Here is a 113683-nt window from a genome sequence, read left to right as displayed (position 1 = left end):
AAACGCTTTGCGGCAGGCGTGGTTGCGGCGGGCGGGACCTTGGCCAGCCTGATCCCGCCTTCGGCGATCCTGGTGATTTATGCGATCATCGTTGAACAGAATGTCGGCAAGCTGCTGCTGGCCGGGTTCATCCCCGGCGCCTTTTCGGCGCTGGTCTATGGTGGGTTGATCGTCGGTCTGGCGATGGTGATGCCGAAATTTGGCCCGCCGCTGGGCGGGTTTTCGTGGAAAGAGCGGTTCAGGTCACTGCCGCCGGCCTTTCCGATCTTCTTTGTCGTCTTCATCATCATCTTCTTCATCTACAACCCCTTCGGCGGTGACCCCTGGGGCACCCCGACCGAGGGCGGCGCCCTGGGCGCTGCGGTGGTGTTCGTGATGGCGCTGATGAAGGGGATGAGCTGGGCCCAGCTCAAGGATGCGCTGCTGGAGACCGCCAAGCTGGCAACGATGATCTTCACCATTATCTGGGGGGTGCTGGTCTATGTCCGCTTCCTCGGCTTTGCCGATCTGCCGGGGGCGTTTTCCGACTGGATCGCCGGGCTGGAACATTCGCCGCTGCTGACCCTGGTGATGATCCTGCTGGCCTATGCGGTGCTGGGCATGTTCATGGATGCCATCGGGATGCTGCTGCTGACCCTGCCGGTGGTCTATCCGGCGGTGATGGCGCTGAATGGCGGTGAGGATGTGCTGGCGGCGGACAGTGCCTTTGGCATGTCCGGCGACATGTGTGCGATCTGGTTCGGGATCCTGGTGGTCAAGATGGCCGAATTTTGCCTGATCACCCCGCCGATCGGGCTCAACTGCTTTGTGGTGGCCGGGGTGCGCGACGATATTTCGGTGCAGGAGGTGTTTCAGGGCGTGACCCCGTTCTTTCTGGCCGATGCGGTGACCATCGCGCTGCTGGTGTCATTCCCGCAGATCGTGCTCTGGTTGCCCTCGCTGGTCTAGCTGGCGGGGCGGCCGCCGATGGCGGTGCTATTTGCGGCGGCGCACGGTTGGGATTCGGGTCGGTGACAATGGATATTTCGCATCCGGATGCGGCGGGCGGCCATGATTCTGGCTCCAGAAGGCCGGACCGCCGAGGCGCAGGAACAGCGGGATGGTCAGCCCCAGCCCGATCAGAAAGCCACCGGCATGCGCCCAATAGGCGACGCCGCCGTTGGTCGGATCCGAACCGACGCCATTGAACAATTGCATTCCGAACCACAGCCCCAGCATCACCCAGGCGGGCACCGGAAAGACCCGGAAGAACACGATCAGGATGATCAGGATATCAACCCGGGCCTTGGGGAACAGCAACAGATACCCGCCCATCACCCCGGCAATCGCGCCAGAGGCGCCGACCACCGGCACCGGTGACCCGGTTGCGGACAAGTAATGCACCAGCGCCGCGCCGAGGCCAGCGGCAAGGTAAAAGCCAAGGAACGGCAGATGCCCCATCTCGTCTTCCAGGTTGTCGCCAAAGATCCACAGGAACAACATGTTGCCCGCCAGATGCATGAAGCCGCCATGCAGGAACATCGAGGTCAGCAGAGTCTGATAGCCTTCGCCCGCAGACACCCGCGCCGGGATCATCGCCCATTCGCCATAGAAAGCCTGCAAGCTGGCCATGTCGACGGTCTGCGGCATGGTCAGCACGAACACCGCGACATTCAGCGCAATGATCGCATAGGTGACAAAGGGGAACCGCCCAGAGGGGTTATGATCGCGCAATGGAAACATGGCGCGACGCTAAGCCAAAGCGATGCGAGGTCAAGCTGAAAGCCTGCGGCACCAGGTCCCAAGGCGCGGCCGGTTCTTTGGGTCGGGTTTGGAAAGGTGCGCAAATTCCGCACCAATTTTGTGCCAGCCATCTTTCGCGCCGCCGCCCCATGGCCTAAGCTCACCGGGCCTGCCCGCGTGGTGGAATGGTAGACACATGAGACTTAAAATCTCCCGGCCGTATGGCCGTGCCGGTTCGAGTCCGGCCGCGGGCACCAAACACGTTTCATAAGAATAGTAGCCGATATCGGGATCAATGACCTGGGCGGCTGCGGTTTCGAAGAAACCGCGATGGCATTCGGCGTTCAGAGGTTCTCCGTCCAGGTGTACCAAACACCTCACTTCTGGCCTGTCTGGCCGGGATCGGCTTTACCATGTCGTTGTTCATCGGCGGACGGGGCTTTGACGACCGGCTGTTGATGAACGAGATGCGTCTCGGGGGCTTGGGGCCTGGGTGAGTTCGGCGCTGCTGGGCCACGCGCTGCTGGGCTAGGCGGCGCTGCGGCGGTGGCCGGGGAACCGCTCAGCGCCGCAGCGTGATTTCGCTTTCGGCACCCAACGCGCTGGCGAGTGAGCCAAACCGCGCTGCGGCGACTTCTCCGAACAGCGGCCAGGCGGCCTCGGTCAGGTTCAGCACCAAGCGCTTTTTCTTGGGGAACCATTTCAACTCGCCGATGTCGGCATCCCGGTCCAGCCAGAGCATCGCGCCAAAGCGCAGCGCCTTGCCGACGATTTCCGCCTGCAGCTGCTGCTCGGGTGGGATCATGTCATACATGTCTTCGAAATGGGTGCCTTCGCGCTTGTTGCGATAGCGGTGCAGCAGTGCCAGGCCGAGAAAGATCCGTTCGGAATGCTTCAACCCGCCGAGATTGGCGCGGGTGGCGTTGTCAAAACAGACCTCGGCCCGGTAATCGGGATGGGCGCGCCAGGTCACGTCATGCAGCAGGCAGGCGGCCTTGATCAGCCGCAGCTGTTCCGGTTTCGCCGAGCGGAACAGCGGCAGCAAGAATTCATAAACGGTGCGGCCAAAGCCGGGCAGGCGGGCGTCCTTGCGTTCGGCAAAGCGGCAGGCCTCGATCAGCGGGTCGCGGTCGCGCAGGTTCTGCGGCATTTGCTGATAGAGCATGCCTTCGCGGATCCCGTAAGAGCTGACCGCGATGTCATGCGGGCGAAAGGCGCGCACGATTTCGACCAGTACCTCGGCGGCCATCGGCACCAGCGCCATTCGATCGCGCGACACCCCGCACCGGGCACGCAGCACCTCGGGGTCTTGTTTCTGGATGTAATCGGCGGTCTCGCGGATCGCTTTCGCGGTCATTCGATACTCGTGCAGCACGTGCAGCGGATAGCCGCGCCGGTCCATGTCGATCCGGGCAATCGCCCGCCAGGACCCGCCGACCAGGAACAGCCGGTTGCGTTGTTCACCCATTTCACATTTGAGCTTGCCGACCTCGGCCTTGATAAATCCACGCCGTCCCTTGCGCCCGCCTTTGACATCGGCCAGCTTCAGCGGCCCCAGCGGCGAGGTCACGCAGCGCCCGACAGTGCCGCCGGCAATCTCGGCCAGCTCCATCGAAGACCCGCCGATATCGCAGACCAAGCCATAGGAGCCGGGCCAGCCAAGCAGCACCCCCTGGGCCGAGAGCCGCGCCTCTTCCGTCCCGTCGATGATGTGGATATTCAATCCGGTCAGGCGCTCGGCTTCGGCAATGAAATCGGCGCCATCGCTGGCCTCGCGCATCGCGGCGGTGGCGACGGCGGTCAGCGGTGTCGCCCGCATCCCATGCGCCAACAGCTGGAACCGGTGGATTGCCGCCAGCGCGCGTTTGCGCCCCTCGGGGTTCAGCCGCCCGGTTTCGGACAGACCGGCGCCAAGGGCGCACATGATCTTTTCATTGTAGAAATAGGCGGGGCTGCGGGCGGCGCCATCAAACACCACCAGTCGGACCGAGTTCGATCCGACATCGACCACGCCGACACGGCTCAGCGCCCGGGTTTCGGGGTCATCGAAAAGGGGGCGGCCAAAAGGCCCCCAGTCAGGCGGCGAGGCATCGTTCGCTGCGTCCATGTCTTCCGATTCGCTTGCCGGCGTCGCGCCTTTATGGGCGGCGGCTGGCGGGGACGTCAACATCCGCACTGGGCCGGGCCAGGCCAGGAGTCGCCGCATGGGTCAGTTCCGGCACATCGGCGGCCCCGGCAGAGCCGCGCCCGGAGAGTGACGGATTGTCCATGAAAAACTGGTGGCAGTTGAACGGGGTGCCGACGGCAGGGCGCCTGGCGCGGCGGAATTGGCCATCTGGCTGCATCACCCAGCTTTGCACGACGTCAGCCAGATTGGCGGCCATGATCTGACGCACGATCTGCGCCTTGACCGTTGGATTTTCGATCTGCACCAGGGTTTCGACCCGCCGGTTCAGGTTGCGGCTCATCCAGTCGGCCGAAGAGATGAACACCGTGGCCTCGTCATGTGGCAGCCCGTGGCCATTGCCGAAACAGACAATCCGGGAATGTTCCAGAAACCGCCCGATGATCGATTTCACCCGGATATTGTCAGAGAGTCCGGCGATGCCGGGGCGCAGCCCGCAGATGCCGCGGATCACCAGGTCGATTTTCACCCCGGCGGCGCTGGCTGCGTAGAGCGCGTCGATCACCTCGGGTTCGATCAGCGAATTCATCTTGGCCCAGATCCGCGCCGGACGACCGGCGTGGGCATGATCCGCCTCGGCCTCGATCCGGGCGATCAGGTCGGTCTTCATCCAATGTGGTGAGATCGACAACTTGTCCAGCCGCTCTGGCAGGGCATAGCCAGAGAGGTAGTTGAACACCTTGGTGGCGTCGCGCCCGAGAGTGACATCGCAGGTGAAAAAGCTGAGGTCGGTGTAAATCCGCGCCGTGATCGGGTGGTAATTGCCGGTGCCGAAATGAGTGTAGGTGACCAGGTTGTCGCCCTCGCGGCGCACCACGGTGCTGATCTTGGCATGGGTCTTCCAATCGACAAAGCCATAGACCACATGCGCGCCTGAGCGTTCCAGCCGGCGCGATTGGTGGATATTGGCGGCTTCGTCGAACCGCGCCTTGAGCTCGACCAGCGCGGTGACCGATTTGCCCTCTTCCGCCGCCTCGCACAGCGCCTCGACGATGGGCGAATTCTTGGATGTGCGATAGAGCGTCTGCTTGATCGCCACCACATCGGGATCGTGCGCGGCCTGGTGCAGGAAGCGGACGACCATGTCAAAGGTCTCGTATGGGTGATGCAGAAGCATGTCCTTCTGGCGGATCGCCGCAAACATGTCGCCGTCGTGGTCCTGCACCCGCTCGGGAACCCGCGGGGTGAATTGCGGCCAGAGCAGGTCGGGCCGCGCGTCGATCACCAGTTCGGAGAGCGCCGAGATGCCAATGATGCCGTCGACCTCGATCACCTCGTCGCCACGCACCTGCAATTCCTGTTCGATCACCCGTTTCAGCTCGGTAGGGGCGCGGGCCGAGATTTTCAGCCGCACCACCTCGCCGCGACGACGGCGTTTCAGCGCGGTCTCGAATTCGCGCACCAGGTCCTCGGCCTCTTCCTCGACCTCCAGATCGCTGTCGCGCAGCACCCGGAAGGTGCAGGTGCCGACCGCGCGATAGCCAGGGAACAGCCGGTCGATATGCAGCAGCAACAGCTCTTCCAGCGGCAGAAACCGGTGTTGGCCGCGGGGCGAGGGCAGCGGCACAAAGCGGTCGATCTGATGCGGGATCGGCAGCAGGGCCTGCAGGCTGCGCCGGTCGCGCTTGCGCTCCAGTGTCAGCGCCAAGGAAAAGCCCATGTTCGGGATAAAGGGAAACGGATGCGCCGGGTCGATGGCCAGCGGCGACAGCACCGGGAACACCTTGTTCAGAAACACCTCGCCGAGATAGCCGCGGTCGGCGTCGGTCAATTCCCTGCGCGACAGGATCGAGAGCCCGGCCGCCCGCATCTCGTCGCGCAGGGTGGCAAAGACGACCTGCTGATGCGCCATCAATTTGCGCGCATCCTCGTTGATCAGCAGCAATTGCGCTGCCGGGGTCAGCCCGTCGATGGCCGGGCTGGTGTTGCCCTCTCTGGCCAATGCGCGCAGGCCGGCGACGCGCACGGTATAGAATTCGTCCAGGTTGGTGGCGCTGATCGACAGAAACCGCAGCCGTTCCAGCAGCGGCACATCGAGGTTTTCCGCCTCTTCGAGCACCCGCCAGTTGAAGCCCAGCCAGCTGAGTTCGCGATTGTGGAACCGGGCCGGGCTGGTGATGTCCAGATCGGGCATCGGGCAGGGCTGCGGCCCGTCGAAATTCAGGAAATCGGCTTCGGTCATGGGGGTCTTGTCGTCGGCGGATGTGACGGTTTGATGACGTTTGGGCATCGCGACAGTCTACGCTCAGTCGGCCAGGCTTTCCAGATCATCCAGCACCCGGGCCGCCACCGCCCGCGACACATCGCGGCCCTCGCTCAGGGCGAGGGCATCAATGGCATCCACCGCGGCATTGGCGGCGGCAAAGGACCGGTCGATCCGGCGCAGCAGATAGGGGATCACCGCGGCGTCGGGCACGATCTGGCGATCCGAGAACAGCTTGCCCAGAACAAAGGCCAGCAGCAGGTCGTCCGGGGCGGCGATCTCGGCCAGGTGGCAGGCCTGCATCCGGCTGGCCAGGTCGGGCAGGGTCAGCGGCCAAAACATCGGCGGCCTGCGCGCCGTCAACAGCAGCGACCGGCCTTCGGCCAGCAGCAGGTTGTGCAGATGAAACAGCGCCTGTTCTGCCGCGGCCGTCCCGGCAATCGCATCGACATTCTCGACCACCAGATGGCCTGAGACCAGTTCGGCAATGTCGTGCTCGTCAAGCGTTTCCGCCGCGACGATCCGGGCCGCCGAGCGTGATGCCCAGACATGCGCCAGATGGGTCTTGCCCGCGCCCCTGGGGCCGACGATCAGCAACCGGCGATCCGGCCAGTCCGGCCAGAGGTCGATCATTCCCAGCGCCACGGCATTGGCGGGCGAGGCAAAGAAATCCTCGCGCCCGAGCGCCGCAATCGCGGGCAGGTCAAAGCTCAGCTGGCTCATTGTTCTTGTGCCGGTCATTCGCGTGCCGGTCGTCTCACAGCGCGCTCTGCTCAAAGGTCGTCAGGCCCGGGCGGGTCGTCGAGGCCGTGATAGAGGCGGCTGCCCTTGTAGTGGTCCAGGACAAAGCGGGTGATCACCCCCAGCGAGGCCGCCACCGGCACCGCCACCAGCATCCCGACAAAGCCGAACAGCGAACCGAACACCGACAGCGCAAAGATCAGCCAGACCGGGTGCAGCCCGACGCTGTTGCCGACCAGATTTGGGGTCAGGACATTGCCTTCGATCACCTGGCCAAGAACAAAGATACCCGCGACCAATCCGATCGACAGCCAGTCGCCCCAGAACTGGAACAATGCCAGCCCGATTGCCAGGGCGCCGCCAAACAGGGCGCCGACATAGGGAATAAAGGTGATCAGCCCGGCCAGCGCCCCGATCACCAGCCCGAATTGCAACCCGACCAGCATCAACGCAATGGCGTAATAGGTGCCCAGGATCAGACAGACGGTGCCCATGCCGCGGATAAAGCTGGCCAGGGTTTGGTCGATCTCTTGGGCCAATTGCCGGATCACCGGCGCATGATCGCGCGGCAACAATTCATCGATCCGCGCCACCATCCGGTCCCAGTCATAGAGCAGGTAAAAGGCCACCACCGGCACGATGACCAGCAGCATCACCACATTCAGCAGCGTCACCGCCGAGGACAGCGCGGTGTTCAGCAATTCACCACCCTTGTCGCGGATCGTCTCGCCCACCGCGATCAGCGATTGCCGCAGGGTCGATCCCTCATCCAGCAATTGCGGGAATTTCTCGGTCAGAAACGCCTGCAGGTTACGGAACAATTGCGGCGCGGTGTCGACCAGGGCCAGGGATTGATTGATCAGGGTCGGCACCACCAGCAGTGCCATGATGACAAAGACCACCAAGGCGGCGATGGTGATCGCGGCGGTCGCGGCCGCCCGGCTCAACCCGGCGCGCTGCAACCGATCCGCCACCGGATCAAGGAAATAGGCCACCGCGCCGCCCAGGACGAAGGGCAGGATCACATCGCCCAGCCACCAGAGCATGGCCATGAACACCGCCGCGGCGATGCCCCAGTATTTCATTTGGTCTCGGACCGGCAGCGCCATGATACACCTTTCGCGTTGCGGCCTATCTCACCTCAGGGGCCGCCGAATTCAACCCCCTTGGCCATGCGACGGCAGGTTGAACGCCTGATCCGGAGCGTCTGACCCCCCCGGGTGCGACGGCGCGGACCCCGCAGGTGGCTTGCCAGGCTGACCGGCTGCAGCGGTCCGGGTGCCACGGGCCGATCACGCCGCGATTTGCAACACGCGCGATTGCCTGACGGTTGGCTTTGGCCTAAACCGCCGAAAGTTCATTCTCTTCCCACACTCTCATTCCGTAGGTCCCAGATGCGCTTGTCCCGATATTTCCTGCCGGTTCTCAAGGAAACCCCCGCCGAGGCGCAGATCGTCAGTCACCGGCTGATGCTGCGCGCCGGGATGATCAAGCAACAGGCGGCGGGGATCTATTCCTGGCTGCCGCTGGGCTACAAGGTGCTGCGTCGGATCGAACAGATCGTGCATGAGGAACAGCAGCGCGCCGGACATATCCCGCTGCTGATGCCGACCCTGCAACCGGCGGATCTGTGGCGCGAAAGCGGGCGGTATGACGCCTATGGCCCGGAAATGCTGCGCGTCCGCGACCGCCATGACCGCGACATGCTGTATGGCCCCACCAACGAGGAAATGATCACCGACATCTTCCGCAGCCATGTCGGAAGCTACAAGGATCTGCCGCTGACGCTGTATCACATCCAGTGGAAGTTCCGCGACGAGGTGCGCCCGCGCTTCGGGGTGATGCGGGGCCGTGAATTCCTGATGAAGGACGGCTACAATTTCGACCTGACCAAAGAGGACGCGCTGCACGCCTACAACCGCCACCTGGTCAGCTACCTGCGCACCTACGAGCGGATGGGCCTGCAAGCGATCCCGATGCGCGCCGACTCGGGGCCCATCGGCGGAGATGACACCCATGAATTCCTGGTTCTCGCCGACACCGGCGAGAGCGAGGTGTTTTACGACAGCGAGATCACCGACCTGAAATTCGGTGACCGTGACATCGATTACGACAACGTCGAACAATGCCAGGCGGTGCTTGAGGAGTTCACCTCGCGCTATGCCCGCACCGACGAAACCCACGACGAGGCCCTGTTTGCCCAGGTCCCCGAGGCGCGTCGCCGGGTGGCGCGCGGTATCGAGGTCGGGCAGATCTTTTACTTCGGCACCAAATATTCCGAACCGATGGGGGCGACGGTGCAGGGGCAGGATGGGGTGAAACAACCGGTGCATATGGGCAGTCATGGCATCGGTGTCAGCCGCCTGCTGGGCGCGATCATCGAGGCCAGCCATGACGACAGGGGCATCATCTGGCCCGAAGGGGTGACGCCCTTCCATGTCGGCATCGTCAATCTGAAATCCGGCGACGCTGCGGCCGACGCCGCCTGTGACGCGCTTTATGACAGCGTCGCGGCCCTGGGGCTTGAGGCGCTTTATGATGACACGTCAGAGCGCGCCGGGGGCAAATTCGCGACGATGGATCTGATCGGTCTGCCCTGGCGGATCACGGTCGGGCCGCGCGGGCTGAAAAACGGCGTGGTTGAACTGACCTCGCGCCGGACCGGCGAAAGCGAGGAACTGCCGCCCGACCAGGCGATCGCCAGGCTGGCGACGATCTACGCGGGGCTCTGAGCCGAACGGAGCGCCTGCGGCGCATTTCCTTTGCTTCAGACGAGAAGGGGGGCTGTCTGCCCCCCTCAGGCGCGGCCGCGGGCCACGCCACCCCCCGAAGATATTTGAAACCAGGAGAAGCCGGGCGGACGCCTCGGCGCGTCTGATCTTCCTCTGGTCAAAAATATCCCGGGGGGCTGGCCTGCAAGGCCAGCGGGGGCAGCGCCCCCTAAAATCAGCCCAGCAATGCGCCGCAGGCGCGCCGTGTGGCGGTGCCGGATCACTTGCTCAGCGCGCCGTTTTCCCATTTGCCATCGGCCACCTCGCCGGAGGCATAGCGCATCGTGCCCTTGCCCTGACGGCGTCCGTCGCGGAATTCGCCCTCATAGACATCGCCATTGGCATAGGTCGCCACGCCCTGGCCCGAGATTTCGCCATCTCTCCAGTCGCCGGCATAGCTGAACCCGTCCGGCATCACGATCTTGCCGGTGCCATGGCGCTGTCCGGCTTCGAAATCGCCCTCATAGACGGTGCCGTCGGGATAGATCGCCTTGCCCTGGCCCTGACGTTGTCCGGCACTCCAATGGCCTTCGTAGCGATAGCCGTCGGGATAGGTCATCACCCCAAAGCCGTCGTTCTTGGCGTTCTTGAATTCGCCGTCATAGATCAGCCCGTTGGGATAGGTGGCGATGCCCTTGCCCTCGATCACCCCATCGCGCCATTCGCCCTCATAGGTGGCGCCGTCGGGATAGGTGATCTTGCCGCTGCCATCGGCCAGATCGCCGCGGAATTGTCCGACATAGACCGAACCGTCGGGATAGACGACGCGGCCCTCGCCCTCGATCCGCCCGGCCACCCAATTGCCGTCGTATTTATAGCCGTCGACCCCGCTAAAGATGCCCTGGCCATGGCGCTGGTCACCCTTGAACTCGCCCTCATAGATGTCGCCATTGGCATAGGTGACCTTGCCCAGCCCCTCGCGGCGGCCAGCGACCAATTCACCCTCATAGACATCGCCATTGGGCTGGGTCAGGGTGCCGGAACCATTGATCTGGCCGTCCTTCCAGGTGCCTTCATAGACCAGCCCGTCAGGCATTTTCAGGCTGCCCTGGCCTTCGCGGGCGCCGCGCACGATGTCGCCCTCATAGATCGCGCCATCCGGATAGGTGATGGTGCCGCGGCCTTCCTTGACGCCATTCACCCATTCGCCGTCATAGACATAGCCGCCCGGGCTTTCCATCCGGCCACGGCCATGGTGCATGGCGTTGCGAAAGCCGCCCTCGTAGCGCACGCCATTGGCGTAATTGGCCAGGCCCTGGCCCATGATCTTGCCTTCGGACCATTCGCCCTCATAGGTGCCGCCATCGGAAAAGACGATCTTGCCGATGCCATGCGGCTTGCCCTTGGCGAATTCGCCTTCATAGACCGAGCCATTGGGGAAGCGGGCGACGCCGCGGCCGCGAATTTCGCCCTCGACCCACGCGCCGGTGTATTCATAGCCATTCGGCAACCGGTAGGTGCCGGTGCCATGCTGCAGCCCGTCCTTGAAGGTGCCCTCATAGACGCCGCCATCGTCATATTGTTTGGTGCGCACCGCGCCGTCTTGGGCCAGGGCGGGCTGTGCCAGCGCCAGACACAGCAGCGTGGTCCGAATTCCCGATCTCACCAAAGCCATCCGCGTCACAGCCATATCCATCCCCGAAACCTGCCCGCCAGCGCGGTGTCGAAACCGTAAATGACAGGGATGCACCTTACAACGCCTTTCCGGCAAATCGGCTTTCCCTCGCGCCGTGGTGAAGTTATGACGCGGGGCAGAATGGATGAGGCAGGGCAATGGCTGACAGGTTCCGGATCACGCTGGCGCAGTTGAACCCGGTGGTGGGCGACATTGCGGGCAATATCGCCAAGGCACGCGCGGCCTGGGCGGCGGGCAAGGCGGCGGGAGCCGACCTTGTCGCCTTCACCGAGATGTTTGCGACCGGCTACAACACCCAGGATCTGGTGGAGAAACCGGTGTTCCACCAGGCGGCGATCGCGGCGATCGAGGCGCTGGCGGTGGACTGTGCCGATGGCCCGGCGCTGGCAATTGGCGGCCCCTGGATCGAGGGGGCGAATCTGTATAACGCCTATCACATCTGCAGCGGCGGCCGGGTGGTCCACCGGGTGCTGAAACACAACCTGCCGAATGAGACGGTTTTCGACGAGGTGCGCCTCTACGCCAGCGGACCGCTGGGCGGGCCCTACGCGATCGGCGACACCCGCATCGGCAGCCCGATCTGCGAGGATGCCTGGCATTCGGAAGTGGCCGAGACCCTGGCCGAAACCGGGGCGGAATTCCTGCTGGTGCCGAATGGCAGCCCCTATTATCGCGGCAAGATGGACACCCGCTACAACCACATGGTGGCACGGGTGGTCGAAACCGGGCTGCCGGCGATCTATCTCAACATGGTCGGCGGTCAGGACGATCAGGTGTTCGACGGCGGCTCCTTCGGGTTGAACCCGGGCGGCGAGATGGCCTTTCACCTGCCGATGTTCGACGAGATGTTGCACCATGTCGATCTTGAGCGCGGCTCCGAGGGCTGGCGCATCCTGCCCGGCGACAAGGCGCATATGCCGGATGACTGGGAAAGCGATTATCGCGCGATGGTCGAAAGCCTGCGCGATTATTGCGCCAAGTCCGGATTCGGCAAGGTGCTGCTGGGCCTGTCCGGGGGCATCGATTCCGCCATCGTCGCCACCATCGCGGTGGATGCGCTGGGGGCTGAGAATGTCCGGTGTGTGATGTTGCCTTCGGAATATACCTCGGAACATTCACTGGAGGACGCCAAGGCGGTCGCCGAGAACCTGGGCTGCCGCTATGATTTCGTGCCGATCGCCGAGGGGCGGCAGGCAATCACCAAGACGCTGGCGCCGCTGTTCGCGGGCACCGCGCCGGATGTGACCGAGGAAAACATCCAGTCGCGGTTGCGCGGGCTGTTGTTGATGGCGATGTCCAATAAATTCGGCGAAATGCTGCTGACCACCGGCAACAAATCCGAGGTCGCAGTCGGCTACGCGACGATTTATGGCGATATGGCGGGCGGCTATAACCCGATCAAGGATCTCTACAAGACCCGGGTGTTCGAACAATGCCGCTGGCGCAATGCCAATCATCGTGACTGGATGATGGGCCCAGAGGGCGAGGTGATCCCCGACCGGATCATCACCAAGCCGCCCTCGGCCGAATTGCGGGACGATCAAAAGGACAGCGACAGCCTGCCGGATTATCCGGTGCTCGATGCGATCCTGAATATCCTGGTCGATCTCGACGGCTCGGTTGCCGATTGCATCGCGGCCGGCTTTGACCCGGCCGATGCGGCGCGGGTGCAGCATCTGCTCTACATCAGCGAATACAAACGCTTTCAATCGGCGCCGGGCACCCGGCTGACCAAACGTGCGTTCTGGCTGGACCGGCGCTATCCGATCGTCAATCGCTGGCGTGATCCGGGCTGATCTCGGGGATTGGTGGGTTCTTTGAAAACCGCAAGCCAAGCTGGCGGAGCTGAGCAAAGCGCAGGTATTCCAGCATTCACGAATGTTAAAAACCGGACTATCGTGCCACCAATTGCATTTTGGAGGATGGTTTGATGTTTGTCAGAATGATATTTGCGATGCTGGCTTGGCTTATTTTGGCACTGCCCGGCTTGGCCGAAAACCGGTCGATGATCGTGCTCGATGGATCGGGGTCGATGTGGGGCCAGATCGAGGGTAAGTCGAAGATTGAAATCGCCCACGCGGTGCTCGGCGATGTGCTGGGCGCGGTGCCCGCGGAGAGCGAGCTTGGCCTGATCGTCTATGGTCACCGCAGCAAGGGCGATTGCGCCGATATCGAAGTGGCGGTTCCGGCCGCCAAGGGCACCGGCGCGGCGATCGGTGATTTCGCCAAGGGGATCAGCCCCAAGGGCAAGACGCCGCTGACCGACGCGGTGCGTCTGGCCGCCGAGACCCTGAAATACACCGAAAGCAAATCCACCGTCATCCTGGTGACCGACGGGTTGGAAACCTGTGACGCCGATCCCTGCGCCCTGGGGCGCGAGCTGGAGCGACTCGGCGTCAATTTCACCGCCCATGTGGTTGGCTTTGGTCTGACCGATGCCGAGGGCGCGCAGGTGGCCTGTCTGGCCGAAGAAACCGGCGGCAGCTATTTTCAGGCCAGCGATGCTGGACAGTTGAGCGCGGCATTGACCGAAACCGTGGTCGCGGTGGCCGATCCAGCCCCGGCGCCCGCCCCGGAACCCGCCGCGGCGCCGGAACCCGAGGATCTGGCGGTCACCTTGCATATCAGCGCGGCCCTCTCCGAAGACGGACCGGATCTGAGTGAGGTCGACGAGCGCGCGCGCTGGCAGATTTATGCCGCAGGCGCCGATGGCCAGCCCAGCGGCGACCGGATCAAGAACAGCTATGGTGCCGGGCTTGATGCGAAATTGCCCGCAGGCGATTACGCGGTAAAGGTGAGCTTTGCCCAGGTCATCGACCTGGTGCTGCCGGTGCATGTCGCCGCGAACGAGCTGACCGAAAGCCATGTGGTGCTGAACGTCGGCCATATCACCGTCACCCCGAAAACCGCGCCTGATGCCACTGAGCCGAACAAGGCTGTGCGGGTACAGGTGTTTTCCGGTGGCAAACGCGCCAACGGTTACGGCCAGAGCGCGTTTTACATGCCGGCAGGTGAATTGCGGATCCTGGCGACTCATGCCGGGGCCGAGGCAACCGAGACCCTCATGCTGAAGGCCGGGGCGCGCGAAGCTCGCGAATTGATTGTCGGGGCTGGCGTGGTCTATCCGAAAGCGCTCTATGCCGAGGGCGGTCCGGCGGTGGAAAACAACGATGTCCGCTTTATCGTGCAAAGTGCTGAGGTCGATCTCAAGGGCCGGCGCAAGAACATCCACTCGGTCTATGGGTCGCGCGCCTTTGACATGCCGGTCGGGGACTATGTGCTTTTCGCCAAGCTCGGCACCGCCGAGGTCACCAGCCCGCCATTCAAGGTTGAGGCCGGCAAGCGGGTGGAACTGCAGGTGGTGATGAATGCCGGGGTGCTGGCGTTGGCGACACCGGGCGCCTATCGGGTGCAATTGTTCGAGGCAAAAAAGGACATCAACGGCAAGCAGAAACGGGTGCAATCCGCCTATGGCGAGGCGCATCAGTGGACATTGGCCGCGGGCAAATACCTGGCCCATGCCACCTACAAGGACAGCGATGTTGTCAAGGAAACCACGATTGAGGTGATTGCCGGTGAGAGGGCAGAGGTGACACTGGACTAACATCGGCCAGGCCCTGTTGCGGGCGCGCATCGTCACGCCCGCCCACCGCCAAAAACCCACCGGGGTAGGACGCTGTCCGTTCCCAGGCTTATGGCGGGCAAGCCATTTGCAGCGGTGAATATTGCCGCTGCGGGAGCCCGAATCGCCGTCGGATATGGCAATCCGGCGGCGTGCTTTTTCAGCGCAGCGAAATGACCCGGGATTGGTTGACCCTGCCAAGGGGCGGGAGTAAACCCAGACAAAGGCATCGCGGGCCCAATTGCCCGGCCGCGCAAGCAAAGGAGCCGACCTTGGAAGAGATGCTGCGGGAGTACCTCCCCATTCTCGTTTTTCTGGCCGTCGCGATCGGGTTGGGGCTGGTTCTGATCCTTGCCGCGATTGTCGTCGCCGTGCGCAATCCCGACCCGGAAAAGGTGTCTGCCTACGAGTGCGGGTTCAACGCCTTTGACGATGCGCGGATGAAATTCGATGTGCGGTTCTACCTGGTGTCGATCCTGTTCATCATTTTCGATCTGGAAATCGCCATGCTGTTCCCCTGGGCGGTGGCGTTCAAGGATGTCAGCATGGCCGGGTTCTGGTCGATGATGGTGTTCCTCGGGGTGCTGACCATCGGCTTTGCCTACGAATGGAAGAAGGGGGCGCTGGAATGGCAATGACCGGGGTGCAAACCGGCACCAACACCGCAGGCGCCGACAAAGAGGTCGCCACCCAGAACCTGAATCGTGAGTTGCAGGACAAGGGATTCTTGTTGTCCTCGTCCGAGGACATCATCAACTGGGCCCGCACCGGCAGCCTGCATTGGATGACCTTTGGCCTGGCCTGCTGCGCGGTCGAGATGATGCACACCTCGATGCCACGCTATGACGCCGAACGTTTTGGCATCGCACCGCGCGCCAGCCCACGCCAGTCCGACGTGATGATCGTCGCCGGCACCCTGACCAACAAGATGGCCCCGGCGCTGCGCAAGGTCTATGACCAGATGCCGGAGCCGCGCTATGTGATCTCGATGGGATCCTGCGCCAACGGCGGCGGCTATTACCATTACAGCTATTCGGTGGTGCGCGGCTGTGACCGGATCGTGCCGGTCGACATCTATGTACCGGGCTGCCCGCCGACCGCTGAGGCGCTGCTCTATGGTATCATGCAGCTGGCGCGCAAAATCCGGCGCACCGGGACAATCGCCCGCTAGGGGCAGGGGATCGTGATGAGCGAAGCACTCGAAGAACTCGGCACCCATATCGAGCTGAAGCGCGCGGATTGCGTGCTTGGCTGGGCGGTGTCCCGTGGTGAGCTGACGGTGGATGTCGCCCCGGCCAATATCGTTGGCCTGGTCGATTTCCTGCGTGCCGACAGCAGTTGCAAATTCTCGACCCTGGTCGATATCACCGGGGTTGATTACCCGGACCGGGCCAAGCGGTTTGATGTGATCTATCACTTCCTGTCGATGTATCAGAATCAGCGCATCCGCCTGCGGGTCAGCCTGCGCGAGGATGAGATGGCGCCGTCGATCACCTCGGTTCACCCGTCGGCCAATTGGTTCGAACGCGAAGTCTTTGACATGTTCGGGATCATCTTTTCCGGCCACCCGGATTTGCGGCGTATCCTCACCGATTACGGCTTTCGCGGCCATCCGCTGCGCAAGGATTTCCCGACCTCCGGCTATACCGAAGTGCGCTATGACGAGGCCGCCAAGCGGGTGGTCTATGAGCCGGTGAGCCTGGTGCAGGAATACCGTCAGTTCGATTTCATGTCGCCCTGGGAAGGGGCGGAATACATCCTGCCGGGCGATGAGAAAAAGGGCGATGACAAAAGGGAGTCAGCGAAATGATCGAGTGGTTGAGTTTCGATCTCGTTCAAGCTGTGCTCGCGGCACTTGGTCTGGGCGTCACTGTCTCTGAGGTTTTTAAAAAAAAATCCGAAGTTTACGAAGTGGCCATCGGTTCATTGCGACGGTATTTTTGCTTTGGTTTCCGCGGTCTGAGGTTCGACTACAAAGTGGGCTCTGGTTCACGTAGCATTGGGATTGCGCAATGATGTATATCTTCTTTGCCGTTCTCTTTGTGGTGCCGATGTGGTTTCTGGTGCCGCAGTTCCGGTTGCCGCAATGGGCGGCGCTGATCGCAATCATCCCCTTTGGCATCTTTGTGCTGCTCTGGGTGATGGCGTTTCGTGACAAAATCAAGATTCCGGGGATTGACCAATGATGGACGGCTCCAAAGGCTTTGCCGACATCGAGACCGGCGAACAGAAAATCCGTAACTTCAACATCAACTTCGGCCCGCAACACCCTGCGGCGCACGGGGTTTTGCGGATGGTGCTTGAGCTCGACGGCGAGATTGTCGAGCGGGCAGATCCGCATATCGGCCTGCTGCACCGTGGCACCGAGAAGTTGATGGAAAGCCGGACCTATCTGCAGAACCTGCCGTATTTTGACCGGCTGGATTACGTCGCGCCGATGAATCAGGAACATGCCTGGTGTCTGGCCATCGAAAAACTGACCGGGGTCGAGGTGCCGCGTCGCGCCTCGCTGATCCGGGTGCTGTTCTGCGAGATCGGGCGGATCCTGAACCACCTGCTGAACGTGACCACCCAGGCGATGGATGTCGGGGCGCTGACGCCGCCGCTCTGGGGGTTTGAGGAACGCGAAGATCTGATGATCTTTTACGAACGGGCCTGTGGCGCGCGCCTGCACGCCGCCTATTTCCGCCCCGGCGGGGTGCATCAGGATTTGCCGCCCGAATTGCTTGACGATATCGAAACCTGGGCCAAACGCTTTCCGAAACGGCTGGATGATATCGACGCGCTGCTGACCGAAAACCGGATCTTCAAACAGCGCAATTGCGATATCGGGGTGGTGAGCGAAGAAGACATTCAAAACTGGGCCTTTTCCGGCGTCATGGTGCGCGGATCGGGCCTGGCCTGGGACCTGCGCCGTGCGCAACCCTATGAATGCTATGACGAATTCGATTTCCAGATCCCCGTCGGCAAGAATGGCGATTGCTATGACCGCTACCTCTGCCGGATGGAGGAGATGCGTCAATCGACCAGCATCATCCTGCAGGCGATTGAAAAGCTGCGCGCACCCGAAGGCCAGGGCGATATTCTGGCCCGGGGCAAGATCACCCCGCCGAAACGCGGCGAGATGAAGACCTCGATGGAGGCGCTGATCCATCACTTCAAGCTGTACACCGAGGGTTTCCACGTGCCCGAAGGCGAAGTTTATGTCGCCGTCGAAGCGCCGAAGGGCGAATTCGGCGTGTTCCTGGTCAGCGACGGCTCGAACAAGCCCTACCGGGCCAAGCTGCGCGCGCCGGGGTTCCCGCATCTGCAGGCGATGGATTATGTTGCAGGCGGCCACCAACTGGCCGATGTGGCGGCGATCATCGGCACCTTGGATGTGGTGTTCGGGGAGATTGATCGCTGATGCCTGGTCATGCCGCAACCGCAACGACACCGGTGCCGCCTCGGCCGGGCCGGCGTGATCGGAGGACCCGAATGAGCAACTTGATGCGCTTTGCGACGGCAACCGCGGTGCTGGGTCTGACCGGTGCCTGCGCGATGGCGCCGCAGGGGGTCGGGCCTGAAACAGCGGCGCTCTATGACGCGGCGGTGGCCTCGGTCGGCTGTGAGATGCGCACCGAGCGCGAATATCTGGCGGTCGAGTTGCAAACCGGGATGACCCGCGAACAGACCATTCAGATGGGACAATTTCGTATGGCTGCCGGCGCGGCCGAACCGACAGAGGGCGGTGGTGTCCGCCTGACCACAGGCGCCTGCGCCTAAGCGGCACCCGGTGACTCAAGGGTGAATTAAAGGATCGTTCGAACCATGTTGCGACGCCTCTACCACGATCAGCCCGAAAGCTTTGCTTTCACGCCCGCCAATCTGGCATGGGCCGAGGCGCAGATCACCAAATACCCCGAAGGCCGTCAGGCCAGCGCCATCATTCCGCTGCTCTGGCGCGCGCAGGAACAAGAGGGCTGGCTCAGCCGCCCGGCGATCGAACAGATCGCTGACATGCTGGGCATGGCCTATATCCGGGCGCTGGAAGTGGCGACCTTCTACTTCATGTTCCAGCTGCAACCGGTTGGTTCGGTCGCGCATATTCAGATCTGCGGGACCCTGTCCTGCATGATCTGCGGTGCCGAGGACCTGATCGGGGTTTGCCGCGAAAAGATCGCGGACAAGGCGCATACGCTGTCGGCGGATGGCAAGTTCTCCTGGGAAGAGGTCGAATGCCTCGGCGCCTGTTCGAACGCGCCGATGGCGCAGATCGGCAAGGATTATTACGAGGATCTGACCGCCGCGCGGCTGGTCGAAATCCTGGACGAGCTGGCCGCGGGCAAGGTGCCGGTGCCGGGGCCGCAGAATGGCCGTTTTGCGGCCGAACCTTTGTCGGGGCTGACCAGCCTCAAGGATTACGAAAGCGGGCGCAAGCAATACAACGCCTCGGCTCAACGGGCGGTCGATCTGGGCGACACCGTCAAGCGGATTGATGGCACCGAGGTGCCGCTGTTGACCCCCTGGCGGACCGGTGGCGCAGGCAAGGCGGCGACGGCTGAGGCCGAGGAACAGGTCGCTCCGGCCGCGACCACCGCGCCGACTGCCGAGGATGCCGTAGGCCGCCAGCCGGAAGGGCTGAAAGCGGCGCGCGATGACCATCCGGATGATCTGAAACAGATCAAGGGCGTCGGGCCGAAATTGCAGGATTTGCTGAATTCGATGGGCTTTTTCCACTTCGATCAGATCGCGGCCTGGGGCCCGGACGAGGTGGCCTGGGTCGATGAGAACCTCAAGGGCTTCAAGGGCCGGGTCAGCCGTGACACCTGGGTGGATCAGGCCAAGATTCTAGCAAAGGGCGGCGAGACCGCGTTTTCAGCACGGGTCAAAAAGGGTGACGTCTACGAATAGTACCAAACCGACGATGTGATCGCTGAGGGGAGGCGAGACTATGGACTTGCAGACAAAAGAAGGACGGTGTTCGGCGATTTGCTGGATCATCGGCGTGGTTGTGGCGATCGTTGCCTACAGCGCGATGCGTCCAGCTGTCTGGATTCTGGTCGCCCTGGTGATCGCTGCGCTGGTGGGCTGTGCCGTTGCCTTGCTGCTGATCCGATTCTTTTGCGCTTCGCAGCGGTCACAGGACTCGGCAGGATCTCAAACCGGGGGGATGTCGCCAGGTGCGATGGCTGCTCCGGTTGCCGCACCAGCGCCGACTGCAACTGCCGCACCCGCGCCGGAGGCAAGTGATGCGGCGACCGGGGCGACGTCAAGCCGCGCCGCCGGAATCGTGCCAGCCGATGGCGCCACCGCCGAATATGACGAGGCGCAAGAGGGCATGTCGACCGCCGCCACCAGCGCCGCGGCCTATGACGCGCCCGAGGGCGACAAGGCCTGGGAGGACGCGGCAGAAGAGCCCGCTGAGACGGCAGAAGAACCCGCTGAGGCGAAGCCGGCTGCGGCTTCTGCCAGCGATGCAGGCGAGGCGGGACGGAAACCCCAAGCGCTGAGCGCGGCGCGCGACGGTGTGGCGGATGATCTGAAACGGATCAAGGGCGTCGGGCCGAAGCTGGAAATCCTGCTGAACGAGCTTGGCATCTACCATTTCGATCAGGTGGCCGCCTGGGGCGCGGATGAGGTGGCTTGGGTCGATCAGAATCTCAAGGGCTTCAAAGGCCGGGTCAGCCGCGATGGCTGGGTGGCGCAGGCCACGACCCTGGCGGCGGGCGGCGAGACCGAATTCTCGCAACGCGTGGACAAGGGCGGTGTGTATTGACCGATGAACATGGCAAACCGGCAAGACAGCGAACGGGCGCTGGCCCGACGCGGGCGCGTTGTCGCCCTGGTGATCGCAGGCACCATGCTGATATGGCTGGTTGGCACCGCGCTGGTGCCCTGGCTGGGCCTGCCAGTTCGCTTTGTCTTTCTGTTCGACATGGCGGCGATCGCGGGCTTCGTCTGGGTCTTTGTCAACCTCTGGCAAATCTGGCGTCTGCGCCAACAATTGAACGACAAGGGGCAAGGGTAGCGTGATGCTCAAGGATCAGGACCGGATATTCACCAATATCTACGGCATGCATGACCGCACGCTGAAGGGCGCGCAGGCGCGTGGCCATTGGGATGGCACCAAGGGGCTGCTGGCGCTGGGGCGCGACAAGATCGTCGAGATCATGAAGGCCTCGGGTCTGCGTGGACGCGGCGGCGCCGGGTTCCCGACCGGGCTGAAATGGTCGTTCATGCCCAAGGAAAGCGATGGGCGCCCCTCCTATCTGGTGGTCAATGCCGATGAATCCGAGCCCGGCACCTGCAAGGACCGGGAAATCATGCGCCACGACCCGCATACGCTGGTCGAGGGCTGCCTGATCGCGTCTTTCGCGATGGGGGCGAATGCCTGCTACATCTATATTCGCGGTGAATATATCCGCGAGCGCGAGGCGCTGCAGGCGGCGATTGACGAGGCCTACGCGGCCGGGTTGATCGGCAAGAACGCCTGTAAATCCGGCTATGATTTCGACCTCTACCTGCATCACGGTGCGGGGGCCTATATCTGCGGCGAGGAAACCGCGCTGCTGGAAAGCCTTGAGGGCAAGAAGGGCATGCCGCGGATGAAACCGCCGTTCCCTGCCGGGGCAGGGCTTTATGGCTGCCCGACCACGGTGAACAACGTCGAATCCATCGCCGTCGTGCCGACCATCCTGCGCCGTGGTGCCGACTGGTTCGCGGGCTTTGGCCGGGAGAACAATGCGGGCACCAAGTTGTTTGCGATTTCAGGCCATGTGAACAACCCCTGCGTCGTCGAAGAAGCGATGTCGATCGGCTTTGAAGAGTTGATCGAAAAGCATTGCGGTGGCATTCGCGGCGGCTGGGACAATCTGCTGGCGGTGATCCCCGGCGGATCCTCGGTGCCCTGTGTGCGCGGCGAGAACATGCGCGACGCGGTGATGGATTTCGACTATCTGCGCGGCGAGCTTGGCTCGGGGCTGGGCACCGCTGCGGTGATCGTGATGGACAAATCTGTCGATATCGTCAAAGCGATCTGGCGGCTGTCGGCGTTTTACAAACACGAGAGCTGTGGCCAATGCACCCCCTGCCGCGAGGGCACCGGCTGGATGATGCGGGTGATGGACCGGTTGGTGCGCGGCGAGGCCGAGCCAGAGGAAATCGACATGCTCTGGGATGTGACCAAGCAGGTCGAGGGCCATACGATCTGCGCTCTGGGCGATGCGGCGGCCTGGCCGATCCAGGGGCTGATCAGGAATTTCCGTGGCGAGATCGAGGACCGGATCAAACACAAGCGCGGCGTCACCGCCGTGGCGGCGGAGTGATCGCTATGGCCCAGTTTCGTAGCCCATTGCCGCGTCGCGCGGTGCTGGCGGTGATGCTCGTTGCGCTCACTGGCTGCGGTGTGGTGCAATCCGGCGTCAGCTGGGTTTCTGGCGGTGGTCGGGTGAGTTTTGACGACAAGTATTACCGCGCCAAGCTGACCAAGGACGACGAGGCGCCGCAGAAATTCAGCGTCACGGTCAACAAGGTCAGCCAGAGCCTGGCGGGCGCCAAAGAGGCAGGCCGCTATGAGTCGGTGAAATATTGCATGAAATTCTTCGGCTGGTCCGGCGTCGACTGGACCATCGGCCCGGATGATCCGGACAGTTCGCTGATCATCGTCGATGACACGCTGACCCTGAAGGGCGAATGCAAGGGATGGTTGTAAGCCCCGGCTTGCACTGTGCTGGATTGAATTACAGGCCGTAAGCGGCCGGGATGAATGGGAAGAGCCGCCGGAACAGGGGCTTTTCTGATGGAGAACTAGGATATGGCGGACCTTCGCAAGATCATCATTGACGGTATCGAGGTCGAGGTCGACCCGGCGCTGACCCTGATCCAGGCCTGCGAACAGGCCGGGGTCGAAGTGCCGCGCTTTTGCTACCATGAACGCCTGTCGATCGCCGGCAATTGCCGGATGTGTCTGGTCGAGGTTGTTGGCGGCCCGCCGAAACCCGCCGCCTCTTGTGCGATGCAGGTCAAGGATCTGCGCCCCGGGCCGGAAGGCGCGCCGCCGGTGGTGAAAACCAACTCGCCGATGGTCAAAAAGGCCCGCGAGGGGGTGATGGAATTCCTGCTGATCAACCACCCGCTGGATTGCCCGATCTGCGATCAGGGCGGTGAATGTGATCTGCAGGATCAGGCGATGGCCTATGGCGTCGATTTCTCGCGCTTCCGCGAACCCAAGCGCGCCAGCGACGATCTCGATCTCGGGCCGCTGGTTGAAACCCATATGACCCGCTGCATTTCCTGCACCCGCTGCGTGCGCTTCACCTCTGAGGTCGCCGGGATCACCCAGATGGGCCAGACCGGGCGCGGCGAAGATGCCGAGATCACCAGCTACCTGAACCAGACGCTGAATTCCAACATGCAGGGCAATATCATTGATCTCTGCCCGGTTGGGGCTCTGGTTTCAAAGCCTTACGCCTTTACTGCCCGTCCGTGGGAGCTGACCAAGACCGAAACCATCGACGTGATGGACGCGCTTGGATCCTCGATCCGCGTCGACACCAAGGGCCGCGAAGTGATGCGCATCCTGCCGCGCAACCATGACGGGGTGAACGAGGAATGGATTTCCGACAAGACCCGCTTTGTCTGGGACGGGCTGCGTCGGCAACGGCTGGACACGCCCTATATCCGTGAAAACGGCAAGCTGCGCCCGGCCACCTGGCCCGAGGCGCTGAGCGCCGCCGCGACGGCGATGCAGGGCAAGAAACTGGCCGGGCTGGTCGGTGATCTGGCCCCGGTCGAGGCCGCCTTTGCGCTGAAACAGCTGATCGAGGGGCAGGGCGGTTCTGTCGAATGCCGCACCGACGGCGCGAAGCTGCCTGTTGGCAACCGCTCCGCCTATGTTGGCACCGCCTCGATCGAGGATATCGACAGCGCCGCCTACATTATGCTGATTGGAACCAATCCAGAAGTTGAGGCGCCGGTTCTGAATGCCCGGATCCGCAAGGCTTGGTTGAACGGTGCCCAGATCGGTGGCATCGGTGTCCCGGCCGGGTTGAGCTATGACGTCTTTGACATGGGCAATGACCGCAAGGCGCTGGCCGGGCTGGCCAAGCATGACTTCGGCGACATCAAGGAAAAGAACTCGGTGATGATCGTTGGCCAGGGCGCGCTGCGCGAGGCCGATGGCGCGGCGGTTCTGGCCGAAGTGATGACCGCAGTCGAGCGCTCCAATGGCAAGCTGCTGGTGCTGCACACCGCCGCGGGTCGGGTTGGGGCGATGGATGTCGATGCGGTGACGGCGGGTGGCCTGCCTGCGGCACTGGACGGGGCTGAGGTGGTTTACAACCTCGGCGCCGATGAGGTCGATATCGCGCCCGGGCCCTTTGTCATCTACCAAGGCAGCCATGGCGACCGGGGCGCGCACCGCGCCGATGTGATTCTGCCGGGCGCCGCCTGGACCGAAGAGAGCGGGCTGTTCGTCAACACCGAAGGCCGCCCGCAGCTGGCGCTGCGCGCCGGATTCGCACCGGGCCAGGCCAAGGAAAACTGGGCGATCCTGCGGGCGCTTTCGGCTGAGCTGGACGCGACGCTGCCCTATGACAGCCTGGCACAGCTGCGTCAGACGCTGGTCGCCGAGGTGCCGCATCTGAAGGGGATCGACACGGTGCCGGAAAACGACTGGCAACCGCTTGAGTCGGGTCAGCTGGGCGAGGCGAGTTTTGTCGCGGCACTCGGGGATTTCTACCTGACCAATCCGATTGCCCGCGCCTCCGAGGTGATGGCCGATCTGTCGGCCCGCGCCAAGGCGCGCAATGACACCGCGATGGCGGCAGAATAAGATGCGTCGTTTTGCCCTCCTCTCTCTGGCCCTGACCGGGCTGGTGGCCTGCGCCCCGGCGTCGGACGATGAGGGCATGACAGCAAAGCAGGCCGCCGTGGCCCGCGCCGAAGCGCGGTTCACCGGCCCCTATGCCCCATCTTATGAGGGCATTGAGACCCGGTTGCTGGACGGCGACCTGGTGAATTTCCACGTCCGTATGCGGGGCGCGCGGGATGGCGAAGACGTGGCCGACTATGCCGAATGCGCCGCAGCGCGTTATGCATTGATCCGTGGCTACGGTTTTGCACGGCATCTGCGCACAAATGTCGCCCAAGAGGCTGGCCTCTGGCAGGCGGATGCTGTTTATACCATCTCGGCGGCACTGCCGGATGGGCTCAGGACCATTGACGCAGAGGTCGTGGTTGCAGACTGCACGGAACGCAAGATTCCGACGGTATGAAAGGCGCGTAGGGACAGATGGCTGAATTCTTTACCTCTCATCCGCTGGGGATCGCCCTGCTGATTATCGGGCAGGTGTTGCTGATCGTGGTGCCGCTGCTGGTGGCACTGGCGTTTCTGCTCTATGCCGACCGGAAAATCTGGGCGGCGGTGCAGTTGCGCAAGGGCCCGAACGTGGTGGGCGTGTTCGGCCTGCTGCAGAGCTTCGCGGATTTCATCAAATACATCACCAAAGAGGTGGTGATCCCGGCTGGGGCAGATCGGGCGGTGTTCCTGATGGCGCCGCTGACCTCCTTCGCGCTGGCGATGATCGCCTGGGCGGTAATTCCATTCAACGACGGCTGGATCCTTTCGGATATCAATGTCGCCATCCTCTATATCTTCGCGGTCTCCTCGCTTGAGGTATACGGCGTGATCATGGGCGGTTGGGCGTCGAATTCGAAATATCCGTTCCTCGGCTCGCTTCGGTCTGCCGCGCAAATGATCTCTTATGAGGTCTCGATCGGGCTGATCATCATCGGGGTGATCATTTCCACCGGCTCGCTGAACCTCAGCGATATTGTGCATGCGCAGGACGGCAATCTGGGGCTGCTGAACTGGTATTGGCTGCCGCATTTCCCGATGGTCATCCTGTTCTTCATCTCAGCCCTGGCGGAAACCAACCGCCCGCCGTTCGACCTGCCCGAGGCTGAGTCTGAACTGGTCGCGGGCTATCAGGTCGAATATTCCTCGACCCCGTTCCTGTTGTTCATGATCGGCGAATATGTCGCCATCGTGCTGATGTGCGCGCTGGTGTCGCTGCTGTTCTTTGGCGGCTGGCTGTCGCCGGTGCCGGGCCTGCCGGACGGGTTCCTGTGGATGGCCGGCAAGATGCTGGTGGCGTTCTTTGTGTTCTCGATGGTCAAGGCCATCGTGCCGCGCTACCGCTACGACCAATTGATGCGGATTGGCTGGAAGGTGTTCCTGCCGCTGTCGCTGTTCTGGGTCGTTCTGGTTGCATTCCTGGCGAAATTCGAAGTGTTCGGTGGCTTTTGGGCTCGCTGGGCGATGGGGGGCTGACATGGCGAATATCGACTATGGCCGGGCAGCGAAATATTTCCTGCTGACGGACATCCTCAAGGGCTTCAAGATGGGGATGATCTATTTCTTCAAACCCAAGGCGACGCTGAACTATCCGCATGAAAAGGGCCCGCTCAGCCCGCGGTTCCGCGGCGAGCATGCCTTGCGCCGCTATCCGAATGGCGAGGAACGCTGCATCGCCTGCAAGCTGTGCGAGGCGGTCTGCCCGGCGCAGGCGATCACCATCGATGCGGAACCGCGCGAGGACGGCAGCCGCCGCACCACCCGCTATGACATCGACATGACAAAATGCATCTATTGCGGTTTCTGCCAGGAGGCCTGCCCGGTTGACGCCATTGTCGAGGGGCCGAATTTCGAATTCGCCACCGAGACCCGCGAAGAGCTGTTCTATGACAAGTCCCGGTTGCTCGCCAATGGCGACCGCTGGGAGGCCGAGATTGCTCGCAACCTGGAAACGGATGCGCCCTACAGATGAATTGCCGCAGCGGACATAACCCAGGAGGGCGAGGCTGATGGCTGACGCCCGCAATCCGTTTGAGGCGATGCTGGAACAAGCGCAGGCGATGGCCAAGGCGATGAATCCGGCACTGGAAAACTTCAATCCCAAGGGGTTTGAGGCGATCTGGCCGACGTTGCCCAAGGAATTCATGGAAATGGCCTTTGGCAAATCCTTTAACAAGGATGGCCTCGACTCCAAGACCCGGCTGTTCCTGATGCTGGCCGGTCTGGTGATTCAGGGCGCCCAGGCCGAAAGTCAGCTGCGGCTGACCGTGCGCCACCTGATCGCGGCCGGTGCCACCCATCAGGAGGTGGCCGAGGCCATCGCCCAGATGACCATGTTTGCCGGGGTTCCGGCTGTGACCAAGGCCGGTGTGCTGGCCAAAGAGGTCATGGACGAAATGGAAGGGGAAGAGGAATGAGTGTCGCGGTGCTTGCCTTTTATCTGTTCGCCGTCTCGCTGCTGGCGGGTGGGCTGTTCACGGTGATTTCCCGCAACCCGGTCCATTCGGTGCTGTGGCTGATCCTGACGTTCCTGTCGGCGGCCGGGCTGTTCGTGCTGCTGGGTGCTGAGTTTGTCGCGATGCTGCTGATCATTGTCTATGTCGGCGCGGTCGCGGTGCTGTTCCTGTTCGTGGTGATGATGCTCGACGTCGATTTCGCCGAGCTGAAGGCCGAAATGGCCCGCTACATGCCGCTGGCGCTGTTGATCGGGCTTATTTTGCTGATGCAATTCGCGCTCGCCTACGGGTCGTGGATCGAGGCCGATAGCGCCCAGAGCGCCCGGCAGGCGGTCACTCCGGAAGGTGTCGAGAACACTGCGGCAATCGGCCTGTTGATCTATGAGAAATATTTCCTGCTGTTCCAACTGGCCGGGCTGATCCTGCTGGTGGCGATGATCGGGGCGATCGTCCTGACCGTCCGGCACCGCAGCGATGTCAAACGCCAGAACGTGCTGGCGCAGATGTGGCGCGATCCAGCCAAGGCGATGGAACTGAAGGATGTGAAACCGGGGCAGGGCCTCTAGCCCACGCCGGACGACAAGAACGCCGGGCAATCCGGCAGCGGGACGTAAAGGACCGAGAGGGACGACATGATCGGACTTGAACATTATCTGACGGTGGCAGCAGCGCTGTTCGTCACCGGGATCTTCGGGATATTCCTGAACCGGAAGAACGTCATCATTCTGTTGATGTCGATCGAGTTGATCCTGCTGTCGGTCAACATCAACCTGGTGTCCTTTTCCAGCTTTCTGAACGATCTGACCGGGCAGGTGTTTACCCTGTTCGTGCTGACCGTGGCCGCTGCCGAGGCGGCGATTGGCCTGGCCATTCTGGTCTGTTTTTACCGAAACCGCGGCTCTATCGCCGTGGAAGACGTCAACGTGATGAAAGGCTGATCGCCATGGTCCAGCTCATCCTTTTCCTGCCGCTGATCGGCGCGCTGATTGCCGGGTTCGGCTGGCGTATCATCACCGAACGCGGGGCGATGTGGGTCACCACCGGGCTGCTGTTCGTGGCCTGTGCCCTGTCCTGGATCACCTTTCTGTCGCTGGGCGAGGTGACTCAGCACATCCCGCTGATGCGCTGGATCGAAAGTGGCACCCTGGCCACCGAATGGGCGATCCGCCTCGACCGGCTGACCGCGATCATGCTGATCGTGGTGACCACGGTTTCGGCCTTCGTGCACCTCTACAGCTTTGGCTACATGGCGCATGACCCGGCCTTCAAGGAAGGCGAAAGCTACAAGCCGCGCTTCTTTGCCTATCTGTCCTTCTTCACCTTCACCATGCTGATGCTGGTGACCGCCAACAACCTGGTGCAGATGTTCTTTGGTTGGGAGGGCGTCGGCGTCGCCTCTTACCTGTTGATCGGGTTTTATTACCGCAAGCCGTCAGCGAACGCTGCGGCGATCAAGGCCTTCGTGGTCAACCGGGTCGGCGATTTCGGCTTTATCCTGGGCATGCTGGCGCTGTTCTTCCTGGTCGACAGCATCGACCTCGACACCATCTTTGCCGAGGCACCGCGCCTGGCCGAGACCGAGCTTAGCTTCCTCGGCTATAGCTGGAACGCAGCCGAGATCATCGTGATGTTGCTGTTCATCGGCGCGATGGGCAAATCGGCCCAATTGTTCCTGCACACCTGGCTGCCCGATGCGATGGAGGGGCCGACCCCGGTGTCGGCGCTGATCCACGCGGCCACCATGGTCACCGCCGGCGTGTTCATGATCTGCCGGATGTCGCCGCTGGTCGAATATGCGCCCGACGCCAAGAACCTGATCGTGTTCATCGGCGCCAGCACCGCGTTCTTTGCCGCGACCGTTGGTCTGGTGCAGAACGATATCAAACGGGTGATCGCCTATTCGACCTGTAGCCAGCTTGGTTATATGTTCGTGGCGGCAGGGGTCGGCGTCTATTCGGCGGCGATGTTCCACCTGCTCACCCATGCGTTCTTTAAGGCGATGCTGTTCCTTGGCGCCGGGTCGGTTATCCATGCGATGCACCATGAGCAGGACATGCGAAATTACGGCGGGCTGCGCAAAAAGATCCCGCTGACCTATTACGCGATGCTGATCGGCACCCTGGCGATCACCGGGGTCGGCATCCCGCTGACAACCATCGGCTTTGCCGGGTTCCTGTCCAAGGATGCCATCATCGAAAGCGCCTGGGCGGGCACCGCCGGTGGCTATGGCTTCTGGATGCTGGTGATCGCGGCACTGTTCACCTCGTTCTATTCCTGGCGGCTGATCTTCATGACCTTCTTTGGCACCGCGCGCGGCGACAAACACACCCATGATCACGCCCATGAAAGCCCCAAAGTGATGCTGATCCCGCTCGGGGTTCTGGCACTCGGCGCGGTGTTCTCAGGGATGGTCTGGTATGGCGCGTTCTTTGGCGACCATCACAAGGTCAATGCCTTCTTTGGCATCGAAGCCCATGCCGAGGCGGGCGAGGCCGGACATGGCGTGACGGCGGACAGCGGTCATGGTGAGGCCAACGATGATGGCCACGGCGCGGCCCCGGTGGCGGATCATGGCGCGGGCATGGCCCCGGCTGGTGCGATCTATATGGGCGCCGACAATCATGTGATGGATGACGCGCACCATGCCCCGACCTGGGTCAAGATCAGCCCGTTCATCGCGATGCTGATTGGCCTGTTTACCGCCTGGTTGTTCTACATCGTCAATCCGGCGCTGCCCAAGCGCCTGGCCGAGAGCCAGCGACCGCTGTATCTGTTCCTGCTGAACAAATGGTATTTCGACGAGATCTACAGCTTTATCTTTATCCGGCCCGCGATGTGGCTTGGCCGGTTCTTCTGGAAGAAGGGCGATCAGGGCGTCATCGACGGCGGCATCAACGGGGTGGCGCTGGGAATCGTGCCGTTCCTTACCCGCCTCGCGGGACGGGCGCAGTCGGGCTATATCTTTACCTATGCCCTCGCCATGGTGGTCGGGATCGCGATTCTTGTCACCTGGATGTCGATCGGCGGGGGGGCTGAATGATGACCAACCTGCTTTCGATTACCTGCTTTATCCCGGCCATTGCCGCGCTGATCCTCGCGATCTTTCTGCGCGGAGAGGACGAGGCGGCGCAGCGCAATGCCAAATGGGTGGCGCTGATCGCCACCACCCTGACCTTTGTGGTGTCGCTGTTCATCCTGGCCGGGTTCAACCCCGACGACACCGGGTTCCAGTTTGTCGAGGATCGCTCGTGGTTGCTGGGTCTGCGCTACAAGATGGGCGTCGACGGGATCAGCGTGCTGTTCGTGCTGCTGACCACCTTCATGATGCCCTTAACGATTGCCGCCAGTTGGAAGGTGGAAAGCCGGGTCAAGGAATACATGATCGCCTTCCTGCTGCTCGAAACCCTGATGCTCGGCGTGTTCATGGCGCTGGATCTGGTGCTGTTCTACGTGTTCTTTGAGGCCGGTCTGATCCCGATGTTCCTGATCATCGGCATCTGGGGCGGGAAAGAGCGGATCTACGCGGCGTTCAAGTTCTTCCTCTACACCTTCCTTGGCTCGGTGTTGATGCTGGTGGCGATGGTGGTGATGGCGGCCGAGGCCGGGACCACCGATATCGCCAAATTGCTGGTGTTCGACTTCGGATCGGAAACCTTTAGTCTGCTCGGTGTGCAGATCGTCGGCGGCATGCAGACGCTGCTGTTCCTGGCCTTCTTTGCCAGCTTCGCGGTCAAGATCCCGATGTGGCCGGTGCACACCTGGCTGCCGGATGCCCACGTTCAGGCGCCGACCGCCGGGTCGGTGGTGCTGGCGGCAATCATGCTGAAGATGGGGGGCTATGGCTTCCTGCGGTTCAGCCTGCCGATGTTCCCGGTGGCCTCGGACTTGCTGACGCCGCTGATGTTCTGGCTGTCGGCCATCGCCATCGTCTACACCAGCCTGGTGGCGCTGGTGCAGGAGGATATGAAAAAGCTGATCGCCTATTCCTCGGTTGCGCATATGGGCTATGTCACCCTGGGCATTTTTGCCGCCAATCAGCAGGGGCTGGACGGGGCGATTTTCCAGATGCTCAGCCACGGCTTTGTCTCGGGCGCGCTGTTCCTCTGCGTCGGGGTGATCTACGACCGGATGCACACCCGCGACATCGAGGCCTATGGCGGGCTGGTGAACCGGATGCCGGTCTATGCGCTGGTGTTCATGCTGTTCACCATGGCCAATGTCGGCCTGCCCGGCACCTCGGGCTTTGTTGGCGAATTCCTGATCCTGATGGGGGCCTTCCAGGCCAACACCCTGATCGCCGCGATTGCCGCCACCGGGGTGATCCTGTCGGCCAGCTATGCGCTGTGGCTGTATCGCCGGGTGGTGATGGGTGATCTGATCAAGGAAAGCCTGCGCACGATCAGCGACATGAGCCGCAGAGAAAAGGCGATCTTTGCGCCGCTGATCGCGATGACGCTGCTGCTTGGCGTCTATCCCAGCCTAGTCACCGATATCATCGGCCCCTCGACCGAGGCGCTGGTTCACACTTATCACGCTGCGACAGCGGGCGCCGAAAGCGCCACGCATGCCGCGGCATCGCACTGACGGAGAGCCCGACGATGCAGGCCGATCTGAGCGTCATCCTTCCGGAAATCATCCTGTCGATCTACGCCATGATCGCGTTGATCGGGGCCGTTTACACCTCAAAGGACAAGGCAGCGGGGTTGCTGGTCTGGGTCACGGCGGTGATCTTTGGCATTCTTGGCCTCTGGATCATGGCCAATGGCTCCAGCGACCGGGTGACGGCCTTCGGCGGCATGTTCATTGACGACGGTTTTGCCCGTTTCGCCAAGGTGGTGATCCTGTTCTCGGCGGCGGCGGTGCTGGTGATGGGGCAGGAATACATGGCCCGTCGCGGCATTCTGAAATTCGAATACCCGATCCTGGTGGCCCTGGCCGCGGTCGGCATGATGATGATGGTCTCGGCGGGAGATCTGATGGCGGTCTATATGGGGGTGGAGCTGCAATCGCTGGCGCTCTACGTCGTTGCCTCGATGCGCCGCGACAGTGTGAAATCGACCGAAGCCGGGTTGAAGTATTTCGTGCTGGGCGCGCTGTCCTCGGGCCTGCTGCTCTATGGTGCCTCGCTGATCTATGGCTTTGCCGGAACCACCCTGTTCAGCGGCATCATCGCCGCGGCTGAGGGTGGGCATGCGCCGATCGGGCTGCTGTTTGGCCTGGTGTTCATGATTTCCGGTCTCGCCTTCAAGGTTTCGGCGGTGCCGTTCCACATGTGGACCCCGGATGTCTATGAGGGCGCGCCGACCCCGGTGACCGCCTTCTTTGCGACCGCGCCCAAGGTCGCGGCGATGGCTCTGTTCGCCCGGGTGATGCATGATGCCTTTGGCGGGGTGACCGGCGATTGGCAGCAGGTGGTGGCGCTGTTGGCGGTGCTGTCGATGTTCCTGGGCGCGGTGGCGGCGATCGGGCAGAGCAATATCAAACGGCTGATGGCCTATTCCTCGATCTCGCATATGGGCTTTGCGCTCATGGGGCTGGCGTCGGGCACGGCGCTGGGTGTGCAGGCGATGCTGATCTACATGGCGATCTACGTCACCATGAATATCGGTGTCTTTGCCTTTATCCTGACAATGGAGCGTGATGGCGCGCCGGTGGTCGATATCGCCGCGCTCAATCTCTATTCCAAGGTTCAGCCGGGACGCGCCTTTGCAGTGCTGATCCTGATGTTCAGCCTGGCCGGGGTGCCGCCGTTGCTGGGGTTCTTTGGCAAGCTTTATGTGCTGCGCGCTGCCTATGACGGTGGCCTGGCCTGGCTCGCCGTGGCTGGGGTCATCGCCTCGGTGATTGGCGCGTTCTATTACCTGCGCATCGTCTATTACATGTATTTCGGCAGCGAAGGCGCCGGGCTGGAAACCGGCCGATCGCCGGTGCTCTGGACCCTGCTGATGGCCTCGGCGGCGATCATGGTGATCGGTATCATCAATCTCTTCGGGGTCGAGGCCGCGGCCCAGGCCGCCGCGATGACGCTGGTTAAGTGAGCCGGAACATCCCTGTTCAGGACTGGCCAAAGGGCTATGCCCGCATCGTGCTGGAGGAAACCGACAGCACCTTGAACGAGGCCGAGCGCCGTTTCGACGACCTGCCGGAACCGACCTGGCTCCTGGCCAGACGCCAGACCAGCGCGCGTGGCCGCCGGGGCCGGGTCTGGCGCCAGCCTGCTGGAAATTTTGCCGGCACCTTTGTCACCCGCGAGAGGGCAGGCCCGGACCGGGCGGCGCTGCGCAGTTTCGTCGCCTCCTTGGCGCTTTACGACGCCTTTGTCGCGGTGACCGGGCGCAGCGATCCCTTTGCGCTGAAATGGCCCAATGACGTGCTGATCAATGGCGGCAAGGTGGCGGGGATCCTGCTGGAGACGGTGCAACGCGGTGGCAAGCTCGCCGGGGTTGCGGTCGGCATCGGCGTCAACCTGGCCGAGGCGCCGGATCCGGGGCTGCTGCCCGAAGACGCGGTGCGCCCGGTGTCGCTGTTTTCCGAAACCGGGGTGCTGATCACCCCCGAGGATTTTCTGACCCCGCTGGCCAAGGCCATGGCGCATCACGAAGAATCCTTTGCCGATTACGGCTTTGCCCCGATCCGCAATGCCTGGCTCAATCGCGCCGCGCGGCTGGGCGAGGTGATCATCGCCCGCACCAGCACATCCGAGACCTCGGGACGGTTTGAAACTGTGGATGAGCAGGGCCATCTGATCCTGGCCACGGAGTCCGGGCGCCAGTCGATCACTGCGGCGGATGTGTTTTTCTGATCGTTTACAACCATGAAGAGGAGAGGGGCGATGCTTCTCGCCATTGATTGCGGCAATACCAACACCGTGTTCTCGGTCTGGGACGGGACGCAATTCCTGTGCACGTTGCGCACCTCGACCGAGCATCAGCGCACGGCGGATCAATATTACGTCTGGCTGTCCACCCTGCTGGCGCATCACAAGATCCCGATGGATATCCACGCGGTGATCATCTCGACCACGGTGCCGCGGGTGGTGTTCAACCTGCGGATCCTGTCGGATCGCTATTTCAACTGTCGTCCGCTGGTGGTGGGCAAGCCGGAATGCCTGTTGCCGATCGGGCCGCGCGTCGATGGGGGCACCCAGGTCGGGCCGGATCGCCTGGTTAACGCCGCCGGGGCCTTTGACCGGTATGGCGGCGACCTGATCGTCGTCGATTTCGGCACCGCCACCACCTTTGACGTGGTGGCCGAAGATGGCTCCTATGTCGGCGGGGTGATTGCCCCCGGGGTGAACCTGAGCCTGCAAGCCCTGCATGAAATGGCCGCCGCCCTGCCGCATGTCGATGTCACCAAGCCGCTAAAAGTGATCGGCACCAACACTGTCGCCTGCATGCAATCCGGGGTATTCTGGGGCTATGTCGGGCTGGTGCGCGAAATTTGCGACCGGATACTGGCCGAATATGACCGTCCGATGCGGATCATTGCCACCGGCGGGCTGGCGCCCCTGTTCCAACAGGGCGACGCGCTGTATGACGAATTTGACGAATTCCTGACGATCCACGGTTTGCGGGTCATTCATGACTATAACAAAGCACAGGGTAACATATGACCGCTGAACGATTGATCTATCTCCCCCTCGGCGGTGCCGGGGAAATCGGGATGAACGCCTATGTCTACGGCTACGGCGCCCCCGATAAGGAGCGATTGATCCTGGTCGACATCGGCGTCACCTTTCCTGACATGGAGAGCAGCCCCGGAGTCGATCTGATCATGGCCGATATCAGCTGGCTCAAGGCCCGGCTGAACCGGCTCGAGGCGGTGTTCATCACGCATGCGCATGAGGATCACGTCGGTGCCGTTGGCCACCTCTACGAGGCGCTTGGCATGCCAAAGATTCACGCCCGTGCCTTTACCGCCAATATTGCCCGCGGCAAGATGGCGGAATACGGCATCAAGGAAGACGCTGTGAGCGTCGCCAGCCCCTGGCCGGCCACGGTGCAAGCCGGGCCATTCAAGGTCGGTTTCGCGCCGATCTCGCATTCGATCCCGGAAAGCTCGGCCCTGGTGATTGATTACCCGGACGGTCGGGTGGTTCACAGCGGCGATTTCAAACGCGATCTGACGCCGCTGGTTGGCGAACCGTTTGACGACGATATGTGGACGTCGATTGCCAAGCCCGGGGTCAAGGCGCTGATCTGCGACAGCACCAATGTCTTTTCCCGCAACGAGGGCCGCTCCGAGGCCAGCGTCGGGCCCGAGATCGAGAAACTGGTCAGTTCTGCACCCGGGATGATGGTGGCCACCACCTTTGCCTCCAATGTTGCCCGAGTGCGCACCCTGGCCGAGGCCGGGGTGCGGGCCGGACGCTCGGTCTGTCTGATGGGGCGGGCGATGAAGCGGATGGTCGAGGCCTCGGTCACCACCGGGGTATTGACCGATTTCCCTGCCGTTGTGCAGCCGGAAGACGCCGTATCGATCCCGCGTGAAAACCTGATGTTGATCGTCACTGGCAGCCAAGGCGAACGCCGAGCGGCCTCGGCGCAATTGTCGCGCGGCAAGTTTCTCGGGCTAGAGCTGAAAGAGGGAGACACCTTTCTGTTTTCCTCAAAGACCATCCCGGGCAATGAAAAGGGCGTCATTCAGATCATCAATTCCTTTTCCGAAAAAGGGGTCGATGTGGTCGACGATGCCGATGGCCATTACCATGTTTCCGGCCATGCCAACCGCCCGGATATCGAGATGATGCACAATCTGATCGACCCGCAGATGGTGATTCCGATGCATGGCGAACACCGGCATCTGCGCGAGCATGCCAAGTTGGCCGAAAGCCTGGGCCGGGCGGGGATCGTGGCGGTGAATGGCACCATGCTGGATCTCTCGGGCAACCGGCCGACGGTGGCCGGCTATGTCGAGACCGGGCGCAGCTATCTAGATGGCAGGGTGATGATCGGTGCGCTGGACGGGATCGTGCGCGACCGGATTCGGATGGCGCTGAACGGCCATGTCACGCTGACCGTGATCCTCGACGAAGAGGACGCGCCATTGGGCGATCCTTGGTGCGACATTCGTGGGCTGGCCGAGACCGGGCGCTCCAATGCCGCGCTGCAGGAGGTGTTGGAGGAAGACCTGTCGCAATTCCTCGGTCGCGCCGATGCCAAGACCCTGCGGGATGACGCAAAGCTGGACACCGCCTTGCGTCGGGTGGTGCGGCAGACCACCAAGGACGAGATTGGCAAAAAGCCCGAAGTCACGGTGGTTGTCAGCCGCCTGTCGGCCTGAGCAAAGGGAGGGGCCGTTTGGCCCCTCTGCCTGCGGCCCTCTGATCTGCAGGATGAGGTCTGCAGGACATGCGAAAACCGCCCGCGACTGCAATTGCAGAGCAGGCTGGATGCGGGCAAAGCCCCTGCGCAATAGCATCAGTATCAAACGAGTGGTGTGGCCAAGATGGCCGCGCGCCGCGCCTCAGCCGAAGCTGAGGTCGCGATTGTGCAACGGCCTATTTGCGCTCTTCAAAGCTCAGTGCGATGAAGCTGGGCAGGTGATCGCCCATCCCCTGGACATGGTTCCGATCCGAGGAGCCCCGGGATTGACCCCGGCTGGAAGAACCGCGGCGCGACTGTGAGCGCTCGGGCGCCTTGGCAGCCTCCACCGGCTCCGGCTGCGGTGCCGGTTGCGGCGCATCTGCCGTGACGGCCTCGGGGGCGATCGGATCGGCGCTGACAGCGGCAGGCACCGGTGCCTTGGGCGTGTCAGACCGGCTGCGGCTGCGGCTGCGTGTCCGGCTGCTGCGCGGTTTGCCTTCGGTGGTTTCAGGCGTCGCGGCATCGGGTGCGCTGGTCACAGGCGTTTCGGCCGGGGCGCGGGTGCCGCCCGGCAGGTCGATCCGCGGAATCGTATTGGCGACCAGCTTTTCGATGGCGGCGAGGTTTTTCTCGTCGCGACCCGAGCAGATCATGATCGCTTTGCCCTTGCGCCCGGCGCGGCCGGTGCGACCGATCCGGTGAACGTAATCTTCGGCATGGCTGGGCACGTCGTAATTCAGCACATGGCTGACCGCAGGCACGTCGAGCCCGCGCGCGGCGACATCCGAGGCGACCAGAAGTTTGAGCTGGCCGTCACGGAAGGCATCCAGCGTCCGCATCCGCTGCGATTGTTCCAGATCGCCATGGATCGGCGCCGCGTCCATGCCGTATTTCTTCAGCGATTTGGCGACGATATCGACATCCATCTTGCGGTTGCAAAAGATGATGGCGTTGGTCAGCCCGTCGCCTTCGTCCTGAATGATATCGCGCAGCAGGGCGCGTTTTTCGCTGCCTTCCTGCTCCTTGCGGGAATAGCGGAACATGACAACACCCTGTTCGATATTCTCGCCGGTGGTGGCCTGACGCGCGACCTCGATCCGCGCCGGGGCTGAGAGGAAGGTGTTGGTGATCCGCTCGATCTCGGGCGCCATGGTGGCCGAGAAGAACAGGGTTTGCCGGGTGAACGGGGTGAGCGAGAAGATCCGCTCGATATCCGGGATGAAGCCCATGTCGAGCATCCGGTCGGCCTCGTCCACCACCATGACCTGCACCCCGGTCAGCAGCAGTTTACCGCGTTCGAAATGATCCAGCAGGCGGCCCGGCGTGGCGATCAGCACATCGACGCCGCGGTCGATCAGCATGTCCTGTTCCTTGAACGAGACGCCGCCGATCAGCAGCGCCTTGGTCAATTTGACATGCTTGGCATAGGTGTCGAAATTCTCAGCCACCTGCGCGGCGAGTTCCCGCGTCGGGCAGAGCACCAGCGAGCGTGGCATCCGCGCCCGGGCGCGGCCCTTGGCCAGCATGGTGATCATCGGCAGCACAAAGCTGGCGGTCTTGCCGGTGCCGGTCTGGGCAATGCCCAACACGTCCTTGCCCTGGAGGGCGGGCGGTATGGCGCCGGCTTGAATGGGGGTCGGGGTTTCATACCCGGCTTCGGCGATGGCTTTCAGGACTTTGGGGTCCAGTTCGAGATCTGAAAAAGTTGTCATGTGTGTCCGTGATAGACGGACATTTCAGGCCCGTCGCGTCCAGGATCAGGCCCGTATGGCCCTGCGTCATTTGCGCAACTCGATCCTTGAAGGTCATGTAACCCAATGGCCGCAAAGCGTCAATCCGATTGCCGAAATCGGGTTTGGGAAGACTTTTCGCGAAAAGTCTTTGAAAAAGTTTTCGTGAAAACTTTTCGCCTCCCGAAGGTTCGCAAAAGGTTCGCAAATCGGCGGGTGGCAAAAATCTTGGCCAAGATTTTTCAGCACAGCACCCGGACCGGCGCATTGTTGCAGAACACCACGATCTGACCGGCATTTTCCACAGCATGAAATCCGCGGCGGCGGATTTCATGGCGAAACCAGTCGAGGCCGACCTCGCGTTCGACGTCCCGCAGATTGCGTCGCACCACGCCACCATTCCGCGCCGCCTTGGCGGCAAAGACCTGGTTGAGCCAGCGTTCGGTGGCAATCATCGGAAAATCAGACATGGCCGCAGGATAGGGTCGTTTCGGCAAACCGAATCCTAACGCCGGTAATGGCGCAATACGAACAGCCGGATCGCGGTGGCCAGCCCGGTGTCGAGGTCGCGGGCGGCGTCGATTTCGGCGGCCAGGGCATTGAGCCCCTTGGCTTCGGTCTCGGCGATTTCGCGGAACGCCTGCCAGAATTCATCTTCGAGCGAGACCGAAGTGCGGTGCCCGTGCAGCGTCAGCGAACGTTTGATCGGCGCGCTCATGGCTCGCGCTTGTGGCCGTCGAGATCGCGCCTGGCCTTGGCGTTGCGGGCCTTGTCCCGCGCCTTGTCCACTTTGCTCTGGCCGAACTTTGTCGCGTTTTCATCGCCGCGCGCCTTTTTCTCGGCGCGCGCCTTGGCTTTGCGGATTTTCGACAGATTGATCGGAGGGGTGTTCATTCCGGGTCTGCCGCATGCCGCGCCCAGCCCGGCGCCGCCAACGCCGGGCCATGCAGGAACGGCCGCCCGCGCAAATTCACCCTGGCGCCCGCCGCCTCGTCGGCGATGCAAATCGCCGAGAGGTCGGAATCGGGCGAGGCGAAGTCGAACCAGAAGGTCAGCGGCCGGGCGATGGTGTTATCCTTTCGGTCCGATCATGTCTTCGGGGCGCACCACGCGGTCAAAGGTCTCGGCATCGACCAGGCCAAGGGCAATCGCCTCTTCCTTCAGGGTGGTGCCGTTCTTATGCGCGGTTTTGGCAACCTTGGTGGCATTGTCATAGCCGATGGTCGGGGCCAGCGCCGTCACCAGCATCAGGCTTTCCTTCATCAGCTTGTCGATCCGCGCCTCATTGGCCTGAATACCGACCACCATGTTGTCGGTAAAGGCCCCGGCGGAATCACCGAGAAGTTGCATGGATTGCAGCAGGTTGTAGCTCATCATCGGGTTGTAGACGTTCAGTTCGAAATGGCCCTGTGACCCGGCCATGCCGATGGCGGCGTCATTGCCCATCACATGGATGCAGACCATGGTCAGCGCCTCGGCCTGGGTCGGGTTGACCTTGCCCGGCATGATCGAGGACCCGGGCTCATTCTCCGGGAGGATCAGCTCGCCCAGCCCGGAGCGTGGACCAGAACCGAGCAGACGGATGTCATTGGCGATCTTGAACAGGCTGGCGGCGACGGTCTTCAGCGCGCCCGAGAACATCACCATGGCATCATGCGCCGCCAACGCCTCGAACTTGTTGGGCGCGGTGACAAAGGGCAGGCCGGTGATCTCGGCCATATTGGCGGCGACCAATTCGCTCCAGCCGGTCTGGGTGTTCAGACCGGTGCCGACGGCGGTGCCACCCTGGGCCAGCTCATAGATGTCGGGCAGGCAGGCCTTGACCCGTTCGATCCCCTTGCGGACCTGATGGGCGTAGCCGGAGAATTCCTGGCCCAGGGTCAGCGGCGTGGCGTCCTGGGTGTGGGTGCGCCCGATCTTGATGATATGTTTGAACTCTTCCTGCTTGGCCTCCAGCGCGGCGGCCAGCTTTTCCAGCCCCGGCAACAGCACGTCACGGGCCTGCATGCCGATGGCGACATGCATCGCCGTCGGGAAGGTGTCGTTCGAGGATTGGCCCATGTTGCAGTGGTCGTTGGGATGCACAGGTTTCTTGGACCCCATCTCGCCGCCCAGCATCTCGATGGCGCGGTTGCTGATCACCTCATTGGCGTTCATGTTCGACTGGGTGCCAGAGCCTGTCTGCCAGACCACCAGCGGGAAATTGTCGTCGAACTTGCCGTCGATCACCTCGGTGGCGGCGGCGACGATGGTTTCACCGATTTGGGTGTCGATGGTGCCAAGGCTCAGGTTGGCTTGGGCGCAGGCCTTCTTGACCACACCCAGCGCCCGGATGATCGGCACCGGCTGTCTTTCCCAGCCGATCGGGAAATTCATGATGGAGCGCTGCGTCTGCGCCCCCCAATATTTGTCGGCGGGCACGTCCAGGGGGCCGAAACTGTCGGTCTCGGTGCGGATGTCGGTCATTGTCAGCTCTCCATGCGAAGTCGCTGAGTTCTTAGCGCATCTCGGGCGAAGTTCAATGTGGCAGGGCGCGGAATTCGAATACGCGGGCCGGTGGCAGCTTGGTCCAGATCAAGCCGCGCCTGGTTGCGCGGATGCCGAGCGCGGCTTGCAACCGGTCAGAAACCGGGCGATGGGCGGCATGGGTGAACTGGATGAACGGCGCGCCCGGCGCCAGCACCGGCAAAGGCGTTGGACAGGATCTCGCGCTGCAATTGCGCATGCCCTGGCATTGGCAGACCAGAGACCACCGCCCCGATATCGCACAGCCTGAGCTGGCTGATTTCTTGCCCCGGCTGGCCGAACAGGGTGCCGAAACTTCCCTTATCAGGAAGGCTGTCCCCGCATCAGGGCTGTTTCTCCTGATCGCGATGCCCGCGGCTCGACATATGCCCCGTGGGCCGTCTCTCCGCGTCATGCGGCACGCAACCGGGGTGGCCTGGCGAGGTGGTTGGCGACCATGGTTCAGAGTGAACCGCGACCGGACCCGTTCGCCGCCGCGATCCATGGTCCGAGCCATGCCGCCGACGGTTTTCGCCCATCCGAACGCGTCCTCGCGCTTCTTTCGGGGCTGCACCCGGATCAAGCGTTCCGGCGGAATCGAAGGGCGCCGAAATCGGTGTAAAGCGCCTCGAAGTCGGCATCGAGACGGGCGAGCACGTCATTCACGACCTGTCGGAGTTCGCGCAGTGGCTGCCGAGCCGGGCTGCGCTCCTCCAGATCAACGTAGCTGAACCGCGACCCACTCGTCTCGTCCGTCCCGCGCATCCTCCCCCCCGTCGCTGCGGCCCAAAGGGTGATCATGTTCTCAAAGCCCTGTCGAGGCAGGGCTCGTTCAGCAACCTGCTAAGGTCTCAGCGCAGCAGGGCGAGGGCGCTGAACCAGACCACCGCCGCCCCGGCAAGGATTTGCAGTGCAATCAGGGTCGGCCCGGCCCAACCCGGGATCGCCAGCACCGCGCTCTGGCGCAGGGTTACCCCGGCGATGGCCACCAGCGCGGTAAAGGCGGCGGTGCCCAGCCCCATCGCCAGCACCCCGGCCGCCCCGGCCAGGGCAATGCCCAGCGGCCAGGCAATCGCCAGCACGAAAATCGCTCCGGTGCAGGGGCGGATCGCAATTGCCCCGATTAATGCCAGGGCGTCGCGCCAACTGCGCAGCGCCACCACCTGGTCGAGGTCGGGACCATGGGCATGGTGGCAGTGGCCATGATCATGATCCGAATGCGCGTGCGGATGCCCATGGTGGTGCCCATGGGGCGCGTGCCGGGCTGCGCCAAGTCGTCGCCATTGCCGCCATCCGCGATAGATCAGGATCACCCCGATCACGCCGATCAGCGCGGCGCTGGCCGGCGACATCCAGGTCTCGGCCATGGTCCGGGCCTGTTTGCCGTTGACCCCGAACAGCGCAAAGCCGCCATAGACCAGCGCGATTGCCACCCCGGCCTGGGCCAGGCTCGCGACAATGGCCAGCCCGGCCAACCGGCCCGCCGTGGCGCCCGTCGCCAGGCCGGCGCCGCCAATCACCAGCTTGCCATGGCCGGGGCCGAGGGCATGGGCAAAGCCATAGCCCGCGCAGACCAGGCAGAAGGCCCACAGCGCCCGCGGCTCGCCCGCCTGCAAATCGCGCAGATGCCCGGCCATCGCGGTCTGAAACCCGCGCTGCCGCTCAATCGCCCAGAGCAGGGCGGTGGATTGATACTGCCAGAGCACCAGCGCCAGCAGCGCCAACCCCAGGAAGGTGGCGATCGCGGCTAGTCGCATTGCAGGCTGATCGTATCGGCAAAGCGCACGCCGATGCTGGGGTCTTCGGGGCTGTCGTCGCGGTCAAGCAGCGCCAATTGCGACAGCATCTCGGCGTCTGTGGGATCGCGGCGGGCTGCCGTCACCTGTGTCCGGCAGGCCGGATCGCCACGGACCGCTGGCGCTTCGGTGAGGGCATAGGCGGTGTAATAGGTCGGGTCATAGGCCTTGGCGGTGACCCGGGCGAGCCGCGGATCGACGGGCCGATCCAGCGCCCTGACGAATTCCATCTGAAAGCGTCCATCCGGCAGCATCCGCCCCTGCGCGGCCTGTGGTTTGGACAGGCCAACCGGCTGGTCATCCGCCCAGAGATAGCTGTCACCGGCAAAGCCTTCGATCCATTGTTGATGGATCCGCACCAGAGAGGCGACCTCGGCCTCGCTCAACCTGCCGTCGCCATCCGGGTCCAGCCCGGCCTCGGTAATCGCGAACAGGGTGTAGAGCGGATCGTGGATCCAGGTCACCGAAAGATGGGTGATCTGCCCGTCCGCCATAACAAAGCCGAGACCGCCGTCGATAAAGGCATGCGGATGGGTCCCGCCCCGTTGCGGCAGGGCCAGAACACTCAGAATCAGGGCAAAAAGGCAGGATCGTACGGTCATGCCCCTCTCTAATCCGGGGTTTTGCGGGGCGCCATAGCCGGGTTCGGACGGTGGCGGGACCTTGCCGCAAAATCCGCTTTGCAAACGGGCTGGGCTTGCGCTAAACGGCGGATATGAACACGCTGGCCCATATCCCTTTGATCCGACGTCGACGCCGCAGCGTCTGACGTCCTTCGCCTGTGTTCCCGTGCACCCGACGCACAAACCGGATAAACACCCCCCAACATTGACTTGGCCCAGAGACCCATGCTCTGTCATGGCTCCGCAATTTCGAGGATATCCAGATGATCCCCTCTGTCCTGCCGACCTACGCCCGCGCGCCGCTGCACTTCGCCAAAGGCGAAGGAACCTGGCTGATCGAAGAGGACGGTCGCCGGTTCCTCGACCTCGGTTCCGGCATCGCGGTGAACGTGCTTGGCCATGCCAATCCGGGGCTGGTGGCGGCGCTCACCGAACAGGCGGGCAAGCTCTGGCATGTCTCCAACCTCTACGAGATCCCGCAGCAGCAGGCGCTGGCCGACAAGCTGGTCGCCGAGACCTTTGCCGATACGGTGTTCTTTACCAATTCCGGCACCGAGTCCTGTGAGCTGGCGGTGAAGATGGCGCGCAAGTACCACTATGAGGCCGGCGCGCCGGAACGGGTCGAGATCATCACCTTTCACGGCGCCTTCCATGGCCGCTCCTCCGCCGCCATCGCTGCGGTGAACACCGAAAAGATGGTCAAGGGCTTTGGCCCCCTGCTGCCCGGCTTTGTCCAGCTGCCGCTGGGCGATATCGACGCGGTCAAGGCGGCGGTGACCGACAAGACTGCCGCGATCATGATCGAGCCGATCCAGGGCGAGGGCGGGATCACCGTGGTGCCCGATGCCTTTCTCAAAGATTTGCGCGCACTCTGCGACGCAACCGGCACCCTGCTGATCCTGGATGAGGTGCAATGCGGGGTTGGCCGCACCGGGCGGCTGTTTGCGCATGAATGGGCCGGGATCACGCCCGACATCATGATGGTGGCCAAGGGCATCGGCGGCGGCTTCCCGCTGGGCGCGGTGCTGGCCAGCGAAGGCGCCGCCTCGGGGATGACGGCGGGCACCCATGGCTCCACCTATGGCGGCAATCCTCTGGGCTGTGCGGTCGGGATGGCGGTGCTCGACGTGGTCGCCGAGCCGGAGTTCCTGGCCGAGGTGAATCGCAAGGCCGGGTTGCTGCGCCAGAAACTGGAAGGGCTGGTGGCCAGCCATCCGGAGGTGTTTTGCGAGGTGCGCGGCCAGGGGCTGATGCTGGGGCTGAAATGCGTCACCGCCAATACCGAGGTGGTCAAGGCGGGCTATGCGGCCGAGGTGATCACCGTTCCGGCGGCTGAGAATGTCATCCGTCTGCTGCCGCCGCTGAACATCACCGACGACGAGATCGCCGAGGCGATTGCCCGGCTCGACGCTGCCGCGACAGCCGTTTCCGCGGGCTGATCCGCCCAATATCGCTGAACCGGCGCCGCCCCGTAGGGTGGCGCCAAAGGACCTATTGACCAATGAACCATTTTCTCGACATCCACACCACCGACAAGGCCGCGCTGCGCGCCATGCTCGATTCCGCCGCCGCGATGAAAACCGCCCGTGCCGGACGCAGCCGCGGCGCGGCGGACGACGAACAGCCGCTGGCCGGGAAAATGGTGGCGCTGATCTTTGAAAAACCCTCGACCCGGACCCGGGTGTCGTTTGACGTCGGGGTGCGGCAGATGGGCGGGCAGACCATGGTGCTCTCCGGGCAGGACATGCAGCTTGGCCATGGCGAAACCATCGCCGACACCGCAAGGGTGCTGTCGCGCTATGTCGACCTGATCATGCTGCGCACCTTTGACGAGAGTGTGCTGCAGGAAATGGCCGAACATGCTTCGGTGCCGGTGATCAACGGCCTGACCGACCGCAGCCACCCCTGTCAGATCATGGCCGATGTGATGACATTCGAGGAAAAGAGAGGCCCGATCGCTGGCAAGAAGGTGGTCTGGGTCGGCGATGGCAACAATGTCTTTGGCTCGTTCCTGCATGCGGCGGAACAATTCGACTTCGCGATGACCTTTTCAGGCCCGCAACAGCTTGACCCGGATCGCGATTACATGGACCGGGCGCGGGAGCTGGGCGTCGATTTCACCCTGCAGCGCGACCCCTGGCGGGCGGTCGAGGGCGCCGATCTGATCGTCGCCGACACCTGGGTGTCGATGCATGATGCACAATCCACCCGCGAACGCCGCCACAACCTGCTGCGCGCCTATCAGGTCAATGACGATCTGATGGCCGCCGCTGGCGACAACGCCCTGTTCATGCATTGCCTGCCCGCGCATCGCGGCGAAGAGGTGACCTCTTCGGTGATGGACGGGCCGCAATCGGTGGTGTTCGACGAGGCCGAAAACCGCCTGCACGCCCAAAAGGCAATCATGCGCTGGTGCCTCGGGGTCTGAGCCTGCGCCGGTAGCGTACGGATTTCCGCCCCCCGCTTCCTCTGGTCCGAAATATCCCGGGGGTGAGGCCGCAGGCCGAGGGGGCAGCGCCCCCTCACGGCGATGCTACCTGCGCGGCTTCGCCCGCAGGGTCGGGGCGGCGCTGGTCGGTTCTTCGGGCCAGGGGTGTTTCGGATAGCGCCCGCGCATGTCCTTGCGCACATCCGCATAGGAACTGGTCCAGAATCCGGGCAGATCCATGGTCACCTGGACCGGCCGTCCGCCGGGCGAGAGCAGGGTGATGCGCAGCGGCTGACCGGCGATCATCGGGTGGCTGGTCTGGCCGAACAGCTCTTGCAGGCGCAGGGCGATGGCGGGGGCTTCGCCGGAATAATCAATCGCGATCTTGCGCCCCAGCGGGGTGGTGAAACTGGCAGGCGCGACCCGGTTCAGGGTCTGGGTCTGATCCCAATCCAGCATCGCCCGCAGGGCAGTGGCCAAATCGAAGCCTTTCCAGTCGCTGGCGGATTTCACGCCGCCGAGATGCGGCAGCAGCCAATCCTCAAGCCCTGCCAGCAGCGCCGCGTCGCTGAGGTCGGGCAGGTCGTGCCCCTCGGCGCGGGCCAGTGCCACCCGGGCGCGCAGCAGCCGGGCGGCCTCTTGCGGGGGCAGGCCGATCTCGCGCACCCCGTCCAACATCGCCCGCGCTATCACCTCGGATGGCGCGTCGTGCCAGGCCCGGTCATCCAGCACCAGGGCGCCCAGCCGTTCCTGCTGACGCGCCAGCACCCGGCGTTCGCGTCGCGACCAGCTGCAGCTGTTGACCCAGGTGATCTGATCACCGAACAGATCGCGCAGGGCGCTGGTGCTCAGGCTCACCGCCTGCCGCACCTTGGCTTCGCGCGGGTCGCCGTCCAGATCGGTGGCAACGATCAGCCGGGCGCTGGCCAGGCCATCTTCGGCGGCGATCACGGCGCCCTTGCCGCCGGACAGCAGATAGCGCGGCGCCTCACCGGGGCGGCGCAGTCCGATCCGGTCGGGATAGGCCAGCGCCGCCAGCTCGCCGATACCCAGATCCGGGCGGTTGCCGGATTTCGGTGTCAGCGCGGTGAGCCGCCGGGCCTCGACCCGCACCCGTTCCAGGGTGGCGCGATGCAGGGTCAGCCCCTTGTCGCGGGCAAAGCCGGCGGGGTTGCGCGCCGCCTGCAGCCGCAGCGCCAGATCCGCCCCGGCGCTGCGCGGCAGGATGTCGCGATCCGACAGCAGCGCGGCGGGCAGGGCAGCCGCGGTGCCTCCCAGCATCAGCATATGACCGAGCCGTGGGTGTAGCGGCAGCGCCGCCAGCGCCCGGCCATGGGCGGTGATCGCGCCGCCTGCATCAAGCGCGCCCAGCAGTTTCAGCAGCGCCTGCGCCTCGGCATAGGCGCCGGGGTTGGGCGGGGTCAGGAACGGCATCGCCGAAGGCGCGGCCCCCCAGAGCGCCAGGTCCAGCGCCAGAGCGGTCAGATCCTCGGCCTCGATCCCGGCAGGGGGGTAGGCGGTGAGCGCGCCCTCTTCCCCCTTGGTCCAGAGCCGGTAACACAGCCCTTCGGCCACCCGTCCGGCGCGGCCCCGGCGCTGATCGGCCTCGGCCCGTGTCACCTTTTCGGTGACCAACCGCGCCATGCCCGATCCTGGATCAAAGCGTGACCGGCGGGCGAGACCGGCATCGACCACCACCCGGATATCCTCGATGGTGAGCGAGGTTTCGGCAATCGAGGTGGCCAGCACCAGCTTGCGCCCCTGCGCTTCGGGGCGGATCGCGGCGCGCTGGGCGGCGAAATCCATCGCGCCAAACAGCGGGCGCAGCTGAACCCCGGCGGGCAGGCGCGGGCGCAGCGCCGCTTCGACCCGGCGAATCTCGCCCTCGCCGGGCAGAAACGCCAGAACCCCGCCGGTCGTCTCGTCCAGTGCCTGCAGGATCAGCGCGGCGACATCGGGCTCCAGCCTTGCGGTGCGGGGCCGGGGGTGATCCAGCCAGCGGGTTTCGACGGGGAACATCCGCCCCTCCGAGGTGATCTGCGGCGCGTCCATCAGCGCGGCGACCGGCCCGGCGTCCATGGTGGCCGACATTGCCAGCAACAGCAGATCGTCGCGCAGGGCCCCGGCGATTTCCAGGCACAGCGCCAGCCCCAGATCGGCATTCAGCGAGCGTTCGTGGAATTCATCAAAGATCACCGCGCCAATGCCGGGCAGATCGGGATTGGACTGGATCATCCGGGTCAGGATGCCCTCGGTCACCACTTCGATCCGGGTGGCTTTGCTGGTTTTCGCCTCACCCCGGATTCGGTAACCCACGGTCTGGCCTGGCGCTTCGCCCAGGGTTTCGGCCATCCGTGTGGCGGCGGCGCGGGCCGCCAGGCGGCGCGGTTCCAGCATCAGGATGCGGCCCGTCGTCAGCCCGGCCTCAAGCATCGCCAGCGGCACCATCGTGGTCTTGCCGGCCCCCGGCGGCGCCTCTAGCACGGCGCGGCCATGGCGGCGCAGCGCGTCGATCAGCGCGGGCAGGGCATCGTGGATTGGCAGGCGGGGCATGGTCATGGCCCGGAGGTTATGCGGCAGTGACGGGCGCAGGTCCATGGGCTGGACTCCGTGCAACTGCGCGGGCATCTAGACGCAACACCACGGGGGACGAAATGAATATATCAGACCTTGCATGCAAGGTGATCGCAGGCGACCGTCGGGCATTGGCCCGGGCGGTGACACTGGTCGAAAGCAGCCGCGCCGATCACCGTGAACTGGCGGCAGAGCTGCTTGAAAAACTGCGTGGCAGTGGCCGCGAGTCGCTGCGCATTGGTCTGTCCGGCACGCCGGGGGTGGGGAAATCCACTTTTATCGAGAGCTTTGGCATGATGCTGACTGGCCAGGGGCTGCGGGTGGCGGTGCTGGCGGTCGATCCCAGCTCGGCCCGGTCGGGCGGCTCGATCCTGGGCGACAAGACCCGGATGGAGCGGCTGGCGCGTGACCCCAATGCCTTTATCCGGCCATCGCCGTCGCAGACCCAGCTTGGCGGTGTCGCCCGCCGCTCGCGCGAGGCGGTGGCGCTGTGCGAGGCGGCGGGGTTCGACGTGGTGTTGGTGGAAACCGTGGGCGTCGGGCAATCCGAAACCATGGTCGCGGAAATGACCGATCTCTTCGTGCTGCTGCTGGCCCCGGCGGGGGGCGATGAATTGCAGGGGGTGAAGCGCGGCATCATGGAGATGGCCGACCTGATTCTTGTGAACAAGGCCGATGGCGCGTTGCTCGACACCGCCACCCGGACCCGGGCGGATTATTCCGGCGCGCTGCGGCTGTTGCGCAAACGTCCGCAGGACCCGGAAGGGTTTCCGCAGGCGATGTCGGTTTCGGCGGTGGCAGAAACCGGGCTGGCGGAGGCCTGGCAGGCGATGACGACACTGGCGGACTGGCGGCGTACCGAGGGGCATTTCGCCGCCATCCGCGCCGCCCAGGCCCGGTTCTGGTTTCGCGAGGAAGTGCGCCAGGGGCTGCTGGCGCAGCTGGACGCACCCGAAATGCAGGCCCGGATGGCGGCGCTGGGCGCGGCGGTGGCGCGCGGCGATGTCGCGCCCGCAACGGCGGCACGTGACATGCTGGCAGTGTTGCGCAAGGGCTGAGCCCCCGCGCATGGGGCGACTCAGGCTCAGCCCTTGGTCAATTCACCGCCCGCCCGCAGCCACTGACCCAGCCCGCCGATATTATGCACATCGCCATAGCCAAGGCTTTTCAGGATCCGAATAGCCCCGACCGAACGCGCGCCCGAGGCGCAATAGACCGCGATCTTGGCCTCCGGCTTCAGCCGTTTGTCGTAGTCGGGATGGCGCGGATCTGCGCGGAATTGCAGGGTCATCAGCGGCGCATGCACGGCACCCTTGGCGAGGCCGGTGGCCTGAATCTCGGCCAGTTCCCGGATATCGAGCAGGGTGATTTCGCCAGCGGCGCCAGCGGCCACCACGTCGGCGGCGGTCAGCCCTTTTAGGCCAGCCGGTTTGCGATTGAGAAAGTGAAACATCGAAAGCTCCGTCTCGGAATGGATCATGTTGACCGGGATATAACATTCCAAAATATGAATGTTAAGAGTCATGTCGATTGTTCGCGAAATGTTCTTACTTTCCTGTTGGAACAACGCCCCGCTTAAACTATTTCTTAGGCATTGCCATTGCGGGGGTCTCATGGCCGAGCTGAAATATATCGAGGTGCGCGGCGCGCGCGAACACAACCTCAAGAACATTGATGTCGACATTCCCCGCGATCAGTTGGTGGTGATCACCGGGCTGTCGGGGTCGGGGAAATCCTCGCTCGCCTTTGACACGATCTATGCCGAGGGCCAGCGCCGTTATGTCGAAAGCCTGTCGGCCTATGCTCGGCAATTCCTTGATATGATGGAAAAACCCGATGTCGATCATATCAGCGGGTTGAGCCCGGCGATTTCCATCGAACAGAAAACCACCTCGAAAAACCCGCGTTCGACCGTCGGCACGGTGACCGAAATCTACGATTACCTGCGGCTGCTGTTCGCCCGCGCCGGCACCCCGTTTTCGCCCGCCACCGGCCTGCCGATCGAGGCGCAGCAGGTGCAGGATATGGTCGACCGGGTGATGGCAATGCCCGAGGGCACCCGCGCCTATCTGCTGGCGCCATTGGTGCGCGACCGCAAAGGTGAATATCGCAAGGAATTCATCGACCTGCGCAAACAGGGCTTCCAGCGGGTCAAGGTCGATGGCGCGTTCTACGAACTGGACGAGCCGCCGACCCTGGACAAGAAATTCCGCCATGACATCGACGTGGTGGTTGATCGGATCGTGGTGCGCGCCGGGCTGGAAACCCGGCTGGCGGATTCGTTTCGCACCGCGCTGGATCTGGCCGATGGCATCGCGGTGCTGGAAACCGCGCCGGCCGAGGACGACGGCACGCCCGAGCGGCACACGTTTTCAGAAAAATTTGCCTGTCCGGTCAGTGGTTTCACCATTGCCGAGATCGAGCCGCGCCTGTTCTCCTTCAATGCGCCCTTCGGCGCCTGCCCGGAATGTGACGGGCTGGGGGTCGAGCTGTTTTTTGACGAACGGCTGGTGGTGCCGGATGCGGCGCTGAAGATCGCCGACGGGGCGCTGGCGCCCTGGCGCAAGGGCAAGAGCCCGTATTTCCTGCAGACCATCGAGGCGATTGCCAAGCATTACGAATTCGACCCCAAGACCAAATGGAAAGACCTGCCCGCCTATGTGCAACAGGTGTTCCTCTATGGTTCTGGCGAGGATGAAATCGCCTTTCGTTACGATGAGGGCGGCCGGGTCTATCAGGTCACCCGCACCTTCGAGGGTGTGATCCCGAATATGGAGCGGCGCTATCGCGAGACCGATTCGAACTGGGTCCGTGAGGAATTCGAGCGCTATCAGAACAATCGTCCCTGCGGCGCCTGTCATGGCTATCGGCTGCGTGAAGAGGCGCTGGCGGTCAAGATCGGCGGGCTGCATGCCGGGCAGGTGGTGCAGATGTCGATCCGCGAGGCGCTGGCCTGGATCGAGGGCGCGCCAGAGCATCTGAGCAAGCAAAAGAACGAAATCGCCCGCGCCATCCTCAAGGAAATTCGCGAACGGCTGGGGTTCCTCAACAATGTCGGGTTGGAATATCTGTCGCTCAGCCGCAATTCCGGCACCCTGTCGGGCGGCGAAAGCCAGCGCATTCGGCTGGCCAGCCAGATCGGCAGCGGGCTGACCGGGGTGCTGTATGTGCTCGACGAGCCTTCGATCGGTTTGCATCAGCGCGACAACGGGAGGCTGTTGCAGACGCTGAAAAACCTGCGCGATCAGGGCAATACGGTGATCGTCGTCGAACATGACGAAGAGGCGATCCGCGAGGCCGATTATGTTTTCGACATCGGCCCTGGTGCCGGTGTCCATGGCGGTCAGGTGGTGTCGCATGGCACCCCGGAGGCGATCGCCGCCGATCCCGCCAGCTTGACCGGCCAATACCTGTCCGGTGCCCGCGAAATCCCGGTGCCCGGCAGCCGGCGCAAGGGCAACAAAAAGAAACTGACGGTGGTCAAGGCGACCGGCAACAACCTCAAACAGGTCACCGCCGACTTTCCGCTGGGGCAGTTTGTCTGTGTGACCGGCGTGTCAGGCGGCGGCAAATCGACCCTGACCATCGAAACCCTGTTCAAGACCGCCAGCATGCGTCTGAACGGCGCCCGCCAGACGCCAGCCCCTTGTGAGACGATCAAGGGGCTGGAGCATCTGGACAAGGTGATCGACATCGACCAGCGCGCCATCGGGCGGACTCCGCGGTCGAACCCGGCGACTTATACCGGGGCCTTTACCCCGATCCGCGACTGGTTTGCCGGTCTGCCCGAGGCCAAGGCGCGCGGCTACAAGCCCGGGCGGTTCAGCTTCAACGTCAAGGGCGGGCGTTGTGAGGCCTGTCAGGGCGATGGGTTGATCAAGATCGAGATGCATTTCCTGCCCGATGTCTATGTCACCTGCGAGACCTGCAAGGGCGCCCGTTACAATCGCGAAACTCTGGAAATCAAGTTCAAAGGCAAGAGCATAGCCGACGTTCTTGATATGACGGTTGAAGATGCCCAGGGGTTTTTCGCCGCCGTGCCCAGCATCCGCGACAAGATGGATGCGCTGATGCGGGTCGGGCTTGGCTATATCAAGGTCGGGCAGCAGGCGACGACCCTTTCGGGCGGTGAGGCGCAGCGGGTGAAACTGTCGAAAGAACTGGCCAAACGTTCGACCGGGCGCACCCTCTATATCCTCGACGAACCGACCACCGGGCTGCATTTCGAAGACGTGCGCAAGCTGCTGGAAGTGCTGCATGAGTTGGTCGATCAGGGCAATTCGGTGGTGGTGATCGAACACAACCTCGACGTGATCAAGACCGCCGACCATGTCATAGATATTGGTCCCGAGGGCGGCGATGGCGGTGGCACGATTGTCGCAACCGGCACCCCGGAACAGGTGGCCGCCGAGACAGCAAGCCACACCGGACGCTATCTGAAAGACATGCTGAACCCGCGCCGGACGGCGGCGGAATAGGCGGTAGAACGCGCGGCTAATACCCCATTGCGAGGTGATCGTTGACCCGGTCGATCACCTTGCGGCTGCGGATATTGGCGCGGAAGACCTCATGGCCCAGCCGGAAATAGGTCCAGCCATCGCGCGGCGCCGGCAGGCCCAGGCGTTCGCGGTTGATCAGGATACTCACCCGCTCGGGCAGGCGTTGACCGGGCGCATAGCTGGCGATGTCGGGGATCTCCGGGGTGGCGCTGAGATAGACGTCGCGATGCGGCGGGATCAGCCGCTTGGGGGCGGCGACAAAGCGGGCAGCGATGGGGGGATGCCGCTGGTCCGGCGCCATGGCGGTGACACAGCGCGCCTCTCCTGCGGTGATGGAACAGGCCGCCGCGACCGGGCCGCTCAGCCCGGCGGCACAGGCGATTGCAAGCAAGGGGATTCGGCACAGCCACATGATCGGGCAGGGTAAAGCACCCGCCGCAGCGGTGAAAAGCCCCAAGGTTCGAGGCGACGGGCCGGAGGCGTATCGCCCCGGGCCCGCCGCAGCCGTTATTTCTTCAGCGGGCAGGTGCTGAACCCGAAGATCGAGTAGAGCGGGCAAGTGCCCATCAGACCGGTGGCCAGCGGCACGATGCCGATCAGCAACAACCAGCGCAGCGAAGCGTCTGGGAACAAAAAGAAACCTACGATCAGCGCCAAGCCGACGACGACCCGCAAGATGCGGTCAATACTGCCAACGTTATGAGACATGGGACGACTCCTTTGTGATCCATATGGGCTGAGTCTAGACCTTTGTCGGCCGCCGGTCTGTGACTGGGTCACATAGCCTCGGCCAGCCTGTGCAGGGCCGCGTGATCCAGGATCTCGAGAGTCCCGCGCCCGGTCTTGACCCAGCCGTGATGCGCCCAGACCTCCAGCCGCCGCGACACGACCTCGCGCGCGGTGCCGACGCGGGTGGCCAGTTCGGCCTGGGTGATCCGCACGCTTGCCCGGTCCGCCGCCAGAATCAGTAGGTGTTCGGCAAGGCGGCATTCAACCCGAGTAAATGAAACCTTTTCAAGTAGCTGCATCATCAGGCTCATGCGATCCGCGAAGGCGGAAAAGACCATGCTGCGAAAGCCTGCGGAGTGATCCAGCAGGTCAAGGAACAGCGGCTTTGGCAGCACCACCACCTCAGTCGCGCTGGCGGTTTCAGCCCCGGCGGTGTAGGCGACCCCGGATATCAGCCCCAGCGTGGTCTGGATGCAACTTTGCTGTGGCGTCACCGAATAGAGCAGCATCTCACGCCCCGAGGCGCCGACCAGAAACACGTCGATCGTGCCCGACAGCACCACCACATAGCCCTGCGCGGCATCGCCGGGATGAAACAATGTCGTTTGGGCGGGCAGGCGGCGTGGCACCAACCCGGCCAGCCGCGCCTGCGCCGCCGTGTCCAGGGCGGCAAGGTCAGGGGTGTTGGTGATCCAGTCGGGTATCTGCATGAGGCCGCAGCCTAGCCTCGGTCAGGACACAGGGAAAGCGCGATCAGCCGCGGCGCCGGGTTTCGAACCGTGGCAACATCGCGCTGAAGTCGCGACCGGCGCCGTCCTCTTCCTCAACAAAGCGGGCATAGAGCGCGGCGGCGGCCTGACCCATCGGCGTGTCGGCATCCACCGCCTCGGCGGCCTGCTGGCTGAGGCGCAGGTCCTTCAGCATCAGATCGGCGGCGAAGCCGGGCTGATAACCGTTGTCGGCGGGCGATTGCGGCCCAATGCCGGGGGCCGGGCAATAGGCGTTCATCGACCAGGACGACCCCGAGGAGGTTGAGACCACATCGAACATCGCCTGCCGGTCAAGGCCGAGTTTGTCGGCCAGGGCAAAGGCCTCGCAGGTGGCGATCATGGTGACGCCGAGGATCATGTTGTTGCAGATCTTGGCCGCCTGACCGTTGCCGGAGGGGCCGCAATGCACCGCCTTCTGCCCCATCACATCGAACAACGGCTTGGCCTTGGCAAAGGCGGCGTCGCTGCCACCGACCATGAAGGTCAGGGTCCCGGCAATCGCGCCGACAGTGCCACCGGAGACCGGCGCATCCAGAGCCAGGAGTCCGGCCTTATCAGCCGCTTCTGCGACGATCCTCGCGCTTTCGACATCGACGGTCGAGCAATCGAGAAACACCGCGCCGGGCGCCATCGCCGGGACGATCTGATCGGCCACCGCCCGCAGGATCGCGCCATTCGGCAGCATGGTGATCACCAGGTCCTGCCCGCTCGCCGCCGCTGCGGCGCTGGTCGCCCGCGTCACCCCGTCGACCGCCACATCGGCGGTGTCGAACCCGGTCACGACATGCCCGGCCTTTGCCAGGTTGGCGGCCATCGGCGCGCCCATATTGCCAAGGCCAATAAATCCGATCTTCATGGTCAATCCTCCCTCAGAATGACAGTTCTTGCGCCCCGAGCGGCGCCAGCATCCTCTCTACCGCCGCCTCCGGCACGCTGATGAGCGCGTGTTTCCAGCGCGGTTTCCGGTCGCGTTCGATGATCTGGGCGCGGATCCCTTCCAGGAAATCGCCATGCTCCATCGCCCGCGCGGTAAATCGGTATTCCAGGGTCAATGCCGCCCGCAGATCGGCATGGCTCTCGCGCAGATTGCCCAGCATTTTCAATGTGCACGCCATTGAAAGCGGCGAGTTTCGCAACAGCGCCTTGCGGATACCGACGGCCAGATCGTCGCGCTCTGCATCACAGGACACCGCGATCGAGGGCAGATCGCCGGAGTCAAAGAGCCGGTCGATCACCGCCTGTTTCGCGGCCAGATCCGAGGCCGGAGCGGGTTGCGCGGCGCGTGCTACGGCCCCGGCATCGCCGGTTTCGATCAAGGTTGCGACCAGGGCGGGCCACTCCGCCTCGGGCAGGTAATGGTCCGCGAACCCGGCATGGATCGCGTCACCCGGCCCCATCCGCGCCGCGCTCAGCCCGAGATAGTCGCCCAGCCGCCCCGGCGCGCGCGCCAGCAGCAAGGAGCCGCCGACATCCGGCACCAGCCCGATGCCACATTCCGGCATGGCGATCTGGCTGCTGTCGCCGACCACCCGGTGGCTGGCATGGCAGCCGATGCCGACGCCGCCGCCCATGGTAAAGCCCTGCATCAGGCTGATGATCGGCTTTGGGAACTCCGCCAGCCGGTCGTTCAGCCGGTATTCGTCGCGCCAGAAGGCCTGACCATAGGCGAAATCGCCCGCCCGGCCCTTGTCATAGAGGTCCTGAATGTCGCCGCCGGAACAAAAGGCGCGGGTGCCCTCGGCGTCGATCACGACCAGCCGGATGTCGTCATCCGTTGCCCAATCTTGCAAGGCCTGGTCAATCGCCATCGCCATGTCGTAGGTCAGCGCGTTCAACGCCTGCGGCCGGGTCAGGGTGATGCGCCCGGCCTGAGCGTCGGTGCGGATATGGATATCGGCGCTCATTTGTCGGCCAGCAGCGACCGGGCGGTGATCACCCGCATGATCTCATTGGTGCCTTCAAGGATTTCATGCACCCTGAGATCGCGCACCAGTTTCTCGATGCCATAATCGGCGAGGTAGCCATAACCGCCGTGCAATTGCAGGCATTGATTGACGATCTTGCTGCCCGCCTCGGTAACAAAGGCCTTGGCCATGGCGCAGAATTTCGTCGCATCCGGGGCGCCCTGATCGAGCTTCCAGGCGGCCTGCCGCAGAAAGGTGCGGGCGGCCTGCAGCTCGATCTCCATATCGGCGAGGCGGAATTGCAGCGCCTGAAACTGGTCGATTGGCTGACCAAAGGCCTTGCGTTCGCCCATATAGGCCAGGGTCTGGGTCAGTGCCGTCTGTGCCGCGCCCAGCGAACAGGCCGCGATGTTCAGCCGCCCGCCATCGAGCCCGGCCATGGCATAGGTAAATCCCTTGCCCTCTTCGCCGACCAGATTACCGGCGGGCACCGCGCAGGCGTCGAATTGCACCTGCCGGGTCGGCTGGCTGCGCCAGCCCATCTTGTCCTCAAGCCCGCCAAAGGACAGGCCGCTGGCGCCATCCGGGACATAGAGGGTAGACACGCCCTTGGGGCCATCCGGGCCGGTGCGGGCCATCACCACATAGGCATCCGAATAGCCGCCGCCGGAAATAAACGCTTTGGTTCCGGTCAGTTGATAGCCGTCGTTGGTGCGCTCCGCGCGGGTTTTCAGGGCCGCCGAATCCGATCCGCTGCCGGGTTCGGTCAGGCAATAGGACAACAGGGTTTCCATCGAAATCGCCTTGGGCAGGACCCGGTTGCGCAGGTCGTCGCTGGCATAGGCATCCAGCATCCTGGCGCACATGTTGTGGATCGACAGAAACGCCGCGACCGAGGGGCAGGCCATGCTCAGCGCTTCGAACACCAGCGTCGCGTCGAGCCGGGTCAATCCGGCACCGCCATGTGCCTCGCTGACGTAAAGCCCGCCGAAACCCAGCTCACCGATCTGCGGCCAGAGTCTCTTTGGGATCTCGCCCGCCGCTTCCCAGTTGCGGGCATGCGGGGCGATGTTTTCCTGGCCAAAGGCATGGGCCATGTCGAAAATGGCCTGTTGTTCCTCACTCAGAGCGAAATCCATAGCAATCCCTCACAGGTTTAAAGGCCGTGCTGGTGCGGCCGGGCGTTCTTCACGCGGCTCATCGGGCCACCGCCAGCAGGGTGCTGAGATTGGTTTCTTGCTGTCCGAGACAGCTCAGCGCTTCAGCCTCATCCGGCACGATCCGAACGACGATCCGTTCCAGCCCTTCCCAGGAGCGGCGAATATACTGGGCAATGGTATCTCTGGATTTGCCGGGCGCCAGAAATACCATCAATGTTTCCACATCCGGGCGGCCGATAACGCCGGCCTTTCTGGCCTGAAGCTGCATCAGCTTGGGGAAATCCTGTTCGACCCCCTCAACCTGCGACAGGTCAACCAGTTGTTTCTGCCCGGGCCGGAATTCTGGATCGGCCGCGTATTGCGCAAACGCAGTCCAGGTCTCGTCCAGTAGGAGCTGGCCGCTGTAGCGGACATAGACCAGCCCACGGTCTGGAAAAATGCGATATTCTACGGCCATCCCAACTCCGACATTGGCGTGCCTGCCTGTTTCCGGCAGGTACGCCAAACCTTTGGCTTAGTCCATCGGCTTGAAGTGGAACTCGCCGCCTTCTTTCAGCCCCGAGGGCCAGCGCGAGGTGATCGTCTTGGTCCTGGTGTAGAATTTGAACGCATCCGTCCCGTGCTGGTTGAGATCGCCAAACACCGATTTCTTCCAGCCGCCAAAGGTGTGATAGGCCAGCGGCACCGGGATCGGCACATTGATCCCCACCATGCCGATATTGATCCGGTTGGCGAAATCGCGGGCGGTGTCGCCATCGCGGGTAAAGATCGCGGTGCCATTGCCGTATTCATGGTCCATCGCCAGTTTCAGCGCATCTTCGTAGGTCTGCGCGCGCACGGTGGACAGGACCGGGCCAAAGATCTCGTATTTGTAGATATCCATGTCTTTGGTGACATGATCGAACAGGTGCGGGCCGATGAAATAGCCATCCTCATAGCCTTGCAGGCTGAAGCCACGGCCATCGACGACCAGCTTGGCGCCCTGATCGATACCGGTCTGCACCAGCCGTTCGATATTGGCCTTGGCGGCGGCGGTGACCACCGGGCCGTAATCGACATCATTGCCCGCGGTATAGGGGCCGACCTTCAGCTTTTCGATGCGCGGCACCAGTTTCTCGATCAGCCGGTCCGCGGTTTCTTCACCCACCGGCACCGCGACGGAAATCGCCATGCAGCGTTCGCCAGCCGCGCCGTAGCCAGCCCCGATCAGCGCGTCGGCGGCCTGATCCATATCGGCGTCGGGCATGATGATCATGTGGTTCTTGGCGCCGCCGAAACATTGCACGCGCTTGCCGTTGGAACAGCCACGGCCATAGATATATTCGGCAATCGGGGTCGAGCCGACAAAGCCGATCGACTGGATCACCGGGTGATCAAGGATCGCGTCAACCGCGTCCTTGTCGCCGTTGATCACCTGCAGCAGGCCCTTGGGCAGGCCCGCCTCTTCGAACAACTCAGCCAGCATCAAGGGCACCGAGGGGTCGCGTTCCGAGGGTTTCAGGATAAAGGCGTTGCCGCAGGCCAGGGCGGGGGCGAACATCCACATCGGGATCATTGCGGGAAAGTTGAACGGGGTGATCCCGGCGCTGACGCCCAGCGGCTGGCGCATCGAATACATGTCGATGCCGGGGCCGGCGCTGTCGGAGTAATCGCCTTTCAGCAATTGTGGCGCGCCGATGCAATATTCGACCACTTCCAGCCCGCGCTGCACGTCACCGGCCGCATCCGGCAGGGTCTTGCCATGTTCGCGGCTCAGCGCCTCGGCCAGCTTGTCCATGTCGCGGTTCAGCAAGTCGACGAATTTCATCAGCACCCGGGCGCGGCGCTGCGGGTTGGTCGCGGCCCAGGCGGGCTGTGCGGCGGTGGCGATTTCGACGGCTTTGGCGATTTCGGCGGCGCTGGCCAGCGGGACCTTGGCCTGCACTTCACCGGTGGCGGGGTTCATGACATCGGCAAAGCGGCCTGATGTGCCTTTGACATGGGCGCCATTGATGTAATGGGTCAGTTCTTGCATGGGGGGTCCTCCAACTCTCGCAATCATCCTAGGCTTGCATTTTACAGCTCGGAAGGGGAAAGATTTCAAAAACGTTTTGCAAAAATGCATGAGGTCGGGATGCATTGGGATGACCTGAAAACCTTTCTGGCGGTGGCGCGGGCCGAGAGCCTGAGCGGGGCGGGCAAGCGGCTGAAGGTCGATCCCGCCACTGCCGGGCGCCGGATTGCCCGGCTGGAGGAGGAGATAGGCGCGGCGCTGTTCGCCAAGTCACCCCAGGGATATGCGCCGACCGAGGCCGGTCAACGGTTGCAGCGCCATGCGGAAATGGCCGAACAGGCGATCTTGAGCGCCGAAGAGGACATTCGCGGTCAATCCGGGCTGCTCTCCGGGCAAATCCGGCTGGGCGCGCCGGACGGGGTGGCGAATTTCCTGTTGCCGCAGGTCTGCAGCGAGATCGTCCAGCAGAACCCGGACCTTGAGGTGCAGATCGTCGCGCTGCCGCGGCTGTTCAACCTGACCCGGCGCGAGGCCGATCTGGCGATCACCGTGTCGCCGCCCACCGCCGGGCGGCTGACGGTGCAGAAGGTCAGCGATTACAAGCTGCATCTGGCCGCCTCGCGCGATTATCTGCGCAACGCGCCGCCGATCGAGACTCTGGGGGACCTCAGCGGCCATCGGATCGTCGGCTATATCCAGGATATGATCTTTGACAAGGAGCTGGATTACCTCAGCGAATTGGGGGTCGAGCGGGTGTCGCTGGCGTCAAATTCGGCGGTGGTCCAGTTCAACTGGATTCGCCAGGGCGGCGGCATCGGGGTGATGCATGACTTCGCGCTGGCCTCGGTGCAGGGGGTGCGGCGGGTGCTGGCCGACGAGATCTCGATGACCCGCACCTTTTACCTGGTGCGCCATGCCGATGACACTCGGCTGGAGCGGATGAACCGGTTTGCCGAGGCGCTCTGCGACGGGCTCAGGCGCGAAATCGCCCGGCTCGAAGCGGAAACTTGACAGAATGTCGCGGTTGGGTGAGCCTAGTTTACCCGGTATTTGTGTCGGACCCAAAGGGGAGGCGTCGTCATGCTCGTCCACAAGATCCTGAAATCCAAGGGAAGCGACAGGGTGATCACCACCGCGCCCGACGTCTCGATCACCGATGTGACCCAGCTGCTGGCCGAACATCGGATCGGTGGGGTGATCGTGTCTTCGGATGGGGTGCATGCGCAGGGCATCTTGTCGGAACGTGACATTGTGCGGGCGCTGGCCAAACGCGGGCCTGGCTGCCTGACCGGAACGGTGCGCGATCTGATGACCCCGGATCCGGTCTGCTGCCATCGTGATGACAGCGCCGACAGCGTGCTGACGAAAATGACCGAGGGCCGGTTCCGTCATATGCCGGTGGTGGATGCCGACGGCGCTCTGGTCGGGATCGTCACCATTGGTGATGTGGTCAAGGCGCGGCTCAGCGAATTGTCGATGGAAAAGACCGCCCTCGAGGGCATGATCATGGGTCATTGACAGCTTTGTGTCAGTCGGCCGGTCTGCCCTTGCATTCTCCAGCGTAATAATGTTGCGTGCCACGCAACAACGATTAGCGGAGATTGCCATGCGCGTCGGCCTATACCCCGGCACTTTCGACCCGATCACCTTGGGTCATATTGATATCATTCGTCGCGCCTCGGCGCTGGTCGACCGGTTGGTCATCGGTGTGGCGATCAACCGAGACAAGGGGCCGTTGTTCGACCTCGAAGAGCGGCTGGCGATGATCGAGGCGGAATGCGCCGAGCTGAACGCTGAGACCGATACCGAGATTGTCGCGCATCCGTTCGAGAATCTGCTGATCAACTGCGCCCATGACGTTGGCGCCGGGGTGATCATTCGCGGCCTGCGGGCGGTCTCGGATTTCGAATATGAATTCCAGATGGTCGGAATGAACCGGGTGCTCGACAGCTCGGTCGAGACCGTGTTCCTGATGGCCGAGGCCAAGCACCAGTCGATTGCCTCGAAACTGGTCAAGGAAATTGCCCGGTTGGATGGCGATGTGACGCATTTCGTGACACCTGATGTGCGAAAGCACCTGCTGCACAAGCTCGGCAAATCCTGATCCGGGTATTTTGATTCCGCCGGGGCGGTTCAGGCCATGGCCTGACTGGCCCGGCGGATGAAACTGGCACAGGCCTCGGGCTGGGTGACCGGAATCATATGGCCGCCATCGATCAGTTCCAGACCGATTTGCGGATAGCGCGCCACCAGGCTGGCGCCATGGTATTCGGGATCGAGGATCCGGTCCTGCTGGCCGTACAGAATGCGGATCGGCAGCGTCATCTTGGCGTATTGGCGCACCATTGTCGGCATGTCGTCCACCGCGTGCACCATGTCACGGCTGGATTCGATGAATTGCTTGGGGCGCAGCGACAACAGCCCGCCACCTTGGGTGAGGTAATTGGCGGGGATTGCTTCGGGGCCGAAGATCAGCTCGCGCACCGGCTCCGGGCGCCGCACCATGGTCGGGACCGCAAAGGTCCAGCCGAGAAACACCCGCAGCCAGTTCGAGGTGATGTTGAGTCCGGCAAAGGCATCCGAGATGTCTTCCACCGGCAGGGTCATCGGCGACAGCAGGGCGAGGCCGCGCATTTTGACCCGACCACGCAGCGCCATGCCCAGGGCAATCGCGCCGCCAAGGGAGTGACCGACGATCAACGGGCGCTCGATCTCCAGCGCCTCGATCACCTCTTCGATCAATTGCGCATGGGTCAGCACATTGCTGGCGGTGCCGGGTTTGCGTTCGGAATAGCCCATGCCGGGCCGGTCGATGAGCGTGACCCGGTGATCGCGGGCCAGATCATCCGCCAGCCCGGTGTCGAAATTGCCCATCTGGCCGCCCAGCCCGTGGATCATCACGATGTCCGGTCCGCTGCCGCACGTCAGGAAATGCACCTTGCCCGACGAAATCTCAACAAAGGCGCCGCGTGGCGGCACCGCCCGTTCGGCCTTCCATTTCTTGATAAAACTGTAAACGACCAGCCCAAGCAGGATCAGGCTGACACAGGCCAGCACCGCGACGATCACCAATAAGATGGCATTCATTCAAAACGTTCCCTGTGTCAGGTCTGGCATCGGCCCATGGCTGTCGCCTCGGCGCGTTCATCGCCAAAACGCGATCCATTCTACGAGATCTGCGAATTTCTTGGCGAGAAACAAGGTATTTGACCAACCAAAGACGAGGGCATCAATCCCCAACAAGAAGGCCAGGATCAAGCCCAGCGCGATGGCGATCTGATTGGTCATGGGTGGTCCGGCATTGCTGTGCAAGCGCTATGCACGAGCCGTGGAAACGGATCAACCCCGGCGGCCCGCCCGTGACAAGTTGACGTCAAGCTGCAACAGGGGAAACCGCGTTGGGTCTAGATCAAACGGCCCATTGCGGCGGCGGCGCGCAGCGCCTGGTTTACCTCTTCGATGCTGGTCGGGCGGCTGGCGACAAAGGTCAGATCGATGCCGACTGCCCGGTGCAGGGTTTGGGCCAGCGGTGCCTCGCCAGGATTGGTTGGCGCTAACATAGGCGGATTCTTCGATCCGTCAATCCTGTTGCCGGGACACCAGACAATAAAAGCGCCGCGCCCTTGCGGGGCGCGGCGCGGCATTTTGGAAATCGGTCTGGGTCAGCTCAGATCAGGCGGCCCATGACGGCGGCGACATCGGCCATCCGGCAGGAAAAGCCCCATTCGTTGTCATACCAGGCCAGTACCCGCACCAACCGGTTGCCGATCACCTTGGTCTGATCGGGGGCAAAGATCGAGCTGTACTCGGTATGGCAGAAATCAATCGAGACCTTGGGCTCGGGATCATAGGCCATCACCGTGCTCATGTTTCCGGCAACCGCTTCGGCCACCGCCGCATTGACCTCGTCGACGGTGACATCGCGCGCCGCCACAAAGGTCAGATCGACAGCCGAGACATTGGGGGTCGGCACCCGGATCGCGGATCCGTCGAGCTTGCCCTTAAGCTCGGGCAGCACCTCACCCAGGGCCTTGGCGGCACCGGTCGAGGTCGGGATCATCGACATCGCCGCGGCGCGGGCGCGGTAGAGATCGCTGTGGCGCCGGTCGAGCGTCGGCTGATCGCCGGTGTAGCTGTGGATCGTGGTCATGATGCCGCTCTCGATGCCAAAGGCCTCGTGCAGGATCTTGGCCAGTGGGGCCAGGCAATTGGTGGTGCAGGACCCGTTCGAGATCATCGTGTCATTGGCCGCCAGGTCGCGGTGATTGACCCCGAAAACGATGGTCTTTTGCACGTTCTTGGCGGGGGCTGAGATCAGCACCTTTTTGGCGCCGCGCTCAAGATGCACCTTGGCTTTTTCACCATCGTTGAATTTCCCGGTGCATTCCAGGACCACGTCACAACCGGACCAGTCCAGCTCTTCGGGGTTGTAGGTCGAAAACATTTGCATCGGGCCACGCCCGATATCCATGGAATTGCCTGTGGTGGTCACAGTGCCGCCAAAACGGCCATGCACGCTGTCATATTTCAACAGATGCGCGCTGGTCTCGATCGGGCCGGTGGCGTTGATTTTGACCACCTGCACGTCATTGCGCGCACTTTCTGCGATATGAGCCAGGGTGCTGCGGCCAATGCGGCCAAAGCCGTTGATGCCAAGGGTCACTGTCATTGCGGCGGCTCCTGCTTGGGAATGTTGGCTGGTCTATAGCCTGAAATCACTGCGAAGTTAACGGGGAAAGCGATGTTTTTTCAACGTGTTAGCGTTAACTTTCGGGGCGGCCCTGCCGGAGTCGTGCTGGTGGCGCTAACCTTGCAGCGGTGGCGGCGGCAGTGGCAGCGCCCACCGGGTGGGGGATTCGGTTAGCGGACCCGGTTGGTCAGCGCCGCAATGCCGCCCGTCGCCCAGGCGGTCAGGTTTGCCGCCACGATCGGGGCCGCCTGGGCCGCGTAACGGTCGGAAAGGCCGCCGACATGCGGGGTGATGATGACATTGGGCAGGTCCCAGAACGGGCTGTCCTGCGGCAGCGGTTCGACGCAAAACACATCGAGCCCGGCGCCGGCAATGCCTTCGTTGAGCAGCGCCTCGGCCAGCGCCGCCTCGTCGATCACCGGGCCGCGGCCCATCGAGATCAGATAGCCCGCAGGCCCCAGCGCCGTCAGCACCGCGGCATTGACGATGCCCCGGCTGCGGTCGCTCAACGGGGCGAGGATGCAGAGGAAATCCGCCTCGGCAGCGGCCTGTTCCAGCTCGGCATAGGGATAGATGCGGGTGACACCGGCCATGTCGCTGCGTCCGTCCGACACCCCGGTGATTTCAAGCCCGAAGGGCAGGGCCCGGGCCACCAGCGCCTCGGCAATCGCGCCAAGGCCGAGAACGCACAGGCGCTTGCCCACCAGGATCGGCTGCGGCCTGCGCCGCCATTTGTGACTGGCCTGATTGTCGATCATCCGGGGTAGATTGCGCGGCAGCGCCAGCATCATCAGGATCGCCAGCTCGGCCATCTGCGGCCCATGCGCGCCTGAGAGCGAGGTGACCGCGACGCCGTCGCGCAGGCCGGGCATCTCCAGGATATTGTCAGTCCCTGCAGACAGCGCCTGAATCCATTGCAGATCCGGCATCGCGTCAAGGACGGCAGGCGTCACCTCGCTGCCCAGGGTGATCAGCGTCGTCACCCCGTCGGCTTCGGCAATCGCCTGTTCGGGGCTGTGCACGCTCACAACCTCAAGATCAGGCAGCAGCAATTTGATTTCGCGCGTAAAACCTGACTCTTTGGGTGACAAGATCATGACGTTGGCCATCTGCGCTCCGCTCCTTCTGGATTGGGGCGCATCCTAACCGCTGCCCCGGGATGGTCCAGCGCGTAGGTGGCCTAGAGCAGCGATTTTACCTCTGTGGCAACCGCCTCGGCGGTGATCCCGAAATGCTCATAGAGCACCTCGGCCGGGGCCGATGCGCCAAAGCTGGTCATCCCGATGAATCCGGCCTTGGACGACCGTCCGCCTTCGCCGCAGAGCCAGCGGTCCCAGCCCTGGCGCACCCCGGCCTCGACCGCGACCCGCACCGGGCCTGCGGGCAGCACCCGGCGGCGGGTTTTCTCGTCCTGTGCCTCGAACAATTCCCAGCAGGGCATTGAAACCACCCGGGTGCCGATGCCTTCGGCCTGCAACAGATCCCGCGCGGCGAGCGCGATTTCGACCTCGGATCCGGTGGCCAGCAGGATCGCCTGGCGCTTGCCCTCGGATTCGGCCAGAACATAGGCGCCCTGCGCCACCAGATTGCGGTTCTTGTGTTCCTTGCGCACCGTCGGCAGGTTCTGCCGGGTCAGTGACAGCACCGAAGGGGTGCCGGTCTGGGTCAGCGCGATTTCCCAGGCCTCGGCGGTTTCCACCGTATCGGCGGGGCGGAACACCAGGGTGTTGGGGGTGGCGCGCGACATCGCCAGATGTTCGACCGGCTGGTGAGTCGGGCCGTCTTCGCCCAGGCCGATGCTGTCATGGGTCATCACATAGACCACCGGCTGACGCATCAGTGCCGACAGGCGCATCGCCGGGCGGGCGTAATCGGTGAAACACATGAAGGTGCCGGAATAGGGCCGGATGCCGCCGTGCAGCGCCATGCCGTTCATCGCCGAGGCCATGCCGTGTTCACGGATGCCCCAATGGACAAAGCGGCCCTTGCGGTTGTCAGTGTCAAAGATCCCGAGATCGCCGGTCAGAGTGTTGTTCGATCCGGTCAGATCGGCGGATCCGCCCACGGTTTCCGGCAGCACCGGGTTCACCACCTCAAGCACCAGTTCCGAGCTTTTGCGCGTCGCCATCTTGGGCTGCCCGAGCGAGGCCTGTTTCTTCAACGCGCGGATCACCGAGGCCAGCTTGTTCGGCACTTCGCCGGCAAAGACGCGGTTGATCTCGGCCTGGCGACGGTCGGACAAGCCGCCAAAGCGCTCCTCCCAGGCAAAGCGTTCGGCAGCGCTGCGGCGCCCGGCTTCTTCCCAGCTGGATTTGATGTCTTTGGGGATGTCGAACGGCCCGGCGGTCCAGCCATAGGCCTTGCGGGCGTCGGCGATCAGCTTGGGGTCGGTCAACGCGCCGTGACCTTTTGAGGTGTCCTGCGCCGAAGATCCGATGGCGATATGGGTCTTGCAGGCGATCATCGACGGTTTGTTGGTGTTCTTCGCGGCCGTAATGGCGGCGTCAATGGCGTCGGGATCGTGGCCATCCACCTCTTGCACATGCCAGCCCGAGGCGCGAAAGCGCTGCACCTGGTCGGTGCGGTCCGAAAGATCGACCTTGCCGTCAATGGTGATGCCGTTGTTGTCCCAGAACAGGATAAGCCTGGACAGATCATGGCGTCCGGCAAGGCCAATCGCCTCCTGGCTGATGCCCTCCATCAGGCAACCGTCCCCGGCGATGACATAGGTGTGGTGATCCATCACCTTCTTGCCATAGCGGGCGCGCAGCATCTCTTCGGCCATGGCAAAACCGACGGAATTGGCGATGCCCTGACCCAGCGGCCCGGTCGTCGTTTCGATGCCCTGGGCGAGGAAGTTTTCCGGGTGGCCGGCGGTGCGGGCGCCCAATTGGCGGAAATTCTTGATTTCCTCGATCGGGAATTGCTCATAGCCAGTCAGGTGTAGCAGCGAATAGAGCAGCATCGACCCATGGCCCGCCGACAGGATGAACCGGTCGCGGTCGATCCAGTTCGGCGCCGCGGCGTCGAATTTCAGATGTTTGGTAAACAGCACGGTGGCGACATCGGCCATGCCCATCGGCATGCCGGAATGGCCGGAATTTGCGGCGGCGACAGCGTCCAGCGTCAGCACGCGGATGGCGCAGGCCAGTTTCCAATGATCGGGATGGGCGGTGCGCAGGGCAGCGATGTCCATGGTCGCAATCCTTTGTGGCGAAAGGGGCAGCAGATACACCGCTGATAGCAGCCGGGTGGCGAAGTTCAAGGGCGGCGGACCGGGGGTGGCGGAAAACCTGGCGACGCCTTGCCATTGGGAAATGGCGAAACCATTGGATAGACTGGGGCAAAGCGCCGATGCGCGGCGATTCGCCGGGCGGTTTTGGCGCAGGCGGGAACCAGACAAGGATCAAGGCATGAGTGAAAGCGAAGCGCATCTTGACGAATTGCAGGGCCGGATACAGACGGCGCTGGACCGGATTGGGGATGCGGTGGCTGGCATCGACAGTGCCAAAGCCGCTGCGCCGCAGGTCGACCCGGCTGCCCTGATGGCGCTGCAACAGGCGCTTGAGAGCGAAAAACTGGCCAACGCACAGCTGGAGGAACGGTTGCGCACCCTGAAGGCGCGTCAGGAAGACGCCGCCAATCAGACCGACCGGGCGTTGGCCGATCAGCGTGCCGCAATGGTGCAGCTGGATCAGGATTTGCAGCGGCTGCGGATGGCCAATGATCAGCTGCGCGACAGCAACCGCGCCCTGCGCGAGGCCAATGAAACGGGTGTCGGCGAGCCGGATCTGATCAACAGCGCGATGCAGGCCGAGCTTGACGCGCTGCGCGCCGCCCGTTCGGTGGACCGCAGCGAGGCCGATGCCATTGTCACCGCTCTGGTGCCGCTGGTGGCCAATGGCGCATCCGGGGGGGATCACTGATGCCGGAAATCGAAATCACCATTGGCGGACGTCAATTCGAAGTCGCCTGCGCCGAGGGCGAAGAGCATTACCTGCTGAGCGCTGCCAAGATGCTGGACACCGAGGCGACCGCTCTGGCGGATCAGATCGGTCGGGTGCCTGAGGGCCGGATGCTGCTGATGGCGGGGCTGATGCTGGCTGACCGCACCGCCGGGCTGGAGGACAAGCAGCGCGAATCCCAGCGCGACCTGGAGGCGCTGCGGGCCGAGATCGAGACGCTGAAATCGGCCCCGGCGCCGGCGCCGCAGCGGATCGAGGTGCCGGTGGTGCCGACCCGGGTCACCGATACGCTGGCCGAACTGGCCGCGCGGGCGGAATCGCTGGCCGCCTCACTTGAGGAAAAGGCGCAGCCGGGCTGAACCCCGACCGCGCCTGTTCAATTTTCTGACTTCAGCCGTTGGCGGCGCGGATCTTTTCCGCGGCGTCCTTGTTGAACTGGATGCCATTGGTTTCGAACAGCTGATCCAGCTCACCCGAGAGGGTCATTTCGGTTATGATGTCGCAGCCGCCGACGAATTCGCCTTTGACATAAAGCTGCGGGATCGTCGGCCAGTCGGAATAGTCCTTGATCCCCTGGCGGATGCCTTCGTCGGCCAGGACGTTCACATCGGCGTATTCGACGCCCATGTAATTCAGCACGCCCGCGACGCGGCTGGAGAATCCGCATTGCGGCATCTCTTTGGTGCCCTTCATGAACAGGACGACGTCGCTGGTGGTGACTGTGTCTTTGATCTGATCTGTGGTGCTCATCTGATGTTCCTTGGTCATGGACCGGACCGCGAGGCGGCGAACGGTCAGTCGGGGGCTTTGGTGGTCAGGGCGAGGGCGTGCAAATCGCCCTGCGATCCGTCCATCTTGCCTTTCAGCGCGGCATAGACCGCGCGCTGCTGCTGGACCCGGTTGATGCCGCGAAAGCTTTCGTCGATCACCTGGGCCGAGAAATGTGCGCCGTCGTCGCCTTCGACCAGAATCTGGGCGTGGGGAAAGGCGTCGCGGATCAGATCTTCGATGTCTTGCGCCGTGATGGCCATGTGCGGCTCCGTTTCTGTCTGGCTCAGATGTATGACGCGGATGCGCGCGGGGCAAGGGTCACTGCGGCGCCAGATGATCCCGCAACCCGCGCAAGAAGTCGCGCACCGCGCCCGGCAACGGGCCGGTGGCCAGGCTGTCGGCCTCGGCCGGGGTCATCGTCTCTGGGCAGATCTGGGTCAACAGCGCCAGCCGCCGCGCCTCGACCGATGCCGGCAGCGTCAGACCTGCAGCGGTGTCGAGCAGGGCGATCAGCTCGTGCAGGCGGCGCAGATGCGCGAAAGTGTCCAGCATCGGCGCCAGACGCGTCGGATCGTCCTGCCAGCTGATCCCGGAATAGAGCGCCAGGGTGCGCTGCCCGGCGCCGACGCAATCATAGGCGGCGCAGCCGGAAAATCCCTGATCCCCCAGCTTGTCGTGAATCCGGCAGGCGTGACCGGCGAGGTTGGGACAGGCCTGACCCGCCGGTTTGTCGATGGCAAAGCTGTTGCCACGGTCAAACGCCAGCCCGACACAGCAGAGCGCGGCGCAGGCCGAACAATCGGCCTTCAGTTCCGGCAGGCTGAGGACAGGATCGGTTCCGGCAGCCATCGCGGCGCTCAGCCCAGCCGCGCCTCAAAGGTGCCGCGAAACAATGTGGCAAGCTCGGCCAGCGGCGCGGCGCTGTCGCCGAACTGGACCATCTCGCCGCCAAAGCGGCCGATATGGGCAATCGGCACCCCGGCCTGGCCGGCGGCGACCATCAGCGCCTCGGCCTGGTCGAAGTCGCAGGCGATCAGATAGCGCGCCTGATCTTCGCCAAACAGCTCGGCTGTGGTGGTGGCTTCGATCTTCAGGCCAATGCCTGCGGTTTCAGCCATTTCAAAGGCGGCAAGCGCCAGCCCGCCGTCGCTGAGATCGGTGCAGGCGTGGATCAACTGGTGATTTTCCCGGATGAAGCTGCCATGCCGCTTTTCCGCGATCAGATCGACCGGTGGCGCGTCGCCCTCGGTGCGGCCAAAGGCTTCGGCCAGCAGCGCCGATTGGCCGAGATGGCCAGCGGTGTCGCCGATCAGCAGCAGCATCTGGCCATCCCGTGCCACGCCGGTGATTGCATCGGCGGTATCGGCGATCAGCCCAACCGCACCGATTGTCGGAGTCGGCAGGATCCCGGTGCCATCGGTTTCGTTGTAGAGCGAGACATTGCCGGACACGATCGGCACATCCAGGGCCGCGACCGCCAGGCCGATGCCCTGAATGGCGCCGACGAATTGGCCCATGATCTCGGGTCTTTCGGGGTTGCCGAAGTTGAGGTTGTCAGTGGTCGCCAGCGGCAGGGCGCCGACCGCACAGAGGTTGCGATAGGCCTCGGCCACGGCCTGTTTGCCGCCCTCAACCGGGTTCGCCATGACGTAGCGCGGGGTGACATCGCTGGTAAAGGCCAGCGCCTTGGTGGTGCCATGCACCCGGACGATGCCCGCGCCGAGACCCGGAATGCGCATCGTGTCGGCCATCACCATGGTGTCATATTGTTCATAGACCCATTGCTTGGCGGTGTAGTTGAGCGATCCGATCAGGGCGCGCAGCCCATCGATCGGGTCGATCTGCGGCACGTCGGTCAGCGCCGCCGCCGATGGAGCCGGGATATGCGGGCGGTCGTATTCCGGCGCATTGCCCGACAAGGCGCGCAGCGGCAGATCGGCGCGAACTTCGCCCTTATGCACGATCAGGAACCGGTCCTCGGGGAGGGTTTCGCCGACAATGGCGAAGTCGAGATCCCATTTGTCGAACACCGCCCGCGCCTCGGCCTCTTTGTCCGGGTTCAGGACCATCAGCATCCGTTCCTGGGATTCCGACAGCATCATCTCGTAGGCGGTCATATTCTCTTCGCGGCAGGGCACATCGTCGAGGTTCAGCCTGACCCCCAACTGGCCCTTGTCGCCCATCTCGACCGCCGAACAGGTCAGCCCGGCGGCGCCCATGTCCTGGATCGAGATCACGGCGCCGGTCTGCATCAGCTCAAGACAGGCCTCCATCAGCCGTTTTTCGGTGAACGGATCGCCGACCTGCACCGTGGGGCGCTTTTCCTCGATGGTGTCGTCGAATTCAGCCGAGGCCATGGTGGCGCCGCCGACGCCGTCACGCCCGGTCTTGGCACCGAGATAGACCACCGGCATGCCGACGCCGGAGGCGGCGGAGTAGAAAATGCTGTCGGTGTCGGCCAGACCGGCGGCAAAGGCATTGACCAGGCAATTGCCGTTATAGGCCGGATCGAACCGGACCTCGCCACCCACCGTGGGAACGCCAAAGCAATTGCCATAGCCGCCGACGCCTTCGACCACGCCATGCACCAACTGCCGGGTCTTGGGGTGATCCGGGCTGCCAAAGGACAGCGAATTCATCGCGGCAATCGGTCGGGCACCCATGGTAAAGACGTCACGCAGAATGCCGCCGACACCGGTGGCGGCGCCCTGATAGGGCTCGATATAGGAGGGGTGGTTGTGGCTTTCCATCTTGAACACCACCGCCTGACCATCGCCGATATCGACCACGCCGGCATTCTCACCAGGGCCGCAGATCACCTGCGGACCCGTCGTGGGCAGGGTGCGCAGCCATTTCTTTGACGATTTATAGGAGCAATGTTCGTTCCACATCGCCGAAAAAATGCCGAGTTCGGTGAAGGTCGGGTCGCGGTTGAGAATGCGCAGGATCTCGGCGTATTCGTCGGGCTTGATGCCGTGTGCGGCGATCAGCTCGGACGTGATCTGCGGATCCTGCATGGTGTTCCCCCGGTTCGATCTTTGGCCCCCCTTTACGACAGAGCAACAAAGGGGGGAAGGGGCGCGGGCGATCCTGGCGTAAAAAGGCGGGAAACATATCGGCCGGTCGCGGGGGTGTCATCTGCGGATGTCAGATTTGGCGGGCAAGGTTTCGCCGGATCGCGCCCATGCTGCACCTGCAGAAGGCCGTGGGCAAAAAAAAGGCCGGGTACTAAACCCGGCCTAGTCCAACAGGGAGGTATGAAGATGATGCGCCCGAAGGCAGAACCATCGCCATGAGCCCAATTAAGTGTCGATTTAGAATCGTTCAAGAACCTTTTTGCCGCAGCTGCAACATGCCCGCCATGCGTTGCCCACATGCCTCATCAAGTTGTGCTGTTGCTGGACTCCTCGCCTCTATCCCGAATACGGCGACGATGGGCGATGACTTCTTCCTGCACGAAGTCGCGAAACGCGGCGATACGCTTGGAATGACGCAGCTCTTCGGGGAAGGCGATGAACACCGGCACTTCGTTGGATTCAATATCCGGCAGGACCCGTTCCAGCAGCGGGAAATCCTCGATCAGGTAATCCGGTAACACGCCGATTCCGAGGTTTGAAATCACCCCCTGCAGCACTCCGAAATAGTTGTTCACAGTCAGCAGGGATCGCACATCCTGGCTCAGCAATTGCGCCACCAGACCGGCCCCGGCAGCAACCTGCGCGGCGGAGGGATTCTGGCAGATCAACCGGTGGCCGCTGATGTCTTCTATCTGCTCGGGGCGGCCATGCTCTTGCAGATATGCGGGGCTGGCATAGCAGCGCATCCGCACCGACATCAGCCGCTTGCGGATCAGGTCGGCCTGGCTCGGCTCTTTCATCCGGATGGCGACATCGGCCTCGCGCATTGGCAGGTCGAGAACCCGTTCCTCGAGCATCAGATCGATCTTGAGGTCGGGAAAGCGTTCGTAAAGCTTGAACAACCGCGGCGCCAGCCAGAGTGAGCCGAAACCAATGGTGGTGGTCACCCGCAATTCGCCAAACACCTCTTCTTCGCTGTCGCGAATGCGGGCGGTGGCGCTGTCCAGTCGTTTGGCCATCGCCCGGGTGGCGTCAAACAGCAATTCGCCCTGTTCGGTGAGAATCAGTCCGCGCGCGTGGCGGTGAAACAGAGTGGTGTTCAGCGATTCCTCAAGCGCGCGAATCTGCCGCGATACCGCAGATTGCGACAGATGCAGCGCCTCACCCGCATGGGTAAGGCTGCCGGCATCGGCGACCGCGTGAAATATTCTTAATTTATCCCAATCCATCTCAGCAACTTTCCGGTCGCTCTGGTCTGGATGAACGACATAGATATGCCCTGTAACGAAAACCTTGCGTCCCGGGTAGGGGGCAGTGGGAAAATTGCGTTCTAGGTCATATCTTGTGACCTTTTTTTGCGCTACACTTGATTCTGCGTCGACAGGGAGGACACGCACATGACAGCCCCCCGTATCACTTTGGATGACCGGTTCGATCTGGAAAAATCGCCGGTGCTGTTGAATGGAACCCAGGCGCTGGTGCGCCTGATGTTGACGCAAAAGGCCCGCGACCGTGCCGCCGGGTTGAACACCGCAGGCTATGTGACCGGCTATCGCGGCTCACCTCTGGGCGCGGTGGACATGCAGATGAACCGGGCGGCGAAATGGCTGACGGCGGCGGATGTGCGGTTTGAGGAAGGGTTGAACGAGGATCTGGCGGCCACCGCGCTCTGGGGCACGCAGCAGGCCGAAATCCGTGGTGAGGGGCGCTTCGACGGCGTCTTTGGCCTCTGGTATGGCAAGGGGCCGGGGGTGGACCGGTCGGGCGATGTGATGCGTCACGCCAATATGGCGGGGTCGTCGAAACATGGCGGCGTGCTGATGGCGATGGGCGATGACCACACCGGCGAAAGCTCGACCGTGCTGCATCAATCGGAATGGGCGCTGGTCGATGCCTATATGCCGGTGGTCAGCCCGGCGGGGGTGCAGGAGATTATTGATTACGGCATCTATGGCTATGCCTTGTCGCGGTTTTCCGGGCTTTGGGTCGGGTTGAAGACGATGAAGGACACGATCGAGGCGACCTCGGTTGTTGATGGCGATCCGAACCGGATGTCGCTGATCACCCCGGATTTCCCGATGCCCGAAGGCGGGTTGAACATCCGTCTGGTCGACACCCCGCATGAGCAAGAAACCCGGATGATCGACTACAAACGCTTTGCCGCCGAGGCGTTTTCGCATACCAATGGCATCGACAAACGGGTCTGGGGCAAAGCGGGTGCCAAGATCGGTTTTGTCAGTGCTGGCAAGAACTGGCTCGACCTGATGCATGCGCTGGCGCTGCTGGGCATCGATGCCGCCGAGGCCGAGCGTCTGGGCGTCACCACCTACAAGGTCGGCCAGGTGTTTCCGCTGGATATGTCCGGGTTCCATGATTGGGCCGAGGGGCTGGACCTGATCGTGGTGGTCGAGGAAAAGCGCAAGCTGATCGAGGTGCAGATCAAGGAGGCGATCTTTGACGACCGTCGCGGTCGCCGCGTCTATGGCTGGTACAAGGGCGGGGCCGGCGGCATCCACCGCGAGGAACTGTTTCCGACGCGCGGGGCGCTGGATCCGGTCTGGATTGCCGAAAAGCTCGGCGGGATTCTGATCGAAGAGGGGCGCGACACCGACCGGATCAAGGCGGGCCTTGCCGGGCTGAGCGAGGCACGGCGCAATGACAATGTGCAGGAAATCGCCGCTCGGCTTCCCTATTTCTGCTCGGGCTGTCCGCATAACAGCTCTACCAAGCTGCCCGAAGGCAGCCGCGCCTATGCCGGGATCGGCTGTCACTACATGGTGCAATGGATGGACCGGGACACGCTGGGAACGACCCATATGGGCGGCGAGGGCGCCAACTGGATCGGCGAGGCGCGGTTTTCGACCACCGAGCATGTGTTCCAGAACCTCGGCGACGGCACCTATAATCATTCCGGCATTCAAGCGATCCGCGCGGCTTTGGCGTCTGGGGTGAACATCACCTACAAGATCCTGTTCAATGACGCGGTGGCGATGACCGGCGGGCAAAAGAACGAGGGGGGGCTGTCGGCGGCGCGGGTGGCCGAAGAACTGACCGGGATCGGGATCAAGGAGATCGCGGTCGTCTATGACGAAAAAGAAGAACCTCGGCGCGAGGATTTTCCGAAATCGGTCAGTTGGCATGAACGGGCCGAGCTCGATTCTGTGCAGCGGCGGCTGCGCCAGGTCGACGGGGTGTCGGTGATCATCTATGTGCAGACCTGCGCCGCTGAAAAACGCCGCCGCCGCAAACGTGGCAGTTTCCCCGATCCGGACCGGCGGGTGTTCATCAACACCGACATCTGCGAAGGCTGCGGCGATTGCGGGGTGCAATCGAACTGCGTGTCGATCGTGCCGGTGGACACTGATCTGGGCCGCAAGCGGGCCATCGACCAAAGCTCGTGCAACAAGGATTTTTCTTGCCTCAAAGGGTTTTGCCCGTCTTTCGTCACCCTTGAGGGGGCGGAGATCCGGCGCGACACCGTCGCCTTGACCGACCTTGATCTGCCGCATCTTCCGGCCCCGGTCCTGCCGCGTATCGACGGCACCTGGAACGTGGTCATCACCGGGGTCGGTGGCACCGGCGTGGTCACCATCGGTGCGGTGCTGGCGCAGGCGGCGCAGATCGATGGCAAGGGGGCCGGGATGATGGAAATGGCCGGGCTGGCGCAAAAGGGCGGCGCGGTGCACATCCATGTGCGGCTGGCCGAGCGACCCGACGACATCAACGCGATCCGGGTCGCCACCGGCGAGGCGGATGCGCTGATCGGCGGCGATCTGGTGGTCAGCGCCGGGGCGAAAACCCTGGGCCTGACCAAGACCGGGCGCACCGGCGCGGTGGTCAACGCCCATGAAATCATCACCGGGGACTTCACCCGAGACACGGAATTTTCGTTGCCTTCCGAACGCTTGACCCTGCAACTTCAGGCAAGACTTCAGGATAAGGTGACGCTGTTTGATGCCAGCGAACTGGCGCGGGTGACGCTGGGCGACAGCATCTATTCCAACATGATGATCTTTGGCGCGGCCTGGCAGATGGGGCTGATCCCACTGCCACATGCGGCGATTTCGCAGGCCATCGAACTCAACGGCACGGCGGTGGACAAGAACCTGCGCGCCTTTGAAATTGGCCGCTGGGCCTGCCTGCATGTCGATGCCGCGGCTGAGGTATCGGCCGCCGGTCCGGTCGAGAAACCGAAAAGCCTGGCCGCGCAGATCGACCTGCGCGCGGATCACCTGACCGGCTATCAGAACGCTGCGCTGGCGGCGAAATACCGCGCGCTTGTCGATCCAATCACCGATCCGCGCCTGCGCGAGGCGGTCGCCAAGGGTTATCACAAGCTGCTCAGCTACAAGGATGAATATGAGGTCGCCCGGCTGCATGGCGAAACCCGGGCCAAGGCCGAGGCGCAGTTTGGTGGCGATTTCAAAGTGAAATATCACCTGGCGCCGCCGATGCTGGGTGGCAAGGCAGCAGACGGGCGCCCGGCCAAGCGCGAATTCGGTGCCTGGATGGGGGGGCTGCTGCGGTTGCTGACGCGGTTCAAGGCCCTGCGCGGCACCGCGTTTGATCCGTTCGGGCGCAGCGTCGAGCGGCGCATGGAACGGGCGCTGATCGCGGAATATGAGGCGGATATGGCCGAGGTTCTGGCCAATGTCGACGCGGCGACGCTGGAAACCGCGATTTCGCTGGCGGAGCTGCCGCTCAGCATTCGCGGCTTTGGCCCGGTGAAACAGGGCAATGCCACGCGCGCCGCCGCCAGCCGCGCGGCGCTGTTGGCGACATTTCGCGCCGGTGGGCCGGGGCAGAGGGTGGCGGCGGAATAATTGTCAGGTTGAGGTCATATCAACTGGATCGACCGGCGCGGCGGGTTTAGACAGCGCTGAACCCAGAGTTGAGCATTGAGCAGACGCGCAGATCCGGACTCCATGAGCGCCACCTCCACCCAACCGCCACGGGACATCACCCGTGAACTCTCTTATTCCCATTCCGGCGCGACGCGGATGTCGCGCACGGTCATCCGGACGTTGGAAAACGTCACCGGGCGGCTGGCGCTGATCCGGCGCGCGGCCGGCTATGAGGAGGAGGTGGCGGCGGGGCGCGATTTCTGGACAGTGATGATGGAGCGCTACGGGCTGCAACTCGACGTGATCGGCGGGGCGCTTTCCAACATTCCCAGAACCGGGCCGCTGGTGCTGATCGCCAACCATCCTTACGGGATCCTGGACGGGCTGATCCTCGGCCATATCCTGCGTGAAGCCCGCGGCGATTTCCGGATTCTGGCCAATCAGGTGTTCCGCAAATCCGAGGATTTGAACCGGATTATCCTGCCGATTGATTTCGACGACACCAAAGCGGCACGGGCGGTGAATATCGCCACACGGAAAACCGCGCTCAGCTATCTGGCGCAGGGCGGGGCGATTGGGGTGTTTCCCGGTGGCACCGTCTCGACCGCGACCAAGCCGTTTTCGCCGCCAATGGATCCGGGCTGGCGCAGTTTTACCGCGCGGATGATCGCCAAATCGGGTGCGCAGGTGGTTCCGGTCTATTTCGAGGGCCGCAATTCGCGGCTGTTCCAGGTCGCCAGCCATGTCCATTACACCCTGCGCCTGGGCCTGCTGCTGAAGGAATTCCGGGCCCGCACCGACACCCCGGTGCGGGTGGTGATCGGCACCCCGATTCCACCGGATCAGATCGCCGCTCGCGCCCGGGATTCGCGGGCGTTGATGGATTATCTGCGCCGGGCCACCTATTTGCTGTCACCGGCGCCGCTGAAATCGCTGGATTACGGCTTTGAATTCGAGGAAAAGCACCGGACGCCCCCGATCTGAGGGGCGATTTGCGGAGGCTGACATGGCGGTTGGGGTATTTGATTCGGGGCTTGGCGGGCTGACGGTGCTGGACGCCGTGGCGGCGCATATGCCTGACCTGCCGCTGATCTATTTCGGCGACAACGCCCATGCGCCCTATGGTGTCCGCGATGCCAATGACATCTATGAGCTGACCACCGCCGCCGTCGCCAATATGTTCGAGCGTGGCTGCAACCTGGTGATCCTGGCCTGCAACACCGCCAGCGCCTCGGCCCTGCGGCGGATGCAGGAAAGCTGGGTGCCGCGTGACAAGCGGGTGCTGGGCGTCATGGTGCCGCTGATCGAGGCGCTGACCGAACGGCAATGGGGTGACAATTCCCCGCCGCGCGAGGTCGCGGTGAAACATACGGCGCTGTTCGCCACCCCCGCCACCGTCGCCAGCCGCGCATTTCAGCGCGAATTGGCGTTTCGCGCCATCGGCGTGGATGTCGAGGCGCAGGCCTGCGGCGGCGTCGTCGATGCGATCGAGGATGGCGACATGATTCTGGCCGATGCGCTGGTACGCAGCCATGTCGATGCGTTGAAGCGCAAGATGCCGAACCCGCAGGCGGCGATCCTGGGCTGCACCCATTACCCGCTGATGGAGCAGGTGTTTCAGGAGGCGCTTGGCGCCGAGGTGACGGTGTTTTCGCAGGCCAAACTGGTCGCGGCCTCGCTTGAGGATTATCTGAACCGGCACCCGCATATGCGTGGCAGTGGCGACGAGAGCCTGTTTCTGACCACCGGCGATCCGGCTCGGGTGTCGCAGCGGGCAACACAATTCCTGCGTCGGCCGATCACTTTTGTTGCAGCCTGATGGACGCAGATCAATGTGGTGCCTATCTGAGGTCTGCTATCGTTCTGGCAGAAAGCAACTGGTGAGGATCCGATGAAGGGGCTGAAAAAGAAACGTCGCATCCAGATCATCGCGCTGGCCGCTCTGGCGCTGGCGGTGTCGACGGCGCTGATCGGCTATGGGATGCGCGATGGCATCAACTTCTTTCGCTCGCCCAGTCAGGTGCTGGCCGAACCGCCGCGGGCGGATGAGGTGTTTCGTATTGGCGGGTTGGTCGAGGACGGGTCTCTGGCGCGCGGGCAGGGTGAGGTGATCCGCTTTCGGGTAACCGATGGCGGCGCCACCGTTCCGGTCAGCTATCGCGGGGTCCTGCCGGATTTGTTTGGCGAGAATCAGGGGATGATCGGCACTGGGCGCTATGTCGGCGGGGTGTTTGAAGCCTCGGAAATTCTGGCCAAGCATGACGAAAGCTATATGCCGAAAGAGGTCATCGACGCCTTGAAAGAGCAGAATGTCTATAAGGCAGCGGACGGCGGCGAAGGCTGACGTTAACCAATCCGACCGGAGTCTGCCCCCGCAATCTGGGGGTGCATCATGACGGATCAGGTCCGAAAAATTGCCGAAGATATCGTCGCCCGCGAAGGCGGCTATGTAAACGATCCTGACGATCCGGGCGGGGCGACCAATTGGGGCGTGACCATTCACACGATGCGCCGCCTGCGGCTGGATCTGAACGGCGACGGCGCGATCAGCCCCGCAGATGTGCAGCAGCTCAGCCGCGACCAGGCGATCGATATCTTTCTCGATCAGTATTTTCGTCGTTCGCGCATCGCTGACCTGCCCGAGCCCCTCTGGGCGAGTGTGTTTGACATGTATGTCAATGCCGGTGGCAATGCGGTCAAGATCCTGCAACGCCTGCTGTCTGATATGGGCTGGCCGCTGAACGCTGATGGCGCCATTGGCCCGCAGACCATCCGCGCCGCCGCCGCCGCCGCCGAGACCGCACCGGACCATCTGGTCGATGCCTATGGCATCGCGCGGCGCAATTATTACTTCCGCTTGGCAGATCAACGCCCGGCCAGCCGCAAATACGCGATCACCCGGGCCGGTGGCAAAGGCGGCTGGATCAAGCGGGCCGAAGAGTTCATCGCGCCGCGGTTCCATCTGGACGCGGCGGCATTTCGCGAAAGGGTGTCGGCATGGGGATGATCGAACGGGTTCTGACCCTGATGTTCGGCGGTGGCGCCAATCTGCTGCGCGACACCGCCGAGGTGTTTCACGAAAACGCCGAGGCCGGGGCGGCGCGCGATCACGCCCGCGCCGAGGCGGCGCTGAGCCAGTTTTCAGCGGAATTCGGCCAGTGCCGCAGCCGCTTCGATGTGCTGATCGACGGCATCAACCGGTTGCCGCGTCCGCTGCTGGCGCTCGGCACCATCGGGCTGATCGTTGCGGCGATGATCGATCCCATCTGGTTTGCCGAACGGATGCAGGGGCTGGCGCTGGTGCCCGAGGCGCTGTGGTGGTTGATGGGGGCGGTCGTCAGCTTTTATTTCGGCGCGAGGCATCAGTTGAAGAACCAGCAATTTCAACGCGATGTCACCGCCAATATGGCCCGGGTGCCGCAGGTCGTCGCCAATATCGACGCGCTGCGCGACCTGCGCGCCGACAGCCCCGGCGTGGCGGCAGCGCCGCTGGCAGTGGCGAGCATGGCGGTGGATGCCAATCCGGCGCTGGAGGAATGGCGCCGCCAGAGGGCGGTCGCCTGAGGTCCGCCCGGCGGTCCCCCGACAAAGTGATCGCCGCTGTCGCTGAATTCCGATTGGACGCCCCGCCGCCGTTGCCTATAAGCAGGCATGCTTGCTGAACTCGGACATTTCTCGCTGATCCTCGCCTTTGTGGTCGCCCTGGTGCAGGCGACGCTGCCGCTCGTCGGTGCGGCGCGCCGCTCTCCGGGGCTGATGGCGCTGGCCGAACCGGCGGCGACGGCGCAATTCCTGCTGATCGCCTTTGCCTTTGGCGCGCTGACCCATGCCTTTGTGACCTCGGATTTCTCACTGCGGCTGGTGACCGGAAACAGCCATTCACTGAAGCCGATGCTCTACAAAGTGACCGGGGTCTGGGGCAATCACGAAGGCTCCATGCTGCTCTGGTCGCTGATCGTGGCACTGTTCGGGGCGGCGGTGGTCTGGTTCGGCAAGGATCTGCCCGACAGCCTGCGCGCCCGGGTATTGGCGGTGCAGGGGCTGATCGGGGTGGCGTTCCTGGCGTTTATCCTGTTCACCTCGAACCCGTTCCTGCGTCTGGCGGTGCCGCCGATGGATGGGCGCGACCTCAATCCATTGTTGCAGGACCCCGGCCTCGCCTTTCACCCGCCGTTTCTCTACCTCGGCTACGTCGGGCTGAGCATGGCGTTCAGCTTTGCCGTCGCCGCCCTGATCGAGGGGCGGGTCGATGCGGCCTGGGGGCGCTGGGTGCGGCCCTGGACGCTGGCGGCCTGGATCTTTCTGACCATCGGCATCGCGCTGGGGTCGTGGTGGGCCTATTACGAATTGGGCTGGGGCGGGTTCTGGTTCTGGGATCCGGTCGAGAACGCCAGCTTCATGCCCTGGCTGATCGCCGCCGCTCTGCTGCATTCGGCCACCGTGGTGGAAAAACGCGAAAGCCTGAAGGCCTGGACGATCCTGCTGGCGATTCTCGCCTTCGGGTTCTCGCTGCTCGGGGGCTTCATCACCCGATCCGGCATCATCACCTCGGTGCATGCCTTTGCCAATGACCCCGAGCGCGGGATGTTCCTGTTGATCATCCTGACGGTGTTCATGGGCGGGGCGCTGACCCTGTTTGCGATCCGCGCCGAGGCTCTGGTGTCGCGTGGGGTGTTTTCGGTGATCAGCCGCGAAAGCGGGCTGGTGCTGAACAATATCCTGTTGGCGGTCGCGGCATTCGTGGTCTTTATCGGCACCATCTGGCCGCTGGTGGCGGAGCTGGCCTTTGGTCGGAAGCTATCGGTCGGGGCGCCGTTCTTTGACATGGCCTTTACCCCCTTCATGATCGCTATCGGATTGGTCATGCCATTCGGCGCGATGCTGCCCTGGAAACGGGCGCAGCTTGGCCGGGTGGCCCGCCGCCTGGTGCCCGCTGCGGTGTTGGGGCTGGCGGTACTGACGCTCGCCTGGGCGGTGCAATCGGGCCGCTCGGCACTGGGGCCGGTGGGCCTGGGGCTGGGCGCCTGGCTGGTGGCCGGGGCATTGACCGACCTCTGGTCGCGCACCGGGCGCGGTACCGGGCGGCTGGCCCGTCTGCGCCGCCTGCCACGCGCCGATTGGGGCAAATCCACCGCCCATGCCGGTCTCGGCGTCACCATGGCCGGGATTGCCGCGATGATGGCCTGGCAGACCGAGGATATTCGGGTGGTCAAACTCGGCGACAGCGTTGCCCTGTCCGGCTATGAGATCACCCTGGATCGGGTCGACCGGATCGAGGGGCCGAATTACATCTCGACCACCGGTGAGGTGACCCTCAGCCGCGACGGGCAGGTGATCTCAACCCTTTACCCCGAGAAGCGATTCTACCCGGTGGCGGCGATGCCGACCACCGAGGCGGCGATCGACAACGGGTTTCTGCGCGACATCTATGTGGTGATCGGCGATCCGCAGGACGGCGGCGGCTGGGCGATGCGCAGCTATTACAAGCCTCTGGCCAATTGGATCTGGGGCGGTGCGATCCTGATGGCACTTGGCGGCTTTCTCAGCCTCACCGACCGGCGCTTTCGGGTGGCGGCCGGCGCCCGCCGCGCGACAATGAAACCGGTGGCGGCGGAATGAGGGCGCCTGCGACGGGCTGGATTTCGGGGCTGATACTGGCCTTGCTGGTTGCGACCACCCCGGCGCTGGCGGTGCAACCGGACGAGATGCTGGCGGACCCGGTTCTTGAGGCCCGGGCGCGTGAGATTTCGCAGGGGCTGCGGTGCCTGGTCTGCCGCAATGAGAATATCGACGACAGCAACGCCGATCTGGCCCGCGACCTGCGCCTGTTGGTGCGCGAACGGCTGCTGGCCGGTGACAGCGATGCCGAGGTGATCGCCTATATCGTGGCGCGCTACGGCGAATATGTGTTGCTGAAACCGACCACCGGCGGCGCCAATTGGCTGCTCTGGGCGGCAGGGCCGGGGCTGTTGATCCTGTCTTTGGCGGGCGGGCTGGTCTATATCCGCCGCCGCGCCGCGGCCAGTGCGGCGGGCGAGGGCGCGCTCAGCCCTGGTGAACAAGCCCGGCTGGATGAAATCCTCAAGCGCTGACGTCCGGTTGGCCTTTTCGCCACCGCCAAATTGCGTTTGATTGGCGGCAACCCCAGCGGAAAGGAACACCCAATGGATTACCAGACAATCACGCTGAACATTGCCGACAACATTGCCATTGTGCAATTGGACCGCCCCGATGTGATGAATGCGCTGAACGGCCAGATGCGGGCCGAGATCACCGATGCGATGACCGAGGCGGGGCGCAAGGCCCGGGTGGTGGTGATCACCGGCGCCGGTCGTGCCTTTTGTTCGGGGCAGGATCTGAGCGATCGCGGCACCATCGCCAATCCCGATCTGGAACGTACCCTGCGCGACGAATACCTGCCGATGCTGCGCGCCATTGTCGATTGCCCGGTGCCGACGATCAGCGCGGTGAATGGCCCGGCCGCCGGGGCCGGGGCCAATCTGGCGCTGGCCGCTGATGTGGTGATCGCAACCGAAAGCGCCTATTTCCTGCAGGCCTTCAGCCGCATCGGGCTGATCCCGGATGCCGGCGGCACCTGGACGATGCCGCGCAATATGGGCCTGGCCAAGGCAATGGGCGCGGCCTTGTTTGCCGACAAGATCAGCGCCAAACAGGCCGATGAATGGGGGCTGATCTGGGAACATGTGGCGGATGCCGATTTCGCAACCACCTGGCAGGCGCGAGCCGCGCATCTGGCGAATGGGCCGACCCTGACCTATGGCAAGATCAAGGAGGTGATCCGCGCCTCTTGGGACAACACGCTTGAGTCGCAGTTGAATGCCGAGGGCAAGGCCCAGGGCGCCTGCGGGCAAAGCCGCGATTTTCAGGAGGGGGTGATCGCCTTCATCGAAAAACGCGCGCCGCATTTCGAAGGCCGCTGACCCGGCCGGATTGCCAGGCGACCATGAAGCCGGAGATGAAAAAAGGGCGGGGAAACCCGCCCTTTCTTTATTGTAAAACCAGATGCTTAGCGGTTTTCGACATCGACGTATTCGCGCGCCGAGACCCCGGTGTAAAGCTGCCGGGGACGGCCGATTTTCATCTGCGGATCCTCGATCATCTCTTTCCACTGGCTGATCCAGCCGACCGTCCGCGACACCGCAAAGATCGGTGTGAACATCGAGGTGGGAAAGCCCATCGCCTCGAGGATGATGCCGGAATAGAAATCGACGTTGGGGAACAATTTCCGTTCGATGAAATAGGGATCCTCCAGCGCGGTCTTTTCGACCTGCTTGGCGACTTGCAGCAGCGGGTTGTTCTCAACCCCGAGCAGCTCCAACACCTCGTCGGCAGATTGCTTCATCACCGTCGCGCGGGGATCGAAGTTCTTATAGACCCGGTGGCCAAAGCCCATCAGCCGGAACGGATCGTCCTTGTCCTTGGCGCGGGCGATGAATTCGGGGATCCGGTCGGGGGTGCCGATTTCCTTGAGAGATTCCAGCGCCGCCTGGTTGGCGCCACCATGCGCCGGGCCCCAGAGACAGGCGATGCCGGCGGCGATACAGGCAAACGGGTTGGCGCCCGAGGAGGAGGCGAGGCGCACCGTCGAGGTCGAGGCGTTCTGCTCGTGATCCGCATGCAGGGTGAAGATCCGGTCCATGGCGCGGGCGAGGATCGGGTTCACCTCGTATTCCTCTGCCGGCACGGCAAAGCACATGCGCAGGAAGTTGCTGGCATAATCCAGGTCGTTGCGCGGATAAACAAAGGGCTGGCCGACCGAATATTTGAACGCCATCGCGGCGATGGTCGGCATCTTGGCGATCAGCCGGATCGAGGCGACCTCACGATGCCAGGGATCCTGGATATCGAGGCTGTCATGATAAAAGGCGGACATCGCCCCGACCACGCCGGTCATGATCGCCATCGGATGCGCGTCGCGACGGAACCCGGTAAAGAACCGGTGCATCTGTTCATGCACCATGGTGTGATTGGTCACCCGACTTTCGAAATCTTCCAGCTGCGCGGCGGTGGGCAGTTCACCGTAAAGCAACAGATAGCAGACTTCGAGGTAATGCGATTTCGACGCCAGCTGGTCGATCGGATAGCCGCGGTGCAGCAGCACCCCTTCTTCGCCGTCGATAAAGGTGATGGCGCTGTCGCAGGAGGCGGTGGAGGTAAAGCCCGGATCATAGGTGAAGACATCGGCCTGGCCATAGAGCTTGCGCACATCGATCACGTCGGGCCCTTCGGTGGGCGACAGGATCGGAAGGTCGTAGCTGCTGTTCCCGATGGTCAGCGTTGCCGTTTTGTTCGTATCCGCCATTAACTTTACCTTCCTCTGTTCCGAGCCGGTCTGGCCGGCGTCTTTCCGTTCGTCACCGCATCTTGCGAGGCGGTAATTTGGCTGTCGCGGGTCAGGCCGACGCGGCCTCCGCGATCCTGGCCAGCGTTTCATCGCGGCCCAGGACAAGCATCATGTCGAATACGCTCGGGGTTGCGGCGCGTCCCGCCAGCGCGGCGCGTAAAGGTGCCGCCAGCTTACCGAATTTGGTTTGTTGATCCTCTGCAAACCGGTTCAGAATGCCATCGAGCTCATCTCTCGACCAGCTAGCATTTTGCAGGTGCGGCGTCAATTCCGACAGCCATCCACGCGCCTGATCATCCAGCGCAGCGGCTGATTTTTCATCAGGTTGAATCGGTCGCTCAGCAATCGCAAAATGCGCTTTTTCAAGCAATTCCGGGAAAGTCTTGGCACGTTCCTTTAAGAACGGCATCGCCTGTGAAAGCCGTATATGTGGAACGCCTGCCAGCGGCGGCTGATTGGTTGCGTTCAAAAAGGCCTCGACCTCATGCAGCAGCGTCGCATCGTCGGTGCTGGCGATGTGACGGCCGGACAGGTTGTCGAGCTTCTTGAAATCAAACCGCGCCGCCGCCTTGCCGATCCCGTCGAGGTCAAACCAGGCCTGGGCCTGGGCATCGTCAAAGAATTCGTCGTCGCCATGGCTCCAGCCCAGCCGCGCCAGGTAATTGCGCATCGCGGCGGCGGGATAGCCCATATCGCGGTATTCCTCGACCCCGAGGGCACCGTGGCGTTTCGACAATTTCTTGCCGTCAGGCCCGTGGATCAGCGGGATATGGGCATAGACCGGCAGCGGCCAGCCCATCGCCGTGTAGATCCCCATCTGCCGGGCGGCGTTGTTCAGATGGTCGTCGCCGCGGATCACATGGGTCACCCCCATGTCATGGTCATCGACCACCACCGCCAGCATATAGACCGGGTTGCCGTCCGAGCGCAGCAGCACCATGTCGTCGAGCTGATCGTTGCGAATGGTGACATTGCCCTGGACCCGGTCGGCAATCACCGTCGCGCCCTCTTGCGGTGTTTTCAGCCGGACCACATGGGGCAGGTCGGGATGATCCGCCGGGTCGGCATCGCGCCAGGGCGAGCGGAACAGGGTCGAGCGGCCCTCGGCCCGGGCGGCGTCGCGAAACGCCTGGATCTCGTCCTGGGTGGCAAAGCATTTATAGGCATGGCCGCTGTCCAGCAGCGCCAGCGCCACAGCGCGGTGGCGATCAGCGCGCGCGAACTGGCTGACCGGTTCGCCGTCGTGATCAAGCCCGAGCCAGGCCAGACCGTCAAGGATCGCCTGGGTTGCCTCGGGGGTGGATCGGGCGCGGTCGGTGTCTTCGATCCTGAGCAGGAATTTCCCGCCCCGACCTCGGGCATAGAGCCAGTTGAACAGCGCGGTGCGGGCACCGCCGATATGCAGAAAGCCGGTTGGTGACGGCGCAAAACGGGTGACGATTTTGGATGTCATGCCAGCGATCTCGGGCTCCTTGGGAGGCGGATTAACCTGTTGCTAACCAAGTCCCGGCTAGCCTCCGGGACTGTCTATCGACGTGCGCAGGGGGTGACAAGTGCTGGGCCTGCTTCGCCTTCCCGCCATCTTGCTGGCGGCGCAACAGGGGCACCTGTTCCCCTGGGCGCCGGTGGCATTCGGCACCGGCATCGGGGTCTATTTCGCCTGGCCGGGGGAACCGGGACCGGGGACGTTGTGGCTGCTCGCGGGTCTGGCGCTCGGCCTTGGCGGCGCCGCGCTGCGCGTTGGAACCCTGCTCGGCCCGCCGCTCTGGGCGCTGGCCCTGTTGGCGGCGGGGTTTGACGCGGCGGCGGCGCGCAGTGCGCTGGTCGCCGCGCCGGTACTGGGGTTTCGCTATTACGGCCCGGTGGAGGGAAGGATCGTCGCGATCGACCGCTCGGCCTCGGATGCGCAGCGCCTGACCCTCGATCGGGTGATCCTGCTGCGCGTCGACCCGGCGGCGGTGCCGGAGCGGGTGCGCCTGTCGTTGCATGGTGACCCTTTGGGCGCGCGCCCGATCCCCGGCGCCCGGATCAGCGCCACCGCACATCTGTCACCGCCCAGCGGCCCAGTCGAACCCGGCGGGTTCGATTTTCGTCGCCACGCCTGGTTCGCCCGGCTGGGCGCGCTTGGCTATACCAGCGCCCCGGCGCTGATCCTGGCGCCGCCGGAACCGGGAGAGGTCCGGGTGCTGGGTTGGCGCCTGGCGCTTGCCGACCGGGTGCGCGCCGCTCTGCCGGGCGAAACCGGCGCGTTCGGCGCGGCGGTGATGACCGGCGACCGGTCGGGTATGGGGCAGGCGACATTGGCGGCATTGCGCAAGTCGAACCTGGCGCATCTGCTGGCGATTTCCGGGCTGCATATGGGATTGCTGGCTGGCTTCGTCTTTGGCGCGGTGCGCTTGGCGCTGGCCTGCTGGCCCTGGGCGGCGCTGCGCTGGCCGCTGCACAAGATCGCGGCCCTGGTGGCGCTGCTGGCGGCGGCGGCCTATCTGGTGCTGTCCGGCGGCAGCGTAGCCACCGAACGGGCCTTTGTCATGGTGGCGGTGGCGCTTGGCGCCTTGCTCGGCAATCGGCGCGCGCTCAGCTTGCGGGCGGTGGCGCTGGCGGCATTGATCGTGCTGGTGCTGCGGCCCGAGGCCTTGCTCGGCCCCGGATTCCAGATGTCCTTTGCCGCGACACTGGCGCTGGTTGCGGCCTTTGACCTGCTGCGCCGCCACCCGCTCAGCGGGCGCTGGCGCTGGCTGGCACCGGTGCTGGCGATGGTGCTGTCCTCGGCGGTGGCCGGGGCGGCGACGGCGCCGGTGGCGGCGGCGCATTTCAACCAGATCGCCCGGCTGGGACTGTTGGCCAACCTGTTGGCGGTGCCGGTGATGGGGCTGGTGGTGATGCCCGCAGCGGTGGTTTCGGCCTGCCTGATGCCGCTGGGGCTGGCGGCCCCGGCGCTCTGGGTGATGGGGCAGGGGCTGGGCTGGATCCTGACTGTCGCCACCCGGGTGGCGGCCCGCCCCGAGGCGCTGCTGCAGGTGCCGACACCCGATGCGGCGGTGCTGCCGTTGCTGGCCTTCGGTGGGCTGCTGCTCTGCCTCTGGCGCGGGCGCTTGCGGGGGGCCGGGCTGGCGCCGCTGGCGGTGGCGTTGTGGCTCTGGGCGGGGGCAGAGCGACCGGCGTTGCTGGTCGATGAAACCGGCGGGTTGGTCGGGGTGATGACGTCTGAGGGCCGGGCGTTGAGCCGGGCCAGCGGCTCTGGCTTTGTCGCGCAGACCTGGCTGGAGAATGACGGCGACGGCGCCAGTCAGGCGGTCGCGGCGGCGCGCTGGAACCTGGTGCCGGAGGATCTGGTGCGCCATGTCACCGGGCGCAAGCGGGTGGCGGCGCTGGAGGATTGCGACGGTGCCGCGCTGCTGGTCAGCAATGCCCCGGCGCCGCGCCTGTCGTCCTGTCTGGTGCTGGACAGCACAAGGCTGCGCCGCACCGGGGCGGTGGCGTTGGACCGCGACGGGGTGTTCACCACCGCCAGCGGGCAGGCAAAAGGGCGCCCCTGGGCGCCCTCTGGCAAATCGGTCGGGCCTTTGGTGCTCCCGGCGCTGACCTCGAAAAATCTGGCGCTGGCGGCGCAGTAACCCCGGCTCAGTAGCTGCGGATCAACCCGACCAGCCGCCCCTGCACCTTGACCAGATGCGAGGGCAGCACCCGGGTCTCATAGGCGGGATTGGCGGCGACCAGTTCGATCATGTCGCCGCGGCGGAACAGCCGTTTCAGCGTTGCCTCGCGATCCTCGACCAGCGCCACCACGATGTCGCCATTGTCGGCGGTGGATTGTTCACGCACCACCACCACATCACCGTCATTGATGCCCGCGTCGATCATCGAATCGCCGCGCACCTCAAGCGCGTAATGTTCGGCTGTGCCGGAAATCATCGCACCGGGCACCGCGACGTGATGCGAGATCTGTTCAATCGCCTCGATCGGCACACCGGCGGCAATCCGGCCCATCACCGGCAGTTCGACCGCATCGACCGCGCTCACCGCCCGCGCGCCACCGGGGCGTTTGCCCGGATCGGGGGCGCCGCCCTCGATCACCCGGGGGCTGAATACCGTCGCCTCGCCGCCGAGGGTCTCGGGCAGGCGGACGATTTCAATGGCCCGGGCCCGATGCGCCAGACGGCGGATAAAGCCACGCTCCTCGAGCGCAGTGATCAGCCGGTGAATGCCTGATTTCGATCGCAGGTCCAGCGCCTCTTTCATCTCATCGAACGAAGGCGGAACGCCGTCACGTTGTGTCCGTTTATGAATGAATTCAAGTAGATCGAGCTGTTTCTTGGTCAGCATTTACACCGCCCCACAAAGCCAAAGGTTCGCTTTGTTCTATACATGTTCCCTTTTTGTGTCAATCGCTTCTGGCGAACGTTGGCCCAGGCGGCGGATCAGAGGATCAGGCAGGGCACCGTCTCGCCGGCTTCGGCGGCGGCGGCATCGGGCGCCCGGATCAGAAAGCAATCGGCGCGCGAAAGCACCGACAGCAGCGCCGAGTCCTGGCTGTCAAAGGCGCGGATGCCCTCGGCTGTCATCACCGCCCGCATATAATGGGTGCGCGGCCCGTTGGCGGCGACCGGGGCCAGCAGCCGGGCCGGGCTGGGGCGCAATGCCTCGGCGGGCAAGCCCTGCATGGCGCGGATCACCGGCCGCAGAAAGACATGGCCGCATACCATTGCCGAGACCGGATTTCCCGGCAGTCCGATCATCGCGGTGCCATTCAGACGCCCGGCCATCAGCGGCTTGCCCGGGCGCATCGCCACCTTCCAGAACGCTCGGTCGAGCCCCATTTCGGCGGCCACTTTGCCGACCAGATCGTGATCGCCGACCGAGGCACCGCCGATGGTGACGATCAGATCGGCAGTCGCCGCCAGCGCGAAAGCCATCCGCAGGCTGGCCTCATTGTCGCCAGCGATCGGCAGCAGCCGCGCCTCTGCGCCCTCGGCCTCAAGCAGCGCCTTCAGGCCAAAGGTGTTTGAGGCGATGATCTGATCCGGTCCGGGATCCTTGCCCGGCATCACCAATTCGTCGCCGGTCGAGATCAGCGCCACCACCGGCCGCCGGGTCACCGGCAGCCGCGGCGCATTCATTGCCGCCGCCAGCGCGATATCGGCGGGTGACAGGCGGCGCGGCGCGCTGATCCGGTCGCCGATGCGGAAATCGCCACCGGCAGGGCGCACATGCGGGCCCTGGTCCAGGGCGTCGGTCAGGGTGACAATGCCCTCAGCGGCCTCGGTATCCTCCTGGATCACCACCCGGTCGGCGCCCTCGGGCATTGGCGCGCCGGTGAAGATCCGCACGGCTTGCCCGGGACCGACCCGGCCCGCGAACCGGGTCCCGGCGGCGGCCTCGCCGATCACCTGAAACCTGGCGCCGGGGCGGGCCTCGGCGGCAATCAGGGCATAGCCATCCATCGCCGAGGCGGCAAAGGGCGGCTGATCGCGCCGAGCCAGCACATCCGCCGCCAACACCCGGCCCGCCGCCTGGGTCAGCGGCACATCCTCAACCGTCAGCGGGGTGACCAGATCGAACAGCCGTGCCAGCGCGTCTTCTACGGAAATCATGGGTTTGCGCCTGTTTCTGCATCCGCTTCAAAGCGCCCGGACTTGCCGCCATCCTTGAGCATCACCCGCAGCCCGCCGATCTCCATCGCCCGGTCCACCGCCTTGGCCATGTCATAGATGGTCAAGGCGGCGGTGCTGGCGGTGGTCAGCGCCTCCATCTCGACACCGGTCTGGCCGGTGGTCTTGACCAGTGCCTCGATACGAATGCCGGGCAACGCCGGATCCGGTGTCAGTTCGACGGCGACCTTGGTGATCGGCAGCGGATGGCACAGCGGGATCAGATCGGCGGTGCGTTTGGCAGCCATGATCCCGGCCAGCCGGGCAACGCCCAGAACGTCGCCCTTTTTGGCGCGACCCTCGGAAATGATATCAAAGGTTTCCTGCGCCATCTTGATGTAGGCGGCAGCCACCGCCACCCGATCCGTCACCGGCTTGTTCGAGACATCGACCATATGCGCGTCGCCCTTGCCGTCGAAATGGGTCAGCGTCATCAGAGCCCCCCGCCCATGCCCGGCGCGCCGGGCGGGTCGGCCAGCAGCAGCCTTGTCGCCTCGGCCACATTGTCCTGGCGCATCAGGCTTTCACCGATCAGGAAACAGCGGGCGCCGTAGCGGGCCATATCGGCCAGATCCTGGGGCGTCGACAGCCCGCTTTCGGCGACAATGATCCGATCTATTGGCACCAGCCGCGCCAGTTCCCTGGTGGTGTCGAGGTTGGTCTCAAAGCTGCGCAGATCGCGGTTGTTGATGCCGATCAGTGGCGATTTCAGCCGGCTGGTGCGCTCCAGCTCGTCACCGTCATGCACCTCGATCAGCACATCCATGCCCCAGCGGGTCGCGGCCTCTTCCAGTTCAACCGCCTGATCGTCGCTGACTGAGGCCATGATGATCAGGATCGCATCGGCCCCCAGTGCCCGGGCCTCGGCGACCTGATAGGTGTCATACATGAAATCCTTGCGCAGCACCGGCAGGCTGCAGGCCTCGCGCGCCGCAGGCAGGAACGCCTTGTCGCCCTGGAACGAGGGCATGTCGGTCAGCACCGACAGACAGGTGGCGCCGCCCTCTTCATAGGCGCGGGCCAGGGCGGGCGGATCAAAATCGGCGCGGATCAAGCCCTTGGAGGGCGAGGCTTTCTTGATTTCGGCGATTAGCCCATAGCCGCGCAGCGCCGCGGTTTGCAGCGCCTTGGCAAAGCCGCGCACTGGCGACGCCTCATGCGCTTCATCCTCGACAGCGGCCAAGGGTTTGGCCGCTTTGTCGGCGGCAATTTCCGCGAGTTTGTAGGTTTTTATTCGGTCGAGGACGGTTTCGCTCATCGGGTCTTTCACTTCGCGTCGGGATCGGCCCAGTTGATCGGCGCCTGCCCATTGGATGTAAGCCAGTTGTTGACCTTTGAAAATGGCCGTGACCCGAAAAAGCCACGACGCGCGGAAAGCGGTGAGGGGTGGGCACTGCTCAGAATCAGGTGATCCGGGCCCTTGATCGCATCGGCAAAGCCCTGCGCATGCTTGCCCCAGAGCACAAAGGCGCGCGGGCGATCGGAGAGTCGCGCCAGCACCTGCCGGGTCAGCCGGTCCCAGCCGAGCCGGGCATGGCCACCGGCCTCTCCAGCCGGAACGCTGAGCGCGGTGTTCAGCAGCAGCACCCCCTGGCGGGCCCAGAAATGCAGGTCTCCGGTGTCAGGAACCGCACCAATATCGGCCTGCAATTCCTTGAAAATATTTGACAGGCTGCGCGGCAATAGGCGCACCTTGCTGGCCACCGAAAACGCCAGCCCATGGGCATGGCCCGGGGTCGGATAGGGGTCCTGGCCGAGGATGATGGCGCGCACCATATCCGGTTGCGCCGCCTCCAGCGCCGCAAAGCGGCAGGGCGCAGGCGGCAGGGTCTGGCGCGGGTCCTGGGCCAAGGCCGCGCGGATTCGTGGCCAATCCTCGGCAAAGAATGCCAGGTCGTGCCAGTCACCAAGTGCCGCTGGCAGCACCTGTCAGCCCGGCGCCGAGGTGATCCGCGCCAGCCCGTCGATCTTGGCCTTGGCGGTGCCGGAATCGATGCTTTCACGCGCCATCTCGACGCCCTCTTTGAGGTCGCTGACCTTGTCGGCGACGACCAGCGCGGCGGCGGCGTTCAGCAGCACAGCATCGCGATAGGCCGAGGCTTCACCGGCCAGCAGCGCAGCAAAGGCGCGGCCGTTCTGCTCGGGTGTGCCGCCGAGGATCGCCTCGAACGGGTGCACCGGCAGGCCCGCGTCCTCGGGATGCAACTCTGCCTCGCGGATCGCGCCATCGGTTTCCAGCGCCGCGACCCAGCTGACCCCGGTGATCGTCAGCTCATCGGTGCCGTCCGAGCCATGCACCAGCCAGGCGTGTTCGGATCCCAGCGCCCGGAGGGTTTCCGCCATGGGGCGGATCATCGCCCGCGAAAACGTGCCGGTCAGCTGGCGTTTGACCCCGGCGGGGTTGGTCAGCGGCCCGAGGATGTTGAAGATCGTCCGCGTGCCGAGCTCGGTCCTTGTCGGCATCACATGGGCAATCGCCGGGTGATGCATCGGTGCCATCATAAAGGCGATCCCGACCTCCTTCAGCGCTTGTTCAACCACCTCCGGGCCGACCATCACGTTGATGCCCATCTGGGTCAGCGCATCCGCCGCGCCGGATTTCGAACTGAGGTTGCGGTTGCCATGCTTGGCCACCGTTACCCCGGCACCGGCCACCACAAAGGCGGTGGCGGTGGAAATGTTCAGCGTGCCCTTGCCGTCACCACCGGTGCCGACAATGTCGATCGCCCCCTCTGGCGCGCGCACCGGCTTGCAACAGGCCCGCATCGCAGCAGCGGCGGCGGCGAATTCATCAACGGTTTCGCCACGGGTGCGCAGCGCCATCAGCAAGCCGCCGATCTGGCTGGGTGTCGCCTCACCCCGGAACAGGATGTCAAAGGCGGCGCGGGCCTCGTCGCGGCTCAGCGCGCGGTCGGCGGCGGCGGCGATCAGGGGTTTGATGGCATCGCTCATCTCAGGATGTTGACCTTTCGTGACGGCCCCTAGCGGGCGCTGGCGGTATTGGCCCCTGTGCAGTGGCCGATCTTGTGGTATCATGCGCCACAGGCGCAATCCCCGGTGCTTTGGTCCTGTTCTTCGGGCCAGGTCTTGGGGGGCGTGTCCTACATGCTCTGCCGGCGCCGTCCAGGTCAAGGGTGGCGGGGCCGGGCACGGGGTCAATATCATAAGGCCAGGGCAATCGCCGGGCCAAACATGAGGCAATTGCGGTGAGTCGCGGATTTTTTTCAGGACTATTTTGGGGTCTGATTATTTCATTCCTTTTTGTGGCGGTGATTTCGCTGAATGGCAGCCTTCCCGGTGATGCGCCGCCGCGCACTGGCGCCGCCGAAGTGCCGGGCGGGTCAGAGTTCAACCAGTCACGCGCCGATGTGCCGGTGACCTTGCCGGGGCAGGAGGCGGTCAGCAAACCGCCCGAGGCTGACAGCCCGCCGCCACCGGGACGTGACGGGCTCGACGCGATCGATTCCGCCGCCAAGGAACCGGGCAATCGCCCGGAAACCGGTGAACCGGAGAGTCGCCTTGCCGCAGTGCCCCCGGCTGGTGATGCGCCGCTGCCGGGGAGCAACGGCAGCGAGACACCACCGGTGCAGCCCACCCCGGTCGACAATGCCCCCGACGCCCCCAGCGCCCCGGTGGCCGAGGTCGAGCCGCGCGCCGTCCCCCAATCCACCGGTCAGACCGCGGTGCCGGCCAATGTGACCCAGCCGCAATCGCCCGATGCCGGCGCCGAGGGGAGCGGGGTCGGCTTTCCGAGCCAGGACCTTCAGGCCGCCGCCGAGGCGCCGCTGCTGCGCAGCCCCACGGGCAGCGCGCCGCCGGTCGCCGCAAAGGCCGAGATTGCACCGCCAGCCGACACCGGCAGTGCCGTGGCGCCGGTCGCGCCGACACAGCCGCAACAACCCGAAGTGTCGAGCACCACCGATCCGGCGCCGATGGCCCCGGCTGCCGACACCGCCGCGCCGCAGGTCGCGGCCACCGATCCGGCCACCGCCCCGGCGGAATCCGGCACCGTGCCGCAGGCCGACACCACCCCGCCCGCAGTGGTGGCCCGCGCCGAGTCGGTGATGCCGCCGAACCCCGGGGCGACCTCTGGCCCGGCGGTTGGCCGCCCGGCGACGCGGTTGACCGAAACCGGCGGTGGCATGCGCAGCGCCCGACTGCCGTCGATCGGCAATGCCACCGGCGACTCCACCACCGCGGCCCAGACCTCCGCCGCCGATGACCCGTCGCTGCCACCGATCCGGCGCTACGCGGTGGCCTTTGACAATCCCGAGAACCGGCCGCTGATGTCGATCGTGTTGCTGGATGACGGCAGCGGTGCCGTCGATGCCTCGGTTCTGCGCGATTTCCCTTATCCGCTGACCATCGCTGTCGATCCCAGCTGGAGCGGCGCGGCGCAGGCGATGGCCGATTACCGGGCGGCAGGGTTCGAAGTGATGCTGCTCGCCGGGGTCGCGCCCGAGGCCACGGCCAAGGATCTGGAAACTGCCTTTGAGGTCTGGACCAACGTGTTGCCCGAGGTCACCGCAGTGATGGAGAAACCGGGTTTGGGGCTGCAGGCGTCGCGTCCTGCTGCCGACCAGCTGGCTGATCTGCTGATGGCCTCGGGTCACGGGCTGGTGCTGTATCCCAACGGCTTTGACACCGCGCGCAAACTGGCGGTCAAGACTGGCGTGCCAGCGGCGACGCTGTTTCGTGATTTCGATGGCGATGGACAGAGTGCCAATGTGATCCGCCGCTTTCTCGACCATGCCGCCTTTCGGGCTGGCACCGAAGGCGGCGTGGTGATGGTTGGCCGGGTGCGTCCGGAAACCGTGCAGGCGCTGCTGGTCTGGGGTCTGCAGGACCGCGCCGGACGGGTCGCCATCGCGCCGATTTCAGCACTGCTGCTGGCCGGGGTCGGAGCGGGGTCGGGCTGAAGGGGCGCGTCGGGCCCAAAGGTGGGGCCGGGTGACCGGCCTCTGCCGTTGACGCCGGATACCCGGACCGCCTGACGCAATCTGCAATAACGCGCAGGTGCCGACAAAATCTGTCAAACGTGGTGATCGACAGCCTGGGCGATGGCGGCGCGGCCTTCGCCGCACCGCGCGCTGTCAGGCCGTCTTAACGGAAGCTGGCATGCACCGCATTGATCGCCGACTGGTCGAGAGTGACCCCGGCGCGGGCGCGCAGATCGTTGGCGAAGGCGATGTAGAGGTCCTGGCCGAGGCTCTGGCTGGCGGCCTCTTGCAAACCGGCGCGCAATTGGCCGGTGCTGTCATCCAGATCCGAGGGCGGCAGCACCGCGTCGAGCCGCAGGATCTGCACCGAGCCAAAGCCTTCGGTGATCCGCACCTCGCCGGGTTTCATCGCAAAGGCCTCGGCGACGAAAGTCTCGGGCGCGCCGAGCACCGAACCATTGCGGGTCAGCGCCTCTTCGACAGTGACCTCCAGCCCCAGCGTGTCGAAATCGGCGCTTTCCAGCAGCCGGTCGCGCAGGCCCGCCGCCTTGTCGCGCAGCTGGATCAGGGTCTGTTCGGTTTCCCAGCTGGATTGGACCCGGCTGATCACCTCGGACAGCGGCGCCGGTTCGGCAGCAAGGGTGCCTTCCAGCCGCATCGCAAAGATGCCGCCGTCCTCAAGCTGGTTGATCTCTGGGTAATCGTCTTCTTCAAGTTTGGCAGCGGCATCGTCAAAGCCGTCATAGGCCGAGATATCCTCGTTGAAACCGGCATACCAATCGATCTTGCCCAGCTGCATGTCGGTTTCGTCGACCAGCTCTTCCAGAGTGGCGCCACCGGCGAGCAGATCCTCGATGGTTTCCATCTGCTGCTCGACCAGCCGCTGGGCACGGTCACCGATCAGTTCCAACCGGATGATCTCGATGGCGTCGGCATGTTCGACGGTCTGCGCCGGGAACACCCCGTTGATACGGAACAGCGCCGGGCCGAGGTCGGTGTCGAGCGGGCCGACCACCGCGCCGCTTTCGGCGGCAAAGACCGCGGCGCCGACACTGGCCAGCTCGGCCTCGGTCACGTCGCCAAGGTCAATATCGGACAGCGCCAGTCCGCGTTCCTCGACCAGCGTGTCGAAATCCACCGCGCCGCTGTCCAGCCGGTCGCGCGCCGCGGTTGCGGCGGCGCTGTCGGGATAGATCAGCCGTTCCACCAGCCGCCGCTCGGGGCGTTCGAATTCGCTGCGCCGGTCGGCATAGGCCTTGTCCAGGGTTTCCTGGTCGATCTCGACGCTGTCGGTCAGCATGTCCGGGGTCAGCCAGGCATAGGTGATCTGTTTGCGCGCCGGGATGGTGTAGCGGTCGATATGGGCCTCGTAAAAGGCTTGCAATTCGTCCTGGCTCGGCTCCGGGATCGGGGCGTCGAGCGCGGTTTCATCCAGCCGGATCCAGCTGACCTTGCGGGTTTCGGCGAGGTAATTCAGCAGGGTTTCGGCAAAGGTGCCCGACATGCCCGCGCCCGAGACCACAGCCCCTTGCAGGAGGGTACGGGCGGTTTCCTCGCGCAGGCGGGTTTCGAACCGGGTTTCGGTGGTGCCGCTGCGTTCCAGCGCGAATTTATAGGCCTCGCGGTCGAATTTGCCGTCGATGCCCTGGAAGGCCTGGATCGACTGGAGCTGCTGGGCCAGGGTGGCGTCGCCGACCGAAATCCCCAGGCTGGCGGTTTCATTGTCAAAGGCGCGGGCGGTGATCACCCGCGACAGGGTGGCGTCGACCAGACCCAGCTGCTCGGCCTGATCAAAGCTGAGCGGCTGGCCGGTCTGCGCCTCGATCGCGCGCAGTTCTTCGCGCAGGGCGCTGGCATAGGTATCGACGTCGATCTCTTTGTCGCCGACCGAGCCGATGGTGCGGATGGTGCCAGAGAAATTGGTCACCCCAAAGCCGCCCAGCCCGAGGACCAGCAAAGCCATGATGATCCAGACCACCGTCTGACTTGCCTTTTTCGCCGCCATTTCACCGCTCCCTGCCTTTGATCGCCCGCCGGTCTGTGTCGCCCGTCGGCTCCGGTCCGCATGTCTAATGCGCGTCGGGTCCTGTCACAAGGGCGCAGGCGGGCAATCGGGAGAAGTTTACCTCGGCTCTGCCGGGTCAAATTCGGCAAGCCGGGTCAACAGCCGGGCGATGCCATCGCGGTCCAGATTGGCAAAGGCGATGCGCAGCTGCGCGGCCCCGGCTGAATCACCCGCCGGGGTGAACATGGTGCCGGGGAGCAGCAGGACGCCGGCCTGGTGCAGCAGCAGCGGCGCCAGCTGGTCCGAGGGCAGGGCGAAGGGATGGGCAAGGTAAGCGAAATAGGCGCCACAGCCGAGCAAGTGCCAGCCCCTGGCCGCCAGCGGCGCGAACCCGGCCTCGATCGCGGCGCGCCGGGCCAGCACCTCGTCCCGTTCTCCGGCCAGCCACTGGCGCAGATTCCGCATCCCCCAAAGGGCCGCGAACTGGCCGAGCTGGGCCGGGCAGATGGTGACGGTGTCGAGGAATTTCTCGACCTCGGCCAAGCGGGCGGGGCCGGTGATCATCGCGCCGACCCGGTGGCCGGTCAGCCGGTAGGCCTTGGAAAAGGAATAGAGCTGGATCAGCGTCTCGCCCCAATCGGCACGGCCGAACAGATCATGCGGGGCGCGGTCCGAGGAATGGAAGTCGCGGTAGGTCTCATCCAGGATCAAGGCGATCCCGGCCTCGGCGCAGAGATCGTAAAAGCCGCGCAGGATGGCGGGCGGATATTCGACGCCTGCGGGGTTGTTCGGGCTGACCAGGGCAATCGCCCGGGTGCGCGGCGTGATCAGGGCGCGGGCGGATTCGGGGTCGGGGATCAGCCCGGTGCCGGTGGACAGCGGCACCGCGACGGCCCCGGCCATGTCGAGATACATCTTGTGATTGAAATACCAGGGCGTCGGCAGGATCACCTCATCACCTTCGCTGGTCAGGGTGGCGATGGCGGCGCAAAAGGCCTCGTTGCAGCCCGAGGTGATGGCGACCTGGTCGGGGCGCACCTTGCCGTCATAGGCGGCGGACCATTGGCGGGCGATTTCATCGCGCAGCTCCGGCAGGCCAAGGACCGGGCCGTAAAGATGAGCCTGCGGTTCCGCCATCACCAGCCGGGCCATTTCGCGGCGCAAAGGCTCTGGCGGTGAATCGACGGGTGCCGCCTGGCTGACATTGATCAGCGGGCGCTCGGGCGGGAATTCGGCACCGGCCAGCCAGCGGCGGGCCTGCATCACCGGCGACGGAAATGTGGTTGCGGTGCGGGGTGGCATGGGGACTCCGGGCGTTGCACTGGTCTGTGGTCTGGCGTCGGACGGGCCCGGCGCCCGGGAAAACGGCGATCCCGGCATCGCGCCCGGCGCATCACTGGCCTCCGGCGCAGGTGGTTTCAACCAGAAGAAACGGTTGCGGCAGGCAGGCGGGTGGGGCGGCTGTGTTGGTCGGGCGCGTTCAATCGGTGCCGCGATAGGGCTTCACATATTGCATCGCCATGTCCCAGGGAAAGAAGATCCAAGTGTCCTGGCTGACCTCGGTGATGAAGGTGTTGACCTGGGCACGGCCCTGCGGCTTGGCATAGACGGTGGCGAAATGCGCCTTGGGGTAGAGCTGTCGGACCAGCTCAAGCGTCTTGCCGCTGTCGACCAGGTCATCGACGATCAGAATGCCGGTGCCATCGCCCATCACCGCCGCGTCCGGCGCTTTCAGCACCTGCGCTTCGGACTGGTCCTGATGGTCGTAAGAGCGCACCGAGATCGTGTCGACCACCCTGATGTCCAGCTCGCGCGCGACGATCATCGCCGGGGCCATGCCGCCGCGGGTGACCGCGACCACGGCTTTCCAGGCGCCGTCATCGGGGCCGTGGCCATCCAGCCGCCAGGCCAGCGCCCGGCTGTCGCGATGAATCTGATCCCAACTGACGTGAAAGCCCTTTTCATGGGGCAGGCGGGTGTCGGTCATGTGGGTCTCCTATCCCAGAGCGATCTTGAGGCCAAAGAGGGTTAGCAGCCCGGCAAAGCTGCGATCCACCGCAGTCTTGACCCGGGCATAGCCCGCACGCGCCTTGCCTGTCGAGAACAGACGCGCCACCAGCAGATACCAGAGCACCTCGTTGACGAAAACCGCCGCGACAATCGCGATGAGCCAGGGCAGCGGCGTGCCCGGCGGCACCAGCCCGACAAAAACCGCGCCAAAGAACACCGCCGGTTTCGGATTGGTGGCGAAGGTGAGAAAGCCGAAGCGGAAGGCGCGGGAGCGCGTCATCCGTTCTGTCGCGGCCAGGTCGAGCTCGAGCGGGGCGCTGGCATGGCGCCACATTTGAATCGCGATCCAGATCAGGAACGCCGCGCCGACCAGTTTCAATGCGGTGAACAGGGCCGGGACCAGTTCGAACAGCAGCGCCAGCCCGGCGAGGGCCGCCGTCGCCCAGAGCGCGGCGCCAAGGCCAAAGCCGAGGGCCAGGGCGGCCGCGGTGCGAAACCCTTCCTGTGCGGCGATTCGCAGGCAGACGACAAAGGAGGGGCCGGGGCTGATCGCCGCCAGCAGGTGGATGGCGATGATCGAGAGGAAGGCGGCGAGGGTCAAATGGTCAGACCGCGACGCGCAAGGCGAGCGCGCCAAGGACCAGCGCGGCGCAGCGATCAAAGACACGTTTCATCCGCACGTAGGCGGCGCGCGCGGGCTGGGTGGTCAGCATCAGAACCGCGCCGCCATAATACAGCAGTTCGAGCAGCAAGTGATTGCCAAGTACCAGAACGGCCTCACCGCCTTGCGGCATCGCCGGGAAAACCGTGGTGAATATAGCCGCAACAAAAATCACCGCCTTGGGGTTGGCAAAGTTGGTCAGCAGGCCCAGCCGAAACGGCGATCTGCCACCCGATGTCGTCATTGCAACCGGTTGATCTGCCTGCCGCCAGAGCGTGATGGCCAGCCAGATCAGATAGGCCGCGCCACCGATCTTGAGCACGGCAAAGGCCCAGGGAACCAGCGTGAACACCGCCGTCAGCCCGACAATCGCCAGGGCGCTCCAGCTGACTGCGGCCAGAGCGAGGCCCACCGCGCAGCCCAGCCCGGCGGCGCGGCCTCGTGCCAGCGCCGTGCGCAGGATCGTCAGGAAGGCTGGCCCCGGAGAGATCAGCGCGCCGAGAATTGCGATATTGAAAGCGATGAGATGCGCGGCTTGCATCCTGTCCTCAGCTTTTGTCGATATCCGGGGCGTCGACCGCCTTCATGCCCACCACGTGATAGCCGGCATCGACATGCAGGTTTTCACCGGTGGTGCCGGAGCCGAGATCGGAGAGCAGGTAGAGCGCGGCCTTGCCGACCTCTTCCTGAGTCACATTGCGGCGCAGGGGGGAATTCAGCTCGTTCCATTTCAGGATATAGCGGAAATCGCCAATGCCGCTGGCCGCCAGGGTCTTGATCGGCCCGGCCGAGATCGCATTCACCCGGATGCCGTCCTTGCCCAGATCCTCGGCCAGATATTTCACCGAAGCCTCAAGCGCTGCCTTGGCGATGCCCATCACATTGTAATGCGGCATCACCTGTTCGGCGCCGTAATAGGTGAGGGTCAGCATCGACCCGCCAGGCCCCATCAGCCGTTCCGCCCGCTTTGCGACGGCGGTAAAGGAATAGACCGAGACATCCATCGTCATCGTGAAATTGGCGCGGCTGGTGTCGATGTAGCGGCCGCGCAATTCGCTCTTGTCGGAAAAGCCGATGGCGTGGACGATGAAATCCAGACCGCCCCAGGCCTCTTCCACGCCCTTGAAGCAGGCGTCGATCGAGGCCTCGTCGCCAACGTCGCAATCAAACAGTTTGGTAACGCCGAGCTGTGCGGCCAGAGGCTCTACACGTTTGCGGAACGGATCGCCGACATAAGAGAACGCCAGCTCGGCCCCAGCATCGGCGCAGGCCTGCGCAATGCCCCAGGCGATCGACTTGTCATTGGCCAAGCCCATAATAAGGCCGCGCTTGCCCGCCAGCAGGTTGTTTGACATCTTGCGCTCCCGACCCAATCTTGCATCTGTGCAAGTCCTTTAGGCGATTGGTGAAGGGTCATCAAGGGCGCGGGATAAGGTGAGGCTATGAGCGACAGAAGCGGTATTTTCCAAGGCAACGATCCTTTTGTCATCGCCCGGCGCTGGTTGGCCGAGGCCGAAGCGGTCGAGATCAACGATGCCAATGCCATCGCACTGGCCAGTGTCGACAGCGACGGGCTGCCGAATGTGCGCATGGTTTTGCTGAAAGAGATCGAGGCAAATGCCTTTGTCTTTTATACAAATTACCGCAGTGCCAAGGCGGAAGAGGTCGAGGGTGCGGGCAAGGCGGCCTTTGTGATGCATTGGAAATCCCTGCGCCGCCAGATCCGGGTGCGGGGCAATGTCAGCCGCGAGGATGGGGCGCAGGCGGACGCCTATTATGCCTCGCGCTCGCTGAAGTCGCGGCTCGGCGCCTGGGCCTCGGCGCAGTCGCAACCGCTAAGCTCGCGCGCGGCGCTGATGGCCGAAGTGGCCAAGGTGACGGCAGCCAAGGGCGCCAACCCGCCGCGCCCGCCCTTTTGGGGGGGGTATCGCATCGACCCGGTCGAGATCGAATTCTGGGCCGATGGCGCGTTTCGCCTGCATGACCGGTTTCGCTGGACCCGGGCCAGCAGCGCGGCCGCGTGGCAGATCGCGCGCCTGTCCCCATGAAGTCGCTGCGCGGCATTGCGCCGTGAGTGCCGCAGCGCGGGCGGGTTGACGGTTGCCCCGGTTCGAAGGACACTCATGTGCGATTGGCCCATCGGGCCCGACTGATTTTTCGGGACAGGAGCGGCAGAGCGGTGCAAGCGGGCACTTTCGATCAGGAGCTCGAGTTCAATGCAGGTGTGGTGAAGTGGTTTGATGCCACGCGCGGCTTTGGCTTTGTTCTGGCCGACAATGGCGGGCCTGACATTCTGCTGCACGCCAATGTGCTGCGCAATTTCGGCCAGGGATCGGTGGTCGAGGGCGCGCGGGTGGCGATGATGGTGCAGCGCAGCCCCCGAGGCGTGCAGGCCGCCGAGGTGCTGTCGATTGCGCCGCCAGCTGGCACCAGCCCGATGACACTGGAGCTGTTCGAAGAATTCGACGCCTCCGATATCGCCAGCGTGCCGCTGCAACCGGCGCGGGTGAAATGGTTCGACAAGAACAAGGGATTCGGATTTGCCAATGCCTTTGGCTGTGCGACCGATATCTTTGTCCATATCGAGGTGCTGCGCGCCTCGGGCCTGGCGGATCTGGCGCCGGGCGAGGCGGTGGGGCTGAGGGCGCTGCCGGGGGCGCGTGGTCTGATCGCGGTGGAGATTCGGCATTGGCTGGACACCGGGGTTGCGGATTCGGATACGCCGGAATGAGGGTGCTGATTGCCGCGTTCGCCTGTTGGCTGGCCGCCGCTGCGGCCTGGGCCGAGTGTCGCGAGGATGTTGCCGAATTGCGCGGGCCCTGGGGGCAGGCGCGGTTCCGGGTTGAGCTGGCGATGACCCCGGAGGCGCGCATGCAGGGGCTGATGTTCCGCGAATCGATGTCCGCTGGCGCGGGGATGCTGTTCATCTATCCGCAGCCGCAGCCGCGGATCGGGTTCTGGATGAAAAACACCCTGATTCCGCTGGATATCCTGTTCTTTGACGCCAGCGGCACCCTGCGCGCCCGGCATCTGATGGCGGTGCCCGGCGACCTGACCCATCTCGATGGCGGCAGCGATATTCAATATGTGCTCGAGGTCGCCGGTGGGGTGGCCCGTGACATGGGAATCAACCTCGGCACCCAGCTGCGCCACCCGATGATTGACCCGGATCGGGCCGCTTGGTCCTGTTAGGGCTTTTCAATCGGCGCGGCTGCGGGTAATTACCGCTTCGGTTCGGGGCGTAGCGCAGCCTGGTAGCGCATCTGTTTTGGGAACAGAGGGCCGGGAGTTCGAATCTCTCCGCCCCGACCATTTCTTTCAGTACCAAGCCGATTGCCTTGGGCGGATGCCCGGTGACTCGTTTGCGGGTTTGCCCTGCCTATGGCTCCGCCCGTTAGATGATGTGCGATGGCAATCTTCTGCTCTGCCCATGGTTCCATAAATAAACTGATGGGCGAGGGGGGAAAGCCACGCGCCGTTTTTCGAAACGGAGCCGCTGCGGCGTTCGTGCTGCGGCGTTTGTAGTGTGGGGATGTCAGCCCAGGCGGCGACCTGATCCACCCGCTGATCTGCGTGCTGTGATCGCGCCCATCCCAAGGCCGGGGGCGGGGGTCTTGCTGTCCAATACCGGGCGTCAGGAGGTGAGCGCCAGCTGCGGTGATCGAATCGCGACCCACTAGATGTTGTGTCGCCAGCGGCCGCGGATACATTTTGTGGGGATAAAATTCACACGTCGCCGCGCCAAATCGGCAACGCTGCGGACCCTGCTCCGACGTTTGTTACAATTGTGACCTGAGGGGCACATTTAGTGGCGCCACAAATCCGAAAGCGAAAATATAGACATTGCAGGCGCTTATCCGCCGAGGGAAACTCTGCAACCGAAGCGCGACTCTGCCGGGTCCGCGTCAAGTCAAAAAAATCCCTAAAATGGGCAACTGAATTGTTGACCGCAGTATGCAATCCGCTCCAAATTGTATGGGTCGGCGGGACAGCCACTAGATATGGTAGTCCAAAAAGATCGGCAGGGGACAGTCAAGCGATACAACTTTGGTCCGCAAGCACGGATCACGGCGCGTGAATACGCGCTGCGCCAAGCCCCCTGTCTGTTTGATCGACAAGAAAAAAACATCCGGCCCGGCAAACGCCGGGACAGGCGACGGGCCGGGAATGACGCGACAAGATCATGGGGCTGTTTCGCAATGAAAATCGAACGCAAATACACCAAGGCTGGCCGGGACGCTTATGCGGATCTCGACTTTGTCACCACCACTTCGGAAATCCGTAACCCGGATGGCACGGTCGTTTTCAAGAACGACTCGGTCGAAGTGCCAGGCAGCTGGAGCCAGGTCGCCAGCGACGTGATCGCGCAGAAATATTTCCGCAAGGCTGGGGTGCCCAGCAAGCTCAAGAAAGTCCGCGAAAAGGACGTGCCGGAATTCCTGTGGCGCTCGGTCCCGGCCAGTGCGACCACCGCCACCGGCGGCGAAACCTCGTCCAAGCAGGTGTTTGACCGGCTGGCGGGGGCCTGGGCCTATTGGGGCTGGAAGGGGGGCTATTTCAGCACCGAAGCCGACGCCCGCGCCTATTATGACGAGATGCGCTATATGCTGGCCAGCCAGCGCGGTGCCCCGAACTCTCCGCAATGGTTCAACACCGGCCTGCATTGGGCCTATGGCATCGATGGCCCCGGTCAGGGCCATTACTATGTCGATTTCCAATCCGGCGAGCTGACCAAATCGGCCAGCGCCTATGAACATCCGCAGCCACATGCCTGTTTCATCCAATCGGTCGCTGACGATCTGGTCGGCGATGGCGGTATCATGGACCTCTGGGTGCGTGAGGCGCGGCTGTTCAAATACGGGTCCGGCACCGGCACCAACTTCTCCAGCCTGCGGGCGGACGGGGAATCGTTGTCGGGTGGCGGCAAATCCTCCGGGCTGATGGGCTTTCTCAAGATCGGCGACCGGGCGGCCGGCGCGATCAAATCCGGCGGCACCACCCGGCGCGCCGCCAAGATGGTGATCGTCGATTCCGACCACCCGGATATCGAGGAATTCATCAACTGGAAGGTGAAGGAAGAGCAAAAGGTCGCCAGCCTGGTTGCCGGCTCGAAAATGCACGAGCGCCAGCTGAACGAGATCTTTGCCGCGATCCGCAGCTTTGACGGATCTGAGGCGGGGGCCTATGACCCGGCTGAGAACCCGAGCCTGAAAAAGGCGATCCGCGAGGCCAAGCGCAACGCGATCCCCGAGACCTATATCAAGCGGGTGCTGGATTACGCCAAGCAGGGCTATACCAGCATCGAATTCCCGACCTATGACACCGATTGGGATTCTGAGGCCTATGCCAGCGTGTCGGGCCAGAACTCAAACAACTCCGTTCGGGTCACGGATGCCTTTCTGAAGGCGGTCAAGGATGACAAGCCCTGGGAGCTGATCCGCCGCACTGACGGCAAGGTCTCCAAGACCGTCAAGGCGCGCGAGCTCTGGGAACAGATCGGCCACGCCGCCTGGGCCTGTGCCGATCCCGGCATCCAGTATCACGACACCGTCAATGCCTGGCACACTTGCCCGGAAGACGGGGCGATCCGCGGTTCGAATCCCTGTTCGGAATATATGTTCCTGGACGACACCGCCTGTAACCTGGCGTCGATGAACCTGCTGACCTTCCTCAAGGACGGCAAGTTTCAGGCCGAGGATTACGTCCACGCCACCCGTCTGTGGACCATCACCCTGGAAATCAGCGTCACCATGGCGCAGTTCCCGTCCAAGGAAATCGCGCAGCGGTCCTATGATTTCCGCACCCTGGGCCTTGGCTATGCCAATATCGGCGGCCTGCTGATGAACATGGGTCATGGCTATGACAGCGATGAGGGCCGGGCACTCTGCGGGGCGCTGACCGCGATCATGACCGGGGTCTCTTATGCCACCTCGGCCGAGATGGCCGGCGAGCTGGGCGCGTTTTCGGCCTATAAGCGCAACTCCAAGCATATGCTGCGGGTGATCCGGAATCACCGCAACGCCGCCTATGGCGCGACCGAAGGCTACGACGAGTTGGCGATCAAACCGGTGGCTCTGGATCATGGCAATTGCCCGGACCCGACGCTGGTCGATCTGGCGATGTCGGCCTGGGACGAGGCGCTGAGCCTCGGTCAGAAACACGGCTATCGCAACGCTCAGGCCACTGTGATTGCCCCCACCGGTACCATCGGGCTGGTGATGGATTGCGACACCACCGGGATCGAACCGGACTTCGCCCTGGTCAAGTTCAAGAAACTGGCCGGCGGTGGCTATTGGAAGATCATCAACCGCAGCGTGCCGTCCGCGTTGGAGGGGATGGGCTATGCCTCGACCCAGATCGAAGAGATCATTTCCTACGCCGTCGGCAATGGCACCCTGGCAGACGCGCCCGGCATCAACCACGCGGCGTTGGTCGGCCATGGGTTCGGACCCGAGGAGATCGAGAAGGTCGAAGCGGCGCTGGCCTCGGCCTTTGATATCCGCTTTGTCTTTAACCAATGGACCCTGGGCGCGGATTTCTGTTCCGGCGCGCTGGGCATTCCGGCGGACAAGCTGAACGATCCCACCTTTGATCTGCTGAAACACCTCGGTTTCAGCAAGAAGGATGTCGATCTGGCCAATGACTACGTCTGCGGCACCATGACCCTGGAAGGCGCGCCGCATCTGAAAGAAGAGCACCTCAAGGTGTTTGACTGCGCCAATCCCTGCGGCAAGAAAGGCAAACGCTTCCTGAACACCGACAGCCACATCACCATGATGGCCGCGGCGCAATCCTTCATCTCGGGCGCGATTTCCAAGACCATCAACATGCCCAACAACGCCACCATCGAGGATTGCCAGAAGGCTTACGAGCTGTCCTGGTCCCTCGGCGTCAAAGCCAACGCGCTCTACCGCGACGGCTCCAAACTGAGCCAGCCGCTGGCCTCGGCGCTGGTCGAAGACGACGACGAAGCTGCCGAAATCCTGGAAACCGGCAACGCCCATGAAAAGGCCGCGGTGCTGGCCGAAAAGGTGATCGAAAAGGTCGTGGTCCGCGAAATCACCCGCAGCCATCGCGAAAAGATGCCGCAACGCCGCAAGGGCTATACCCAAAAGGCGGCCGTCGGCGGGCACAAGGTCTATCTGCGCACCGGCGAATACGAGAACGGCAATCTCGGCGAAATCTTTATCGACATGCACAAGGAAGGCGCTGGCTTCCGGGCGATGATGAACAACTTTGCCATCGCGGTGTCGGTTGGCCTGCAATATGGGGTACCGCTCGAGGAATTCGTCGACGCCTTCACCTTTACCAAATTCGAACCCGCCGGGATGGTGCAGGGCAACGACAGCATCAAGAACGCCACCTCGATCCTGGACTACATTTTCCGGGAACTGGCGGTGTCCTACCTCGACCGCACCGATCTGGCGCATGTGAAACCCGAGGGCGAAAGCTTTGACTCGATCGGGCACGGCGCGTCCAACGAAGGCGTGTCGAACCTGAGCGAGATCAGCGACAACGCCGCCCGCGCCTCGCTCGACGTGCTGCGTCAGGTCAGCTCGACCGGTTATCTGCGCAAGCGGCTGCCGCAAGAACTGGTGGTGCTGCAAGGCGGGCAGATGATGGGCGCAACCGCGTTTGGGTCATCCGATCCGGTTTCGGCGCTGCAAACCCTGGTGCCGGAAACCGCGATGGCGGCCGCCTCCGGCCGGAGCAGCGGCGCCACGGCGATGGCCAGCGGCACGATCTCGCTGGATGCGCGCAGCCAGGCTCGGATGCAGGGCTATGAGGGCGAGGCGTGTGGCGAATGCGGCAACTACACCCTGGTGCGCAACGGCACCTGCATGAAGTGCAACACCTGCGGCGGCACCTCCGGGTGTAGCTGAGGAGCGGCTACTATGAAGAAAAGGCTTCAAATCACAACAAGGCGCACAGCCAAAATATTCGAGCAGATGCTCGCCATTCGACGTGTAGCTTATGCTGATGATGAGTTCTTCCGAATGGATGAATTCTGGGAAGACTTGTGCGCCGACAGTGATAAATGGTCGATCAAGAGGTATCGTTCCGACACGGTTGAGGACTACAAGCGAAAAGCCGGTGTGATCGCATTTGAGGATCGGGTTACGCTGATCGCAGATGAGAGGTTGATGGAGAACGCTAGGCGAGGTTGTCCCTTTTCAAACTTCATTCTTGCGCATGAAGCGGGGCACTTGGGACTCGATCATCATGCCAAGAGTGGCGTCATTAAAAATTTTCAATTGTTTGCGGGACCGAATGGGATGTCGAATTTACCCCCGACGGTTGAGGAACTGGAGGCCAACTACGCTGCAGTCTTCTTGCAGTGCGGAGTCGCGTTGATTGATAAAAGATGGGAACCAATGCAACTCGCTCGCAGGGCATACTGCGAGGTACGATCAGTCAAGAAGGCGCAAAGGCTGGTCCAACTCGAGGTGTTCCAGCGCGAACTGAACAGACCAAAGCCAAAATCACAACGCGTCATACTATAGAGGACAAAGCTATGCTGTTGAGGACTATTCGATCGCGGGCGGTGTCGCAAAAGCAAGGCTATGATGAGGTCGAAGTCGGCGGCGGCACCTCTGGGTGTAACTGAACGAAACTGGGGGGCAGCTTCGGCGGCCTCTCCGAATTCCGGATCAGACGACAGGCAGAAACCGGGCGGTATCGAACAAGGGTCTGATCCGACACTCCAGGGGCGCCAGATGGCGCCCCCTTTTTGTCGCCTCAGCCGCGCCGGGCGGCGGCGATCCAGATCAGCGCCAGGACCAGCGACAGCACCATGTTCAGATTGGCCATGGTGACACCCAGCATCTGCCAGGCAATATCATCGCACATCACCAAGCCGACCGGGCCGTCAGTGGACAGCAGATCGGACCCAGACAGGCTGCCGATCCCGTCACCGTTTCCGGTGCAGGAACTCGGCCCGGCCCAGAATTTCCGCTCGACCCCGGAATGATAAAGGCCGATGGCGGCGGTGCTCAGCGCCGCCAGCGCCCCGAGCCAGGCCAGCGCCCGGTTGTTCAGCGCTAGGGCCAGGGCGCCGATACCAATCGCGGCAATATGCGGATAGCGCTGCCAGAAGCACATCTTGCAGGGCGCGAAGCCGCCCAGATACTGGAACGCCAGCGCGCCAAGCAGCAATGCGGCGGAACCGGCAGAGGCCAGCAGAACCAGTTTTCGAAAGCTCACAGATACCTCACCAGAAAGAACCCACCGACGAGGATGACAAAGAATGCGGTAGAGACAAGAGCCATGCGACGTTCGATGAAGTCACGAATGGGTGTGCCGAATTTCCACAGCAGGGCGGCGATCACGAAAAACCGCAAGGCGCGGGCGACGATGGCGGTGGCCAGGAACAGGCCCAGCGGCATCGCGGTCCAGCCCGACATGATGGTGATCACCTTGAACGGGAAGGGGGTGATCCCGGCGCCCAGCACCGCCCAGAATCCGTAATCGTTGAATTTGGTGCTGAATTCTTCCATCGAACCGGCCTTGCCCAGGCTTTCCAGCACCGGCTGCCCGATCGATTCAAACGCGAACATGCCGATGCCATAGCCCAGCAGCCCGCCGAGGATCGAGGCCAAGGTGGCGATCCCGGCAATCAACCAGGCGCGCGAGGGGCGGGCGAGGATCATCGGCACCATCATCACATCCGGCGGGATCGGAAACACCGAGCTTTCGATAAAGGCGATCAAGGCAAGCGCCCAGAGCGCGCGCGGATGGTCTGCCATCCGCATGGTCCAATCGTATAGCCGTCGCAACATCGCCCCACCTTTTTCTGGATTTCTCGCCTTGTCCGACCGATCACGGGTCCGGTCAAGGCAACAATGCCGCGCCTGCCGATGCCGGATCGTGGATTTTTGGGCTTTTCTGCCACCGGCGAAGCGATTAATGCTGTGCCCGGTTGCCCAAGTGGCGGAATGGTAGACGCAGGGGATTCAAAATCCCCCGCCGCGAGGCGTGCCGGTTCGAGTCCGGCCTTGGGTACCAATCCCTCTCTTTGCTGAGAGGGGCCAACCTCCTTTTGTCAGCGCTGTCCGCAGGCGGTCTGCAGAACCGCCGCACCCCCGGGCCGGGGGTGGGCAAGGCCGTTTGGTCGAACTCAATCAACTCAACTTGATTCGGATGCGATTCGCCGTTGAGACAGATCGAGCTATCCTGAATTTGCATCAATTCTCGATCTTGGCCCCGATTGGTTCCGGTTCGAGAACACCCATTCGCGCTCGCATTAACCACCTGTGAGGACATTGAGGCACAGTCCAATTCCGTGGCTTTGTTTCCGGTTTGGAAACCGACTTGTGGATAACCGCCGTTGGAACGGGGTGGCGATTCAATTTCTTGTCGAAAATCCGGATCAGGCCACAAAATCCGCGCCCCGATCTGGAAACAATCCACAGATTTGCCCGGACCCAGGCCTCTGAGAATGTGGTTACAACACAGGGGTTTGGCCCCTCACATGCCCCCTTTCCACCGTTTTCCACTTTGTTCGCTGAACCCCAACTAGTAAACCAATGTTGCCCGACTGGGGGGCGCATGACTGCTGGCCATGGGGCGGCCACCCGTTAGTGATGCATCCGGATGGATGTGAGACCTGCCGATTGGACAGGCGTCTGGTTCCTTGGGGGAACTGGCCGGTGTTCGATTGCTTGCTGGGCCGTATGGCCCGGAGGCCCGGTATTGCAGGTTTCACCTATCAAGGTCGTTCACTCTCGGTTTTTGAAATTTCCGGTGTCGCGGTTGGCGATCCGGGGCCGCAACATCGGATGGATCAAGCTGGTCCTGAAGGCATAGAGGGTAAAAAGATATGACGTTCTTTTTTCTGAAACATGGCTGCAAGAGCCACGACAACACTTCAGATCCAGACACTGGGTCCGTTCGCGACGGTATCGTCTCGGGAACCTCAGGTAATGACACGATCATGGCGGGCTACACCGACCATGACGGCGACAAGATCGACAGCAATGACGCGATCCTGCCCGGCGAGACTGGCAATGACGACATCGTCGATGCGGGCGCTGGTGATGACTCGATCGCCTCGCTGCTCGGCAATGACGAAGTTTACGCAGGCGGCGGTTCGGACACCGTGGCTGGCGGCGCCGGCAACGACATCATCTATGGTGACAGTTCGCTCGACACCGTGACCGCATCCAGCGGCACCGAAGTCTTCGAATGGGACAAACTGCCCGATCCGAATTCCAGCGGCAGCATCGACGACAATGACCCGCTCTCCGGCGTCTTGATCCAGGACACCGGCAAGGTCAACGTGACCTTTGAAACGATCAGCACCAGCGACACCCCGAGCACCACCTTTTCCACCGATGAGCAAAAGGTGCATTCGATCGAGACCGGCACTCTGCCCGGCGCCGATAGCAGTTCGTCTCTGGAGTCGCACCTGGACTCGAACGGTGAAAGCGCCACCTACCGCTGGAGCTTTTCGCAGAACGTGAATGACGTGTCGTTCCGTATCAACGACATCGACTATGATTCCAAGGTCACCATCCAGGCGTTCGATTCACACGGCAACCCGGTGCAGATCACCACCACCATCGGTTCCGAAATCAACGGCAACGATCTGGACGGCTCGGATGGGTCGATCACCGTCGAAGCCTGCCCCGACTCGTCGGGCAGCGACACCGATCCGAACAACTCGGCTCTGGTGCATATCACTGGCGATATCGCTTACTTCACGGTTTCCCACACCCAGGCCGGGTCGGAAATCTCGCAAGTGAACATCACCGACATCTATTTCGATCCGATCGCTGCGGCGGCGGACGACGAGGGCAATGATTCCCTCGACGGCGAAGATGGCAATGACATCATCTTTGGCGAAGGCGGCGACGACACGCTGCTGGGCGGCACGGGGAACGACACGCTGTTCGGCGATTATGGCGTCGATGGCGGGGCCACCAGCACCACCCGCGAGAGCTTTGAATGGGACAAGGCACCCGATTACAAAGGCAATGCGCCGGCGGATGACGGTGACAAGCTGGCCGGGTTCACCCAGGACACCGGCAATGTCGATGTGAAATTCTCGTTCACCACCAACGAAAGCCCGTCGACCAAGTTTTCGACCGACCAACAAGCTGTGGACGGCGTTGTCGGCGACAGCGCTACGGTGGATGCGAACTCCTCGCTGGAATCGCACCTGGACAGCAACAACGAGAGCGCCAGCTACAAGTGGGAATTCTCGGACGAGGTCTCCAACGTTTCGTTCCGCGTCAACGATGCGGATTACGACTCCAAGGTTGTCGTCACCGCTTATGATGCGGCAGGCAACCCGACGACGGTTGTCGCCACGATCGGCAGCGAACTGAACGGCAATGACCTGAACGGCGCTGACGGGCAAGTCACCTTTGAAGCGCAATCCGGTGCCTCCGGCTACGACACCTCGCTGGAAAACTCGGCCCTGATCAATATCGCGGGTCCGGTGTCTTACTTCACCGTCGAGCATATTCAGAACGGCAGCCACGCGTCGGAAATCAACATCACCGACATCTTCTACGACACGTCGAGCGAAGCGGTGTCGAAAGGCAACGAGGGCAACGATTACATCGACGGCGAAGACGGCGATGACGTTCTATACGGCGAACAGGGTGACGACACCCTGATCGGCGGCGAAGGCGCGGATTCGGCCATCGGTGGCGACGACCAGGATTTGTTCATCGGCGGCAACGTCGGTGACTTCGTGGACGGCTCCGAAGGCGGTGTCGACAACGACACGCTCGACCTGTCCACCTCTGGCCCGCTCTCGGTCGTCTATGACAATGACAACCCGGAAAACGGCACCGTCACCTTCTTTGACGGCGCCGGCGCAGCCACCGGCACGATGCGGTTCATCAACATCGAGAACGTGATCCTGCCGACCGACGAAGCGCCGATTGTCGTGGATGAGACCGCGACGATCGACGAAGACACCACGCTGGAAAACTTTGACATCCTGACCAATGATGTCGATCCCGAAGGCGCGCCGGTGTCGCTTGTTGGCACCCCGCTGGCACAGCATGGCACCGTCACGGTGAACCCGGATGGCACCATCAACTATACGCCGGACGCCGATTACAATGGCTCGGACACGATCACCTACGTCGTGAGCGATCCGGGTGGCAACACCTCGACCGGCACTGTGACCGTCACCGTGAACCCGGTTGATGACGCACCGGTGGCCAACCCCGATACGGCGACGACCGACGAAGACACCCCGGTCGAAAACATCGACGTTCTGGGCAATGACACCGATCCCGATGGTCAGACGCTGTCGATCCAAGGCACCCCGACCGCCGATCACGGAACCGTCACGGTGAACCCGGATGGCACCCTGAACTACACGCCCGACGCCGATTACAATGGCGCGGACACCATCACCTATGTGGTCACCGACCCCGACGGGAACACCGACACCGGCACCGTTGCCGTGACTGTGAACCCGGCGGACGACGCGCCCACCGCCAACCCCGATACGGCGACGACCGACGAAGACACCCCGGTCGAAAACATCGACG

107 protein-coding genes, 3 tRNA genes and 1 pseudogene (1 of these 111 only partly in view) are annotated in these 113683 nt (G+C 63.5%); 59 read left to right on the top strand and 52 right to left on the bottom strand.

Annotation, left to right across the window (positions count from 1 at the left end; translation table 11 throughout):
• Positions 1-948: the 3' portion of a TRAP transporter large permease gene (locus tag P1U48_RS08790; RefSeq protein ID WP_301068581.1), read on the top strand. 453 nt of this gene lie to the left of the window's left edge; 948 of the gene's 1401 nt are visible here — the last part of the coding sequence; its start codon lies off the left edge, out of view; its stop codon occupies positions 946-948.
• Positions 949-975: 27 nt separating this feature from the next.
• On the opposite strand, the gene P1U48_RS08785 is transcribed toward P1U48_RS08790, so the two are convergent.
• Positions 976-1722: a rhomboid family intramembrane serine protease gene (locus P1U48_RS08785; RefSeq protein ID WP_301068580.1), complete on the bottom strand. Its 747-nt coding sequence runs from the start codon at positions 1720-1722 to the stop codon at positions 976-978.
• 171 nt (positions 1723-1893) lie between these two features.
• Between P1U48_RS08785 and P1U48_RS08780 the strand changes: the two genes are divergently transcribed.
• Positions 1894-1979, top strand: a tRNA-Leu gene (locus P1U48_RS08780).
• A gap of 156 nt (positions 1980-2135) precedes the next feature.
• Positions 2136-2219: a hypothetical protein gene (locus P1U48_RS08775; RefSeq protein ID WP_301068617.1), complete on the top strand. Its 84-nt coding sequence runs from the start codon at positions 2136-2138 to the stop codon at positions 2217-2219.
• Between the two features lie 65 nt (positions 2220-2284).
• Here the strand turns inward: P1U48_RS08775 and P1U48_RS08770 are convergent, their stop codons facing one another.
• From P1U48_RS08770 to P1U48_RS08755, 4 genes are all read right to left on the bottom strand, one after another.
• Positions 2285-3829 (bottom strand): Ppx/GppA family phosphatase, encoded by a 1545-nt coding sequence (locus P1U48_RS08770; protein WP_301068579.1) that lies wholly within the window; start codon positions 3827-3829, stop codon positions 2285-2287.
• Positions 3830-3860: 31 nt separating this feature from the next.
• Positions 3861-6089 (bottom strand): RNA degradosome polyphosphate kinase, encoded by a 2229-nt coding sequence (locus tag P1U48_RS08765; RefSeq protein WP_301068616.1) that lies wholly within the window; start codon positions 6087-6089, stop codon positions 3861-3863.
• A 63-nt stretch (positions 6090-6152) separates the two neighbouring features.
• A complete protein-coding gene (locus P1U48_RS08760) occupies positions 6153-6851 on the bottom strand; it encodes a DnaA/Hda family protein (protein ID WP_301068578.1) in 699 nt (232 codons plus the stop codon).
• Between the two features lie 32 nt (positions 6852-6883).
• Complete coding sequence (locus P1U48_RS08755; protein ID WP_301068577.1) at positions 6884-7960, bottom strand: AI-2E family transporter; 1077 nt, start codon at positions 7958-7960, stop codon at positions 6884-6886.
• A gap of 285 nt (positions 7961-8245) precedes the next feature.
• Between P1U48_RS08755 and proS the strand changes: the two genes are divergently transcribed.
• Entirely contained in the window at positions 8246-9583 is a 1338-nt protein-coding gene (gene proS / locus P1U48_RS08750) for a proline--tRNA ligase (RefSeq protein ID WP_301068576.1), read from the top strand.
• 259 nt (positions 9584-9842) lie between these two features.
• Here the strand turns inward: proS and P1U48_RS08745 are convergent, their stop codons facing one another.
• A complete protein-coding gene (locus P1U48_RS08745) occupies positions 9843-11237 on the bottom strand; it encodes a 2-isopropylmalate synthase (protein WP_301068575.1) in 1395 nt (464 codons plus the stop codon).
• 158 nt (positions 11238-11395) lie between these two features.
• Here P1U48_RS08745 and P1U48_RS08740 point away from each other — a divergent pair, with 158 nt between their 5' ends.
• From P1U48_RS08740 to P1U48_RS08610, 27 genes are all read left to right on the top strand, one after another.
• Positions 11396-13054, top strand: a complete 1659-nt coding sequence (locus P1U48_RS08740) for an NAD+ synthase (RefSeq protein ID WP_301068574.1) — start codon at positions 11396-11398, stop codon at positions 13052-13054.
• A gap of 158 nt (positions 13055-13212) precedes the next feature.
• A complete protein-coding gene (locus P1U48_RS08735) occupies positions 13213-14862 on the top strand; it encodes a VWA domain-containing protein (protein ID WP_301068573.1) in 1650 nt (549 codons plus the stop codon).
• A gap of 290 nt (positions 14863-15152) precedes the next feature.
• Positions 15153-15518 carry an NADH-quinone oxidoreductase subunit A gene (locus P1U48_RS08730; protein WP_301068571.1) on the top strand — a complete coding sequence of 122 codons (366 nt, stop codon included), beginning with the start codon at positions 15153-15155 and terminating at the stop codon, positions 15516-15518.
• Positions 15515-16051 carry an NADH-quinone oxidoreductase subunit B gene (locus P1U48_RS08725; protein ID WP_301068615.1) on the top strand — a complete coding sequence of 179 codons (537 nt, stop codon included), beginning with the start codon at positions 15515-15517 and terminating at the stop codon, positions 16049-16051. Before P1U48_RS08730 ends, P1U48_RS08725 begins: the two co-directional genes overlap by 4 nt.
• 15 nt (positions 16052-16066) lie before the next feature.
• Positions 16067-16690, top strand: a complete 624-nt coding sequence (locus tag P1U48_RS08720) for an NADH-quinone oxidoreductase subunit C (protein WP_301068570.1) — start codon at positions 16067-16069, stop codon at positions 16688-16690.
• Positions 16687-16896 (top strand): hypothetical protein, encoded by a 210-nt coding sequence (locus P1U48_RS08715; RefSeq protein ID WP_301068569.1) that lies wholly within the window; start codon positions 16687-16689, stop codon positions 16894-16896. Before P1U48_RS08720 ends, P1U48_RS08715 begins: the two co-directional genes overlap by 4 nt.
• On the top strand, positions 16893-17066 hold the full coding sequence (locus P1U48_RS08710; protein ID WP_301068568.1) for a hypothetical protein: 174 nt from the start codon (positions 16893-16895) through the stop codon (positions 17064-17066). Before P1U48_RS08715 ends, P1U48_RS08710 begins: the two co-directional genes overlap by 4 nt.
• Positions 17066-18286, top strand: a complete 1221-nt coding sequence (locus P1U48_RS08705) for an NADH-quinone oxidoreductase subunit D (protein WP_301068614.1) — start codon at positions 17066-17068, stop codon at positions 18284-18286. Before P1U48_RS08710 ends, P1U48_RS08705 begins: the two co-directional genes overlap by 1 nt.
• Before the next feature lie 71 nt (positions 18287-18357).
• Positions 18358-18645, top strand: a complete 288-nt coding sequence (locus P1U48_RS08700; RefSeq protein WP_301068567.1) for a hypothetical protein — start codon at positions 18358-18360, stop codon at positions 18643-18645.
• Positions 18646-18690: 45 nt separating this feature from the next.
• Positions 18691-19773 (top strand): NADH-quinone oxidoreductase subunit NuoE, encoded by a 1083-nt coding sequence (nuoE, locus tag P1U48_RS08695; protein ID WP_301068566.1) that lies wholly within the window; start codon positions 18691-18693, stop codon positions 19771-19773.
• A 40-nt stretch (positions 19774-19813) separates the two neighbouring features.
• Positions 19814-20638 (top strand): endonuclease, encoded by an 825-nt coding sequence (locus P1U48_RS18190; protein WP_366142872.1) that lies wholly within the window; start codon positions 19814-19816, stop codon positions 20636-20638.
• Between the two features lie 9 nt (positions 20639-20647).
• Positions 20648-20890 carry a DUF5337 domain-containing protein gene (locus P1U48_RS08685; RefSeq protein ID WP_301068565.1) on the top strand — a complete coding sequence of 81 codons (243 nt, stop codon included), beginning with the start codon at positions 20648-20650 and terminating at the stop codon, positions 20888-20890.
• A 4-nt stretch (positions 20891-20894) separates the two neighbouring features.
• Positions 20895-22187, top strand: a complete 1293-nt coding sequence (gene nuoF / locus P1U48_RS08680; protein WP_301068564.1) for an NADH-quinone oxidoreductase subunit NuoF — start codon at positions 20895-20897, stop codon at positions 22185-22187.
• Between the two features lie 5 nt (positions 22188-22192).
• Positions 22193-22573, top strand: coding sequence for a hypothetical protein (locus P1U48_RS08675; RefSeq protein WP_301068562.1), 381 nt, complete (start codon positions 22193-22195; stop codon positions 22571-22573).
• A gap of 102 nt (positions 22574-22675) precedes the next feature.
• On the top strand, positions 22676-24694 hold the full coding sequence (gene nuoG / locus P1U48_RS08670) for an NADH-quinone oxidoreductase subunit NuoG (RefSeq protein WP_301068560.1): 2019 nt from the start codon (positions 22676-22678) through the stop codon (positions 24692-24694).
• A gap of 1 nt (position 24695) precedes the next feature.
• A complete protein-coding gene (locus tag P1U48_RS08665; protein WP_301068559.1) occupies positions 24696-25136 on the top strand; it encodes a hypothetical protein in 441 nt (146 codons plus the stop codon).
• Positions 25137-25153: 17 nt separating this feature from the next.
• Positions 25154-26194, top strand: coding sequence for an NADH-quinone oxidoreductase subunit NuoH (gene nuoH / locus P1U48_RS08660; RefSeq protein WP_301068558.1), 1041 nt, complete (start codon positions 25154-25156; stop codon positions 26192-26194).
• A gap of 1 nt (position 26195) precedes the next feature.
• Positions 26196-26690, top strand: coding sequence for an NADH-quinone oxidoreductase subunit NuoI (nuoI, locus tag P1U48_RS08655; protein ID WP_301068557.1), 495 nt, complete (start codon positions 26196-26198; stop codon positions 26688-26690).
• A gap of 37 nt (positions 26691-26727) precedes the next feature.
• On the top strand, positions 26728-27135 hold the full coding sequence (locus tag P1U48_RS08650; RefSeq protein ID WP_301068556.1) for a carboxymuconolactone decarboxylase family protein: 408 nt from the start codon (positions 26728-26730) through the stop codon (positions 27133-27135).
• A complete protein-coding gene (locus tag P1U48_RS08645; protein ID WP_301068555.1) occupies positions 27132-27740 on the top strand; it encodes an NADH-quinone oxidoreductase subunit J in 609 nt (202 codons plus the stop codon). Before P1U48_RS08650 ends, P1U48_RS08645 begins: the two co-directional genes overlap by 4 nt.
• Positions 27741-27806: 66 nt before the next feature.
• A complete protein-coding gene (nuoK, locus tag P1U48_RS08640; protein ID WP_301068553.1) occupies positions 27807-28112 on the top strand; it encodes an NADH-quinone oxidoreductase subunit NuoK in 306 nt (101 codons plus the stop codon).
• A gap of 5 nt (positions 28113-28117) precedes the next feature.
• On the top strand, positions 28118-30214 hold the full coding sequence (gene nuoL / locus P1U48_RS08635; protein WP_301068551.1) for an NADH-quinone oxidoreductase subunit L: 2097 nt from the start codon (positions 28118-28120) through the stop codon (positions 30212-30214).
• On the top strand, positions 30214-31758 hold the full coding sequence (locus P1U48_RS08630) for an NADH-quinone oxidoreductase subunit M (protein WP_301068550.1): 1545 nt from the start codon (positions 30214-30216) through the stop codon (positions 31756-31758). The genes nuoL and P1U48_RS08630 overlap by 1 nt, the downstream gene beginning before the upstream one ends.
• A 14-nt stretch (positions 31759-31772) precedes the next feature.
• Complete coding sequence (nuoN, locus tag P1U48_RS08625) at positions 31773-33212, top strand: NADH-quinone oxidoreductase subunit NuoN (RefSeq protein WP_301068549.1); 1440 nt, start codon at positions 31773-31775, stop codon at positions 33210-33212.
• The gene (locus P1U48_RS08620) at positions 33209-33976 is read left to right on the top strand and encodes a biotin--[acetyl-CoA-carboxylase] ligase (RefSeq protein ID WP_301068547.1); all 768 of its coding nucleotides are present in this window, start codon (positions 33209-33211) and stop codon (positions 33974-33976) included. Before nuoN ends, P1U48_RS08620 begins: the two co-directional genes overlap by 4 nt.
• Before the next feature lie 30 nt (positions 33977-34006).
• A complete protein-coding gene (locus tag P1U48_RS08615; RefSeq protein ID WP_301068546.1) occupies positions 34007-34786 on the top strand; it encodes a type III pantothenate kinase in 780 nt (259 codons plus the stop codon).
• The gene (locus tag P1U48_RS08610) at positions 34783-36456 is read left to right on the top strand and encodes a ribonuclease J (protein ID WP_301068545.1); all 1674 of its coding nucleotides are present in this window, start codon (positions 34783-34785) and stop codon (positions 36454-36456) included. The genes P1U48_RS08615 and P1U48_RS08610 overlap by 4 nt, the downstream gene beginning before the upstream one ends.
• A 217-nt stretch (positions 36457-36673) precedes the next feature.
• Here the strand turns inward: P1U48_RS08610 and P1U48_RS08605 are convergent, their stop codons facing one another.
• From P1U48_RS08605 to P1U48_RS08565, 9 genes and pseudogenes are all read right to left on the bottom strand, one after another.
• Positions 36674-38191, bottom strand: coding sequence for a DEAD/DEAH box helicase (locus P1U48_RS08605; RefSeq protein ID WP_301068544.1), 1518 nt, complete (start codon positions 38189-38191; stop codon positions 36674-36676).
• A 260-nt stretch (positions 38192-38451) separates the two neighbouring features.
• A complete protein-coding gene (locus P1U48_RS08600; protein ID WP_301068543.1) occupies positions 38452-38679 on the bottom strand; it encodes an N-(5'-phosphoribosyl)anthranilate isomerase in 228 nt (75 codons plus the stop codon).
• Between the two features lie 35 nt (positions 38680-38714).
• A complete protein-coding gene (locus P1U48_RS08595) occupies positions 38715-38927 on the bottom strand; it encodes a ribbon-helix-helix domain-containing protein (RefSeq protein ID WP_301068542.1) in 213 nt (70 codons plus the stop codon).
• Positions 38924-39103: a DUF4169 family protein gene (locus tag P1U48_RS08590; RefSeq protein WP_301068541.1), complete on the bottom strand. Its 180-nt coding sequence runs from the start codon at positions 39101-39103 to the stop codon at positions 38924-38926. Before P1U48_RS08590 ends, P1U48_RS08595 begins: the two co-directional genes overlap by 4 nt.
• Positions 39104-39280: 177 nt before the next feature.
• Positions 39281-40675 (bottom strand): class II fumarate hydratase, encoded by a 1395-nt coding sequence (gene fumC, locus P1U48_RS08585; protein ID WP_301068540.1) that lies wholly within the window; start codon positions 40673-40675, stop codon positions 39281-39283.
• A 52-nt stretch (positions 40676-40727) separates the two neighbouring features.
• Positions 40728-40892 (bottom strand): hypothetical protein, encoded by a 165-nt coding sequence (locus tag P1U48_RS08580; RefSeq protein ID WP_301068619.1) that lies wholly within the window; start codon positions 40890-40892, stop codon positions 40728-40730.
• A gap of 396 nt (positions 40893-41288) precedes the next feature.
• A pseudogene (locus P1U48_RS08575) lies at positions 41289-41479 on the bottom strand (IS5/IS1182 family transposase); the annotation flags it as partial.
• 86 nt (positions 41480-41565) lie between these two features.
• A complete protein-coding gene (locus P1U48_RS08570; RefSeq protein WP_301068539.1) occupies positions 41566-42471 on the bottom strand; it encodes a hypothetical protein in 906 nt (301 codons plus the stop codon).
• Positions 42462-43112 (bottom strand): DUF1007 family protein, encoded by a 651-nt coding sequence (locus tag P1U48_RS08565; protein WP_301068538.1) that lies wholly within the window; start codon positions 43110-43112, stop codon positions 42462-42464. The genes P1U48_RS08570 and P1U48_RS08565 overlap by 10 nt, the downstream gene beginning before the upstream one ends.
• A gap of 284 nt (positions 43113-43396) precedes the next feature.
• Between P1U48_RS08565 and P1U48_RS08560 the strand changes: the two genes are divergently transcribed.
• On the top strand, positions 43397-44572 hold the full coding sequence (locus P1U48_RS08560; protein ID WP_301068537.1) for an aspartate aminotransferase family protein: 1176 nt from the start codon (positions 43397-43399) through the stop codon (positions 44570-44572).
• 62 nt (positions 44573-44634) lie between these two features.
• Positions 44635-45561, top strand: a complete 927-nt coding sequence (gene argF, locus P1U48_RS08555) for an ornithine carbamoyltransferase (protein WP_301068536.1) — start codon at positions 44635-44637, stop codon at positions 45559-45561.
• Positions 45562-45666: 105 nt separating this feature from the next.
• On the opposite strand, the gene hrpB is transcribed toward argF, so the two are convergent.
• Positions 45667-48114 carry an ATP-dependent helicase HrpB gene (gene hrpB / locus P1U48_RS08550; RefSeq protein ID WP_301068613.1) on the bottom strand — a complete coding sequence of 816 codons (2448 nt, stop codon included), beginning with the start codon at positions 48112-48114 and terminating at the stop codon, positions 45667-45669.
• 101 nt (positions 48115-48215) lie between these two features.
• Between hrpB and meaB the strand changes: the two genes are divergently transcribed.
• Positions 48216-49193 (top strand): methylmalonyl Co-A mutase-associated GTPase MeaB, encoded by a 978-nt coding sequence (gene meaB, locus P1U48_RS08545; RefSeq protein WP_301068535.1) that lies wholly within the window; start codon positions 48216-48218, stop codon positions 49191-49193.
• A 26-nt stretch (positions 49194-49219) separates the two neighbouring features.
• Here meaB and P1U48_RS08540 read toward each other — a convergent pair whose 3' ends face one another.
• Positions 49220-49660 (bottom strand): rhodanese-like domain-containing protein, encoded by a 441-nt coding sequence (locus P1U48_RS08540; RefSeq protein ID WP_301068534.1) that lies wholly within the window; start codon positions 49658-49660, stop codon positions 49220-49222.
• A gap of 88 nt (positions 49661-49748) precedes the next feature.
• Between P1U48_RS08540 and uvrA the strand changes: the two genes are divergently transcribed.
• Positions 49749-52613, top strand: coding sequence for an excinuclease ABC subunit UvrA (gene uvrA, locus P1U48_RS08535; protein ID WP_301068532.1), 2865 nt, complete (start codon positions 49749-49751; stop codon positions 52611-52613).
• 16 nt (positions 52614-52629) lie between these two features.
• Here the strand turns inward: uvrA and P1U48_RS08530 are convergent, their stop codons facing one another.
• From P1U48_RS08530 to P1U48_RS08495, 8 genes are all read right to left on the bottom strand, one after another.
• Positions 52630-53046, bottom strand: coding sequence for a hypothetical protein (locus tag P1U48_RS08530; protein ID WP_301068530.1), 417 nt, complete (start codon positions 53044-53046; stop codon positions 52630-52632).
• Positions 53047-53141: 95 nt separating this feature from the next.
• Positions 53142-53342, bottom strand: a complete 201-nt coding sequence (locus tag P1U48_RS08525; RefSeq protein WP_301068528.1) for a DUF2892 domain-containing protein — start codon at positions 53340-53342, stop codon at positions 53142-53144.
• Positions 53343-53410: 68 nt separating this feature from the next.
• Positions 53411-54073, bottom strand: coding sequence for a Crp/Fnr family transcriptional regulator (locus P1U48_RS08520; RefSeq protein ID WP_301068527.1), 663 nt, complete (start codon positions 54071-54073; stop codon positions 53411-53413).
• Between the two features lie 43 nt (positions 54074-54116).
• The gene (mmsB, locus tag P1U48_RS08515; RefSeq protein ID WP_301068526.1) at positions 54117-54989 is read right to left on the bottom strand and encodes a 3-hydroxyisobutyrate dehydrogenase; all 873 of its coding nucleotides are present in this window, start codon (positions 54987-54989) and stop codon (positions 54117-54119) included.
• Between the two features lie 13 nt (positions 54990-55002).
• On the bottom strand, positions 55003-56037 hold the full coding sequence (locus P1U48_RS08510) for an enoyl-CoA hydratase/isomerase family protein (protein WP_301068525.1): 1035 nt from the start codon (positions 56035-56037) through the stop codon (positions 55003-55005).
• Positions 56034-57176, bottom strand: coding sequence for an acyl-CoA dehydrogenase family protein (locus tag P1U48_RS08505; RefSeq protein ID WP_301068524.1), 1143 nt, complete (start codon positions 57174-57176; stop codon positions 56034-56036). Before P1U48_RS08505 ends, P1U48_RS08510 begins: the two co-directional genes overlap by 4 nt.
• A 58-nt stretch (positions 57177-57234) precedes the next feature.
• Positions 57235-57702: a hypothetical protein gene (locus P1U48_RS08500; protein ID WP_301068523.1), complete on the bottom strand. Its 468-nt coding sequence runs from the start codon at positions 57700-57702 to the stop codon at positions 57235-57237.
• A 9-nt stretch (positions 57703-57711) separates the two neighbouring features.
• Positions 57712-59211: a CoA-acylating methylmalonate-semialdehyde dehydrogenase gene (locus tag P1U48_RS08495; protein WP_301068522.1), complete on the bottom strand. Its 1500-nt coding sequence runs from the start codon at positions 59209-59211 to the stop codon at positions 57712-57714.
• A gap of 84 nt (positions 59212-59295) precedes the next feature.
• Here P1U48_RS08495 and P1U48_RS08490 point away from each other — a divergent pair, with 84 nt between their 5' ends.
• From P1U48_RS08490 to coaD, 3 genes are all read left to right on the top strand, one after another.
• A complete protein-coding gene (locus tag P1U48_RS08490) occupies positions 59296-60201 on the top strand; it encodes a LysR family transcriptional regulator (RefSeq protein WP_301068521.1) in 906 nt (301 codons plus the stop codon).
• Between the two features lie 69 nt (positions 60202-60270).
• Complete coding sequence (locus tag P1U48_RS08485; RefSeq protein ID WP_301068520.1) at positions 60271-60708, top strand: CBS domain-containing protein; 438 nt, start codon at positions 60271-60273, stop codon at positions 60706-60708.
• An 88-nt stretch (positions 60709-60796) separates the two neighbouring features.
• Entirely contained in the window at positions 60797-61294 is a 498-nt protein-coding gene (gene coaD / locus P1U48_RS08480; RefSeq protein WP_301068519.1) for a pantetheine-phosphate adenylyltransferase, read from the top strand.
• A gap of 29 nt (positions 61295-61323) precedes the next feature.
• Here the strand turns inward: coaD and P1U48_RS08475 are convergent, their stop codons facing one another.
• From P1U48_RS08475 to tkt, 6 genes are all read right to left on the bottom strand, one after another.
• The gene (locus P1U48_RS08475; protein WP_301068518.1) at positions 61324-62277 is read right to left on the bottom strand and encodes an alpha/beta hydrolase; all 954 of its coding nucleotides are present in this window, start codon (positions 62275-62277) and stop codon (positions 61324-61326) included.
• Positions 62278-62334: 57 nt separating this feature from the next.
• Positions 62335-62478, bottom strand: a complete 144-nt coding sequence (locus P1U48_RS08470; protein WP_301068517.1) for a hypothetical protein — start codon at positions 62476-62478, stop codon at positions 62335-62337.
• Positions 62479-62594: 116 nt separating this feature from the next.
• Positions 62595-62750 (bottom strand): hypothetical protein, encoded by a 156-nt coding sequence (locus tag P1U48_RS08465; protein ID WP_301068516.1) that lies wholly within the window; start codon positions 62748-62750, stop codon positions 62595-62597.
• Between the two features lie 107 nt (positions 62751-62857).
• The gene (gene gap / locus P1U48_RS08460) at positions 62858-63859 is read right to left on the bottom strand and encodes a type I glyceraldehyde-3-phosphate dehydrogenase (protein WP_301068515.1); all 1002 of its coding nucleotides are present in this window, start codon (positions 63857-63859) and stop codon (positions 62858-62860) included.
• A 191-nt stretch (positions 63860-64050) separates the two neighbouring features.
• The gene (locus P1U48_RS08455) at positions 64051-64989 is read right to left on the bottom strand and encodes a D-2-hydroxyacid dehydrogenase (RefSeq protein ID WP_301068514.1); all 939 of its coding nucleotides are present in this window, start codon (positions 64987-64989) and stop codon (positions 64051-64053) included.
• Between the two features lie 71 nt (positions 64990-65060).
• Complete coding sequence (gene tkt, locus P1U48_RS08450) at positions 65061-67076, bottom strand: transketolase (protein WP_301068513.1); 2016 nt, start codon at positions 67074-67076, stop codon at positions 65061-65063.
• Positions 67077-67293: 217 nt separating this feature from the next.
• On the opposite strand from tkt, the gene P1U48_RS08445 reads away from it, so the two are divergent.
• Both P1U48_RS08445 and P1U48_RS08440 read left to right on the top strand, forming a co-directional pair.
• Positions 67294-67806, top strand: a complete 513-nt coding sequence (locus tag P1U48_RS08445; RefSeq protein ID WP_301068512.1) for a hypothetical protein — start codon at positions 67294-67296, stop codon at positions 67804-67806.
• Positions 67806-68204, top strand: coding sequence for a cell division protein ZapA (locus tag P1U48_RS08440; protein ID WP_301068511.1), 399 nt, complete (start codon positions 67806-67808; stop codon positions 68202-68204). Before P1U48_RS08445 ends, P1U48_RS08440 begins: the two co-directional genes overlap by 1 nt.
• A gap of 31 nt (positions 68205-68235) precedes the next feature.
• Here P1U48_RS08440 and grxD read toward each other — a convergent pair whose 3' ends face one another.
• The 5 genes from grxD to P1U48_RS08415 all read right to left on the bottom strand — a co-directional run bounded on the left by grxD (position 68236) and on the right by P1U48_RS08415 (position 72922).
• Positions 68236-68595, bottom strand: coding sequence for a Grx4 family monothiol glutaredoxin (gene grxD / locus P1U48_RS08435; RefSeq protein ID WP_301068510.1), 360 nt, complete (start codon positions 68593-68595; stop codon positions 68236-68238).
• Between the two features lie 44 nt (positions 68596-68639).
• Positions 68640-68876 carry a BolA/IbaG family iron-sulfur metabolism protein gene (locus tag P1U48_RS08430; protein WP_301068508.1) on the bottom strand — a complete coding sequence of 79 codons (237 nt, stop codon included), beginning with the start codon at positions 68874-68876 and terminating at the stop codon, positions 68640-68642.
• Between the two features lie 58 nt (positions 68877-68934).
• Positions 68935-69465, bottom strand: a complete 531-nt coding sequence (locus tag P1U48_RS08425) for a hypothetical protein (RefSeq protein WP_301068507.1) — start codon at positions 69463-69465, stop codon at positions 68935-68937.
• An 8-nt stretch (positions 69466-69473) separates the two neighbouring features.
• Entirely contained in the window at positions 69474-71633 is a 2160-nt protein-coding gene (purL, locus tag P1U48_RS08420) for a phosphoribosylformylglycinamidine synthase subunit PurL (protein WP_301068506.1), read from the bottom strand.
• A gap of 365 nt (positions 71634-71998) precedes the next feature.
• Complete coding sequence (locus P1U48_RS08415; protein WP_301068505.1) at positions 71999-72922, bottom strand: LysR family transcriptional regulator; 924 nt, start codon at positions 72920-72922, stop codon at positions 71999-72001.
• Positions 72923-73090: 168 nt separating this feature from the next.
• Here P1U48_RS08415 and P1U48_RS08410 point away from each other — a divergent pair, with 168 nt between their 5' ends.
• The 9 genes from P1U48_RS08410 to P1U48_RS08370 all read left to right on the top strand — a co-directional run bounded on the left by P1U48_RS08410 (position 73091) and on the right by P1U48_RS08370 (position 83478).
• Positions 73091-76516, top strand: a complete 3426-nt coding sequence (locus P1U48_RS08410) for an indolepyruvate ferredoxin oxidoreductase family protein (RefSeq protein ID WP_301068504.1) — start codon at positions 73091-73093, stop codon at positions 76514-76516.
• 102 nt (positions 76517-76618) lie between these two features.
• On the top strand, positions 76619-77521 hold the full coding sequence (locus P1U48_RS08405) for a lysophospholipid acyltransferase family protein (protein WP_301068502.1): 903 nt from the start codon (positions 76619-76621) through the stop codon (positions 77519-77521).
• Between the two features lie 22 nt (positions 77522-77543).
• Positions 77544-78356 (top strand): aspartate/glutamate racemase family protein, encoded by an 813-nt coding sequence (locus P1U48_RS08400; protein WP_301068501.1) that lies wholly within the window; start codon positions 77544-77546, stop codon positions 78354-78356.
• A 72-nt stretch (positions 78357-78428) separates the two neighbouring features.
• Positions 78429-78881: a cytochrome c maturation protein CcmE gene (ccmE, locus tag P1U48_RS08395; RefSeq protein WP_301068499.1), complete on the top strand. Its 453-nt coding sequence runs from the start codon at positions 78429-78431 to the stop codon at positions 78879-78881.
• 48 nt (positions 78882-78929) lie between these two features.
• Positions 78930-79544: a holin-associated N-acetylmuramidase gene (locus tag P1U48_RS08390; RefSeq protein WP_301068498.1), complete on the top strand. Its 615-nt coding sequence runs from the start codon at positions 78930-78932 to the stop codon at positions 79542-79544.
• Entirely contained in the window at positions 79535-80101 is a 567-nt protein-coding gene (locus tag P1U48_RS08385; protein ID WP_301068496.1) for a holin family protein, read from the top strand. Before P1U48_RS08390 ends, P1U48_RS08385 begins: the two co-directional genes overlap by 10 nt.
• Positions 80102-80188: 87 nt before the next feature.
• On the top strand, positions 80189-82156 hold the full coding sequence (locus tag P1U48_RS08380; protein WP_301068495.1) for a heme lyase CcmF/NrfE family subunit: 1968 nt from the start codon (positions 80189-80191) through the stop codon (positions 82154-82156).
• Entirely contained in the window at positions 82153-82629 is a 477-nt protein-coding gene (locus P1U48_RS08375) for a cytochrome c-type biogenesis protein (RefSeq protein WP_301068494.1), read from the top strand. Before P1U48_RS08380 ends, P1U48_RS08375 begins: the two co-directional genes overlap by 4 nt.
• Positions 82630-82701: 72 nt before the next feature.
• Entirely contained in the window at positions 82702-83478 is a 777-nt protein-coding gene (locus P1U48_RS08370) for an enoyl-CoA hydratase-related protein (RefSeq protein ID WP_301068493.1), read from the top strand.
• 86 nt (positions 83479-83564) lie between these two features.
• On the opposite strand, the gene P1U48_RS08365 is transcribed toward P1U48_RS08370, so the two are convergent.
• Positions 83565-84860 carry a citrate synthase gene (locus P1U48_RS08365; RefSeq protein WP_301068492.1) on the bottom strand — a complete coding sequence of 432 codons (1296 nt, stop codon included), beginning with the start codon at positions 84858-84860 and terminating at the stop codon, positions 83565-83567.
• A 91-nt stretch (positions 84861-84951) separates the two neighbouring features.
• Positions 84952-86355 (bottom strand): glutamate--tRNA ligase, encoded by a 1404-nt coding sequence (gene gltX, locus P1U48_RS08360; RefSeq protein WP_301068491.1) that lies wholly within the window; start codon positions 86353-86355, stop codon positions 84952-84954.
• 100 nt (positions 86356-86455) lie between these two features.
• Between gltX and P1U48_RS08355 the strand changes: the two genes are divergently transcribed.
• A complete protein-coding gene (locus tag P1U48_RS08355) occupies positions 86456-88519 on the top strand; it encodes a ComEC/Rec2 family competence protein (protein ID WP_301068490.1) in 2064 nt (687 codons plus the stop codon).
• A 7-nt stretch (positions 88520-88526) separates the two neighbouring features.
• On the opposite strand, the gene lexA is transcribed toward P1U48_RS08355, so the two are convergent.
• The 6 genes from lexA to trpD form a co-directional block, all read right to left on the bottom strand.
• On the bottom strand, positions 88527-89228 hold the full coding sequence (lexA, locus tag P1U48_RS08350; RefSeq protein ID WP_301068489.1) for a transcriptional repressor LexA: 702 nt from the start codon (positions 89226-89228) through the stop codon (positions 88527-88529).
• Positions 89229-89323: 95 nt separating this feature from the next.
• A complete protein-coding gene (glp, locus tag P1U48_RS08345) occupies positions 89324-90496 on the bottom strand; it encodes a gephyrin-like molybdotransferase Glp (RefSeq protein WP_301068488.1) in 1173 nt (390 codons plus the stop codon).
• On the bottom strand, positions 90493-90987 hold the full coding sequence (gene moaC, locus P1U48_RS08340) for a cyclic pyranopterin monophosphate synthase MoaC (RefSeq protein ID WP_301068487.1): 495 nt from the start codon (positions 90985-90987) through the stop codon (positions 90493-90495). The genes glp and moaC overlap by 4 nt, the downstream gene beginning before the upstream one ends.
• A complete protein-coding gene (trpC, locus tag P1U48_RS08335) occupies positions 90987-91811 on the bottom strand; it encodes an indole-3-glycerol phosphate synthase TrpC (RefSeq protein WP_301068486.1) in 825 nt (274 codons plus the stop codon). The genes moaC and trpC overlap by 1 nt, the downstream gene beginning before the upstream one ends.
• A gap of 8 nt (positions 91812-91819) precedes the next feature.
• Positions 91820-92479 carry a uracil-DNA glycosylase gene (locus P1U48_RS08330; protein WP_301068485.1) on the bottom strand — a complete coding sequence of 220 codons (660 nt, stop codon included), beginning with the start codon at positions 92477-92479 and terminating at the stop codon, positions 91820-91822.
• Between the two features lie 3 nt (positions 92480-92482).
• A complete protein-coding gene (trpD, locus tag P1U48_RS08325; protein WP_301068484.1) occupies positions 92483-93505 on the bottom strand; it encodes an anthranilate phosphoribosyltransferase in 1023 nt (340 codons plus the stop codon).
• Positions 93506-93816: 311 nt separating this feature from the next.
• Between trpD and P1U48_RS08320 the strand changes: the two genes are divergently transcribed.
• Positions 93817-95472, top strand: a complete 1656-nt coding sequence (locus P1U48_RS08320) for a divergent polysaccharide deacetylase family protein (protein ID WP_301068483.1) — start codon at positions 93817-93819, stop codon at positions 95470-95472.
• 184 nt (positions 95473-95656) lie between these two features.
• On the opposite strand, the gene P1U48_RS08315 is transcribed toward P1U48_RS08320, so the two are convergent.
• The 6 genes from P1U48_RS08315 to fabI all read right to left on the bottom strand — a co-directional run bounded on the left by P1U48_RS08315 (position 95657) and on the right by fabI (position 101524).
• Positions 95657-97498 carry a peptidylprolyl isomerase gene (locus P1U48_RS08315; protein ID WP_301068482.1) on the bottom strand — a complete coding sequence of 614 codons (1842 nt, stop codon included), beginning with the start codon at positions 97496-97498 and terminating at the stop codon, positions 95657-95659.
• A 117-nt stretch (positions 97499-97615) separates the two neighbouring features.
• Positions 97616-98800, bottom strand: a complete 1185-nt coding sequence (locus tag P1U48_RS08310; RefSeq protein WP_301068481.1) for an aminotransferase — start codon at positions 98798-98800, stop codon at positions 97616-97618.
• Positions 98801-98978: 178 nt separating this feature from the next.
• Positions 98979-99485 carry a xanthine phosphoribosyltransferase gene (gene gpt, locus P1U48_RS08305; protein ID WP_301068480.1) on the bottom strand — a complete coding sequence of 169 codons (507 nt, stop codon included), beginning with the start codon at positions 99483-99485 and terminating at the stop codon, positions 98979-98981.
• Between the two features lie 9 nt (positions 99486-99494).
• Positions 99495-100109, bottom strand: a complete 615-nt coding sequence (locus tag P1U48_RS08300; protein WP_301068479.1) for a LysE family transporter — start codon at positions 100107-100109, stop codon at positions 99495-99497.
• Between the two features lie 4 nt (positions 100110-100113).
• On the bottom strand, positions 100114-100710 hold the full coding sequence (locus P1U48_RS08295; RefSeq protein WP_301068478.1) for a LysE family transporter: 597 nt from the start codon (positions 100708-100710) through the stop codon (positions 100114-100116).
• Positions 100711-100717: 7 nt separating this feature from the next.
• Positions 100718-101524, bottom strand: a complete 807-nt coding sequence (gene fabI, locus P1U48_RS08290; protein WP_301068477.1) for an enoyl-ACP reductase FabI — start codon at positions 101522-101524, stop codon at positions 100718-100720.
• 87 nt (positions 101525-101611) lie between these two features.
• On the opposite strand from fabI, the gene pdxH reads away from it, so the two are divergent.
• From pdxH to P1U48_RS08260, 6 genes are all read left to right on the top strand, one after another.
• Positions 101612-102217 (top strand): pyridoxamine 5'-phosphate oxidase, encoded by a 606-nt coding sequence (gene pdxH, locus P1U48_RS08285; RefSeq protein WP_301068476.1) that lies wholly within the window; start codon positions 101612-101614, stop codon positions 102215-102217.
• A 131-nt stretch (positions 102218-102348) separates the two neighbouring features.
• The gene (locus tag P1U48_RS08280; RefSeq protein WP_301068475.1) at positions 102349-102900 is read left to right on the top strand and encodes a cold shock protein; all 552 of its coding nucleotides are present in this window, start codon (positions 102349-102351) and stop codon (positions 102898-102900) included.
• Positions 102897-103361, top strand: coding sequence for a DUF192 domain-containing protein (locus P1U48_RS08275; protein ID WP_301068474.1), 465 nt, complete (start codon positions 102897-102899; stop codon positions 103359-103361). Before P1U48_RS08280 ends, P1U48_RS08275 begins: the two co-directional genes overlap by 4 nt.
• A gap of 43 nt (positions 103362-103404) precedes the next feature.
• Positions 103405-103481 (top strand) — tRNA-Pro (locus tag P1U48_RS08270).
• A gap of 887 nt (positions 103482-104368) precedes the next feature.
• Positions 104369-108052 carry a vitamin B12-dependent ribonucleotide reductase gene (locus tag P1U48_RS08265; RefSeq protein WP_301068473.1) on the top strand — a complete coding sequence of 1228 codons (3684 nt, stop codon included), beginning with the start codon at positions 104369-104371 and terminating at the stop codon, positions 108050-108052.
• 12 nt (positions 108053-108064) lie between these two features.
• On the top strand, positions 108065-108673 hold the full coding sequence (locus tag P1U48_RS08260; RefSeq protein WP_301068472.1) for a hypothetical protein: 609 nt from the start codon (positions 108065-108067) through the stop codon (positions 108671-108673).
• 235 nt (positions 108674-108908) lie between these two features.
• Here the strand turns inward: P1U48_RS08260 and P1U48_RS08255 are convergent, their stop codons facing one another.
• Positions 108909-109373: a disulfide bond formation protein B gene (locus P1U48_RS08255; RefSeq protein ID WP_301068471.1), complete on the bottom strand. Its 465-nt coding sequence runs from the start codon at positions 109371-109373 to the stop codon at positions 108909-108911.
• The gene (locus tag P1U48_RS08250) at positions 109370-109948 is read right to left on the bottom strand and encodes a YqaA family protein (protein ID WP_301068470.1); all 579 of its coding nucleotides are present in this window, start codon (positions 109946-109948) and stop codon (positions 109370-109372) included. Before P1U48_RS08250 ends, P1U48_RS08255 begins: the two co-directional genes overlap by 4 nt.
• 142 nt (positions 109949-110090) lie before the next feature.
• Here P1U48_RS08250 and P1U48_RS08245 point away from each other — a divergent pair.
• Together P1U48_RS08245 and P1U48_RS08240 are read left to right on the top strand one after the other, a co-directional pair.
• Positions 110091-110174, top strand: a tRNA-Leu gene (locus tag P1U48_RS08245).
• Between the two features lie 928 nt (positions 110175-111102).
• The coding region (locus P1U48_RS08240; RefSeq protein ID WP_301068469.1) for an Ig-like domain-containing protein at positions 111103-113683 on the top strand (2581 nt) is incomplete at its 3' end.

The sequence above is a fragment of the Pseudooceanicola sp. genome, from assembly GCF_029213205.1.
Classification (GTDB): domain Bacteria; phylum Pseudomonadota; class Alphaproteobacteria; order Rhodobacterales; family Rhodobacteraceae; genus Pseudooceanicola.
Note: the sequence above shows the minus strand (reverse complement) of the source record. Positions and strands in the feature narration are given on the sequence as shown.

What these genes read in the sequence shown, in the direction of transcription:
- P1U48_RS08785 (WP_301068580.1), bottom strand. Translation starts at nt 1,722, where the DNA reads ATGTTTCCATTGCGCGATCATAACCCCTCTGGGCGGTTCCCCTTTGTC.
- P1U48_RS08775 (WP_301068617.1), top strand. Translation starts at nt 2,136, where the DNA reads ATGTCGTTGTTCATCGGCGGACGGGGCTTTGACGACCGGCTGTTGATG.
- P1U48_RS08770 (WP_301068579.1), bottom strand. Translation starts at nt 3,829, where the DNA reads ATGGACGCAGCGAACGATGCCTCGCCGCCTGACTGGGGGCCTTTTGGC.
- P1U48_RS08765 (WP_301068616.1), bottom strand. Translation starts at nt 6,089, where the DNA reads ATGACCGAAGCCGATTTCCTGAATTTCGACGGGCCGCAGCCCTGCCCG.
- P1U48_RS08760 (WP_301068578.1), bottom strand. Translation starts at nt 6,851, where the DNA reads ATGACCGGCACAAGAACAATGAGCCAGCTGAGCTTTGACCTGCCCGCG.
- P1U48_RS08755 (WP_301068577.1), bottom strand. Translation starts at nt 7,960, where the DNA reads ATGGCGCTGCCGGTCCGAGACCAAATGAAATACTGGGGCATCGCCGCG.
- proS (WP_301068576.1), top strand. Translation starts at nt 8,246, where the DNA reads ATGCGCTTGTCCCGATATTTCCTGCCGGTTCTCAAGGAAACCCCCGCC.
- P1U48_RS08745 (WP_301068575.1), bottom strand. Translation starts at nt 11,237, where the DNA reads ATGGCTTTGGTGAGATCGGGAATTCGGACCACGCTGCTGTGTCTGGCG.
- P1U48_RS08740 (WP_301068574.1), top strand. Translation starts at nt 11,396, where the DNA reads ATGGCTGACAGGTTCCGGATCACGCTGGCGCAGTTGAACCCGGTGGTG.
- P1U48_RS08735 (WP_301068573.1), top strand. Translation starts at nt 13,213, where the DNA reads ATGCTGGCTTGGCTTATTTTGGCACTGCCCGGCTTGGCCGAAAACCGG.
- P1U48_RS08725 (WP_301068615.1), top strand. Translation starts at nt 15,515, where the DNA reads ATGACCGGGGTGCAAACCGGCACCAACACCGCAGGCGCCGACAAAGAG.
- P1U48_RS08720 (WP_301068570.1), top strand. Translation starts at nt 16,067, where the DNA reads ATGAGCGAAGCACTCGAAGAACTCGGCACCCATATCGAGCTGAAGCGC.
- P1U48_RS08715 (WP_301068569.1), top strand. Translation starts at nt 16,687, where the DNA reads ATGATCGAGTGGTTGAGTTTCGATCTCGTTCAAGCTGTGCTCGCGGCA.
- P1U48_RS08710 (WP_301068568.1), top strand. Translation starts at nt 16,893, where the DNA reads ATGATGTATATCTTCTTTGCCGTTCTCTTTGTGGTGCCGATGTGGTTT.
- P1U48_RS08705 (WP_301068614.1), top strand. Translation starts at nt 17,066, where the DNA reads ATGGACGGCTCCAAAGGCTTTGCCGACATCGAGACCGGCGAACAGAAA.
- P1U48_RS08700 (WP_301068567.1), top strand. Translation starts at nt 18,358, where the DNA reads ATGAGCAACTTGATGCGCTTTGCGACGGCAACCGCGGTGCTGGGTCTG.
- nuoE (WP_301068566.1), top strand. Translation starts at nt 18,691, where the DNA reads ATGTTGCGACGCCTCTACCACGATCAGCCCGAAAGCTTTGCTTTCACG.
- P1U48_RS18190 (WP_366142872.1), top strand. Translation starts at nt 19,814, where the DNA reads ATGGACTTGCAGACAAAAGAAGGACGGTGTTCGGCGATTTGCTGGATC.
- P1U48_RS08685 (WP_301068565.1), top strand. Translation starts at nt 20,648, where the DNA reads ATGGCAAACCGGCAAGACAGCGAACGGGCGCTGGCCCGACGCGGGCGC.
- nuoF (WP_301068564.1), top strand. Translation starts at nt 20,895, where the DNA reads ATGCTCAAGGATCAGGACCGGATATTCACCAATATCTACGGCATGCAT.
- P1U48_RS08675 (WP_301068562.1), top strand. Translation starts at nt 22,193, where the DNA reads ATGGCCCAGTTTCGTAGCCCATTGCCGCGTCGCGCGGTGCTGGCGGTG.
- nuoG (WP_301068560.1), top strand. Translation starts at nt 22,676, where the DNA reads ATGGCGGACCTTCGCAAGATCATCATTGACGGTATCGAGGTCGAGGTC.
- P1U48_RS08665 (WP_301068559.1), top strand. Translation starts at nt 24,696, where the DNA reads ATGCGTCGTTTTGCCCTCCTCTCTCTGGCCCTGACCGGGCTGGTGGCC.
- nuoH (WP_301068558.1), top strand. Translation starts at nt 25,154, where the DNA reads ATGGCTGAATTCTTTACCTCTCATCCGCTGGGGATCGCCCTGCTGATT.
- nuoI (WP_301068557.1), top strand. Translation starts at nt 26,196, where the DNA reads ATGGCGAATATCGACTATGGCCGGGCAGCGAAATATTTCCTGCTGACG.
- P1U48_RS08650 (WP_301068556.1), top strand. Translation starts at nt 26,728, where the DNA reads ATGGCTGACGCCCGCAATCCGTTTGAGGCGATGCTGGAACAAGCGCAG.
- P1U48_RS08645 (WP_301068555.1), top strand. Translation starts at nt 27,132, where the DNA reads ATGAGTGTCGCGGTGCTTGCCTTTTATCTGTTCGCCGTCTCGCTGCTG.
- nuoK (WP_301068553.1), top strand. Translation starts at nt 27,807, where the DNA reads ATGATCGGACTTGAACATTATCTGACGGTGGCAGCAGCGCTGTTCGTC.
- nuoL (WP_301068551.1), top strand. Translation starts at nt 28,118, where the DNA reads ATGGTCCAGCTCATCCTTTTCCTGCCGCTGATCGGCGCGCTGATTGCC.
- P1U48_RS08630 (WP_301068550.1), top strand. Translation starts at nt 30,214, where the DNA reads ATGACCAACCTGCTTTCGATTACCTGCTTTATCCCGGCCATTGCCGCG.
- nuoN (WP_301068549.1), top strand. Translation starts at nt 31,773, where the DNA reads ATGCAGGCCGATCTGAGCGTCATCCTTCCGGAAATCATCCTGTCGATC.
- P1U48_RS08615 (WP_301068546.1), top strand. Translation starts at nt 34,007, where the DNA reads ATGCTTCTCGCCATTGATTGCGGCAATACCAACACCGTGTTCTCGGTC.
- P1U48_RS08610 (WP_301068545.1), top strand. Translation starts at nt 34,783, where the DNA reads ATGACCGCTGAACGATTGATCTATCTCCCCCTCGGCGGTGCCGGGGAA.
- P1U48_RS08605 (WP_301068544.1), bottom strand. Translation starts at nt 38,191, where the DNA reads ATGACAACTTTTTCAGATCTCGAACTGGACCCCAAAGTCCTGAAAGCC.
- P1U48_RS08600 (WP_301068543.1), bottom strand. Translation starts at nt 38,679, where the DNA reads ATGTCTGATTTTCCGATGATTGCCACCGAACGCTGGCTCAACCAGGTC.
- P1U48_RS08595 (WP_301068542.1), bottom strand. Translation starts at nt 38,927, where the DNA reads ATGAGCGCGCCGATCAAACGTTCGCTGACGCTGCACGGGCACCGCACT.
- P1U48_RS08590 (WP_301068541.1), bottom strand. Translation starts at nt 39,103, where the DNA reads ATGAACACCCCTCCGATCAATCTGTCGAAAATCCGCAAAGCCAAGGCG.
- fumC (WP_301068540.1), bottom strand. Translation starts at nt 40,675, where the DNA reads ATGACCGACATCCGCACCGAGACCGACAGTTTCGGCCCCCTGGACGTG.
- P1U48_RS08570 (WP_301068539.1), bottom strand. Translation starts at nt 42,471, where the DNA reads ATGCGACTAGCCGCGATCGCCACCTTCCTGGGGTTGGCGCTGCTGGCG.
- P1U48_RS08565 (WP_301068538.1), bottom strand. Translation starts at nt 43,112, where the DNA reads ATGACCGTACGATCCTGCCTTTTTGCCCTGATTCTGAGTGTTCTGGCC.
- P1U48_RS08560 (WP_301068537.1), top strand. Translation starts at nt 43,397, where the DNA reads ATGATCCCCTCTGTCCTGCCGACCTACGCCCGCGCGCCGCTGCACTTC.
- argF (WP_301068536.1), top strand. Translation starts at nt 44,635, where the DNA reads ATGAACCATTTTCTCGACATCCACACCACCGACAAGGCCGCGCTGCGC.
- hrpB (WP_301068613.1), bottom strand. Translation starts at nt 48,114, where the DNA reads ATGCCCCGCCTGCCAATCCACGATGCCCTGCCCGCGCTGATCGACGCG.
- meaB (WP_301068535.1), top strand. Translation starts at nt 48,216, where the DNA reads ATGAATATATCAGACCTTGCATGCAAGGTGATCGCAGGCGACCGTCGG.
- P1U48_RS08540 (WP_301068534.1), bottom strand. Translation starts at nt 49,660, where the DNA reads ATGACTCTTAACATTCATATTTTGGAATGTTATATCCCGGTCAACATG.
- uvrA (WP_301068532.1), top strand. Translation starts at nt 49,749, where the DNA reads ATGGCCGAGCTGAAATATATCGAGGTGCGCGGCGCGCGCGAACACAAC.
- P1U48_RS08530 (WP_301068530.1), bottom strand. Translation starts at nt 53,046, where the DNA reads ATGTGGCTGTGCCGAATCCCCTTGCTTGCAATCGCCTGTGCCGCCGGG.
- P1U48_RS08525 (WP_301068528.1), bottom strand. Translation starts at nt 53,342, where the DNA reads ATGTCTCATAACGTTGGCAGTATTGACCGCATCTTGCGGGTCGTCGTC.
- P1U48_RS08520 (WP_301068527.1), bottom strand. Translation starts at nt 54,073, where the DNA reads ATGCAGATACCCGACTGGATCACCAACACCCCTGACCTTGCCGCCCTG.
- mmsB (WP_301068526.1), bottom strand. Translation starts at nt 54,989, where the DNA reads ATGAAGATCGGATTTATTGGCCTTGGCAATATGGGCGCGCCGATGGCC.
- P1U48_RS08510 (WP_301068525.1), bottom strand. Translation starts at nt 56,037, where the DNA reads ATGAGCGCCGATATCCATATCCGCACCGACGCTCAGGCCGGGCGCATC.
- P1U48_RS08505 (WP_301068524.1), bottom strand. Translation starts at nt 57,176, where the DNA reads ATGGATTTCGCTCTGAGTGAGGAACAACAGGCCATTTTCGACATGGCC.
- P1U48_RS08495 (WP_301068522.1), bottom strand. Translation starts at nt 59,211, where the DNA reads ATGCAAGAACTGACCCATTACATCAATGGCGCCCATGTCAAAGGCACA.
- P1U48_RS08490 (WP_301068521.1), top strand. Translation starts at nt 59,296, where the DNA reads ATGCATGAGGTCGGGATGCATTGGGATGACCTGAAAACCTTTCTGGCG.
- P1U48_RS08485 (WP_301068520.1), top strand. Translation starts at nt 60,271, where the DNA reads ATGCTCGTCCACAAGATCCTGAAATCCAAGGGAAGCGACAGGGTGATC.
- coaD (WP_301068519.1), top strand. Translation starts at nt 60,797, where the DNA reads ATGCGCGTCGGCCTATACCCCGGCACTTTCGACCCGATCACCTTGGGT.
- P1U48_RS08475 (WP_301068518.1), bottom strand. Translation starts at nt 62,277, where the DNA reads ATGAATGCCATCTTATTGGTGATCGTCGCGGTGCTGGCCTGTGTCAGC.
- P1U48_RS08470 (WP_301068517.1), bottom strand. Translation starts at nt 62,478, where the DNA reads ATGACCAATCAGATCGCCATCGCGCTGGGCTTGATCCTGGCCTTCTTG.
- P1U48_RS08465 (WP_301068516.1), bottom strand. Translation starts at nt 62,750, where the DNA reads ATGTTAGCGCCAACCAATCCTGGCGAGGCACCGCTGGCCCAAACCCTG.
- gap (WP_301068515.1), bottom strand. Translation starts at nt 63,859, where the DNA reads ATGACAGTGACCCTTGGCATCAACGGCTTTGGCCGCATTGGCCGCAGC.
- P1U48_RS08455 (WP_301068514.1), bottom strand. Translation starts at nt 64,989, where the DNA reads ATGGCCAACGTCATGATCTTGTCACCCAAAGAGTCAGGTTTTACGCGC.
- tkt (WP_301068513.1), bottom strand. Translation starts at nt 67,076, where the DNA reads ATGGACATCGCTGCCCTGCGCACCGCCCATCCCGATCATTGGAAACTG.
- P1U48_RS08445 (WP_301068512.1), top strand. Translation starts at nt 67,294, where the DNA reads ATGAGTGAAAGCGAAGCGCATCTTGACGAATTGCAGGGCCGGATACAG.
- P1U48_RS08440 (WP_301068511.1), top strand. Translation starts at nt 67,806, where the DNA reads ATGCCGGAAATCGAAATCACCATTGGCGGACGTCAATTCGAAGTCGCC.
- grxD (WP_301068510.1), bottom strand. Translation starts at nt 68,595, where the DNA reads ATGAGCACCACAGATCAGATCAAAGACACAGTCACCACCAGCGACGTC.
- P1U48_RS08430 (WP_301068508.1), bottom strand. Translation starts at nt 68,876, where the DNA reads ATGGCCATCACGGCGCAAGACATCGAAGATCTGATCCGCGACGCCTTT.
- P1U48_RS08425 (WP_301068507.1), bottom strand. Translation starts at nt 69,465, where the DNA reads ATGGCTGCCGGAACCGATCCTGTCCTCAGCCTGCCGGAACTGAAGGCC.
- purL (WP_301068506.1), bottom strand. Translation starts at nt 71,633, where the DNA reads ATGCAGGATCCGCAGATCACGTCCGAGCTGATCGCCGCACACGGCATC.
- P1U48_RS08415 (WP_301068505.1), bottom strand. Translation starts at nt 72,922, where the DNA reads ATGGATTGGGATAAATTAAGAATATTTCACGCGGTCGCCGATGCCGGC.
- P1U48_RS08410 (WP_301068504.1), top strand. Translation starts at nt 73,091, where the DNA reads ATGACAGCCCCCCGTATCACTTTGGATGACCGGTTCGATCTGGAAAAA.
- P1U48_RS08405 (WP_301068502.1), top strand. Translation starts at nt 76,619, where the DNA reads ATGAGCGCCACCTCCACCCAACCGCCACGGGACATCACCCGTGAACTC.
- P1U48_RS08400 (WP_301068501.1), top strand. Translation starts at nt 77,544, where the DNA reads ATGGCGGTTGGGGTATTTGATTCGGGGCTTGGCGGGCTGACGGTGCTG.
- ccmE (WP_301068499.1), top strand. Translation starts at nt 78,429, where the DNA reads ATGAAGGGGCTGAAAAAGAAACGTCGCATCCAGATCATCGCGCTGGCC.
- P1U48_RS08390 (WP_301068498.1), top strand. Translation starts at nt 78,930, where the DNA reads ATGACGGATCAGGTCCGAAAAATTGCCGAAGATATCGTCGCCCGCGAA.
- P1U48_RS08385 (WP_301068496.1), top strand. Translation starts at nt 79,535, where the DNA reads ATGGGGATGATCGAACGGGTTCTGACCCTGATGTTCGGCGGTGGCGCC.
- P1U48_RS08380 (WP_301068495.1), top strand. Translation starts at nt 80,189, where the DNA reads ATGCTTGCTGAACTCGGACATTTCTCGCTGATCCTCGCCTTTGTGGTC.
- P1U48_RS08375 (WP_301068494.1), top strand. Translation starts at nt 82,153, where the DNA reads ATGAGGGCGCCTGCGACGGGCTGGATTTCGGGGCTGATACTGGCCTTG.
- P1U48_RS08370 (WP_301068493.1), top strand. Translation starts at nt 82,702, where the DNA reads ATGGATTACCAGACAATCACGCTGAACATTGCCGACAACATTGCCATT.
- P1U48_RS08365 (WP_301068492.1), bottom strand. Translation starts at nt 84,860, where the DNA reads ATGGCGGATACGAACAAAACGGCAACGCTGACCATCGGGAACAGCAGC.
- gltX (WP_301068491.1), bottom strand. Translation starts at nt 86,355, where the DNA reads ATGACATCCAAAATCGTCACCCGTTTTGCGCCGTCACCAACCGGCTTT.
- lexA (WP_301068489.1), bottom strand. Translation starts at nt 89,228, where the DNA reads ATGCTGACCAAGAAACAGCTCGATCTACTTGAATTCATTCATAAACGG.
- glp (WP_301068488.1), bottom strand. Translation starts at nt 90,496, where the DNA reads ATGATTTCCGTAGAAGACGCGCTGGCACGGCTGTTCGATCTGGTCACC.
- moaC (WP_301068487.1), bottom strand. Translation starts at nt 90,987, where the DNA reads ATGACGCTGACCCATTTCGACGGCAAGGGCGACGCGCATATGGTCGAT.
- trpC (WP_301068486.1), bottom strand. Translation starts at nt 91,811, where the DNA reads ATGAGCGAAACCGTCCTCGACCGAATAAAAACCTACAAACTCGCGGAA.
- trpD (WP_301068484.1), bottom strand. Translation starts at nt 93,505, where the DNA reads ATGAGCGATGCCATCAAACCCCTGATCGCCGCCGCCGCCGACCGCGCG.
- P1U48_RS08315 (WP_301068482.1), bottom strand. Translation starts at nt 97,498, where the DNA reads ATGGCGGCGAAAAAGGCAAGTCAGACGGTGGTCTGGATCATCATGGCT.
- P1U48_RS08310 (WP_301068481.1), bottom strand. Translation starts at nt 98,800, where the DNA reads ATGCCACCCCGCACCGCAACCACATTTCCGTCGCCGGTGATGCAGGCC.
- gpt (WP_301068480.1), bottom strand. Translation starts at nt 99,485, where the DNA reads ATGACCGACACCCGCCTGCCCCATGAAAAGGGCTTTCACGTCAGTTGG.
- P1U48_RS08295 (WP_301068478.1), bottom strand. Translation starts at nt 100,710, where the DNA reads ATGCAAGCCGCGCATCTCATCGCTTTCAATATCGCAATTCTCGGCGCG.
- fabI (WP_301068477.1), bottom strand. Translation starts at nt 101,524, where the DNA reads ATGTCAAACAACCTGCTGGCGGGCAAGCGCGGCCTTATTATGGGCTTG.
- pdxH (WP_301068476.1), top strand. Translation starts at nt 101,612, where the DNA reads ATGAGCGACAGAAGCGGTATTTTCCAAGGCAACGATCCTTTTGTCATC.
- P1U48_RS08275 (WP_301068474.1), top strand. Translation starts at nt 102,897, where the DNA reads ATGAGGGTGCTGATTGCCGCGTTCGCCTGTTGGCTGGCCGCCGCTGCG.
- P1U48_RS08265 (WP_301068473.1), top strand. Translation starts at nt 104,369, where the DNA reads ATGAAAATCGAACGCAAATACACCAAGGCTGGCCGGGACGCTTATGCG.
- P1U48_RS08260 (WP_301068472.1), top strand. Translation starts at nt 108,065, where the DNA reads ATGAAGAAAAGGCTTCAAATCACAACAAGGCGCACAGCCAAAATATTC.
- P1U48_RS08250 (WP_301068470.1), bottom strand. Translation starts at nt 109,948, where the DNA reads ATGTTGCGACGGCTATACGATTGGACCATGCGGATGGCAGACCATCCG.